An 89,326-nucleotide genomic window follows, 5' to 3' on the forward strand; every position below is an offset into this window, starting at 1 on the left:
CTCCCCCCACCCCGGAAACCCGAGCCCACCCGCACCACCGCCCCCATCCCCGTACCGGAACCCCTCACCTGGCGTGAGGTCCTGCGCCGGGGGCGGCATCGCAGACCGCGCCCGCGCAAGGTGGTTCTGGTGCTCGGCGGGATCGCCCTGGTCGTCGGGCTGCTGAGCATGTTCCGGATCGCACCGGAGTCAGGGGTGGGCGTCCCCGGCACGGCGGAGGCGGAGCCCCGTCACAGCGCCGCGCCCACGGCGACGGAACGGACGCACCCCACGTCCGGTACCTCGGGCACCGGAACCGGCACCGGAACGGACACGGGCACACGGCCGGAAGCGAACGGCACCACCCCCACAACCGCCCCCGCCGAAAACGGAACCGAACTCGGACCCGGACCCGACGAAGCGGGCTCAGTCGCGGACCGCACCGGAGCGGCAGGGTCGGCCCGCCTCCCCTCGGCCACCACCCCGCCCCCCGCACGGGACACGGCCCCGACGACGCCCGGCCGTACCGGCGACACCCCCGCACCCCCGCACTCCACCACCACCCCCGGCAACGGAAACGGCAACGCCCCCACCCCACCGCCCGCCACGACCCGCCCCGAGCCCCCTCAGCCCACCCGGACACCCCCCGCACCACCCCGGCCGCCGACCCCCAGCACACCCCCGTCCAAGCCGGAGGGTGTCTGCATCCCGGTCGTCAACCTGTGCGTGGGCCTCGACCTGCCGGGCTCCCTGGGCGACTGACCCATCAGCCGGGGCCACACAGCGCGCGACAGCGAACGGAGCACACCCCCGCGCTCATCCCCGCACCGGTCAACCCGCCCGTCCCGGACGGAACTGCTAGGGACGTCTCAGCCCCCCGGGCGCCCGTCCCTGCGTCCCAGCAACCACGGCTCCACCAGCCCCAGCCCACGCACCGGCCGCTGCCAGGTGGGGCGGAGGGCGAAGCGGTACGACGGGGGTTCCTCGCCCTGCTTCTCTGCGGCGGCGACCGCCTCCGCCGCGTCGGCCTCGGAGGCGGGGGCCTCGCGGGTGCGCATGAGTTCCTCCGCGAAGGCGCTGTCCACGAGGACGGCGTCGCGGGGGGCTATGGAGGTCAGCCGGGAGGCGAGGTTGACGGTCGTGCCGAACACGTCGCCCATCCGGGTGGTGACCGTGCCGAAGGCCATGCCGACACGCAGCTCGGGCATCGTCTCGTCGTTGGCGAGGGTCTCCACCAGCAGCAGCGCGATGTCGGCGGCGACGCCCGCGTCGTCGGCGGCGTAGAGGACCTCGTCGCCGAGGGTCTTGATGAGCCGTCCGCCGCGCGCGGCGACGAGGTCGGCGGCGGTGGTCTCGAACGCCTCGACCAGCTCGCCGAGTTCCTCCTCCTCCATCCGCCGGGTGAGCCGGGTGAACCCGACGAGGTCGGCGAAGCCGACCGCGAGCCGCCGGTCCACCATCTCCTCGTCGTCGGCGGTCTGCACGACCCGTCCGGCGGACGCGGCGAGCTGGCGACGCCAGACGTAGACGAGGAACTCCTCCAGCTCCGGCAGGAGCAGTTCGACGATCGGGTACGTGACCTCGGTACGGGTCATCCCCGGCTCGGGCGGGTCGGTCAGCCCCTCCAGGAAGGAATCGATCTGCCACTCCGCCAGCCGGGCGGTGGTCTGCCCGGTGGACCGGGCCACCTGGACGGCCATCGCCTCGCTCAGCAGTCCCGCCTCGACCAGACCGGCCAGCCGCCGCAGCGCGAGCACGTCCGCCTCGGTGAGTGCCTTGGCCTGCCCTATGTCCGCGAAGCCCATCGCCCGCCAGAACCGGGATGCCAGCTCCATCGAGACACCGGCGCTGCGGGCCGCCTGGAACGGGGTGTAGCGGCGTTCGGCGCCCAGGATGAGCTGTTCCAGGCGCAGCGCCAGCGGATCGTCACCGGGGTCGGTGACGGGCGGGTCCACCCGGCCGTCCCGGCCGTCGGCGCCCGCGCCGGAGCCCCTGTCATCGACGCTCAACGCTGCTGCCCTTCCGATCTGCCGCGGCCAGGTCTCGACCGCGGTCAACTCTACGGCAGGTGTGCGCCAGCTCACTCCGCCGGGCTGGGCCGTCCGGCCCACCCTCCACCGCCCCACCGGGGCAGGTCGCGCACGGTACGGACAGGCTCCCCCACCCGGCCCGCCCCCGCACGTCCGCCGCACCCTCGATACGGCCCGTGGCCGCCGCGCACTCACACCGGACACACACCCGGGACACCCGTCACGGCCGTCACGGCCACCATGTCCGTCACGCCCCCGCGTCCCCGGCCGCAGCCCCCGGCCCCGGCCCCGGCCCCCGAGCGCGCACTCACACCCGACGCACACCCACCGGGCCGCCCGGCCGTCCCACTCCTCAAAGAAACCCAAACACCCTCATACCCCTCGCACATGCACCACATCCCCCGCCCCCACCGGCTCCCGTACGCCCTCCGCCGTGGCGATCACCAGCCGCCCGTCCCCGTCCACCGCGAGCGCCTCGCCCACGAGGGTGCGGTCGCCGGGGAGTTCGGCGCGGACCGTGCGGCCGAGGGTGGCGCAGCCCGCCGCGTAGGTCTCCTGGAGGCCGCTGGCGGCGGGGTCGCCGGAGGCGTCGCGCCAGCGCGCGTACCAGTCCGCCAGCGAGCGCAGGACGCCGCGCAGCAGCGGGTCTCGGTCGGTGGTGACGGCGCCCGCGAGGGCGAGGGAACCGGCCTGCGGGACGGGGAGTTCGTCGGCGCGCAGCGAGACGTTGATGCCGACGCCGACGACGACGCCCGCGTCCCCGGCGCGCTCGGCGAGGATGCCACCGGCCTTGCGCTCCTCGCCGCCGACGGTGACGAGGAGGTCGTTGGGCCACTTCAGGGCGGTGTCCACCCCGGCCGCGCGGGACAGACCGGTGGCGACGGCGACGCCGGTGAGCAGCGGGAGCCAGCCCCAGCGGTCCAGGGGCACGCCGTCGGGCCGGAGCAGTACGGAGAAGGCGAGGCCGGAGCGGGGCGGCGCGGTCCAGCGCCGGTCGAGGCGGCCCCGTCCCGCGGTCTGCTCCTCCGCGATCAGCACGGCACCCTCGGCGGCCGTGCCGGACGCGGCGCGGGCGACGAGGTCGGAGTTGGTGGAACCGGTGCGCGGGACGACGTCCAGGGAGGTCCACAGGCCGCCCGCGCGGACCAGCGACCGGCGCAGCGCGGCGGCGTTCAGGGGCGGGCGGTCCAGGTCGGACCAGCGGCTGGGCTCTGCGGCATCGCGGGGAGTCATGCAAGTCACCCTAGGTGTGGGAAAGACCGCACTGCCGACCCCCGCGCACCGCACTAGTCTACGGCTGAGTAACCATCCCCCCTTTTGAGCAGGCAGGGAGCCGCGATCCCGATGTCCGAGCCGGAAGAGATCGACACGCACACGACCGCGGGCAAGCTCGCGGATCTTCAACGCCGTATCCACGCGGCGACGCACGCCGGCTCCGCGCGCGCGGTCGAGAAGCAGCACGCCAAGGGCAAGCTGACGGCCCGCGAGCGGATCGAACTGCTGCTGGACGAGGGCTCGTTCGTGGAGCTGGACGAGTTCGCCCGGCACCGCAGCACCAACTTCGGCCTGGACGCCAACCGCCCGTACGGCGACGGGGTGGTGACCGGCTACGGCACCGTGGACGGCCGCCCGGTGGCCGTGTTCTCGCAGGACTTCACCGTGTTCGGCGGGGCGCTGGGCGAGGTGTACGGGCAGAAGATCGTGAAGGTCATGGACTTCGCGCTGAAGACCGGCTGCCCGGTGATCGGGATCAACGACTCGGGCGGCGCGCGCATCCAGGAGGGGGTGGCCTCGCTGGGGGCGTACGGCGAGATCTTCCGCCGCAACACCCACGCCTCCGGGGTGATCCCGCAGATCAGCCTGGTCGTCGGCCCGTGCGCGGGCGGCGCGGTGTACTCGCCCGCGATCACCGACTTCACGGTGATGGTGGACCAGACCTCGCACATGTTCATCACCGGCCCGGACGTGATCAAGACCGTCACCGGTGAGGACGTGGGCTTCGAGGAACTGGGCGGCGCCCGCACCCACAACACCGCGTCCGGTGTGGCCCATCACATGGCGGGCGACGAGAAGGACGCCGTGGAGTACGTCAAGCAGCTGCTGTCGTACCTGCCGTCCAACAACCTGTCCGAGCCGCCGGTGTTCGCGGAGGAGGCGGATCTCGCCGTCACCGACGAGGACCGCGAGCTGGACACCCTGGTCCCGGACAGCGCGAACCAGCCGTACGACATGCACACGGTGCTCGAACACGTCCTGGACGACGGGGAGTTCTTCGAGACGCAGGCGCTGTTCGCGCCGAACATCGTCACCGGTTTCGGCCGGGTCGAGGGGCGCCCGGTGGGCATCGTCGCCAACCAGCCGATGCAGTTCGCGGGCTGTCTGGACATCACCGCGAGCGAGAAGGCGGCCCGCTTCGTGCGGACCTGCGACGCGTTCAACGTGCCGGTGCTGACCTTCGTGGACGTGCCGGGCTTCCTGCCCGGCGTGGACCAGGAGCACGACGGCATCATCCGGCGCGGCGCCAAGCTGATCTACGCGTACGCGGAGGCGACCGTCCCGCTGATCACCGTCATCACCCGCAAGGCGTTCGGCGGCGCGTACGACGTGATGGGCTCCAAGCACCTGGGCGCCGATCTCAACCTGGCCTGGCCGACCGCGCAGATCGCGGTGATGGGCGCGCAGGGCGCCGTCAACATCCTGCACCGGCGCACCATCGCCGAGGCGGAGGACACCGAGGCCACCCGCGCGCGGCTGATCCAGGAGTACGAGGACGCGCTGCTGAACCCGTACGTGGCGGCCGAACGCGGGTACGTGGACGCGGTGATCATGCCGTCGGACACCCGCTCGCACATCGTGCGGGGGCTGCGCCAGCTCCGTACGAAGCGGGAGTCCCTGCCGCCGAAGAAGCACGGCAACATCCCGCTGTAGGGCCGCCCCCCCGTCCGCCCCGCCGACCCCTGGGAGCGTGCATGAACATCAAGGTCGTACGCGGCAATCCGACCCCGGAGGAGCTGGCCGCCGCGCTCGCGGTGGTCCGGGTGCGCGCCGCCGCGGTTTCGGAGGCGCCGTCCGGCGCGCCGGGGCCGCGTGACGCCTGGTCCGACCCGGCCCGGGTCGCGGCCCGCCGGGTGCCCCCGCCGGGCCCGGTCTCCTGGGCCCGCACCTACTGGCCCGCCTGACCGGCACCCCCGCCCCGCCGAACGCCGGGTTCCGGGTCTGAGTACGCGTACTCAGGCCCCGGGGCCCGGCGTTCGCGCACGCTGGGGGCATGCTCTGGTCGGACCCCGGGGACGAACCCCCGAAGGACATGCGGGAAACCGTCTCGATGCTGCGGCGGCTGGGGCTGGTGATGGCGGTCACGATGGTGCTGGCGATGATCGTGATCGGGCTGCGGTGAGCGCCGGACGACGACCGCGGCCGGGCCCGGACCGGCCGCGCGGTTACGCTGACCGTATGACAGATCACGCGCCCCGTCGGCTGGTGCTCGCCTCCCAATCCCCCGCCCGGCTGGGCCTGCTGCGGCAGGCCGGACTCGCTCCCGAGGTGCTGGTGAGCGGCTTCGACGAGGACTCGGTGACCGCGCCCACCCCGGCCGAGCTGGCGCTCGCGCTGGCCGAGGCGAAGGCGTCGCTGGTGGCGGGGAGGCCGGAGGTGGCCGGTGCCCTGGTGATCGGCTGCGACTCGGTGCTGGACCTGGACGGGCAGGCGCTCGGCAAGCCCGCCGACGCCGAGGAGGCCACCGCCCGCTGGAAGGCGATGCGCGGCCGGGTGGGCCTCCTCAGGACCGGGCACTGCTTGTGGGACACCGCGAGCGGGCGGCAGGTCTCCGCGACCGCGTCCACCGCGGTCCGCTTCGGCGAGCCGACGGACGCGGAGATCGCCGCCTACGTCGCCTCGGGCGAGCCCCTCCACGTGGCGGGCGCGTTCACCCTGGACGGCCGTTCGGCGCCCTTCATCGACGGCATCGACGGCGACCACGGCAATGTGATCGGGCTGAGCCTGCCGCTGCTGCGCCGCCTGCTGGCGGAACTGGGCGTCCCGATCACGGAGTTGTGGGCGCGGGCGGAGTGATCTCGCCGGGCACACTGTCCCGCGGCTCCCGCTCCGTGCCGCTCGCGCCCGGCCCCGGTTCACCCGTCCGGGGGTGCGGCACGCCCGGCGCCGTACCGGGTTCGCGGTCGTAGGTGACCAGGAGCAGCACCAGCAGCGCCAGCACGGCCAGCATGAACAGGAACGGCCGCGGGCCGATCAGGGCCAGGCAGACGGCGCCCAGCAGCGCGTGCACCACGGCCGCGCTGACCAGCAGGACACGCCCGACCCCGGCCGGGGCCCGGCCGCGCACCGCGACCAGCAGGGTGACCAGGGCGCACAGCACGAAGTAGAGCCCGAACAGCAGGCCGCCGAGCTTCGACGACAGCGACATGACGTGCGGGTCCAGCCCCGCCAGGGACATCCGCTGGCGGCCGACCACCACTCCGAGGAACCAGTTGAGCCAGGCGATAGCGAACGCCTCGGCGAGCAGTACGGCCGTCAGCACCCACGCCAGCGGTCTGCGCAGCACCGGCCCCCACCCACTTTCTCCCACAGCCCCGTCCGGAGCTGCTGTTACCCGTAGTACGTCCTGTCACCGCGCACGCTACTAACGGGTAAACCCGGGGACAAGAGTTCGGGCACCGGCAAAGAATCATTGGGCCATTCGTAGGGACTCCACAAAGAAACCGAGTGGGCCGCAGCACGCCTTCACAGAGACCTTGGCCACATGACGGGGCTAGGGTTTCCCGGTGGGCTCCTGCGTACCGGGCCGGGACATGGGATTTCACGGACGAGTGAGCCTCGCGTCACGCTCCGTGTGGGCAAGCTCACCACCGGGGACGGGTCGAAGTGCCGTGTCGGCAGTCCCTAAACTCGGCTTGTTTCAAGGAGGGAGCCTCAATCGTGCGCAAGGTGCTCATCGCCAACCGTGGCGAAATCGCTGTCCGCGTGGCCCGTGCCTGCCGGGACGCCGGTATCGACAGCGTGGCCGTCTACGCCGAGCCGGACCGGGACGCTCTGCATGTCCGCGTCGCGGATGAGGCGTTCGCGCTGGGCGGTGACACTCCGGCCACCAGTTACCTGGACTTCGACAAGGTCCTGAACGCCGCCCGCGAGTCCGGCGCGGACGCCGTCCACCCCGGATACGGCTTCCTCTCGGAGAACGCGGAGTTCGCGCAGGCCGTGCTGGACGCGGGTCTGGTCTGGATCGGTCCGCCCCCGCACGCCATCCGGGACCTGGGCGACAAGGTGGCCGCGCGGCACATCGCGCAGCGCGCCGGTGCCCCGCTGGTGGCCGGTACCCCGGACCCGGTCTCGGGCTCCGACGAGGTCGTGGCCTTCGCCGAGGAGCACGGCCTGCCCATCGCCATCAAGGCGGCGTTCGGCGGCGGCGGACGCGGCCTGAAGGTCGCCCGCACCCTCGAAGAGGTCCCCGAGCTGTACGACTCGGCGGTCCGCGAGGCGGTCGCCGCCTTCGGCCGGGGCGAGTGCTTCGTCGAGCGCTACCTCGACCGCCCCCGGCACGTGGAGACCCAGTGCCTGGCCGACAAGCACGGCAACGTGGTCGTCGTCTCCACCCGTGACTGCTCGCTCCAGCGCCGCCACCAGAAGCTGGTGGAGGAGGCCCCGGCGCCGTTCCTCTCCGAGGAGCAGCGCGCGGAGCTGTACCGCGCCTCCAAGGCGATCCTGAAGGAGGCCGGTTACGAGGGCGCGGGCACCTGCGAGTTCCTGGTCGGCCAGGACGGCACCATCTCCTTCCTGGAGGTGAACACCCGCCTCCAGGTGGAGCACCCGGTCACCGAGGAGGTCGCCGGGATCGACCTCGTCCGCGAGATGTTCCGTATCGCGGACGGCGAGGAACTGGGCTACGGCGACCCCGAGCTGCGCGGGCACTCCTTCGAGTTCCGCATCAACGGCGAGGACCCGGGCCGCGGCTTCCTCCCGGCGCCCGGCACGGTCACCCGTTTCGACCCGCCCACCGGCCCCGGTGTCCGGCTGGACGCGGGCGTGGAGGCGGGCTCGGTCATCGGCCCCGCCTGGGACTCCCTGCTGGCCAAGCTGATCGTCACCGGCCGCACCCGCAAGGAGGCGCTGGAGCGGGCGGCCCGCGCGCTGGACGAGTTCCAGGTCGAGGGCATGGCGACGGCGATCCCGTTCCACCGGGTGGTCGTGCGGGACCCGGCGTTCGCGCCGGAACTGACCGGCTCCGCCGACCCGTTCACGGTCCACACCCGCTGGATCGAGACCGGCTTCGTCAACGAGATCAAGCCCTTCACCGCGCCCGCCGACGCCGAGGCGGACGAGGAGACGGGCCGGGAGACGGTCGTCGTCGAGGTCGGCGGCAAGCGTCTTGAGGTCTCCCTGCCGTCCTCGCTGGGCATGTCGCTGGCCCGTACCGGTCTCGCCGCCGGTGCCAAGACCAAGCGCCGCGCCGCGAAGAAGTCCGGCCCGGTGGCCTCCGGAGACACCCTCACGTCCCCGATGCAGGGCACCATCGTGAAGGTGGCCGTGGAGGAGGGCCAGCAGGTCCAGGAGGGCGATCTGGTCGTCGTCCTGGAGGCCATGAAGATGGAGCAGCCTCTCAACGCCCACAAGGCGGGCACCGTCAAGGGCCTCACCTTCGAGGTCGGCGCGTCGGTGACGTCCGGCGCGGCGATCTGCGAGATCCAGGACTGAGGCAGCGGGCCCCGGCCCGCACGTTTCGACGACGCCCGGCGCGGACTTCGGTCCCGCCGGGCGTTTCGTCGTACGGAGCGGCCGTACGTGGCTGTCGTACGGGGAGGTCGCGCGGGGCGGCCGTACGGGCGCGGTACGCGGGCCCCAGGTGGCCGGGGCCGTACGCCCGCCGTACGGCCCCGCGGAGCCCGTGCCGCCCGGCGTGCGCCGCTATCTGCGGCGCAGGTCCGCCACGCGGCTCCGCTCCCGTTCCCGTTCCGCCGGGCCCGGCTGCTGCTGGTCGCCCAGCATGCCGCGCAGGCCGCCGGTGGCTTGGCGGCGGGGTCCGGGCACCGCGCGGCGGCGCGGTGTGGACCCCTGCTCACCCCCCGGAGCCCCGTTCGCCCCGGCCACGGCGATCTGCACCCCCTGGTCCGCGAGGGCCTGCAACTCGGTGGCGGCGCGCTCGTCGTGGGCGGGCGGGTCGTCGGTGACCAGCCGGGTGATGAGGTCGGTGGCCACCGTCTGGAACATGGTGTCGGTGCCCAGCTTGGTGTGGTCGGCGAGGACCACGACCTCGGCGGCGGCCTGCACCAGCGCCCGGTCCACGGAGGCCGAGAGCATGTTGGAGGTGGACAGCCCGCGCTCGGCGGTCAGTCCGCTCCCGGAGAGGAACGCCTTGGACACCCGCAGCCCCTGGAGGGACTGTTCGGCCCCGGAGCCCACCAGGGCGTAGTTGGAGCCGCGCAGGGTGCCGCCGGTCATGACGACCTCGACGCGGTTGGCATGGGCCAACGCCTGGGCGACCAGGAGGGAGTTGGTGACGACGGTGAGGCCGGGGACACGGGCGAGCCGACGGGCCAGCTCCTGCGTGGTCGTCCCCGCACCGACGACGATGGCCTCGCCCTCCTCGACGAGTCCCGCGGCGAGGTCGGCGATGGCCGTCTTCTCCGCGGTGGCGAGATGCGATTTCTGCGGAAAGCCGGACTCTCGCGTGAATCCACCCGGCAATACCGCACCGCCGTGCCGGCGGTCGAGGAGTCCTTCTGCCTCCAGTGCGCGCACGTCCCGCCGTACGGTCACTTCGGAGGTCTGGACGACGCGGGCGAGTTCCCGGAGCGACACCGCTCCGTTGGCTCGCACCATTTCGAGGATCAATTGACGACGTTCTGCAGCGAACACGAAACTGACAGTAACGCCAACGACCGTCTGCTTTCAGCAGTTTGCGCCGAATAGCAGAAGTTGTTCGCAGGGCATGGCGGGAGGTGGTATAGGGCCTACCCGTCCCGCCTATGCCGTACGCATGCTCGACAACGCGCCGTGACCAGCGGGAAGTCGGCGGCCGGGTCAGAAGTCGGCGCCGGCCTTGGGGGTCTGCAACTGGCGGGCGACTTCCGCGATCGACCCGGAGAGCGAGGGATAGACCGTGAAAGCGTTGGCGATCTGTTCAACCGTCAAATTGTTGTCCACGGCGATCGAGATCGGATGGATCAGTTCCGAGGCGCGCGGCGCGACCACCACACCGCCGACCACGATGCCCGTGCCGGGGCGGGCGAACAGCTTCACGAAGCCGTCCCGGATGCCCTGCATCTTGGCGCGCGGGTTGCGCAGCAGCGGCAGCTTCACCACGCGGGCGTCGATCCTCCCCGCGTCCACGTCCGCCTGGGTGGTGCCGACGGTGGCGATCTCCGGGTCGGTGAAGACGTTGGAGGAGACCGTCCTCAGGTTCAGCGGGGCCACCGCGTCGCCCAGGAAGTGGTACATGGCGATACGGCCCTGCATGGCCGCCACCGAGGCGAGCGCGAAGACACCGGTCACGTCACCGGCCGCGTAGACACCGGGGGCGGTGGTGCGGGAGACCTTGTCCGTCCAGATGTGCCCGGAGTCGCGGACCTTGACGCCCGCCTCCTCCAGACCGAGACCCGCGCTGTTGGGGATGGCGCCGACCGCCATCAGGCAGTGCGTGCCGGAGATGACCCGGCCGTCCGCGAGCGTGACCTCGACCCGGTCCCCGACCCGCTTGGCGGACTGGGCGCGGGAGCGTGCCATCACGTTCATGCCCCGGCGCCGGAACACGTCCTCCAGCACCTCGGCGGCGTCCGGGTCCTCGCCCGGCAGCACCCGGTCGCGGGAGGAGACGAGGGTGACCTCGGAACCGAGCGCCTGGTACGCACCCGCGAACTCGGCACCGGTCACGCCGGAACCGACCACGATCAGTTCCCTGGGCAGCTCGTCCAGGTCGTACACCTGGGTCCAGTTCAGGATGCGCTCGCCGTCGGGCTGCGCGTCGGGCAGCTCGCGCGGATGACCGCCGGTGGCCAGGAGTACGGCGTCGGCGGTGAGCGTCTCCTCGGTACCGTCGGCGGCGGTCACCACGACCTTCCGGGACCCGTCCAGCGCCTGCATCCCGTCCAGCCGGCCCCGGCCGCGCAGCACCCGCGCCCCGGCCCGCGTGACGGACGCGGCGATGTCGTGCGACTGCGCGAGCGCCAGCCGCTTCACCCGCCGGTTCACCTTGCCCAGATCCACCCCGACCACCCGCGCGGCCTGCTCCATCGGGGGGGTGTCGTCGGCCACGATGATGCCCAGCTCCTCGTAGGAGGAGTCGAACGTCGTCATCACCTCGGCCGTGGCGATCAGCGTCTTCGACGGCACGCAGTCGGTCAGCACCGACGCGCCGCCCAGACCGTCGCAGTCCACGACGGTCACCTCCGCCCCGAGCTGCGCGGCCACCAGCGCCGCTTCGTATCCGCCGGGTCCGCCACCGATGATCACGATCCGAGTCACGCCCCCCATTCTCCCGCACCCCACCCCATGCCCGTGCCGGGGGGCAGATCCCCCGCGACGAGAGGCCGCATCGGGGCCCGAAGCCCGGCGGCCGGAAGCCGCTTCAGAGGCGCGGAGACCGGCGGCGGGAAGCCGCCTCAGGGGCGCGGGGAACTGCGCGACAAGCCACAACGCACCCGCGGGGACCCCCGAAACCCGGGCCACCCCCAAGGGGCGCGGGGAACTGCGCGAGAACCCCGACGGCCCCGCACCCGAAAACACACCCAAGCCACCCCTCAGGGGTGCGGGGAACTGCGCGAACCACCACGCCGATCCCGCACCCGACACACAACCCCAGGCACAGAAAGGGGCGCGGGGAACGGCGCGACAAGCCACAACGCACGCGCACGCGCACCCGCACCCGCACCCGCACCCGCACCCACCACCCCCGTTCCCCACCACCCCCGGGAAGACAACGATCACATTCCCGTCCCCCCAGGGGTCTACGCGCGTAAACGAACACCCGCTACCCTCAACCCGTGAACGCATCTCTTCTTCCGGACGACACCCAGGCGGACCCGTACACGGCCGCCCACACCGCCGCGACCCGCCTGCGCGAACTGACCGGCGCGGACACCCACGACGTCGCCCTCGTCATGGGCTCCGGCTGGGCCCCGGCCGTGGACGCCCTCGGCACCCCCGACGCCGAGTTCCCGGTCACCGAGCTCCCCGGCTTCCCGCCCCCCGCCGTACAGGGCCACGGCGGCAAGATCCGCTCGTACGCCACGGGCGACAAGCGGGCGCTGGTCTTCCTCGGCCGTACCCACTACTACGAGGGCCGGGGCGTCGCGGCCGTCGCGCACGGCGTCCGCACCGCCGTGGCCGCGGGCTGCCGGACCATCGTGCTCACCAACGGCTGCGGCGGCCTGCGCGAGGGCATGCGCCCCGGCCAGCCGGTGCTGATCGCGGACCACATCAACCTCACCGCGACCTCCCCGATCGTCGGCGCGAACTTCGTGGACCTGACGGACCTGTACTCCCCGCGCCTGCGCGCGCTGTGCAAGGAGATCGACCCGAGCCTGGAGGAAGGCGTCTACGCGCAGTTCCCCGGCCCGCACTACGAGACCCCGGCCGAGATCCGCATGGCCCGCACGATCGGCGCCGACCTGGTCGGCATGTCCACCGTGCTGGAGGCCATCGCCGCGCGCGAGGCGGGCGCCGAGGTGCTGGGCATCTCCCTGGTGACCAACCTCGCCGCCGGTATGACCGGTGAGCCGCTCAACCACGAGGAGGTCCTCCAGGCGGGCCGCGACTCGGCGGCGCACATGGGCGAGCTGCTCACGCAGGTGCTGGGCAAGCTGTAGGAAACGCCGGTCGGCGGACCGTACGGAGTCGGCAGACATCAGGAGAGGTTGAACCCAAGGTGCACGACGATCTCATGGCCAAGGCCACCGCATGGCTCGCGGAGGACCCCGACCCGGAGACCCGCGAGGAACTGGCCAAGCTGATCGAGGCGGGTGACACCGAGGAGCTGACCGCCCGGTTCGCCGGGACGCTCCAGTTCGGCACGGCGGGCCTGCGCGGAGAGCTGGGCGCGGGCCCGATGCGGATGAACCGCTCGGTGGTGATCCGCGCGGCGGCCGGTCTCGCGGCCTACCTGAAGCAGCAGGGCCACGGGGACGGCCTCGTCGTCGTCGGCTACGACGCCCGGCACAAGTCGGCCGACTTCGCGCGGGACACGGCCGCCGTGATGACCGGCGCGGGCCTGCGGGCCGCCGTACTCCCCCGTCCGCTCCCGACGCCGGTGCTCGCGTTCGCCATCCGGCACCTGGGCGCGGTCGCGGGCGTGGAGGTCACCGCCAGCCACAACCCGCCGCGCGACAACGGCTACAAGGTGTACCTGGGCGACGGCTCCCAGATCGTGCCGCCCGCCGACGCGGGCATCGCCGCCGGGATCGACGCGATCGCCTCCCTGGACGACGTACCCCGCCCGGAGAGCGGCTGGGAGATCCTGGACGACGCGGTGCTGGACGCGTATCTGGCCCGTACGGACGAGGTGCTGGCCCCGGACTCCCCGCGTACCGCGCGCACGGTCTACACGGCGATGCACGGCGTCGGCAAGGACGTCCTGCTGGCCGCGTTCGCCCGCGCCGGGTTCCCGGAACCGGTCCTGGTGACCGAGCAGGCCGAGCCCGACCCGGACTTCCCCACCGTCGCCTTCCCCAACCCGGAGGAGCCGGGCGCGATGGACCTGGCCTTCGCCACGGCCCGCACCGCCGACCCGGACCTGATCATCGCCAACGACCCCGACGCCGACCGCTGCGCCGCGGCCGTGAAGGACGGTGCCGACTGGCGCATGCTGCGCGGCGACGAGGTCGGCTCCCTGCTCGCGGCCCACCTGGTCCGCCGGGGCGTCCGGGGCACCTTCGCGGAGTCGATCGTCTCCTCGTCCCTGCTCGGCCGCATCGCGGAGGCGGCGGGCCTGCGCCACGAGGAGACCCTCACCGGCTTCAAGTGGATCGCCCGCGCCGAGGGCCTGCGCTACGGCTACGAGGAAGCCCTCGGCTACTGCGTCGATCCGGACGGCGTCCGCGACAAGGACGGCATCACCGCGGCCCTCCTGATCACGGAGCTGGCCTCCGAACTGAAGCGGGAAGGCCGCACGCTCCTGGACCTGCTGGACGACCTGGCCCTGGAGCACGGCCTCCACGCCACGGACCAGCTCTCGGTCCGCGTGGACGACCTGTCGATCATCACGGACGCCATGACCCGCCTCCGCGACCACCCCCCGACCGAGCTGGCCGGCCTCCCCATCACCCACGCGGAGGACCTGACCAAGGGCACCGACTCCCTCCCCCCCACGGACGGCCTCCGCTACACCCTCACCGGCGCCCGCGTCATCGCCCGCCCCAGCGGCACGGAACCCAAGCTGAAGTGCTACCTGGAGGTGGTGGTGCCGGTGGAGAACCGGGAAACCATCGCAGCGGCCCGAGCGAAGGCGACGGAGCTGCTGACGGCCCTGAAGCGCGACTTCGCGAGGGCAGCGGGTCTCTGAACGAGCCGGCGGGCGGCCTCGGGGCCACGAGCCCCGAGGCCCCGACCCCAAGGCCCCGTCTCCGAGACCCCGAGCCCGGGAGGATGACGGGTAGGATTGGTGGCATGAGTGAGCCCACCGGCAAATACTCGATCACCATGCCCCGCGACATCGCGGAGGCCGCGAAAGCGCGCGGCGGCGCCTCCGGCCTGTCCGCCTACGTGGCCGCGGCGGTCGCCCGCCAGATCGAGCGGGACAACCTGAACGAACTCATCCAGGTCGCCGAGGCCGAACACGGTCCCGTCACGGACGAGGAGATCCAGACGCTCCGCGATCAGCTCCACCAGGCACGCCGCGACCAGGCGCGGGGCGGAGCGAACGCCGCGTGACCCGCTCACCCGCCGTCCCGGGCGGCACTCTGGTCCTGGACAGCGAAGGGCTCGCCAAGGCCGTCCTGCGCGACCGTACGGTGACCGGCTGGCTCGCCCTGGCCCGCGCCGACGACCTGCGGGTGGTCACCTCGGCGGCCACCCTCGTCGAAGTGGTCCACCCTCGGATCAACCGTCCGGCCCTGGAATGGACGCTCTCCCGCCTCGTCGTGGAACCGGTCACCGAGCCCGTCGCCCGCCACGCCGCCGCACTCCTCGCCGACGCCGGCCTCCACGGCCACAAGTACGCCATCGACGCCATACTCGGCGCCACCGCACTGTCCGCCCCTGGCCCCGTCACCCTCCTGACCTCCGACCCCGAGGACCTGATGGTCCTGTGCGACGGCCGGGTCACCGTGATCAAGGTCTGACGCCGCTACCGCTGCTCCTTGGTGATCTCGTACCGCACGCCCCCGTGTTCGGCGCCCTCGACCATCGCCATGTCTGGCGGGGTCGGGAGGGTACGGGCCAGGGTCATGCCGAGTTTCTTCATCACGTTCTGCGAGCCGAGGTTCAGGAACATCGTCTCGGCCCAGACCATGCGCACCCCGAGCTCGGTGAACGCCTTGTCCAGCAACGCCCGCGAGCCCTCGGTGGCGTACCCCTTGCCCCAGGCGGCCTGCCGCAGCCGATAACCGAGTTCGACCTCGTCCAGCGGACCTTCCGCCTCGGGACGCAGAATGAACCAACCGATGAACGCCCCGCCGTCCTTCTCCTGCGCGGCGAACAGCCCGAGATCGCCACCCCACTTCTCGTACCCGGCAAGGATGTTCGGCAAATACCGCTCACGGACGATCTCCGGCTCGGTCGGAACACCACCGCTCAGGTACCGCATCACCGCCGGATCACTGTCCAGCTCGATCAGCAACTCCGCGTCATCGGCGGTGAACCGCCGCAGCACCAGTCGCTCGGTCTCCAGATAAGTGTCCACGCCCGGATCATCCCCGACACGGCCCGAACACCCCAGCGATTTTCTCCGTTCAGGGAGCGTCGAGTACTGCTTCCGGGATGTACGGCGTGAGCGTCTCGGCGATGCGGCTGCGCAGCCCGGTGCGGTCATCGATCCAGGTGAGCCACGGCACCGGTAGGCACAGCCAGGCCAGACCGGCAGCGACGCGGACCTCGCACTGTCGTCCGGAATCCGGCCACAGGTCATGGGTCGCTCCGACTGCTCCCGCGAGGCGGTCAGGCATCAGGGTCAACTTCGGGATGCGTGAAGCGCACCGGCTTGCCGAGCGACCGGGCATACGCGATTTCACTTCGGGTGCTGTCTCCGACGTAGCCGCCGACTACGAGCACCTCGTCAGCGAGCCGGATCTTCGCCCGGTGCAGCTCATCGAGTCGAACCTTCAACGCCTCGGCCTCGCCGGGATCGGACCAGAGTTCGTGCGGCGCCTTCATGTCACAGCCCGGCTTGACGACGATCTTCCCGGCTTCGGTCTCCCGCAGATCGGCGTCGTTCATCTCGGCCATGAAACGGGTGGAGCCGCAGATCACGACGATGCGAGGAAGCCCCAACAGCTCCTTCGCCTGGACGAGTTGCGCCTCGGGGGCAAGCGGCTGCGGGTACGACACTGGTCCTCCTGGCGGTGTGATCCAAGGGCGCTGACTACGGAGACGAAGCCGAGGCTGTCCTAGGTCCTGTCTGGAGTTTGGATCACGAGTTCGGTAGATCGCCTGCGCGGTGAGGTCTGCTCTTGATAGATCGTCAGTCATGGCGCGAGGCGATCTCACCGACGAGCAGTGGGCCTTGATCGAGCCCCATCTCCCGATTGCTGCGGTCGGGCCCATCCCCGACCTCCGGAAACATTTCAACGCGGTGATGTGGCGCTTCCGCACGGGCAGCTCTGGCGCGACCTGCCGAACGAATTCGGGCCCTGGCAGAGCACTTACGACCGCTTCCGCATCTGGGTGGGGCAGGGCACCTTCCAGCAGCTGATGGAGGCGTTGATCGCCGAGGCAGCCGCGCGCGGTGAGATCGACATGGGCCTGGTCAGCGTGGACTCCGCGACGTCTCGGGCCCACCACCACGCCGCCGGGATGATCCTCGACGCGGAGCAGTTGACGGCCCTGGAGGCGGCCGTCGAGTCTGAAAAGGGGGCGCCCCGAAGGAACAAGAGCCGCGAGAGGGGCAATCCGACGCTGGCGGGCGGGCTGAACGGCGCCGGACCCGCCGACGGCACCACGCCCGCTTAAAGGCTGCCGAACTGGGGCGTTCCCGGGGCGGTTTGACCAGCAAAATCCACCTTGCGGCAGACCGGCGCTGCCGCCCGCTGGCGTTCGTCCTCACACCCGGACAGGCCGGCGACAGCCCGCAGTTCATCCCGGTCCTGGAACGGATCACGGTGCGCGGGCCGGTCGGACGCCCGAGGACCCGGCCGGACGCGGTGGCCGCCGACAAGGCGTACTCCTCCCGCCGCAACCGCCGCTACCTGCGGAAACGAGGGATCCGCGGGGTGATCCCGGAAAAGGTGGACCAGGCCGCCAACCGCAAGAAGCGCGGCTCACGCGGCGGCCGCCCCGTCAGCCACAACGCAGACTTGTACACCGAACGCAACACCGTGGAGCGGTGCATCAACCGCCTGCGGAACTGGCGCGGCATAGCGACCCGCTTCGACAAGACCCCGCACAGCTACGAAGCCGGGCTCCACCTGTGCGGTGCGATGCTCTGGCTCCGCAGTATCGCAACGCACTCATGATCAAACTCCAGACAGGACCTAGCTCGTCCTGTGCCGGAACGACGCGGACACCCTCGGGACGAAACTCCGAACAGCTTGCCCTCGAACGGCGCCCTGATCGAGTCCACGATCGGCCTGTTCAAAACGGAACTGATCAAGCCTCAGCGGTCCTGGAAGACACTCTCCCAGGTCGAGTTGGCCACCGCCGAGTTGATCGACTGGTACATTCACCGCCCATTCCACGGCGAGATGGGGCACATCCCGGCCGACTCGCATGGGGCAGCGCTCATGCCCTCCGACCAGCTCCCCGCAGAGCAGTCAGTGTTGTCTCGCCCCATCACCCGGCAGGCTTGATACGCAGGGTAGCCACCTTGTCGTGGACCTCGACGATCTGCAGGCTCATGGTGTCGTTGATGGTCGCAGCAGGCCCCTTGTCGCACATCAACGTCACGCCGCCGCCACCTCCGGACGACACGGCACTGCCACCGGAACAGCCCGAAATACTAGCGTCCGACCCCGTCAGAGACGCGACCATCTCTACTCTGACACCAGTGATCGCCGTGACCTTGATCGGCCCAAGCCCATACGTCTTCGGCACTGTCACGACATCCCCCACGCCGACCTTGATCTCACACACCCCATCAGCACAGGGCCCGGTCGCCGAAGGCGACGGACTGACCGTCCCTACCGACTCGGACGCAGATCCCCCAGAGGCAGACCCACTTGGCCGCCCCGGAGCAGGCGACCCACCCGCGGAACTCGAGGAACACGATACGAGCGCGGCCAACGCGAACCCGAAGAAGACAGCGGCAACCCCACCAGCCAATCCACCCCTACGCCTACCATTCACACCCCTGTCCACCATGTGAATCTCAGAGCAGGCGCTCCCGGCAACGAATGGCACACGGTAGCCGTCAACCTGCGCGAAATGATCACAAACGACTTGATGGCTCTTACCCATAACCCCAAGCTATCTTCCACACCCCAACTCCTGCTATCTGATCGGGAATTCATGGGGTTCACCCGTCGATGACGTAGCGGACGTGCCGGGCTATGAAGTAGCTGGTGATCACGTGGGGCTGACGCTGTCGATGGTGGAAGAACCTGCGGGTTTCGGCTGCGAGTTCGTGCTGGTTCTGACCCGGTGGGTGTGGGGCGGGCTGCGTCTGAGGTCGGAGTTGACCAGCTCGTCGGGGGTTCAGCTCGGGTGAGTACGACGGCAGGAAATGCAGCTCCATCTCGTCGGTGTGGTCGGTGAGCCAGGCCCGGACAGCCTTCGAGCGGTGGGCTGAGTGCCGGTCCACGATCAGGCGCACCTTCCGGTCGAAGTGACCGGCGAGCCGGGCCAGGAAGCGGCACATGACCTGTGCGTCGGAAGTGCCGGTGAAGACCATGAAGTGCATCCGGCCCTTCGCGCTGATCGCGGACATCGCGTTCACGGAGAACCGGTTCCCGGTGCGGCGGACGCCCGGAGTCCGTCCCCGTTCGCCCCAGGTGCGGCCGGTGACCTGGTCCGCGCATCCCCCACCAGATCACTCACGTACCGCCAAACAAGCCTCAACACAAAGCGTTTCGGATCAATGGAACCCCGTGAACTCCTCGCCCAACAGGCCACCTTGAAAGGCCACCCACCCGAGACGGCTGACAAGGAGAGCGGAACCGTCACCGCTCTCCTTGCTGTCACGTATCCCTACGGTGCCGTCACCGAGGAAGGCGACCTCGACACACTCGGCCTGGCCATTACTGTGACTGCTCTTACGCCACACGGCACCTGTCAGATCAACACTCTTCACTGACCCAGCTCCCTCACTGCTAGCTAGCGCGAATCGGTGACTCACAGGTGCCGCGCAGACATACGGCTCCTAGAGCCCAGTGAACCCATCGTCCAACAGGCCGCCTTGGAAAGCAGCCCACTCACGACGCGTGAAGAGCAGAGCCGACCCGTTGTCACCGTCCTTGCTGTCACGCATACCCACGGTGCCGTTGCCGAGGAACGCGACCTCGACACACTGAGCGTTGTTCTGGGAACGGCTGGACTTACGCCACACGGCACCTGTCAGATCGGCGCTGTTCATATGTTCAGCTCCCTCACTGTTTCCTTGATCGGAATCGGTGGCTTCCAGGCGCCGCGCAGGACCAGGCGATACCTAGAGACCCGTGAACCCATCGTCCAGCAGACCGCCTTGGAAAGCGACCCACTCACGGCGGGTAACGAGGAGAGCCGAACCGGTGCCGTTCTCCTTGCTGTCACGCATGCCTACGCGGCCGTCGTTCATGAACGCGACCTCAACACAGTTGGCGTCGCCATTGCTGCGGCTGCTCTTGCGCCAGACCGCGTCTGTCAGGTCGGCACTCTTCACTTGGTCAGCTCCCTCGCTGCTTGCTTGAGGAGACTCGTGCTACCTGCTTCATCAAGCGCAGAGCCCCAGATGGACGTGAACGCGCTTTCGTAGCGTTCGACTTCGTTGGGTTTGTCGAGGTAGAGCGCCCCGGTGAAACCCTCCACGTAGACCGTGGGCGGCTCCGCATTCCGGCCGTTGCCATCCGACGGGAAGTGCAGTGTGACGAACGGGCCGGACATGAGCCCTTCATGCAGACCAGCGGCATACGGGACAACGCGAATCGAGACGCTGTCCAGCTCGTTCAAGTAAACCAGGTGCGCAAGTTGCTCTGCCATGACCTCAACGCCACCCACTGGGCGTCGCAAAACAGCCTCGTTCAGCACCACGTCCACCTTGGGAGGAGCGGTCACGCGTCTGAGCAAGGCTTGCCGAGTCACACGCACGTGGACGCGTCGCTCCACCTCGGCATCATTCCGTTCAGGCTTCGACCGCTTGATGAGGGCACGCGCATAGTCGGGAGTCTGAAACAAGCCGGGAACGAGTTCAGCCTCGTACCAGGACAGCCGTTCCGCCGCCTCCTCCAGCCCGATGTACAGGTCGAAGCCCTCGGGGATCACGTCGCCGTAGGCGTGCCACCAGCCTCGGTTCTTGGTCTCCTTGGCGAGACCCATCAGACCCTTGGTCAGTTCGGCGTCCGCGCCGTACACCTTGCACATCGCCTCGACGTCGAGGCTGCGCAGCGACACCTGGCCGGTCTCGATGCGCCAGATCTTGGGCTCGGACCATTCCAACTGCTTCGCGGCGGCACGCACGGTCAGCCGTGAGGCGTTCCGCAAATCGCGCAGGTGGCGGCCGAGTTGCCGTCGGGGAACCGTCGAACCAGTCGTTGCGCCACTCACGGGCGGCCCACCTTCCTTCACCACGGATACCTCTTGCACCCGGAATGTAGTAGCCGAAGGTTACGACCCGCAATGTCGTACCTTTTTTCGAGCACTTCGGAGCGATTACTTAAAAAAGTAGTCTTGCATTGCAGAGTCTTACGGTGCTTCACTCGTCACTCCAGAGAACGCGGCGATCACGCCGTGTGAACTCCGGCGCGGTGAGGGGGTACGGGAAGCGATGAAACCGCTGATCTTCGGCTACATGCGGGTCCCCGACGACATGAGCGACGCGGAGGCCAGGAAGACGCAGGACGAGTTGGACGCCTACGCGGAGACGAACGGCTACCAACTGGCCACCGTGTTCCACGAGTACGTACCGGGATCGCAGTCCGCGTTCACGGAACTGGTGGACGCCGTGCGGCACGCCGAGGCCACGCACGTGATCGTGCCGTCGTACCGGGAGCTCGCACTCAACCGGTCGCTCCAGGACGCGATGCTGACCCACCTCTCACACGCCACCGGCGCGGAGGTCGTCAGCCTGGACGACCTGGACGGGCGCTCATGACGACGGACCGTAGGCCGCCGTACCGGCCGCAGGACACCCGGAGCCACGACCGGTTGACTCTGGCCGCCGTGCCCGAGGCGGTCGCGGCGGCACGCGACTTCGTACGGCTCGCCCTGCGCAAGTGGCAGCCCCTGTCCGCGGAGGACGACGCCTTACTCGTCGCCTCGGAGCTGGTGACCAACGCCGTCACGGCCACGAGGCGAGCGGGGCCGGGATCAGAAGGTCCCGCACTGATCGCCGTACGGCTGACCACCCTCCGGGACAGCCTCGTCATCGGGGTGCGGGACGCCTCGGACCACGCCCCCGCCCCCAGGACCCCCGACGCCGGGGACGAGAACGGGCGCGGGCTGTTGCTCGTACGGCTGCTGGCGCGGGACTGGGGAGTCCACCGGGAGACGGGCGGCGGCAAGACCGTCTGGGCCAAGCTGATGATCGGCCCAGAAGCGCAGAGTCCCGCTCACCCCACCGCGAACAGCACCACCAGCAGGACAGCCCCCACAATCGCCGGGATCAGAACCTCGTAGGCCCAGCGGACGCCGATCTCGCCCTGGGCGGCGTCGGAGTGGCCGCGGCGTTCGAGGGCGTCGCGGAGGTCGTCCATCGCGCGGTCGCTCTCGGGGCGGAAGGCGTCGTCGGGGGCGTCGGGGTGGTGCTGGTCGCCCAGGCCACGCCCGCCGCCGAGCAGGCCGCCGCCCAGCAGACCCCCGGAGGACCGCAGCGCGCGGGACGCCCCGGCTTCGGCGCGGGCCTGGCGGCGGGTGGCCCTCTTGCGGCCACGGAGGGAGACCGGGAGGGCCCAGAGTTGGTACTTGGCGCCCGCGTGCGTGACGACCTCGTTGGAGAAGCCGCTGCGGAGCAGCGCGACCTGCCCCCACGGCAGCGTGATCAGGCGGAACGGGTTGCGGATGCGCAGCCGCTCGTCGTTGGTCTGGACAGCCGGGCGGAGCGTGAAGGCGATCACCAGCGGCACGGCGAGGATCATCCCGGCCAGCGCCAGCCACGGCGTGCGCCCGGCTCCCCGGAACAGGGCGTCGATGCCCAGCCAGCAGATGATCACGAGCAGCAGCAGGCCACCCGCGATGCCCTTGGACGAGCGGTACACGCGGTCCTTGGCGGCGGGCTCCGCCGGCTGGGGCGCGGGCGAGGGGTGGTCCGGGGTCGTCATGCTCCCGATTCTGCCCGACCCCCGCCGGGACACCTTCACGTGCCCCTTATCCAAACCCCCCGGGGCCGCACCGCCCGACACCCGCCAGAGCCTCCTCCCGGGCCCCACCCCGACCAGTCCCACCACCCACACCCCACCATTTCCCCACCCACCCCTATACAGCCGCTACGCGCGTAGATATGCTCACGTGGTGACCATGCCCACCACTGCATCCGCATCTCCCGGAGCCGGGCCCGCGCCAGACCGCGCGGGTGGAGCCCCCTTCGCCGATGTCGCCTCGTCCGGCAGCACGCTGCGCCGCTTCCTGCATGGGTTGCCCGGGGTGGACGCGGTCGGGCTGGAGGCCCGTGCCGCCGCGCTCGGGACCCGCTCGATCAAGACCACCGCCAAGGCGTACGCCATCGACCTGGCCATCTCGATGGTCGATCTGACGACGCTGGAGGGCGCGGACACGCCGGGCAAGGTCCGGGCGCTGGGCGCGAAGGCGGTGCACCCGGACCCGACGGACCGTACGGCGCCGACCACGGCGGCCGTCTGCGTGTACCCGGACATGGTGGCCGCCGCCAAGGCGGCCGTCGCCGGGTCCGGCGTCAAGGTCGCCTCCGTCGCCACCGCCTTCCCGGCCGGGCGTGCCGCGCTCGGTGTGAAGCTGGCCGACGTGCGCGACGCGGTCGAGGCGGGCGCGGACGAGATCGACATGGTCATCGACCGGGGCGCGTTCCTCGCGGGCGACTACCTCAAGGTGTACGACGAGATCACCGCCGTGAAGGCGGCCTGCGGGGACGCCCGGCTGAAGGTGATCTTCGAGACCGGCGAGCTGTCCACGTACGACAACATCCGCCGGGCGAGCTGGCTGGGCATGCTGGCGGGCGCGGACTTCATCAAGACGTCCACCGGCAAGGTCGCGGTGAACGCGACCCCCGCCAACACGCTGCTGATGCTGGAGGCGGTGCGCGACTTCCGCGCGCAGACCGGCGTCCAGGTCGGCGTGAAGCCCGCCGGTGGCATCCGCACCACGAAGGACGCCGTGAAGTTCCTGGTCCTGGTCAACGAGACCGCGGGCGGGGACTGGCTGGACAACCACTGGTTCCGCTTCGGCGCCTCCTCGCTGCTGAACGACCTGCTGATGCAGCGTCAGAAGCTGGCCACCGGCCGTTACTCCGGCCCCGACTACGTGACGGTGGACTGACATCACCATGACTTCCGCATTCGAGTACGCACCGGCGCCCGAGTCCCGCTCGGTCGTGGACATCGCCCCCTCCTACGGCCTGTTCATCGACGGCGAGTTCACCGACGCGGCCGATGGCAAGGTCTTCAAGACCGTCTCCCCCAGCACCGAGGAGGTGCTGTCCGAGGTCGCGCGGGCGGGCGCCGAGGACGTGGACCGCGCGGTCGCCGCGGCCCGCAGGGCGTTCACCTCGTGGTCGGCGCTGCCCGGCTCCGAGCGGGCCAAGTACCTGTTCCGCATCGCCCGGATCGTGCAGGAGCGCAGCCGCGAACTGGCCGTCCTGGAGACACTGGACAACGGCAAGCCGATCAAGGAGACCCGCGACGCGGACCTCCCGCTGGTCGCCGCGCACTTCTTCTACTACGCGGGCTGGGCGGACAAGCTCGGCCATGCCGGGTTCGGTGCCGATCCCAAGCCGCTGGGCGTCGCCGGGCAGGTCATCCCGTGGAACTTCCCGCTGCTGATGCTGGCGTGGAAGATCGCCCCGGCGCTGGCCGCGGGCAACACGGTGGTGCTGAAGCCCGCCGAGACGACCCCGCTCTCCGCGCTGTTCTTCGCCGACATCTGCCGCCAGGCCGGTCTGCCGAAGGGTGTCGTCAACATCCTGCCGGGCTACGGCGACGCGGGCGCCGCGCTGGTCGCGCACCCGGGCGTGAACAAGGTCGCGTTCACCGGTTCGACGGCGGTCGGCAAGGAGATCGCGCGGACCGTCGCGGGCACGGACAAGAAGGTCACCCTCGAACTGGGCGGCAAGGGCGCGAACATCGTCTTCGACGACGCGCCGATCGACCAGGCCGTCGAGGGCATCGTCACCGGCATCTTCTTCAACCAGGGCCAGGTGTGCTGCGCGGGCAGCCGTCTGCTGGTGCAGGAGTCGATCCACGACGAGCTGCTGGACTCGCTGAAGCGGCGGCTGTCCACGCTGCGGCTGGGCGACCCGCTGGACAAGAACACCGACATCGGCGCGATCAACTCCGCCGAGCAGCTGGCCCGGATCAGCGCGCTGGCCGACCAGGGCGAGGCGGAGGGCGCCGAGCGCTGGTCGCCCGCGTGCGAACTGCCGTCCGCCGGTTACTGGTTCGCGCCGACGCTGTTCACGAACGTCACGCAGGCGCACACCGTCGCGCGGGACGAGATCTTCGGCCCGGTGCTGTCCGTGCTGACCTTCCGCACCCCGGACGAGGCCGTCGCCAAGGCCAACAACACCCAGTACGGCCTGTCGGCGGGCATCTGGACCGAGAAGGGCTCCCGAATCCTGGCCGTGGCGAGCAGGCTGCGCGCCGGTGTCGTCTGGTCCAACACGTTCAACAAGTTCGACCCGACCTCGCCGTTCGGCGGGTACAAGGAGTCGGGCTTCGGCCGCGAGGGCGGTCGGCACGGCCTGGAGGCGTACCTCGATGTCTAAAGAGTCAACCGGTGCCGCCGCGGGCCGCCTGAGCGTCTTCAAGACCTACAAGCTGTACGTCGGCGGGAAGTTCCCGCGTTCCGAGAGCGGCCGGGTGTACGAGGTGACGGACTCGAAGGGCCAGTGGCTGGCCAACGCCCCGCAGTCCTCCCGCAAGGACGCGCGGGACGCGGTCGTCGCCGCCCGCAAGGCGTTCGGCGGCTGGTCCGGCACCACGGCCTACAACAGGGGCCAGGTGCTGTACCGGGTCGCGGAGATGCTGGAGGGCCGCCGCGAGCAGTTCGTGCGCGAGGTCGCCGAGGCCGAGGGCCTGTCGAAGTCCCGGGCGGCGGCCGTGGTGGACGCCACCGTGGACCGCTGGGTCTGGTACGCGGGCTGGACCGACAAGATCGCCCAGGTGATCGGCGGCGCCAACCCGGTCGCGGGCCCGTACTTCAACCTGTCCTCCCCGGAGCCGACCGGCGTCGTCGCCGTGCTGGCCCCGCAGGAGTCGTCGTTCCTGGGCCTGATCTCGGTGCTCGCCCCGGTGATCGCCACGGGCAACACGGCGGTCGTGATCGCCTCCGAGCGGTCCCCGCTGCCCGCGCTGTCCCTCGGTGAGGTGCTGGCCACCTCCGACGTGCCCGGCGGCGTGGTCAACGTGCTGTCCGGCCGTACGGCGGAGATCGCGGCGCCGCTCGCCGCGCACCAGGACGTCAACGCGATCGACCTCGCGGGCGCCGACGAGGCGCTGGCGAAGGAGCTGGAGATCGCGGCGGCGGACAACCTCAAGCGCGTACTGCGTCCACAGCCTGTGGATTTCGCCGCGACTCCGGGCATCGACCGGATGACGGCGTTCCTGGAGACCAAGACCGTCTGGCACCCCACGGGTTCGCTGGGCGCCTCCGGCTCCGCCTACTGAGCCACTGCACGCACCACGGCCGCGCCGTCCCCGTACCCGAGGGGGCGGCGCGGCCGTGTCGTGGGCGCCATCAAGTCCCGTACGGCGACGGGGTGTTCAGGCCTGGTGGGCGGCGCTGCCGAGAAGGCCGGTGACGGAACCGACCACCGGCATGGCACCGAGCGAGGTCGCCTGGGCGACCGGTGCGGTGAGCATCCGGGTGCCCAGCGGCTTGAAGTCGGCGACCTGGGTGCCGACGCCGTTGTCCAGCGGGTCCACGCCGGTGCCCGCGAGCGGGTTGGGCTTGAGACCGGCCACGGGACCGGTGACGTAGCCGACGGTGCCGGTGAGGACGGTGAGGCCCGCCTGCGGGTTCACGTTGCCGAGCGAGGTGGGGTGCCAGGGCACCTCCAGCACCGGCGCGGGCGCCGCGTGCGCCGTGGCCGCGCCCGCCCCGAGCGCCGCTCCGGCGGACGCGAGCGCGACGAGGACGCGGCGCGCGGTGGGGTGCGGGGAGGAAGAGTGTCGGGCCATCGGGGGTGCCACCTTCTGGTGCGCAGGGTAAGGGACTCGACACGTAGGGTAGTTGACGTGTGATGCGCGCTCCAAAGCCGACCCGCGGGGTCGGCAGGACGCCTCCCATGCGTCAAACTGGTGTTCCGTGAGCATTCATCCGCCGTCCCCCGCCCGCGTCGTGCTGCTGTGCGGCCCCTCGGGTTCGGGCAAGTCCCTCGTCGCCGCCCGTTCCGGGCTGCCCGTGCTGCGTCTCGACGACTTCTACAAGGAGGGCGACGACCCGACCCTGCCCCTGGTGGACGGGAGTTCCGACATCGACTGGGACCACCCCGAGTCCTGGGACGCGGAGGTCGCCGTCGCCGCCATCGGCAGACTCTGCGCGGGCGGTACGACCCCGGTGCCGGTCTACGACATCTCGCTGAGCGCCCGCACCGGCGAGGAGACGCTGGACATCGGCCGTACGCCGCTGTTCATAGCGGAGGGCATCTTCGCGGCCGAGATCGTGGACCGCTGCCGTGAACTCGGGCTGCTGGCCGACGCGTTGTGCTTGCGGCGCGGCCCGGTCACCACCTTCCGGCGCCGGTTCCTGCGCGACCTCAAGGAGGGCCGCAAGTCGGTGCCGTTCCTGCTGCGGCGCGGCTGGCGGCTGATGCGCGCCGAGCGGTCGATCGTGAACCGCCAGGTCGCGCTGGGCGCCCACCCCTGCGACCGGGACGAAGCCCTCGGCCGTCTGGCCACGGCCGCGGTGGCGGGGCGTGCGCCACGGGAGCGTACGGCGTCGTAACGGGCGGGGTAGTGGCGGGCAGTGTCGTGGCGGGCGCTGTCGTGGCGCGTTCCGGGAACGGCGGAACGGGACGGCAGGGCCCCCCGGCCCGACCGTCCCGCTCCTGGTGGTGCTCCCCCCGTTTTCCCCCGTGTCCCGGAGCCCCCACGGCTCCGGTTCTCCCCCGTGTCCCGGAGCCCCCACGACTCCGGTTTCCCCCCGTTCCGGAGCCCCCCGGCCTCCGGACTTCCCCCGTGCTGCCGGTGGGACCGCCCCCCAGCGGTCCCACCGTGCTCCCCCGTTCCCCCCCCGGGGACCTTCAGGCGACAAGTTCGCCGAAGGCGTCCTCCTCGTCACGGCCGAAGCTGAGGACCTCGTCCTCGCGCAGCCGGCGGAGCGACCGCCAGATGCTGGACTTCACCGTGCCGACACTGATGTCGAGGATCTCCGCGATCTCCGGGTCCGTACGGCCCTCGTAGTAGCGCAGGACCAGCATGGTGCGCTGGAGTTCGGGCAGCCGGGTCAGCGCCTGCCACAGCACCGCGCGCAGCTCCGTGCCGCGCATGGCGTCCGTGTCACCGGCCGTCTCGGGCAGTTCCTCGGTCGGGTACTCGTTGAGCTTGCGGCGCCGCCAGGCGCTGATGTGCAGGTTGGTCATGGTGCGGCGCAGATAGCCGCCGACCGCCGCCTTGTCGCTGATCCGGTCCCACGCCCGGTAGGTCGAGAACAGCGCGCTCTGCAGCAGGTCCTCGGCCTCGTGGCGGTCGCCGGTCAGGTGGTAGGCGGTCGCGTACAGGGAGGCGCGGCGCTCCTGGACGTAGGCGGTGAACTCCGCCTCCGTCAGCGAGCGACGCTCCCCCGTGCCCTCCCCGTACGCGGTTCCCCCGTGCGTTTCCCCCGTGTGCGCGTCAACCACCGTCATGAACCCGGTGTGCTGACGCCCGGCGCCGCGAGCGCACCCCCGCGGGCCTGCGGCGCCGGACTTCTCCGGACCCCGGTTCACGTCGTGCAGACGCGTGACCACTGCGGTGGTGCTGATGCCGTGCAGCGTGTTCATCTCGCGCTCCCCGTCGTGGTTGGCCGGTGTCCGTGGTGCTGTGTGGTGCTCGGTGTCGCTCGGCGGTGCCCGTCGCTTCGTGTGCCGCCGGGCGCCGCTTCCCTGCCTGTGCCGAAAATCCTGCCGACCGACCTTCATCGCCATGTCCGCCGACTGTCACAGACGTGTCACAGGGGTCGGGCCGCTGGGGTGTCACCCGGCGTGACCGCGTGAGGACGATGGAGAGGTCTGGTGCCCGCAGGTCGTCCCGGAGCGGGTGCATGGGCCAGAATGAGCCCGTGCCTTCCCTGTTGCTGATCGAGGACGACGACGCCATCCGTACGGCCCTGGAGCTCTCCCTGACCCGCCAGGGCCACCGGGTCGCCACCGCTGCCAGCGGTGAGGACGGTCTGAAGCTGCTGCGCGAGCAGCGGCCGGACCTGATCGTGCTGGACGTGATGCTGCCCGGCATCGACGGGTTCGAGGTGTGCCGGCGCATCCGGCGCACGGACCAGTTGCCGATCATCCTGCTGACCGCCCGCAACGACGACATCGACGTGGTCGTCGGCCTGGAGTCCGGCGCCGACGACTACGTGGTCAAGCCCGTCCAGGGCCGGGTGCTGGACGCCCGTATCCGGGCCGTGCTGCGGCGCGGGGAGCGGGAGTCCAGCGACTCCGCGGCCTTCGGCAGCCTGGTCATCGACCGCTCCGCGATGACGGTGACCAAGAACGGTGAGGATCTCCAGCTCACCCCGACCGAGCTGCGGCTGCTGCTGGAGCTGAGCCGCAGGCCCGGACAGGCGCTGTCCCGGCAGCAGTTGCTGCGGCTGGTGTGGGAGCACGACTATCTGGGCGACTCGCGTCTGGTGGACGCGTGCGTGCAGCGGCTGCGCGCCAAGGTGGAGGACGTGCCCTCGTCCCCGACCCTGATCCGTACCGTCCGGGGTGTCGGCTACCGCCTGGACGCGCCTCAGTGACCGAGGCACGGGGGGGACCGCGCGGCTGGGCCGCGCGGCGCACGGGAAGTCTGTCGCGGCTGCGGTTCACCAGTCTGCGGCTGCGCCTGGTCGTGGTGTTCGGCCTGGTCGCGCTGACGGCGGCGGTGTCCGCGTCCGGCATCGCCTACTGGCTCAACCGGGAGGCGGTGCTGACCCGCGCCCAGGACGCGGTGCTGCGCGACTTCCAGCAGGAGATGCAGAACCGCGCGGGCGCGCTGCCCGCCGAACCCTCACAGGACGAACTCCAGCGTGCCGCCATGCAGATGGCGGGGAGCAGCCAGCGGTTCAGCGTCCTGCTCGTCTCCCCCGGCACCAACGGCCGTACGCTGTACGGCACTTCGGGCGGCATCAACGGCTTCGCGCTGGAGGACGTACCCGCCTCGCTGCGCCGCGCGGTGGCGAGGCGGCAGCCGGTCGGCGGGGTCAACAAGGCGCCGTATCACCTGTATTGGCAGCGGGTGGACGACCACGGGACGCCGTTCCTGGTCGCGGGCACGCGGCTGATCGGCGGCGGGCCGACCGGTTACATGGAGAAGTCGCTGGAGCCGGAGGCGAAGGACCTCAACTCCCTTGCCTGGTCGCTGGGGATCGCCACCGGGCTGGCGCTGATCGGCTCCGCGCTGCTCGCGCAGGCCGCCGCGACGACCGTGCTGAAGCCGGTGCACCGGCTCGGAGTGGCCGCCCGGCGGCTCGGCGAGGGTCGGCTCGACACCCGGTTGCAGGTGTCCGGCACCGATGAACTCGCCGATCTGTCACGGACGTTCAACAAGGCGGCCGAGGCACTGGAGAAACGGGTCGCGGACATGGCGGCGCGTGACGAGTCCTCCCGGCGGTTCGTGGCCGACATGTCGCACGAGCTGCGCACCCCGCTGACCGCGATCACCGCCGTCACGGAGGTGCTGGAGGAGGAACTCGACGCCGGGGCGGGCAGCATCGACCCGATGATCGAGCCCGCCGTACGGCTGGTGGTCAGCGAGACCCGGCGGCTGAACGACCTGGTGGAGAACCTGATGGAGGTCACCCGCTTCGACGCGGGCACCGCCCGGCTGGTGCTGGACGACGTGGACATCGCGGACCAGATCACCGCGTGCATCGACGCCCGCGCCTGGCTGGACGCGGTCGAACTCGACGCCGAGCGCGGCATCCACGCCCGTCTCGACCCGCGCCGCCTGGACGTCATCCTGGCCAACCTGATCGGCAACGCCCTCAAGCACGGCGGCTCCCCGGTGCGGGTCGCGGTGCGGATCGACGGGGACGATCTGGTCGTCGCCGTGCGCGACGGCGGCCCCGGCATCCCCGAGGACGTCCTCCCGCACGTCTTCGACCGCTTCTACAAGGCCAGTGCCTCCCGGCCGCGTTCGGAGGGCAGCGGGCTCGGCCTCTCCATCGCTATGGAGAACGCCCACATTCACGGGGGCGGAATCAATGCCGCCAACTCCCCCGAGGGCGGAGCGGTGTTCACGCTGCGGCTGCCTCGGGACGTGTCGCGCACGGGGGAGCCGGAGGCGCCGGACGCGGTGGACGAGGTGGACGAGGAGGGGGTGGGCTCGGGGGCGGATGCCGACGCGGGCCCGAACTCAGGCTCCGGCTCCGGGACTTCGGGTGCCGGAAAGGGGGAGGCGTGACCGGGCGGAGTGTGCGCGGGTTGCGCGGCGGGGTGGCCGTGGCGCTGCTCGCGGTGGCGCTCGCCGGGTGCGGTATCCGGCCGACGAAGGTACCGACCGACTTCGGCCCGGCGCCCTCGCGGGTGCCGTGCTCGCTGTCCGGGTCGGACACGGCGGCGCAGTCCGGGCACGGGGTGCCGGTGCGGGTGTTCCTGCTGTGCGGGGCGTCCCTGGTGGCCGTGGACCGGACCGTGACCGTGCCCGAGGGCACACCGGACGCGCGGCGCCGGGCGATCGTCGCACAGGGGCTGCTGGACCAGCTCGCGGCGGCGCCCTCGGCGGCGGAGCGCGCGGCGGGCTACACGACGTACGTACCGGGCGGCCTGGCCGTGGCGACCCCGGGCCCGCGGGCGTCCCGGGACCCGGAGGAGACGCTGCGACTGAGCAGCGCACCGTCCCGGCTGCCCGGCTACGCCCTCGCCCAACTGGTCTGCACGCTCTCCGACTCGGCGGCGGCCGAGGGCGACGGCTCGGTCGTCCTGGCCGGACCGGGCACCGACCCGCTGCGGCGGTACGAGTGCACGGAGGACGTACGCACCAGTCCGGGCGCGGAGCAGCCGCCGTCCAGCGCGGTGCCGGAGAACTGAGCGGTCTCCGGCGGGCGTTCGCGGGTGCGGATGCGGGTGCTGGTGCGGGTGCCCCGGAGCGTGGGTGTGACGGCGCGCGGGTGTGACGGAGCGCGGGCAGGTGGGGCGTGATCGCGGGCGGGTGTGGCGGACGCCTCACCCGTGAGCGGGGGGTGGTGGCGGAACCGATGGCGCGGGCGTGGGCGTCTAGGGGGGCGTGCAGCGTCAAGGCTCCATCGGCGGCAGCGCCGCGATCCGTATCCGGGTGGCCGGGGGTGTTCTCCTCGTCGCCCATCTCACCGTCGTCGCCTGGCTGATGCTGCGGCCCCTGAACGTCCCCTGGGTGGCTCCCGCCAATCTGACGCCCCTGGCGGGCATCCGCGCCGATCTCTCGCTGGGCTGGCCCGAGGCGGCCCGGCGGCTCGGGGAGGGGCTCGCGCTGCTGGCGCCGCTGGGGGTGCTGCTGCCCGCCGCGCACGGCAGGACGGACGCCTCGCCGCTCGGCTCACTGATCCGTACGGCGGCTGCGGGCACCCTGGTCTCACTGGGCATCGCGCTGTTGCAGACGGGCGTGCCGGGGCGGGTCGTGGACGTGGACTCGGTGCTGCTGAACACGGCCGGGGTGGTCGTGGCGCATCTGGCGGTGGTCCCCTCGACGCGGGCGCGGCTGCGGCGGCTCGGCGCGGGGCACCCCGACCCCGAGGGGTCGTCCGGGGAGGAGAATCCCCGGGCCGGGGCCCTCGGCCCCCTCGCGGACCGGCCGTACGGGGCCGGTCGGATCACCGTCGTGGACGATGTCCCCCAGGGGCGGACCCCGACGATTCCCAGGGTCGGTATCGCCCCTTAGAGGGATGCTTCCTCCCTGTTCGCCTCCGTACCGTATGAGGAGTCGGGGGCACTGTCCGGTGACCCGGCCCGAGGGGCGTACGACACGGGACGCGTGTCCCGGTGTCCGAGCCGACGACGACGGAGGAGCCGAGATGACCGCCCTTGCCCGACCCACCCACGGCCGCGTGATCGGCGGCGTCTGCGCCGCACTGGCCCGGCGCTTCGGTACGTCCGCGACGACGATGCGGATCGTGTTCGTGCTGTCCTGCCTGCTGCCCGGCCCGCAGTTCGTGGTCTACATAGCGCTGTGGCTGCTGCTGCCGTCGGAGGAGAAGGCGCGGGCGAGTGCCTGGTGAGGGGGCGCGGGCCCGGGTGTGGTCGGGCGGTGTCCGGACGCGCGGAAACCGCCGACGCGCTTCCGGGGGTGTGGGAGCGCGCCGACGGTGTCTGGGGGGAGGGGTGCGTCAGCCGAGCGGGATGCCGTTGACCGGGACACCGTGGGTGGGCAGGCCCTTGAGCGGGAGCCCGCCGAGCAGACCGCCGACCGGGGCGGTGGGGCCGTCCGCGAGGACCTTCTGCACCGCGGGCTGCGCGGCGGCCATACCGGCGCCCACGGCGCCCTGACCCTGGGTGAGCGCCTCACCGGTGCCCGGCAGCGCGTGGGCGAGGTTCTCCGCCGGGAGCGTCCTGGTGACGGTGTCGAGGGCGTGCGTCGCGTCCGGGACGGCCGGGGCCGCGTTGGCAGCGCCCGCGCCGACGGCGGCGAAGGCGGCACCGAGCGCGGCGACACCGAGGGTCTTGCCAGCAGACTGCTTCATGGTGAATGCGTCCTTGAATACGGAGACGGGTGATCACGAACGATCCGAGCGGTCCACGACCGTAAACACGCCTCCCCACCCCGAGCAAACACCGAAATGCGGACGCCTTGTGAATACGCGTCCGGATTCCGTATCGGAATTCGGACCCCAACTCCCCGGCCAGGTGGGTCTTTTCGCAGGTCAGACGGACACGTCGGCACGGCCATTCGCCCATCGGCACGCCTCGTCGGGGCCCGGTCACGTCAGGGATCGGTCGCGCTGTTTCATCGAAAGGAATGAACGCTGTTCTCATCGCATTGACGGAGAAGTTTGCGAGAGCGTTCGAGTGCGGGGCGAACGCGTCGCCGGGGAAGGGGGATTGGTCCGGCGCCGGGGTGGGGTGCGGTGTCCCTGCCGGGCAGGGGGGACGGGTCCGACGGGTCCGACGGGCCCTCCGGGGTGTCGATACGGAACGGTGACCGGCACGGCAGGTTTGGTGTGTCCGTGGTTCTGCCACTGTTCTGTCATGGGACAGCAAGCGACGACGCTGCGGACGGCCGGACTGGGAAGGGCGGTCGGCGCTGAGCCGACGGCGGTCAACGGGGCGGTGCTGCTGCTTCCGCGCGGCGAGGAGGTCTCCGCCCGGCGGCCCTCGCTGTTCCGGGGTACGCCGCTGGTCCGCGCCCTCGGCCGGGGGCTCGCCCGCGCGGGCCGGGCCGAGGGGCTCGCGGTGCACGCCGTCCAGTACCGCTACCGGGGCTGGAACGGCAGCGAGGCGCATCCGGCGGCGGACGCCGAGTGGGCCGCCGACGAGGTGCTGCGGCGCTACGGCGATGTCCCGGTCTGCCTGATCGGTGTCGGCGTCGGCGGCCGGGCCGCACTCCGGGCGGGTGGGCACGAGGCCGTCAACTCCGTGGTGGCGCTCGCTCCTTGGCTGCCGGAGGAGGACATGGCGGCGCCGGTGGAGCCAGTACGGCAGCTGACCGGGCGCCGGGTGCTGATCGTGCACGGCACCAATGACGAACGTACCGATCCGGAGCTGTCGTTCCGGCTGGCGGAGCGGGCGAAGAAGGCCAACCGGGAGGTGTGCCGGTTCGAAGTGCACTCCGACGGCCACGGGATGCACCAGCACCGCGACGAAGTGGTCAGCCTGTCCGTGGACTTCGCCCTCGGCGCCCTCTTCGGCACCCCCGTGTCCCGCCCCGTCGAGGACGCCCTCGCCGCTCCCCCGCCCATCGGCCTGCGCATGCCGCTGGCGGCGGGCTTCGGGAAGTCGCTGCGGCGGTAGGGGGCGGAGTCAGCGGAGTTGGCACGGGGGGGGCGACGGTCGGCGCGGGGCGGCACAGGTCGCCACGGGGATCAGCACAAGCGGGCACGGAATCGGCGCAAGCGGGCACGGAGTCGGCACGGGTGGGCACGGAGTCGGCACGGGTCGGCCCCCGGGCCTCAATCCCCTTTCCCTGGCCCACTGTTCCTGGCTTCTCTCCCTCCCCCTCTTTCCCCCGCCCGGCTCCGGCTTCTCCCCCGCACGGGGGAGACGAACCCCCTGTGTGGGGGATCTCCCGGCGGTGTCCGGCGGCTGTACTGGAGTGGTCAGCCAGTCAGGACGAGACCGGCGCCGCGTCCCTCGGACGGATGCGGTCGGGGGCCGGGGAGGGACCGGGATGCACATGTGGACGAGGCGAAACCTGCTGACCTCGGCGGTGACGGCCCTGTCGGCGGCGACAGCGGTGACGGCAGGCGGTGCCGCAGCCGCCGCCGCGACGGGAATGCCGGCGCGGGTGGGTTCCGGTGCGCGGGGGTCGGGTGGCGGGGACATCGCGGCGGCGCTGGCCGCGCTGCCGGGGCTGCGGATCATCGAGGAACGGGAGGGCGCCGAGCCCGGGTACCGGTTCTTCGTCCTGGGGCTGCGCCAGCCCATCGACCACACCGGCCGCACCCCCGGCACCTTCGAGCAGCGCCTGACCCTGCTGCACACCTCGCGCGACCGGCCGACGGTGCTGTTCTCCACCGGGTACGCGGCGACGCTGTCACCGCGCCGGTCCGAACCGGCGGTGCTGCTGGGGGCGAACCAGCTCCAGGTGGAGCACCGGTACTTCGGGGATTCGGTCCCGCCGGGCACGGGGTTCGCGCATCTGACCGTCCGCCAGGCCGCCGACGACCATCACCGTGTGGTCCGGCTGTTCCGGGGGCTGTATCCCGGCGGCTGGGTCTCCACGGGCAGCAGTAAGGGCGGCATGGTGAGCGTGTATCACCGCCGTTTCCATCCGCACGACGTGGACGGCACGGTCGCGTACTCGGCGCCGGACAACGTGGACGACCGGGACGACTCGGCGTATCTGCGGTTCCTGGAGACCGTGGGCACCCCGGATATCCGCGAGGCGCTGCGCGACGTGCAGCGGCAGGCGCTGGCCCTGCGGACGGAGCTGGTCGCGCGGTATGCGGACCGCGCGTCCGCAGACGGCACCGGATTCCGCATCGTCGGCAGCGCGGACCGGGCATTCGAAGCGGCCGTACTGCGGGCGCCGTTCATGTTCTGGCAGCGCGGCAACCCCGGTGACGCCGCCGGCATACCGGGCCCGGCGGCGAGCGCCGACGCGCTCTACACCTGGCTGGACCGCGTCACCGGACTGAACCTCTACACGGACGCCGTCGCGCGGGACTTCATCCCGTATTTCTACCAACTGGGCACGGAAATGGGGTACTTCGATGTGGCCACCGATTATCTCGCCGGGCTGCTGCGGTATCCGGGGGTGACCGAGCCCCGGAGTTTCGTCCCGCGTGACATACCGATGCGGTTCGACCGGGACGCGATGCCCGACATCGACCACTGGGTACGACGGCACGGCAGCGGGACGCTGTTCGTCAACGGCGGCCAGGACCCGGCCGTGGCCGAGCACTTCCGGCCCGGCCCACGCGACTCCCGGCTGCTGTGGGCGCCGGAGGCCAACCACGGGGTCGCCCTCTCCGACCTGACCGAGCCCGACCGGACGGAGGCCCTGGAGATGCTCGCCCAGTGGGGCGGGGTGACAGCGCTTCCCGGAGCGGGCGCGCGCGGGATCGGCTAGCGCTGCGGCCCGGAATGGCCTGGCGGGAGACACACGGCGGGGCCGGAAAGAGAGGCGGTCGGAGAGCGCTGAAGAGAGGAAGTGAAAGGGAAACAGGGAGAAGGGATGCGCTGGAAGCGGAGCAGGGAGAAGAGAGGTGGTGAATGAGAGTCGCTAGCCGGGCAGGAGGTGGTCGCGGCGGGAGAGGAGGAAGTTCTTGAAGGCGGCGACCGGCGGGGTGTCGGGGTGTCCCGCGAGCCAGGCGACGCCGATCTCGCGGGCGGCCTTCGGGGCGGTGACGTGGAGTTCGGTGACGCCGGGGCGGGGCACGGCCGGGGGTGGCAGCAGGGCTACGCCGAGACCGGCCGCGACCAGGCCGCGCAGGGTCTCGGCCTCCTCGCCCTCGAAGGCGATGCGCGGGGTGAATCCGGCCTCGCGGCAGAGGGCGTCGGTGATGCGGCGCAGGCCGTAGCCGGGTTCCAGGGTGACGAAGGTCTCGTCGGCGGCCTCCGCGAGCCGGACCCGGCGGCGCCCGGCCAGCCGGTGGTCGGCGGGCACGACGAGGTCGATGCGCTGCTCGTCGAGGCGCCGGGCCACCAGATCGGGCGCGTCGGGCACGGGTGAGGTGAGACACAGGTCGAGGCGGCCCGCGCGCAGCCCCTCCAGCATCGCCTCGCCGTGGTTCTGGACCAGGCCGAAGCGGACGCCGGGGTGGTCGGCGCGGAAGGCGTGCAGCAGACCGGGGACGGTCTCGGCGCCCATCGTGTGCAGGAAGCCGAAGGCGACCCTGCCGGTGGCCGGGTCGGCGTCGGCCCTGACCTCCTCGGCGGCCCGCTCCACCTCGGCGAGGGCGCGTTCGACGGCGGCGAGGAAGGTGCGCCCGGCCGGAGTGAGGGAGACGGTGCGGCCGTGCCGGGCGAACAGGCTCACGCCGAGGTCCTGCTCCAGCCGGACCAGGGCCCGCGACAGGGTGGACTGCGGGACGTTCATCGCATGGGCGGCGCGGGTGACGTGTTCGGTGCGGGCCACTCCGGCGAAGTGGGCGAGCCGGGGAGCGAGCAGGAGTGCCATGTCGTCCGGGTCACCGAAGGACGGCGGCCGGGACGGCGGCTGCGCCGGTGAGCTGTGCTGATGCGGCATGGGATCGATTATGGCGATTCCGTGCATTGGACGGATGAGAGGAGTGGTGCCTAGCGTCGGGGACATGCCTGCCGCTGCCAGTGCCGCCAGTACCGGGGCGTCCTCGGACGTCAACGCCGACGCCGACGCGCGGCTGACTCCGGGCGGGCCCGGCTACCGCCGGATGAGCCTCGCGCTGTTTCTCGCCGGGGTGGCCACCTTCGCGCTGCTGTACTCCACCCAGGCGCTGCTGCCGCTGATCTCCGACGAGTACCGGGTGTCGGCGGGCGACGCGAGCTGGACCGTGGCGGCGGCGACCGGCGGACTGGCCCTGTTCGTGCTGCCGATGAGCGCGCTGTCGGAGCGGTTCGGGCGGCGCACGGTGATGACGGCCTCGCTGGCGGTCGCGGTGGGCGTCGGGCTGCTGGTGCCGTTCGCGCCCTCGCTGGGGACGCTGGTGGTGCTGCGGGCGGTGCAGGGCGCGGCGCTGGCCGGGCTGCCCGCGTCGGCGACGGCGTATCTGGCGGAGGAGGTCCGGCCGAAGGCGCTGGTCACGGCGATCGGGCTGTTCGTGGCGGGCAACAGCGTCGGTGGGATGAGCGGCCGTCTGATCACCGGCTGGGTCGCGCAGGAGTGGGGCTGGCGTACGGCGGTCGGGGTGATCGGCGCGGTCGCGGTGCTGTGCGCGGTGGCGTTCCGGCTGCTGCTGCCGGTGCCGACGCACTTCACGGCCGGTTCGCTGCGGCCACGGGTGCTGCTGGGGACCGTACGGGACCATCTGTCGAACCCGTTGCTGCGGCGGCTGTACGCGATCGGCGCGCTGTTCATGACGGTGTTCGGCGGGGCGTACACGGTGATCGGCTACCGGCTGACGCAGGCGCCGTACGGGCTGCCGCAGGGCGTGATCGGCTCGGTGTTCCTGGTGTACCTGGTGGGGACGGTGTCCGCGTCCAGCGCCGGGCGGCTGGTGGGCCGGGTGGGGCGGCGGGGCGCGCTGTATCTGGCGGGCGGCACCACGGCCGCCGGGCTGCTGGTCACCCTGGCGACTCCGCTGCCGCTGGTGCTGCTGGGGCTGGTGCTGATCACGGCCGGGTTCTTCGCCGGGCACGCGGTCGCCTCGTCGGCGGTCGGCCACACCGCACGGCACGGCCGCGCGCAGGCCGCCGCGCTGTACCAGTCGGCGTACTACATCGGCTCCAGCGTGGGCAGCACGGTCGGCGCGACGGCGTTCCACGCGGCGGGCTGGAAGGGCACGGTCGCGGTCGGGCTGCTGGCGATGCTGGGCGTCGGGGCGATCACCCTGCTCGGTACGCGGGCGGCCCGCTCGGCGGCGGCCGGGGCCGGTGTCCGCGACCGCGACCTCGGCGGCGAGCCGTCGGGGCAGGTCTCCCCCTGACCGGAAAGCACCCGCGCCGAGCCGCTGTTCTCCCGACTCGGGGGGCCGTTGTCGGTGGGCTGCGGTAGCTTCCGGAGTGACTGGGGCGCGACGGCGCGCGGACAGACGGTCACAGGGGTGGGTGGGCGATGGGCGACAGCACGGCGACGGCGGATCTGGACGTCGCACTGGAGAAGTACCGCACGGAGCTGACCGGGTACTGCTACCGGATGCTCGGGTCCTCGTTCGAGGCCGAGGACGCGGTGCAGGACACCCTGGTGCGGGCGTGGCGCGCGTACGACAGGTTCGAGGGGCGCTCCAGTCTCCGTTCGTGGCTGTACCGCATCGCCACCAACGTGTGCCTGGACATGCTGACGGCGGGCAACAGGCGGGCACGGCCGATGGACCTGTCCGAGGCGACGCCGCTGGCCAAGGTGGCGTTGGCGCCCCGGCCGGACAACACCTGGCTGGAACCGGTGCCGGACGCGCGGGTGCTTCCCGCCCCGCAGGACCCGGCGGAGGCGGCCGTCGCCAAGGAGTCGATCCGGCTGGCGTTCATGGCCGCGCTCCAGCAGCTCCCGCCCAAGCAGCGGGCGGTGCTCATCCTGCGCGAGGTGCTGGCCTGGCGGGCGAGCGAGGTCGCGGAGCTGCTGGACACCTCGGTGGCGAGCGTGAACAGCGCGCTCCAGCGGGCGCGGGCCACCCTCGCGGAGCGTGCCGAGCAGGCCGGGCGGGACAACGCGCCGGGCGCGGTGTCGGACCCGCTGGACGAGGAGCAGCAGCGGCTGCTGGAACGCTATGTGAAGGCGTTCGAGGGGTACGACATGACGGCGCTGACCGCGATCCTGCACGAGGACGCGATCATGACGATGCCGCCGTTCGACCTGTGGCTGCGCGGCCCGCGGGACATCACCGGGTTCATGACGACGGTGGGCGCGTCCTGCGCCGGTTCCCGGCTGCTGCCGGTGGAGGTCAACGGGCTGCCCGGCTTCGCGCACTACAAACCCGACCCGGAGCAGGGCGGTTTCAGCCCGTGGGCGGTGCAGGCGCTGGAGATCTCAGCGGGCCGGATCACCGGTTTCCACTGCTTCCTGGACACCGCGCGGTGGTTCCCGCTGTTCGGGCTGCCGCTCCGTCTGGAAGCGGAGCCCGGTCAGGTCGAGCAGGGAGCGTAGGGCGGGTCCGGCGCCCCGGAGGCGGATCCGTCCGCCGGTGCGGCGGGCGGTGAGGTCCAGCCGGGCGAGCAGGTCCACGGCGGCGAGGCCGGGCGGTCCGATCCCGCTCACGTCGCAGACGACGACGGCGCACCGGCCGTCCGCGAGCAGCGCCCGCACCCGGTCGCACAGCGCCGCCCGCTCGTCCCGGCGGGCGGGTCCGGCGGGTTCCGCGAGCACGATCACGGGCGGTGTCTCGGCATCCACGAGCGGTAGACCGCCGGGGCGACGGCAACTCATCGGCCCCGGCGGCGGATCACCTCGTACCGCCCCGGTCGGGCGCGGTCAGGCGATGCGCTCCAGCACCACCGGCGACGCCGTGAACGCGGTGCCGGGGGCGGCGATGTCGTAGGACCCCTCGACGGCCTCCAGGGCGTACGCGAAGCGGTCCGGGGTGTCGGTGTGCAGGGTCAGCAGGGGCTGGCCCGCGGTGACCGTGTCGCCGGGCTTGGCGTGCAGCTCGATGCCCGCGCCCGCCTGCACGGGGTCCTCCTTGCGGGCGCGGCCCGCGCCGAGGCGCCAGGCGCCGACCCCGACGCCGTACGCGTCCAGGCGGGTCAGCACGCCGGACGACGGGGCGGTGACGACGTGCTGTTCGCGGGCGGTGGGGAGGGTGGCGTCGGGGTCGCCGCCCTGGGCGGTGATCATGCGGCGCCAGACGTCCATCGCGGAGCCGTCCGCGAGGGCCCTGGCCGGGTCGGCGTCCTTGACTCCGGCGGCGTCGAGCATCTCGCGGGCGAGGGCGACGGTGAGTTCGACGACGTCGGCGGGGCCGCCGCCCGCGAGGACCTCGACGGACTCGCGGACCTCCAGGGCGTTGCCCGCGGTGAGGCCGAGCGGGGTGGACATGTCGGTGAGCAGGGCGACGGTCCGCACCCCGTGGTCGGTGCCGAGACCGACCATCGTGGAGGCGAGTTCGCGGGCGTCCTCGATGGTCTTCATGAAGGCGCCGGAGCCGACCTTGACGTCCAGGACCAGCGAGCCGGTGCCCTCCGCGATCTTCTTGGACATGATCGAGGAGGCGATCAGCGGGATGGCCTCGACGGTGCCGGTGACGTCCCGCAGCGCGTAGAGCTTCTTGTCGGCCGGGGCGAGGCCGTCACCGGCGGCGCAGATCACGGCGCCGGTGGTGTCGAGGACGTGCAGCATCTCCTCGTTGGAGAGCAGCGCGCGCCAGCCGGGGATGGACTCCAGCTTGTCGAGGGTGCCGCCGGTGTGGCCGAGACCGCGCCCGGAGAGCTGCGGGACGGCCGCGCCGCAGGCGGCGACGAGCGGGGCCAGCGGCAGGGTGATCTTGTCGCCGACGCCGCCGGTGGAGTGCTTGTCGGCGGTGGGGCGGGACAGCGAGGAGAAGTCCATGCGCTCGCCGGAGGCGATCATGGCCGCCGTCCAGCGGGCGATCTCGCGCCGGTTCATGCCGTTGAGCAGGATCGCCATGTTGAGCGCGGACATCTGCTCGTCGGCGACCTCGGCGCGGGTGTAGGCGTCGATGACCCAGTCGATCTGCTCGTCGGTCAGCTCGCCGCGGTCCCGCTTGGTGCGGATGACGGAGATGGCGTCCATGCTGGAGGCTTTCCTTCCGGAGGGTGCGAAGTGAACGGCCCCCCTGTGCCGGTCAGCCGGTTCAGAGGGGCCGTACGGGGGTTCGTGCTGGATGGATCTACTGGGTGAGGTGGTCCGGGCCGAACGCCTGGGGCAGCATCCCGGACAGCGGGAGGATGCCCGCCGGGGTGTCGAGCAGCAGGCCGGGGCCGCCGAACTCGTGGAGGAGCTGTCGGCAGCGTCCGCACGGCACGAGGACCGCGCCGGTGCCGTCCACGCAGCTGAAGTGCGTGAGCCGGCCGCCCCCGGTGCGCTGCAACTCGGAGACGAGTCCGCACTCGGCGCACAGGCCGAGTCCGTAGGAGGCGTTCTCCACGTTGCAGCCGGTGACCGTGCGGCCGTCCTCGACCAGGGCCGCCGCTCCCACCGGGTAGCCGGAGTAGGGGGCGTAGGCGTGGGACATGGCGGTGCGCGCTTCGGCGCGCAGGGCATCCCAGTCGAAGGCGGCGTCGGTCACTTGCCCTGTCCCTTCCGGTACGGCAGGCCGTCCGCCTTGGGCATGCGCAGCTTCTGCGCGGACAGCGACAGTACGAGCAGCGTGACGATATAGGGCGTGGCGGTCACGAGCTGGCGCGGCACGTCGTTGGTGGTGGCGTACCAGACGAACATCAGGGCGGCGACGACGACGGTGATCACGGCGGGGACGTACTTCTTCCGCCATGCCTGCCAGGCGGCGCCGAGGACGAGCAGGATCGCCAGCAGCAGGATCAGCGCGTGGACGTTGGTGGTGCCGCCGCGCAGGTTGAGGCTGTCGGTGTAGCCGAACAGGCCCGCGCCGAGGGCGAGGCCGCCTGGCATCCAGTTGCCGAAGATCATCGCGGCGAGGCCGATGTAGCCGCGCCCGGCGGTCTGGCCGTCGAGGTAGACGTTGGACGCCACGATCGACAGGAACGCACCGCCGAGACCGGCGAAGCCGCCGGAGATGAGCACGGCGATGTACTTGTACTTGTAGACGTTGACGCCGAGGGACTCGGCGGCGACCGGGTTCTCGCCGCAGGAGCGCAGCCGCAGCCCGAAGGAGGTCCGCCACAGCACCCACCAGGTCAGCGGGACGGTGGCGACGGCGACGACGGTCAGCGGGGACAGGTCGGTGAACAGGCCGCCGAGCAGACCGGCGATGTCGGAGACCAGGAACCAGTGCTTGCCGTTGAGGGTGTCCAGCCATCCGGCGAGGCCGGGGACGCTGAACTCGCCGAGCGAGTCGATCGGCGGGGACTGCTTGGTGGAGCCGCCGGGGGCGTTGGCGAAGGTGAACTTCGACAGGTAGCGGGTGGTGCCGAGGGCGAGGATGTTCAGCGCCACACCGGAGACGATGTGGTTGACGTTGAAGGTGACGGTGGCGACGGCGTGCAGCAGCGCGCCGAGGGCGCCGCCGACGATGCCGAGGACGACACCGGCCCACGGGCCCCACTGGTAACCGGCCCAGGCACCGAACCACGTGCCGAGGATCATCATGCCTTCGAGGCCGATGTTGACGACGCCCGCGCGTTCGGCCCACAGGCCGCCGAGTCCGGCGAGGCCGATCGGCACCGCGAGCTGGAGCGCGGTGGACATCTGCCCGACCGAGGTGATGCCGTCGGCGCCGGTGATCAGGCGGACGGCGGAGGTCAGTGCCAGCACGCCCGCGACGACGAGCAGCAGCACCGGCAGGGACATGCGGCGCCCGCCCTTGCGGGGCTGCTTCGCCTGCGGCTTGGAGAGGGTCGCGGTGGACATCAGGCAGCCACCTCCTTCTTGGTGTTGACGGCGGCGGCCAGTTCGGCACCGACCCGGCGCTGCTGCCGACGCAGCGACCACTGCTGTACGGCGGCGTACGAGATGACGACCGCGAAGACGATCAGGCCCTGCATGATCGTGGCGATCTCCTTGTCGTACGCGACCGGCGTCGCGTAGTCCAGGGCGGGCGAGGCCTTGTCGAGGAAGGCCCAGAGCAGGGCGGCGAGGGCGATGCCGCCGGGGTTGTTCCGGCCGAGCAGGGCGATGCCGATGGCGGTGAAGCCGAGGCCCGAGGGGAAGCTCAGGCTGTAGGTGTGGGTGTCGCCGAGCAGCAGCGGGAGTCCGGCGAGACCGGAGACCGCGCCGGAGATCAGCATGGAGACCAGCACCATGCGCTTGGCGTTGACACCGGAGGCGGCGGCGGCCGTCTCGGAGGCGCCGGTGGCGCGCAGGTCGAAGCCGAACCGGGTGCGGTTGAGGACGACCCAGTAGGCGATGCCGAGGAGCGCGGCGAGGAAGACCAGGCCGTAGATCTCGCCGACGTCGGAGCCGAGGTCGATGCCGGGGACCCAGCCGGACTTCTTCATGGTGCCGGTGGTGACGTTGTCCCCGACCTGGACGCCGAAGACGTCGGTGAGGGTGAGGTAGCCGATGACGGCGGTGGCGATGGAGTTCAGCATGATCGTGGCGACGACCTCGCTGACCCCGCGCGTCACCTTCAGGACGCCCGCGATACCGGCCCAGAAGGCACCGGTCGCCATCGCGGTGATCAGCAGCACCGGGATCTGGAGCACGCTCGGCAGCGCGAGGTGCGCGCCGACCACGGCGGTCATCACGACGGCCAGGCGGTACTGCCCGTCCACGCCGATGTTGAACAGGTTCATCCGGAAGCCGAGGGCGACCGCGATGGCGGCGATGTAGTACAGCGACGCCTGGTTGATGATCAGCACCTGGATGTCCGAGAACGGCAGCTGCTGGAGCATCAGGGCGTACGGCTGGATCGGGTTCTTGCCGGAGGCGAGCAGGACCACACTGGTCAGCACGATCGCCAGGACGAGCGCGATGACCGGACCGGCCAGCGCGGTGAGCACCCGCTCCTTGTCGAACTTCTTCATCGGGCCTCGTCCTCCGGACCGGCGTTGTCGGTGCCCTCGGGGGCGGTCTCTTCGTGCTCCAGGTGGCCGGAGGCGGCACCGGTCATGGCCGAGCCCAGTTCCTCGGGCGTGATCGTGGCCGGGTCGGCGTCGGCGACCAGGCGGCCGTCGTAGATGACGCGCAGGGTGTCGGACAGTCCGATCAGCTCGTCGAGGTCGGCGGAGATCAGCAGCACGGCCAGACCGGCGCGGCGGGCCTCGCGGATGCGGTCCCAGATCTGTGCCTGCGCGCCGACGTCCACACCGCGGGTGGGGTGGGCGGCGATCAGGAACTTGGGGTCGTGGCTCATCTCACGGCCGACGATCAGCTTCTGCTGGTTGCCGCCGGAGAGCGAGGCGGCGGTGACGTCGATGCCGGGGGTGCGGACGTCGTACTCCTCGACGATCCGGCGGGTGTCGGCCTGGGCGCCCTTGGGGTTCAGCCAGAAGCCCCTGGCGTTGGGCTTCTCGGTGACGTGCCCGAGGATGCGGTTCTCCCAGAGCGGGGACTCCAGCAGCAGCCCCTGGCGGTGCCGGTCCTCGGGGATGTAGCCGACGCCGGACTCGCGGCGCCTGCGGGTGGGCCAGGGGGTGATGTCCTCGCCGAGGAAGCGGATCGCGCCGGAATCGGCGTGCTTGGTGCCGATCAGGGCGTCGATCAGTTCGGTCTGCCCGTTGCCCTCGACGCCCGCGATGCCCATGACCTCACCGGCGTGGATGGTGAAGGACACGTCGTCCAGGACGCGCTTGGTCTCGCCCGCGCCCGCGAACTCGGTCAGGCCGCCACCGGCCGGTTCGTCCTCGGCGCCGAGGGAGACACCGGCGGCGTGCACGGTGAGGTTGCGCACCTCCAGCACGGGCCGGTCGGTGACGGTGGACTCGGAGGTCTCCGGGGTGGGCAGCTCGCTGCCGACCATCAACTCCGCGAGCTGGCGCGGGGTGGTCTCGGCGGGTACGGCGGTGCCGACGGTGGTGCCGCGCCGGATGACGGTGATGTCGTCGGCGACGGACAGCACCTCGCCCAGCTTGTGGGAGATGAAGATGACGGACAGGCCCTCGGACTTCAGCTCGCGCAGGTTGTCGAAGAGGGCATCGACCTCCTGCGGGACCAGGACCGCGGTCGGTTCGTCGAGGATCAGGGTGCGGGCGCCGCGGAAGAGGACCTTGAGGATCTCCACGCGCTGCCGGTCGGCCACACCGAGGTCCTCGACCAGGGCGTCGGGGCGGACACCGAGGCCGTAGCGGTCGGAGATCTCCTTGATCTTCCGGCGGGCGGCGCCGCCGATGCCGTGCAGCTTCTCGCTGCCGAGCACGACGTTCTCCAGCACGGTCAGGTTGTCGGCCAGCATGAAGTGCTGGTGGACCATGCCGATGCCGCGGGCGATGGCGTCCGCCGGGGAGGCGAAGGAGACCTGCTCGCCGTCGATCGCGATGGTGCCCTCGTCCGGCTTCTGCATGCCGTAGAGGATCTTCATCAGGGTGGACTTGCCGGCGCCGTTCTCGCCGACCAGGGCGTGCACGGTGCCCTTGCGGACGGTGAGGTGGATGTCGTGGTTGGCCACGACTCCGGGGAACCGCTTGGTGATGCCCGCCAGTTCCACCGACAGGGCGGCGGACGGAGGGCTGCTGGACGCGTCGATGGCGCACTCTCCTACGGGAAAAGGGCCGCTCTACGCGCGTAGCGCCCCTGCTTCAAATGTGCCCGGGAACGATCGGGAGTTTTCGCTGCGTTCCGTTCTCGATCGCCCCGAGCATTGTGCCGCGCGAACGGGGTGCGGTCGGACCATGCTTCCCGCACCCCGTTCCACGGCTGTGACGCTGCCATTGCGGCACCACGTCGGCCAGTCGTTCCGGCCGATCGTCAGGAGGTCTTCACCTTGATGCTGCCGTCCTTGATGCCCGCCTCGGCCTTCTTCACGGCGTCCTGGATGGCGGTGTCGTTCTTGAACTTCGGGTTGGAGTCGGCCAGGCCGACGCCACCGTTGTTCAGCGAGCCGCGGATGTCACCGGAGAGCGGCTTCTTGTCCTTGATCACGGACTTCGCCAGGTCGTAGACCGCGCCCTGCACGTTCTTCAGCGCCGAGGTCAGGATGTAGTCCTTGTACTTGGCGAGCGGGGCCTGGTTGTACTGGTCGGAGTCCACGCCGATCGCCCAGACCTTGTGCTCGGCGGCGGCCTTGATGACGCCCTGGCCGGAGAGACCGGCGGCGGCGTAGAGCACGTCGGCGCCCGCGTCGATCTGGCCGTCGGCGGCGCTCTCGCCCTTGTCGGGGCTGGAGAAGCCGCCGTCCTGCGCGGTCTGCGTCAGGTACTGCGACTCGATCTTGATGTTCGGGTTGACCGACTTGGCGCCCTGCTCGTAACCGGCCTCGAACTTGTGGATCAGCGGGACGTCCACGCCACCGATGAAGCCGATGTGGTTCTTCTTGGTGGCCTTGGCCGCCGCGACACCGGCGAGGTAGGAGGACTGCTCCTCGTGGAAGACCATGTCCGCGACGTTCTTCGCCTGGGTCTGGTCGTCGTCGATGATGCCGAAGGTGACCTTCGGGTACTTGGCGGCGGCCTCCTTCAGCGCACCCGCGTAGGCGAAGCCGACGCCGATGACCGGGTTGTAGCCCGCCTTCGCCAGGGTCTCCAGGCGCTGGGTCTTGTCCGCGTCGGACTCGTTGTCCTGCGGCTCGATGTCACGGCCGCTCACACCGAAGTCCTTCTCGGCCTTCTGGAAGCCCGCGTACGCGGCGTCGTTGAAGGACTGGTCGCCCTTGCCGCCCACGTCGTAGGCGAGACCGATGCCCTTGGAGGCGCCACCGCTGGTGGACGCGGTGGACGAGCTGCCGCAAGCGGACACGGTGACGGCGAGGGCTGCGGTCGCAACGCCTGCAATCGTTATACGGGACACCCGGCGCATGGAACGTGACTCCTTTGTGCAAGCGCCCGACCAGGCGCTGGTTCCGCGGCAGCGTAACGCGCGTAGACGGGACGGAAAACCCCCAATGTCCGGTCCGTTATCTACCTGTGGCCACTGTCACGGGCCGCGGTCACTGACAGCATCGCACCCCTTGCCGGTGGCAAGGGGTGCGCGGGGTTGCGACCGCGATCACACCGGTCCGGGACCGGGCCGGGTCACTTCGTGGCGACGGTCACCTTGCCGTCGATGATGTCCTGCTTCGCCTTGTCCACGGCGGCGACCACGTCCGTCATGGCCTTGTACTTCGGGTTGGAGTCCGCGAAGCCCACCGCGCCCGTCTTCAGGTCGCCGCGCACCTCGCCGCTGAGCGGCTTGCCGTCGTGTACCGACTTGGCCAGGTCGTAGACGGCGCCGCCGACGTTCTTCAGCGCCGAACCGAGGATGTAGTCCTTGTACTTGGCGAGCGGGGCCTGGTTGTACTGGTCGGAGTCCACGCCGATCGCCCAGATCTTGTGCTCGGCGGCGGCCTTGATGACGCCCTGGCCGGAGAGACCGGCGGCGGCGTAGAGCACGTCGGCGCCCGCGTCGATCTCGCCGTCGGCCGCGTTCTCGCCCTTGTCCGGGCTGGAGAAGCCGCCCTCCTGCGCGGTCTGCGTCAGGTACTGCGACTCGATCTTGATGTTCGGGTTGACCGACTTGGCGCCCTGCGCGAAGCCCGCCTCGAACTTGTGGATCAGCGGCACGTCTACCCCGCCGACGAACCCGATGTGGTTCTTCTTCGTCGCCTTCGCGGCGGCCACGCCCGCCAGGTACGAGGACTGCTCCTCGTGGAAGACCATGTCCGCGACGTTCTTGGCGGTCGTCTGGTTGTCGTCGATGATGCCGAACGTCACCTTGGGGTACTTGACGGCGGCGTCCTTCACCGCGCCCGCGTAGGCGAAGCCGACCCCGATGACCGGGTTGTAGCCCGCCTTGGCGAGGGTCTCCAGGCGCTGGGTCTTGTCCGCGTCCGACTCGTTGTCCTGCGGCTCGACGTCCCGGCCGCCCATCTTGAACTCGTCCTCGGCCTTCTGGAAGCCGGAGTACGCCGCGTCGTTGAAGGACTGGTCGCCCTTGCCGCCCACGTCGTAGGCGAGACCGATGCCCTTGCCGGAGTACGCGCCGTCCTTGCTCGGCTTGGTCGATGCCTCGGTGCTGGACTTGCCGCAGCCGGTGGCCGCGAGGGCGACGACCGCGACGGCCGCCGCGGCCTGGGAGAGCAGGGCCCTCCGGGACATCTTCCGGGTAGCGCGCACAGCAAGACTCCTTCATCCCCACGGCGCCGTCACGGGCCGCTGTCCCCAATGAGCCGCCGGTGATGGCGAGTTCGGCGCACAGTAACGCGCGTAGAAGCGGAGGGGAACGGGATTGCTCGCGGCCGTTATCGATTCGTGGCGACTCGGAATCACCGCCGTGAGCGGGGAGTTGCGGGGGTGTTGCGCAACGGGACGAAGGGGTGCGTACCGTACGCACCCCTCCGCCCCGGCAGTCGCCGCGGGTCCCGCGCTACGGGGTCTGCTGGTCGTCGAGAAGAGCGGCGGCGGTGAACATCTCCACGCCGACCGTGATGGCGTACTCGTCGGCGTCGAAGTCGCCCTGGTGCAGGTCGCGTACGACCCGCTCACCGGGGGTGCGGACGCCGAGCCGGGCCATCGCGCCGGGCACCTGCTCCAGGTACCAGGAGAAGTCCTCGCCGCCCAGGCTCTGTTCGGTGCCCTCGACGGAGTCCATCCCGCGCCGGGCCACCATCGAGCGGCGCAACAGCTCTGCGGACTCACGGTCGTTGACGACCGGGGGCACCCCGCGCACGTAGGTGATCTCGGACTTGGCGCGGTGCAGGGTGGCGATCTCGTCGATGGCCGCGTGCACGATGTCCGGCGCCTCCCGCCACGCCTCCAGGTCCAGGCAGCGGACGGTGCCGGAGAGTTCGGCGTGCTGCGGGATGACGTTCGGGGCGTGCCCGGACTCGATACGGCCCCAGGTGACGGCCAGTCCGCTGCGGGTGTCCACCCGGCGGGCGACCAGCGCGGGCACGTCGAGCGCGATGCGCGCGGCGGCGGTGACCAGGTCGGTGGTCAGGTGCGGGCGGGCGGTGTGGCCGCCGGGGCCGTCGAGCGCGACCTCCAGCCGGTCGCAGGCGCTGGTGATCGGACCGTGCCGCAGTCCGACCCGGCCCGCCTCGACCTTGGGGTCGCAGTGCAGGGCCAGGATGCGCCCGACACCCTCCAGCGCGCCGTCCTGGATGGCCCCGAGGGCACCGCCGGGCAGCACCTCCTCGGCGGGCTGGAAGACCAGCCGCACCGGGCGGGAGAGCAACCCCTCGGCGTGCAGCCGGGCCAGCACCAGACCGGCGCCGAGCACCACGGTGGTGTGCACGTCGTGCCCGCAGGCGTGCGCCCGGTCCGGCACGGTGGAGCGGTACGCGCAGTCGGTCTTGGTGTCCGGGATGGGCAGCGCGTCGATGTCGGCGCGCAGCGCCAGGAACGGCACGGCGGGACGGCCGCCGCCGGTGGCGCCGATGTCGCAGAGGAGGCCGGTTCCGCCGGACAGGACGCGGGGCCGGAGCCCGGCGCGTTCCAGCCGTTCCTTGAGCGCGGCGGTGGTGCGGAACTCCTGGTTGCCCAGTTCCGGGTGCATGTGCAGATCACGGCGGAACGCGATCAGTTCCGCGCGCAGGGACTCGCTGAGCGAGCCGGGAAGCACATTCCCGGTGGGTTCGGCCTCGGACTCTCGGGACATCACGTGGTTCACCCTCTGCAGGGTAGGACGCGCGACCGGTCGGACGACCCACGATCAGCAAAAGTTCAGCCCGTGAGGTGAAGAAAATATGACCGGTGGACGCATGGCGGTGGTCTCGGTTGGGTAGGAACTCTTCTTCCTTCCTCCACGGATACCACGGTTGACCATGACCACGCCGCTTTTGTCCACGGAGCGGACCGGCGCCCGGCCCCGGCGGGCCGGGGCACCGGTGGGGCGGGCGGGTCAGCCGGGACCGGGGGCGGGGGTCGCCGACACGGCCGAGGTGAGCCGGTGGACGTCCCGCGCGGTGCCGGTCACCCCGGACAGGAAGCCCTGGGCGCGCGGGGACGCGGTGTCGGTGAGCCAGGCGGGATCGATGTCGCAGACCGCGACCCGTACACCCGTACCGGCCAGGGCGAGCGGCAGGGTGTGGACGACCGTGGAGGGAAAACTCACCACGGTTCGGCCGATCGGGCCCCGGCGGGCGATCAGCTCCAGCGGCAGATCGGGGCGGACGATCTCCAGTCCGCTCTCCCCGGCCAGCCGGTGCAGTTTCCCGGTGCTCTCCCGGCGGTGCGCGAAGTAGCGGGTCGCGCCGTGCGCGCGGGCCAGCGCGCGGACCGCCTCCAGATACCGCTCGGTGTCCACCACCCCGGTCTCCACCAGGGAGGTGCCGACCAGGTCGGCGCCGGAGGTGATCCGGGGCGGACCGAACCGGGCGCGGGTCCAGGCGAACGCGTTGGCGGTGACCGTGACGCCCTCGGGGATCTCGGTCACCGGCATCGAGGAGAACACCTCCACCCGGCGGCGGCCGTTCGGGGTGAGGCGGCGGCGGGCCGAGGAGGACACCGGGGCGAACAGCAGATCGCGCGGGCCGGGACGGCCGCCCTTGCGGTGCCAGCGCACCAGGCGCTCCCCGCGGGCGAGCTGGGTGACGAACTCCATCGTCGCCGTCCCGTCGTCCACGACGACGAGGTCACGGGCGCGGGTGATGGTCAGCAGCAGCTGTACGTAGCGGGAGAACGGGTCGCCCATGACGACCCGGTCGGCCCGGCGGAGCCGTCCGGCGAGCCCGCCGATGGTGTGGAACGGGGCGGTGGTGCCGCCCCGCGCCTCCTCCCAGCGCACCCGGTGTCCCTCGTCCCGGGCCAGGTCCGCCATCCGGCGGAGCTGGCCGCGGGTCATGGGGTCGGTGGGTGCGAGGACGACGAGCGTCAGCTCGGGTTCGTCGCCCGGCCCGCCGGTGCCGGACGGGTCGTCCGCGGCGGGCGCCGGAGCCCCCGGGCCCTCCCCCGCGCCCGTTCCCGCGCCCGTCCCCCGGGTCCGGCGCCGGGTCTGCGCCGGGACCGCGGGGAGGGCCGGGCCGGGTATGCCGCGCAGGCCGTGCAGATGCGCCCACTCCAGCACGTTGAGCAGCTGGACGGGGCTCTCCACGAAGGCGAGCGTGCGGGCGGGGGTGCCGGGGTCACCGGCGCGGGGGCTCATCGGCGTACGACCGTCCCGTGGTGGTGGCTGGACGCGGGGGTCAGACCGTGGCGAGCGGCTCGCCCGCGGCGGCGGCGATCTCCGCCTCGGCGACGACGCCGGAGACGCGGCGCAGCTTCTTCATCGGGCCCAGCTCGGAGTCGTAGACCTTCTTGACGCCGTCGCCGAGGGACTCCTCGATGGTGCGGATGTCGCGGACCAGGCGGACCAGGCCCTGCGGCTCGACGGAGGCGGCCTGGTCGGAGCCCCACATGGCGCGGTCGAGGGTGATGTGGCGCTCGACGAAGGTGGCGCCGAGGGCGACGGCGGCGAGGGTGGTCTGGAGACCCGTCTCGTGGCCGGAGTAGCCGATCGGGACGTTCGGGAACTCCTTCTCCAGCGTGTTGATCACGCGGAGGTTCAGCTCCTCGGCCTTGGCCGGGTAGGTGGAGGTGGCGTGGCAGAGCAGGATGTTCTCCGAGCCGAGCACCTCGACCGCGTGGCGGATCTGCTTCGGGGTGGACATGCCGGTGGAGAGGATGACCGTACGGCCGGTGCCGCGCAGGGCGCGCAGCAGCTCGTCGTCGGTGAGGGAGGCGGAGGCCACCTTGTGGGCGGGGACGTCGAACTTCTCCAGGAAGGCGACGGCCTCGGTGTCCCACGGGGAGGCGAACCAGTCGATCCCCTTCTCCTTGCAGTACGCGTCGATCCGGCGGTACTCGTCCTCGCCGAACTCCACGCGGTGGCGGTAGTCGATGTACGTCATCCGGCCCCAGGGGGTGTCGCGCTCAATGTCCCACTGGTCGCGCGGGGTGCAGATCTCCGGGGTGCGCTTCTGGAACTTCACGGCGTCGCAGCCCGCCTCGGCGGCGACGTCGATGAGCTTGAACGCGTTCTCCAGCTCACCGTTGTGGTTGATGCCGATCTCGCCGCAGATGTAGACGGGGCGGCCGGGACCGGCTTCGCGGGTGCCGAAGTTGCGGATGCGGGAGGCGTTGGTCATGGCAGGGGTTTCCTTACTCGGGGAGGGAGTCGAGAGAGGCGCCGAGGAGCCAGCCGGCGATCTCTCGGATCGCGCCGTCGCCGCCGGGGAGGGTGGTGACCGCGCGGGCGGCGCCGCGTACGACGTCATGGGCGCTTCCGACCGCCACGGGCCAGCCGACGAGGGCGAAGCACGGGAGGTCGTTCACGTCGTTGCCGACGTAGAGCACGCGCTCCGGCGCGATGCCCTGTTCCTCGCACCACTGCTTGAGGGCGAGGTCCTTGCGGTCGATGCCGTGCAGCACCGGGAGCCGGAGCTTTTGGGCGCGGGCGGCGACCACCGGGTTCTGTTCCGTGGACAGGATCAGCATCTTCAGTCCGCTGCGGCGCAGGGCCGCGATGCCGAGGCCGTCCCCGCGGTGCACGGAGACGAACTCCCGTCCGTCGGAGTCGATCAGCACCCGGTCGTCGGTCTGGGTGCCGTCGAAGTCGAGGACCACGGCGTCGATGTCGTCGTACGCCGGGAGTGCGTCCGGCCGGTCAGCGTCGAAGAACGGCGCGAGGGCGCGGGCGCGGGCCAGGTCGTGCGGGTCGTCGATCTCCAGCACGCGGGCCGGGTCGGTGCGCACGGGTTCGGTGTGCCCGAAGAACCGGTGCCGGTGGGCGCGGAACCCGGCGGCGTCCATCGCGTAGGCGGCGCCGGTCTCCAGCAGGTCCTGCGGGCGGTCCTGGCGGCGGGGGCGGAAGGACTTGTCGTGGTTGACGCCGTAACCGCCGCCGGTGACCGTGGAGTTGACGACCGCGACGGGACCGTCCCCGGCGATCTCCCCGGTGCGGGCGGCGGGGGCGGGGACCGGGTCGTCGGCGGCGTCGCGCCAGACGAAGCCGTGGAAGGGGGCGACGGTGAGCGCGGTGTCGGCGCCGTTCTCCAGGACGGCACCGGCGACGCCGTCGATGTCCTCGCGGCTGAGGAACGGGCTGGTGCACTGCACGAGCAGGACGGTGTCCACGGCGGCGCCGTGCAGGGCCTCGTGGGCGTCCATCGCGTGCAGTACGGCGGCCTCGGAGGTCGCGGTGTCCCCGGCGATGGCGGCGGGGCGGAGCACGACCTCGGCACCGGCCCGGCGGGCGGCGGCGGCGATGGCGCGGTCGTCGGTGGAGACCACCACGTCCGTCACCAGGCGGGCGGCGCGGCACTCGCGGACCGCGCGGGCCACCAGCGGGACACCGCCGACGGGGGCGAGGTTCTTCGCGGGGACCCCCTTGGAGCCGCCGCGGGCGGGGATCACCGCGAGCACGCGGCGGACGGCGGGCACGGGACCCGGTTCCGGGTCGGCGTGGGTCATGGGCGGTACTCCTTGCGGGGGCGGCCGGTGGTTCACAGCTCTCCCATTCGTCGGATCACGGGGGCCACGCGCTGCACTCCGTGGCGGTAGGCGCCGCGCGCGGCCCGGCGCACGATCTGGCGGACGGGGCCGGGCTCCCGGTCGGCCGCCGGGGCGCCGGGCAGCGGGGCGCCGTCCGGGCCGAGGTGGTGGCGGGCGAGGATGCCCGGCAGATAGCCGGGGGCGGTCCCGGGCGTGTAGTAGGGCTTCAGCGGCGGGAGTTGACCGGGTCCGGCGAGCAGGGCGGTGATCCGGTCGCGGGCCGCGTCGAAGGCGTGCTCGTAGCCGCCGTCGGCCGCGACGCCCTGCCGGGCGACCCACTCGGGGTCCGCCTCGGGGCGGTGCCCGGCGTCGAGCCGGTCCCAGGAGGCGAGGCAGCCGGAGCCGGTGAAGTGGTGGTTGCCGAGCGTCTCGCGCACCCCGAGGTCGGTGAGCACGACCGTCGGCACCCGCCGGTGCAGGGCCTCCAGCGCGGCGGTGGAGCTGACGGTGACCAGCAGGTCGGTACGGTCCAGCACCTCGCCCATGTGCCCGTACACCAGACGGAAGTTGGCGGGCACGTCCTTGCCCTGGACCAGCTTCTGGTACGGCAGTTCCTCGATGTGGGTGGTGTGCTCGCCGGGCTGGGAACGCAGCTTCAGCAGCACCTCCCGCTCGGGGTGCAGCCGGGCGTGCCCGATCAGCCGGTCCAGCAGGTACGTACGGTCGCGCCGGTTGTCCGGCACGGACGGCTGGGCGGCGAACACCACGGTGTACGGGTCGTGTTCGCCCTCGTACGGCGCTCCGCCGAGGAACGGCAGCGCGACCTCGGTCACCGCGGAGGCGTCGGCGCCCACCCCCTCGTACACCGCGCGGAACCGGTCCGTGTCGTGCCGGGAGTTGGCGAGGACGAGGTCCGCGCCGTGCCGGAGCAGCAGGCCGTCGGTGAGCTTCTCGTAGACGACGCCGACGTACCCGGTGACGACCACCGGGCGCGGGCCGTCGCCCCAGGCGTGCCGCAGCCCGTGCAGCATCGCCTGCACCCCGCCGCCGACGAGCGCGATCACGAGGATGTCGTAACGCTCCTCGGTCATGGCGCGCACGAATTCGAGGCCGGTGACCTCGCGGAGGGAGTCGGCGCGGACGCCGACCTCCTCCAGCTGGCGGGCGGTGGGGGTGGCACGGCCGCGCAGAAGGTGGCCGTCGAGGCGGAGTACGGCTCCGGCGGGGGCGAGGCGCTGCGCGGTGAGCGCCCCCCACTTCCACCGGGTGTCCGAATCCGCGAGGACGGCGACCCGCAGGGACTTCGTTGCACTTGCTGGCACGCCCTAGAAGCTAGGAAGCCATTTCGATGTTCCGCCCAACCGGAATGCAACAAACGGTTAACAGCACATCGCCGAATGGGGATTCGGGGCGGGAAAGGCGGGGCGGAAAGCCTGGTTCATGGGTTCGCCACGCTTCGTTCACCCCTCGTCAACTCGGTGGCCAAGACGAATCACGGGCCGCGCCCTAACGTCCCTGACGTGGTCAAGCTCTCCGTCATCGTGCCGTTCTACAACGTGCGGCAATACGCACCGGACACCTTGCGCAGCCTTCGGGCGAACGCGCGTGAGGACTTCGAATTCATTCTCGTGGACGACTGTTCCCGTGACGGGACACCAGAGATCCTGGAGCGCGCCGAACGCGAGCTGCCGGGCGCGGTGGTCGTCCGCCATGAGCAGAACGGAGGGCTGGCGACCGCCCGCAACACCGGTATCGACCGGGCGCGCGGCGAGTACCTGACCTTCCTGGACGGCGACGACTGGCTCGCCCCCGGCTACTACCCGCGACTGGTCGCCGCGATGGACGAGCTGGGCTGCGACTTCCTGCGCACCGACCATGTCCAGTGCACCGCCCGCGCGCGCGGCGTGCAGCGCGTCCCGCACGGCAGGCGGGGGGTGGTGATGGACCCGCGCGCGGCGATCCTGCCCGCCGACCGCTCGACCTCGGTGGACTACGCCTTCGCCTGGGCGGGCGTCTACCACCGCCGACTGGTGGACCGGGGCCTGCTGCACTTCACCGACGGACTGCGCACCGCCGAGGACCGGCCGTGGATCTGGCGGCTGCACCGGGAGGCGGAGTCGTTCGCCGTGGTGAACCTGCTCGGGGTGTTCTACCGGCGGGGTGTGGCGACCTCCCTCACCCAGATCGGCGACGTCCGCCAGCTCGACTTCATCCGGGCGTTCGACCAGGTCGTCGCGGAGACGGCCCGGGACCGGGACGCCGCCGCGCTGCTGCCGAAGGCGGTGCGCACGTACTGCGCGATCATCTCCCACCACGTGGGTTCCATCGAGAGGTTCGAGCCCGCCGTGGCGAAGCAACTGAAGTCCCGGAGTGCCGCCGCGCTGCGGCGGATGCCGCAGGACGTGCTGGACGAGGCGCTGGACTCGATGGACCTGCTGCGCGCGGGCAAACTGCGCCGCCTGCGCCGCCGCTCCGCCGCGGGGGTGGCCGCGTGACCACCCAGATCTTCCAGGTGTCCACCCTGTACGGCACGGCGACGCTGGCCGCCGCGCTGGACTCCGGCTGCTTCGGGCCCGCCGACCGCCGCGTCCTGCTGGTCTGCAACAACACCGCGACGCCCGAGACCACGCCCGCGCCGGACACCATGCCGGGATTCGAGCGGCTGAGCGAGCGCTTCGACGAGGTGCTGTCGTACAACGAGGCGATCTTCCCCTTCCACCCCGGCGGCTGGGCGCCCCGGCCGGACGACCTGCCGCTGTGGGAGCGGTATCTGCGCCACGAGTGGCGGCTCGGCACGGACGACGTGGAGCTGGCGGTCGAGTCGATCCAGGTCAACCCGTCGCTGGGGCTGGCGCAGATCTTCACCGGCGCCCCGGTCACCGTCTACGCCGACGGCCTGATGAGTTACGGCCCGACCCGCAACAAGATCGACCCGCTGGTGGGCACCCGGGTGGACCGGGTGCTGCACCTGGACCTGGTGCCGGGGCTGGCGCCGCTGCTGCTGACCGAGTTCGACGTGCCCGGCGAGATCGTGCCGACGCAGGCGTTCACCAAGGTGCTGGCCGAGCTGGCGCCGCTGGGCGACGGGCTGCCCGAACCGACCGGGTCCGCGCTGCTGCTCGGGCAGTACCTCTCGGCGCTGGACATCCTCACCGCCGAGGAGGAGGACGCGCTGCATCTGCGGATGCTGCGGGGCGCGGTCGCGCTGGGCCACACCTCGGTGGTGTTCAAGCCGCACCCGGCGGCCCCGGCGGGCTTCACCCGCTCGCTGGAGGAGGAGGCGGAACGGCTCGGCGCCGAGCTGACCGTGCTGCACACCCCGGTGCTCGCGGAGGTCGCCTACCAGCGGATGCGCCCGGCCCTGGTGGTCGGCTGCTTCTCCACCGCCCTGTTCACGGCGACCGCGCTGTACGGCCTGCCGGTGGCGCGGGTCGGCACCGAACTGCTGCTGGAGCGGCTCGCGCCGTACGAGAACAGCAACCGGGTGCCGGTCACCGTGGTGGACGCGCTGCTGCCCGAGGTGGGCGACGCGGACGCGGTGGCCGCGCGGCGGCAGAGCATGGACGTCGAGGCGCTGGGCGCGCTGGTGCGTGCGGTGGGCTTCGCCATGCAGCCGAAGATCCTGCCCGGCCTGCGCCGGGAGACCGAGGAGTACCTCGCCCGGAACCCCGGCCCGCGCACGATGCGCTACTTCAAGCGCCGCCGCCTGACCTCGCTGGCGCTGCCCGGCGGGGTGCCCGCGCAGCTCGCGTTCATCCCGCGCAACGCGACGGTGCGGAGGGTGGCCCGCAGGGCTCGGAGTCTGGGGCGTGCGGTCGCCGCCGAACAGGGCCGGTTCCGCTGACGGCCGACTGTGCCGAGCACGGCCGATTCTCCGGCGGAACGGGAGAACGGGGGAACGGGAGAACGCCTGACGGAGGGTCCGGAAAAGGGCCGTCCGCCGGGCGTTCCCTCTTTTTCGTGCCGCATTCCTGTCGCATTCGCACCCTATTCGCTCCCCATTCGCTTCCCATTCATACCGCATTCCTGCCGCACCCCTGCCGCACGCATCGGCCGAGGTGCCGGTAATTCCGCGTGACCGCGGGGTGAACAGCAGGGGGCCGACACGCTCGGGAATTCACATGAATATCCGGGCGGGGCAACGTCCGTTCGGGAACATGTCGAGCATCATGCCTGCATCGATTTCCCCTTCCCGGACCGCGCGGACCGCGCGGCTCACAGAGTCGGCACCGACCGTTCCGGCCGCCGCGCCGGGCGGTCGTCCCGGGCGGCTGCTCGCACTGGACGGCCTGCGCCTGGTCGCCGCGCTGATGGTGTGCCTCTACCACTACGCCGGACGCGGCGGCGAGGTCTCCGGGTCCTGGCGCGGCTCGCCGTCCGGTGTCTTCCCGTCGCTCTCCCCCGTGTCCACCTACGGCTGCCTGGGTGTGCAGTTCTTCTTCGTCATCAGCGGCTTCGTCATCTGCATGAGCAGCTGGGGCCGCACGCTGGGCGACTTCTTCCGCTCGCGGGTCTCCCGCCTCTACCCGGCGTACTGGGTGGCCCTGGTGCTGGTGACGGCCGCCTCGATCGCGCTGCCGGTGGTGGTGCGCGCCGTACGGCCCGACGAGTTCCTGGTGAATCTGACGATGCTCCAGATGCCGCTGGGTGTGCCGCGGGTGCTCGGGGTGTGCTGGACGCTCTGGGCCGAGGTGCGCTTCTACGCGCTGTTCGCGCTGCTCGTGGTGGCGCGCGGGGTGACCTACCGGCGCGTGGTGCTGTTCTGCGCCGTGTGGACGCTGGCGGTCGTGCTGAGCACGGCCTCGGACAGCGCACTGGTCGATCAGATCGTCATGCCGGAGTACGCCCCGTTCTTCATCGGCGGCCTGGCGCTGTACCTGATCCACCGGTTCGGCAGCGACCTCATGCTGTGGGGGATCGTCGGCGTCTCCTTCCTGATCGGGCAGCACACCGCCGTCCGGGGGCTGTGGCATCCGGGCGGGCATCCGGAGTTCGTCCGGCATCCGTGGGTGATCGTGCTGATCGTCGCGCTGGCGTACGCCACGGTGGCCGCGGTGGCACTGGGCTGGACCCGCTGGGCGGACTGGCCCTGGCTGGTGACGGCGGGCGCGCTGACCTATCCGTTCTACCTGGTCCACGAACACCTGGGCTGGTTCGTCATCCGGGTGCTGCACCGGGGGCTCGGCGTGCCCCCGCTGTCCACCCTCGGCCTCACGGTCGCCGCCATGCTGGCCCTGGCCTGGCTGATCCACCGCTTCGTGGAGAGACCGTTCGGGCCCCGGCTGCGGCGGGCACTGAGAAAAGTACGCCCTGCGGCGCCCTCCGCGTTCTCCCTCCCGAGGAGCGGAGGAGGCGGGGGCTGAGCCGCCTGGAAGCGATCCCCCCGTGGTGGCGGCGATGCGGCTCCCGGCGACTCGGTGCCTACGATGGGCGCGTTCGCGGGCGGGGCTCGCGTACGGAGGGGGCGTCACATGAACGGGTCCGGTCCCGGGCGGCCGGTGCTGCGGCACCTCGGTGCGATGCACGTGAGCGGGGCGGTGCTGCTGGCCGGGTTTCTGGTCCCGCCGGTGTGGCTGACGGACACGGCGTACGCGACCCCGCCCGGCGCCCCCACCACCGACGCGCCCTACGTACTGCTGTTCGCCGTACCGGTGCTCTGCCTCGCCCTGCACGTGCTGGTGCAGATCCCGGCCGGGCTGCTGGCGACCCGGCTGGGCCGGGGCCGGGCGCCCTGGGCGCGGTACGCGGTCGGGGCCGGGTGCGCGGGGGCGCTCGCGCTGCTGCTGGTGGGCGTGTTGACCCGGCCGGGCGACCTGGCGGCGGGCGTGTCCGTGTGGGCCGACGCGGCGGTGCGGACCGGGCTCGGGACGGCCGCGTACCTCTGGGTGACGCGGGGGTCCAGGGGCGGGTACGGGGTCAGGTGCTCGCCAGGGTGAGCTTCACCGCGAAGCCGAGGAAGAGGGCGCCCGCCGCCGAAGTGGCCGTGGCGGAGAGGCGCTTGCGGCGCCGGAAGGCGGCGGCGAGCCGGGTGCCGCCGAATATCAGCACGCTGAGGTAGAGCGCGCTGGTGACCTGGGCGAAGAAGCCCAGCACGAGGAAGGACAGGGCCGGGTAGGCGTACGACGCGTCAACGAACTGCACGAAGAAGGCGACGAAGAACAGGATCGCCTTCGGATTGAGCAGGCTCACCACGAAGGCCCGGCGGAACGGCCGTTCGTCCCCGGCCTCCTCCGGCTCCGCCTCGGCCACCGCCCGCTCGCGCCGCATACGCCACAACTGCCGGGCGGCGCGCATCATCCCGAACGCCAGCCACGTCAGATAACCCGCACCGGCGAGCTTCACGATGCCGAACAGCACCGCGTTCGCCTGGAGCAGCGAGGCCACCCCGGCGGCCGACAACGTCATCAGCGCCACGTCCCCGCACCACACCCCGGCAGCGGCCGTGTACCCCGCCCGCACCCCGCGCCGCGCGGCCACGGACAGCACGTACAACGAGTTGGGCCCGGGCAGCAGCACGATCAGGGCGAGGCCGGCCAGGTAGGTGGGGAGGTCGATGACACCGAACATGGGGACGAGTGTGGCACAAGGGTCCGACAGTCGGAGGAGTCAGCCGTCGAGCAGGGTGTCCACCAGGAGGTCGAGTTGTACGCCCACCGTCTTCGGTACGGGCACGGTCCGGCCCCGTGGGAAGCGCTGCGGCTCGGGATAGGCGCCGTCGAGAGGGTCCGTGTAGAGGAGGACCTCGTCGTGTTTGCGGTCCACGACGAGGTAGGCCGGGATACCCGCCTGCGCGTAGCACTCCACCTTCGGACCGAGGTCGTCGGACCAGTTCGAGGAGGTCACCTCGACGACCAGGCGGAAGACGTGCGGGGCGTAGAAATTCTTGGTGACGTGCGCGTCGCGGAAGTCGTCGTCCACCACGGAGAGGTCCGGGATGGCGAAGTCCTCCGGCAGGGTCGGCAGCCAGAGGCCGACAGCCTGCACCCAGTCCACCCCGCTGCCCTCGATGCCCGCCCGTTCCAGTGCTCTGCCCAGCTTGGTCAGCGTCAGAGCGTGCGAGCCGTCGGGCGGCGGTGTCACAGTGAGTCTCCCCTGGAGGATCTCCACGCGGTGGCCGGGCAGCACACGGGCGAGCTGGTCGGCGGCCTCGCTCAGACTCGGCTCGTGCTGCAGTACGGCCATGCGTCCTCCTTCGGGGAACACTCTCCACGAGCGTAACCGCGCCCGCCGGGTTTCCGCCTCCGCTCACCCGTACGAAGGACCCCGCCGGAAGCGGCTGGGGGTGTGGCTCCCGCTCGGGGTGAACTCACCGGAGGGGAGGGGAAGTTGATGCGCGGGCGGGACCGGGGGAACGTGTCCCGCCCGCGCGGGGTGCACGAGCCACGGGTACGGGGGGAACCCCGGCTCGGTGCGACGGCCGATGACCAGTCGGCTCATTCAGTACAGCGCCGGGGTGCGAAAAAACGTCACACCTCTGGGGGTGATGTCCTCGGACGGCGGCCCTCGTGGGGCGGGGCGGGGGCGCGGGGGGGGCCGCTCACGGCGTGCGGGTGGCCGTGTCCGGGACCGTGGCCGGGGGCGTGGCCTTGATGGGGGGCGCGGGTGGGGCGGTGGTGGTGGGAGCGGCTGTCGTCGTCGCGGCCCCGGCCGTCGCCCTTGCCGTCACCACGCTTGTCGCCGCCCTTGCCCTTGCCGTTGCCTCCACCGCTCCCGCTCCCGCTGCCCTGTTTCCTGGGCTCGCGGGGGGTGCGGTTGCTGCGGCCGTCCTTGGTGTCGTGGGTGTCCCCGGCCTTGGCGTCGCCCTTGACGCGGTTCCGGCCGGTGGCGGACTGGTGAGCGGCCAGGAGGGTCCCGCAGTACGGGCCGACCCGTGTGCTGCCACCGGCGAGGTTCTCCAGGGCGCGTCTGCGGGCGGCGCCGGGGTCGCGCCCGGCGCGCAGGTCGCGGCAGGCCGACTCCGCCGCGCGGCGGCGCGGGGCGGTGAGGGCGTCACCGGCGCCGGGTGTGATGCCGGTGACGGTGTCGTCGTAGCCGTCGGTGGTCCGGCCGCCGGAGGTGTCGCCGCTCAGGGCACCGTTCGTACCGCCGTCGGGCAGTTCGGCGCCGCCGGGGGTGCCCGGCGACGAGGAGGCCGACGGGGCGCCGGAGCGGCCGGGGCTCTCGGCGGCCGAGACGGAGACGGCGGGTCCGGGGCCGCCGCCGCGGAACGGCACGGGCAGCACCCCGGTACCGGCGGCCAGCGCGAGCCCGCCGAACGCGGCGGCCGCGGCGAGAGTGAGCAGCGAGAGCCGCACCGGGCGGGAGCGGCGCGTACGGATTCCGGTACGGTCCGGCGAGCCGATGCGGACGAGGCCCGCGTCGGCGCCCAGGACGGCCCTGCCGTCGGCGCGCCCGGCACCGCGCGGCGGGACGGGGGCCACGGCACGGGTTCCGGCGTCCGTGACACCCCCGGTCCCACCCGTCACCCGGCGCTCACGCGCCGCGCGGAAGGCGGCCAGCGCGGCGTCCTCGCCGGGGAGCGGGGCGGGGCCGGGGGCGGGGTCGGCGGACAGCGCTTCCAGCGCCCGGGCGAGGCGTCGTGCCTGGTCGGGCAGGGGTTCCTCGACGGGCTCCGGTGACCGGCCGCGCAGCAGACGTTCCGCCGCCTCACGGGTAAGCCACTTGTACTGCTCGTCGGCCATCACATGTCCTTCTGCGTCCGCGCGCGCGTATGCGTCACAGTCGCGGACGTCACCGCGCCACCGCGCGGTTCTCGCGGGGGCGGGAGCGCGCCGAGCCCGCCGGGCGATTCCGGATCGGCGCCGAGCAGCTCCGCGAGCCGCTTCAGGCCCCGGTGCGCGGCGGTGCGTACGGCGCCGGGGCGCTTGCCGAGCGTCTCGGCGGCGGTCTTGGCGTCGAGGCCGACGACGACCCGGAGGACGACCGCCTCGGCCTGGTCCTGCGGGAGGCGGGCGATGAGCGCGAGGGTGCCGTCGGTGGACAGCGCCTCCAGGGCCTCGCCCGCCGTGTCGGACTCGGCGGCCCGGCCGGTCAGCTCGGTCTCGTCGCCGCCCACCGCGGGACGGCGCCCGCGCATCCGGATGTGGTCCAGGGCGCGGTTGCGGGCGATACGGGCGGCCCAGCCGCGGAAGCGGTCGGCGTCACCGTCGAAGCGGTCGAGATCGCGGGCGATCTGGAGCCAGGACTCGGAGGTGACGTCCTCGGCGTCGGCGTCGCCGACCAGCGTGCGGACGTAGCCGAGCAGACGGGGGTGCACGGCGCGGTACACCGTACGGAACGCGGTCTCGTCCCCGTCCTGTGCCGCACGTACCGCGGCGGTCAGCTCCGCGTCGTCCCCCTGCACCGCACTCCCTTGATCATGTTCTCGGTCGGCGCGAAAGGCACGCTACGGCGTCAAACCGGCCCTCGTCCATGTCTGTAGAAGATGCAACTAACTCGTGATCCGTCCGTGTGGGCCCCCGTGTGACAGAAACCGCACCGGCGGCGCAGAAGGAAGTACGGGCCGCACGCGGCCCGCGAACGCGACGGCCGGAGCCTCTCCTGTGGGGGGTGGCGGCTCCGGCCGTTGCCCTGGATTCAGGGTGTCTGAACGGCGACGACGCTCCGGTGGGTCCGCCTCCGTGACCAGCGGCGCGACCACCGGACGAGGAACCCCATCTCGCACGCCCCACCCAATGCGCTGGGCTGGGCTGGTGAGAACGCCATGCGGTGAGCGTTCTCGGCCCGGGCGCTCACGCAGGCCCTGAGCAGCAGTCTGCGGTGTAGGTCATCTGTCACTGCGGAGGAGTACATACGGTTGGGCGACCGTCGGCCGAATCGGACGGCGATATTCGGTGGCAGGCCGATTCGACGCGCACCACGATGCGATCATGGACTCAGGCAAGCGCGACAACGAAGCAGCGGTGACGCGGTGGACCCCGTCCACCATCTACCCCGACATGTGGGTCGATCCGGATGACGACCCGCGCGAGACGAAAGTCGAGACGGTCGGCGAACGCGGAACGCTGCTGGAGAGTCTGCGCCACTTCCGGCTCACCATCGAGATGAAGTGTGCGGGCCTGAATGCCGAGCAGATGGCCTGGCGCTCCGTACCGCCGTCCACGATGTCCCTGCTCGGGCTGGTGCGGCACATGGCTGAGGACGAACGGCACTTCCGCCGAATGGCCGGAGAGGACTCGCCCAGGATCTATCGCACCCCTGAAGACCGTGACGGCGACTGGAACGGAGCGGTCGCCGACCCGGCGGTCGTGGAGGACGCCTGGCGGCAGTGGCGAGCCGAGAGCCAGGTGAGTGACCGTTTCATCGCCGACTTCGCTGACCTCGGCACGCGGACCGGTGAGGCGCCACTGCGCGAGATCCTGGTGGCACAGATCACCGAATACGCGCGGCACTGCGGCCACGCCGACCTCCTTCGGGAGCGGATCGACGGCCGAGTGGGCCAGTGAGCACATCCCGCCGTGCGAGTCCGGGAGGCAGGAGAAGTCGCCAGTCCTGGCGGGTGTCCCGGGCCGGGCCCCTGTGTCGGCGGGACGGCAGGAATCCGGCCCGCTCCATGCCCCTGCCACGCGAGATGGGGAAGTGACTGTCCGGCCCCTTGCTCACTGTGGCCGGTGGGCTTCCACGATCGGGTGCACGCTGGATCCCGGACTGCTGGAACGGCTCACCGTACGCCGCGCGGAACTGGACGAACTCCAGGAACAGTTGGCCGACGTGCGGGCCGAGCGGGACGGACTGGCCTTCGCCGCAGCAGCTCCGTAGCACCTGCGTAGGAACAAAGCTCCTGTCCGCGGGTTGGGGAGGCCGGGGTCAGGCGCCGGTCAGTACGCGGTCGAGGGCCGCGCGGCCCAGTGGTCCCCAGTGGGGTTTGCCGCCGGGGAGACCTCGGTCGCCGTTTTGCCCCATGCGCATCAGGAACAGGCTCTTCAGCGCGGCCAGCCCGCGGGCGCGCCGGATCGTGGCCTCGTCGGCGTCCGCGCGGGTGCCGAAGTACGCGTCGAAGAACCGGGAGGCCGCGCCCTCGGGCAGCAGCACCCATGCGGCGGCGAGGTCCCACGCGGGGTCACCGGCGAACACGTCGCCGAAGTCGATGACGCCCGAGAGCGTGCCGTCCGAGACGACGACGTTCGCGGGATGGAGGTCGCCGTGCACCCACACCGGCGGGCCCTCCCACGCCCCGGCCGCGACGGCGTCGTCCCAGACGGCCCGGACGCCGGAGGCGACGGCATCGGGTACGACGACGGCCCGGAAGGACTCCTCGAAGCCGTGCGCGCCGTCCCCAAGACGAGCACCGGCGTGCCGGGAGACCGGCGCATCGGCGGGCGCCTCCACGTGGAGCGCCCGGAGGAAACCCGCCAGGGTGTCGGCCGCGTGGGCACCGCGGCTGATCGAACCGTGGTCCAGCGGCTCGCCGGGAACCCACGTCATCACGGTCCAGTGCTTGGGAAAGCGCGCGGACGGCTCACCGGACCGCACCGGGACCGGCACCGGAAGCGGCAGGCGCGGCGCCAGCACCGGCAGCCACCGCCGCTCCTTCAACTGGGGCTCGGGGGTCGGGTCCATGCGCTGCACGCGCACCGCCAGCTCGTCCCCGAGCCGCCACATCTGGTTGCCCCACCCGCCCACCACCTCCCGAACCGCCAGCCCCGCGAGATCCGGATGCTGCTCCCGCAACAACTCCCGCACGAGCCCTTCGGTGACCTCGGTCCCGGTCCCGGACCCGGACCCGGTTCCGATCCCGGTTCCGTTGTCGGCGTCGTCGTGGTCGGCGTAGGTGTCCGTCATACGGCGTGACGGTACCGGGGCGTCCTGGACCGGGGGAGGCACCCGGCGCCGAGTGCTCCGTCACCGGGCCTCCGGGGCCCCGCCGTCGCCGCTCCCGCTCACCCCGCCCCCGAGGCCGCCCGGTACATCAGGCGGAGGGAGCCCTGCGCGGCGAACCGGCGGCGGGCTTCCTGGAGCGGGTCCCAGAGGCGGCCGTCCCTGGTGCGGAGCCAGGGTTCCGCGCCCGTGTCCCACCACTGGGCGCCGCAGTGGCGTACGAGGACCTCGCCCGCGTACGCGCCGAAGCCGCGCAGTGCCGTCTCCACCGCCTCGTACGGGGCGCCCTCGGCGCGGATCTCGTCGATGAGGAGGTCCACCCGGCGCAGGCTGCCGGCCGAGTAGTCGAGGCGGACGCGGGCGCCCTCGCGCATCGTGGCGACCGTGTCCGCCGCCCACCTCGTGGGGTTCGCCGCCCCGTGCGGGCCGGTCTGCTGGGGTGTCGTGTACGGGACCGTCATATGGGGGTCAGCGCTGCGCGGGGGCCGGGTGTCACAGGCAATCCGGGGGTTTTCCCGGACCGGCGCAGGATTGACGCAGGGTGTGCGCAGTACGGCCACAGGTTCCGCCCAAGCGGTGGGCGAGACGTGGGTGCGGGCCCGCTGTGGCATTCGCCCGGCGACCCGCGCCCTCCAGAAGCCTCCGCGCTCCCCGCCACGGCTCAGGCTCAGGCTCAGGCTCAGGAGTGTGTCCTCGCTCGGCGGGACAGGGCCGCTCTCAGGATGCGGCGGCCCTCGACGGTGAGGTCCAGGGCGGGACGGAGGCCCTGGGGGCCGCGATGGGTGAGCAGGTCCAGGGTGGTGGTCTGGCGGCGGAGTTCGCCGGATTCCAGGTGGGCCGTGGGATCGAGGAGGAGGTGGACGCGGAGGGAGTCCGTCGAGCAGGACTCCGCCCAGGCCCGCAGCGCCGCGACGTCCCGGTCCCCCGGCGCTTCCAGCAGCATCCGGCGGGCCAGCGTCACCGCCTCGTCCTCCCCCGGTACGGCACTCCCCACCGCACCCCGCGCCTTGTCCAGGGCCGCTGCCCAGTCGGCGTCCTCCGCGAGCGCCGCCCACAGCGGGCGCAGCAACTCCTCGTCGGACCCCAGCAGCGGAAGGCATCGATCGGAACAAGCCAGTCCGCTCGCCGCCAGCGTGATCCCGTCGGCCCCCTCGAACAGCCCCGTAAGGCTCATCCGCCCCACCCCTCCCCCTGATCCCCTCACCACGCCCGATCACGCGGGGGTGTCACAGTGGCAGGTTTTCGGCCAACAGCCAAGAGGTGCGCGCCCGTCGGCCCGCCCCACCGATCCGTCCCACCGGCCCGGCGCGTCAATCCCGCCCCGCGCCCGACCGCCCCCTCACACCAGCCCGTTCGCCAGCTTCTGGAACTCCGGCCAGGACAGGGCAGGTTGGTCCGCGTCCCACAGTTTCTGCACGGTCGCCGCCAGCGGCAGCCGGATGCCCGCCGCGACCTGGTCCTGGGTCTGGGCGTTGGGGAAGTCGCACCAGACGGCGAAGGTGCCGCCGAGGATCTGGCTGTCGTAGCGGGCGGGGACGGGCGAGGTGTGCCGGATGACGCGCGGGGTCCACTGCTCGTAGATGCGCTCGCCGGTGGGGTAGACGAAGGTCTGGGGCTCGCCGAGGACGTAGTAGAGGTACTCGTCGTTGTAGTTGATGAGTCGGCGGCCCGCGTCCAGGTAGGTCACCGGCTCGCGGGCGCCGATCTCCTTGCCGGTCCAGTAGGCGACCTGGAGGTCCTTGGCGGCGGGGACGGAGCTGTCGGCGTAGAAGCCGTCGTTCCAGGCGCGCATGGTGCGCTGGTGGGCGCGGACGGTGTCGGCGCGGTCGTTGAGCCACTGGGTGGTGAGGTCCGCGACGGTGCCGTCCGCGCCGAACCGCTGCCGCGCGGCGGTGGCGAGCTGGGGGTAGGACGCCTCGGGGTCGGAGACGGTGAGCGCCTGGTACTCGTCGCCGCCGAGGTTCCACTGCCTGCCCCGGAAGAGGCCGGTGAACTCGTTCAGCAGGTCGTCCACGAGCTTGGCGGCGGCCGGTTCGGAGATGTCGATGGCGCCGCGGGTCGGCACGCCCTGCGCGTTGCGGAGCTGGAGGTCCGGGTAGTGGGCGAGGACCGCGCCGAGGTGTCCGGGCGAGTCGATCTCGGGGACGACGGTGATGTGCCGGGAGTCGGCGACGGCGATGATCCTGCGCACCTGGTCCTGGGTGAGGTGGACCGGGGAGACGATCTCGGGGTGCGTGGTGGACTGGATGCGGAACGCCTGGTCGTCGGAGAAGTGCAGGCCCAGCTCGTTGTACTTCAGGTCCCCGAGCGTGCGTATCTCGTTCTCTATCCAGTCCTCGGTAAACGGCTTGCGCGCGATGTCCAGCATGAAGCCGCGGACCTGCTTGGCGGGGGTGTCCCGGACCACGCCCTCGGGCGCGGTGCCGCCGCCGTGCACCTCCTGCTTGAGGGTGCGGGTGCCGTAGAAGACGCCCGCCTCGCCGGGCCCGGTGATGTCCACCCGGCCGCCGCGCACGGTCATGGTGTACGACTCGGCGCCGCCGGAGCCGCCGAGCGAGAGGCGCAGGTCGCCGGGGGCGGCGTCGTTCCCCTCGCCCGCGTAGGTCAGCCCCAGCTCACCGGCTATGAGCTTGCCCTCGTCGGCCAGGCCCGGGTCGCCGATCAGGACCCGGCCGCCCTTCTTCGGCTGCCAGCCGGGGCCGCGCTCGGCGGTGTGGGAGCTGACCGCCGGGATGGTCCGCGGTGCCTCGGAGAGCGGGTAGGACCGGGTCGGGGAGGGGGTGGCCGACGTCGCCGCGCGGTCCGAGGACGCCTGGGTGGTGCCGTCGCCCGAGGGGCTGCCGTCACCGCCCGACGACGCCCATACGCCGACGCCCACACCGAGCGCGACGGTCCCCGCGACCACGGCGGCCACGACCGCCCGCTTACGTCTCGTCTGGTCCGCCGCAGGACGGCGTCTGTGCTGGCTCACACGATCAACGTACGACCGATTCGCCGGACCTTCGTCACCGAGGCGTTCCGAAACTCTTCCGTTCGAGTGAAATTCGCGCATCCTTCGGACTCGGACTGACCACTGTCGATAGCGTGACGGCACACTTTGCACGCCATTCCCGCCCGCACCCGCCCCCGCACCCGCCCCCTCATCCGCCGCTTCCACGGCATCCCGCCCCGCTCCATGCGACACGAGGACACCCGCTGCCCGCGCAACGACTCCCGCGTCTCCCCCAGCCGCTGAACGCCTTCAACGCCACGTCCGAGGACGAGGCGCGTGCCCTCCTCATGCGCTGTCTGAGCAGTCCCCGCTGGTCCCGCCGGGTCGCCGAGCACCGCCCCTATCCCGACCTGGACGCCCTGCTCGCCGCCGCCGACGAGGCGGCGTACGACCTCACCCCCGCCGAGCTGTCCGGCGCGCTCGCGGCCGAGGCGCTGCCGGAACTGCCGCCGGGCGCGTACACGGCGGCGCGGACGGCGCTGAGCGCGGCGCACGCGGCCTACGAGGCCCGGTTCGGGCACGTCTTCGTCATCCATCCGGGCGACACCGCGCCGGGGGAGGCCGTGGACCGGGTGCTCGAAGGCATCCGGTCACGATTGACGAACGATCCGGAGGAGGAGCGGGTGGTGGCCGCCGAGGAGCTGCGGCGGCTGGCCCGCAGCCGCCTGACGGGCCGTCTCGGGGCGGCCGGACACCGTACGACCAGGCCGAACGCGCCCGCACCTGGCACGTAGCGCCCCGGCACCCGGGGGCCGGGGGCGGCGCCCGCCGGTCCGCGCGGGAGCCGGTAGCCCGTCCGGTGCCTCTTTCCCCCCGGCGACAGGCCCCCCGTAATGGCCGCCGGAGCACACGGATACGATGCTGGGGGCCGGTGGACCGTACCCGGCCGGGCCCGACCGACACCGAAGCCGGCGCGGCTCTCAGTCACCGCTCCCGGAGGGTTCTTCCGTGCCGGCTGGAACGCTGTACCGCGGCCGGGAAGGAATGTGGTCCTGGGTGGCTCATCGAGTCACCGGCGTCCTCATTTTCTTCTTCCTGTTCGTTCACGTGCTGGACACCGCACTCGTCCGTGTCTCCCCCGAGGACTACGACAAGGTCGTAGCCACGTACAAGACGCCGGTCGTCGCGCTGCTGGAATACGGCCTCGTCGCCGCGATCCTGTTCCACGCGCTCAACGGCCTGCGTGTGATCGCCGTCGATTTCTGGTCGAAGGGGCCGCGCTACCAGAAGCAGATGCTCTGGACCGTCGTCGGCGTGTGGGTCCTGCTGATGCTCGGCGCGATCTACCCCGTCCTCGGCCACGCCGCTCGTGTTCTGTTCGGGAGCTGACGCGCATGTCCACGACTGAATCCCCCGCAAACGGCATCGGCCCCGTCGAGAGCGCCCCCGTCTACGGTGTGGACAACCCCGCGCCGCTGATCGAGGCCCCGCGCCGCCGGACCAAGAAGACCCCGCGCTCCACGCGCGGCAACTTCGAGATGGCCGCCTGGCTGTTCATGCGCCTGTCCGGCGTGGTCCTGGTCGTCCTGGTCCTCGGCCACCTGCTGATCCAGCTGGTGCTGGACGGCGGCGTCTCCAAGATCGGCTTCGCCTTCGTCGCCGGTCGCTGGGCGTCCCCGTTCTGGCAGGTCTGGGACCTGCTGATGCTGTGGCTCGCCATGCTGCACGGCGCGAACGGCCTGCGCACGGTCATCAACGACTACGCCGAGCGCGCCACCTCCCGGCTGTGGCTCAAGGGCCTGCTCTACACCGCCACGGTGTTCACCATCCTGCTGGGCTCGCTGGTGATCTTCACCTTCGACCCGAACATCCGCTAGGCACGGGGCTGCGAGAATCATGAAGATCCACAAGTACGACACGGTCATCGTCGGCGCCGGTGGCGCGGGCATGCGCGCGGCCATCGAGTCCACCAAGCGCAGCCGCACCGCGGTCCTGACGAAGCTGTACCCGACCCGCTCCCACACGGGCGCCGCGCAGGGCGGTATGGCCGCCGCGCTGGCCAACGTGGAGGAGGACAACTGGGAGTGGCACACCTTCGACACGGTCAAGGGCGGTGACTACCTGGTCGATCAGGACGCCGCCGAGATCCTGGCGAAGGAGGCCATCGACGCCGTCCTCGACCTGGAGAAGATGGGCCTGCCGTTCAACCGGACGCCCGACGGCACCATCGACCAGCGCCGGTTCGGCGGGCACTCCCGCAACCACGGCGAGGCCCCGGTCCGCCGGTCCTGCTACGCGGCGGACCGCACCGGCCACATGATCCTCCAGACGCTGTACCAGAACTGCGTCAAGGAGGGCGTGGAGTTCTTCAACGAGTTCTACGTCCTGGACCAGCTGATCACCGAGGTGGACGGCGTCAAGCGGTCCGCCGGTGTGGTGGCGTACGAGCTGGCCACCGGCGAGATCCACGTCTTCCAGGCGAAGGCCGTGATCTACGCGTCCGGCGGCACCGGCAAGTTCTTCAAGGTGACGTCCAACGCGCACACCCTCACCGGTGACGGCCAGGCCGCCGTGTACCGCCGGGGTCTGCCGCTGGAGGACATGGAGTTCTTCCAGTTCCACCCGACCGGCATCTGGCGCATGGGCATCCTGCTCACCGAGGGCGCCCGCGGCGAGGGCGGCATCCTGCGCAACAAGGACGGTGAGCGCTTCATGGAGAAGTACGCGCCCGTCATGAAGGACCTCGCCTCCCGCGACGTCGTCTCCCGCTCCATCTACACGGAGATCCGCGAGGGCCGGGGCTGCGGTCCCGAGGGCGACCACGTCTACCTGGACCTCACCCACCTGCCGCCGGAGCAGCTCGACGCGAAGCTCCCGGACATCACCGAGTTCGCGCGCACCTACCTGGGCATCGAGCCGTACACCGACCCGATCCCGATCCAGCCCACCGCGCACTACGCGATGGGCGGCATCCCGACCAACGTCGAGGGTGAGGTCCTGTCGGACAACACCACCGTCGTGCCGGGTCTGTACGCCGCCGGTGAGGTCGCCTGTGTCTCCGTGCACGGCGCCAACCGGCTGGGCACCAACTCGCTGCTGGACATCAACGTGTTCGGCCGCCGGGCGGGCATCGCCGCCGCCGCGTACGCGCATGCCAACGAGTACGTCGAGCTGCCGGAGAACCCGGCGTCGCTGGTCGTCGAGCAGATCGAGCGGCTGCGCGCCTCCTCCGGCACCGAGCGGGTGGCCGTACTCCGCAACGAGTTGCAGGAGACGATGGACGCCAACGTCATGGTGTTCCGCACCGAGCAGACCATCAAGACGGCCGTGGAGAAGATCGCCGAGCTGCGCGAGCGGTACCGCAACGTGTCGATCCAGGACAAGGGCAAGCGGTTCAACACGGACCTGCTGGAGGCCGTCGAGCTGGGCAACCTGCTCGACCTGGCCGAGGTCATGGCCGTCTCCGCCCTGGCCCGCAAGGAGTCGCGCGGCGGTCACTACCGCGAGGACTACCCGAACCGCGACGACGTCAACTTCATGCGTCACACGATGGCCTACCGCGAGGTCGGGGCCGACGGCTCGGAGACCATCCGTCTCGACTACAAGCCGGTCGTCCAGACCCGCTACCAGCCGATGGAGCGTAAGTACTGATGGCTACCCCTGTTCTGGACAAGGCGGACGCGGCACCCGAGCCCGGTTTCGCCGACTCCCCCTACATCACCGTCACCTTCCGGGTCCGCCGGTTCAACCCGGAGGTCTCGGCCGAGGCGACCTGGGAAGACTTCCAGCTGGAGATCGACCCCAAGGAGCGCGTCCTCGACGGGCTGCACAAGATCAAGTGGGAGCTCGACGGTTCGCTGACGTTCCGCCGGTCCTGCGCCCACGGCATCTGCGGCTCGGACGCGATGCGGATCAACGGCAAGAACCGGCTGGCGTGCAAGACGCTGATCAAGGACATCAACCCGGCCAAGCCCATCACCATCGAGCCCATCAAGGGCCTGACGGTCCTGAAGGACCTCGTGGTGGACATGGAGCCGTTCTTCCAGGCGTACCGGGACGTCATGCCGTTCCTGATCACCAACGACACCAACGAGCCGACCCGTGAGCGGCTGCAGTCCGCCGAGGACCGCGCCCGCTTCGACGACACCACCAAGTGCATCCTGTGCGCCGCGTGCACGTCGTCCTGCCCGGTGTTCTGGAACGACGGGCAGTACTTCGGCCCGGCCGCGATCGTCAACGCGCACCGTTTCATCTTCGACAGCCGTGACGAGGCGGGCGAGCAGCGCCTGGAGATCCTCAACGACCGGGACGGGGTGTGGCGTTGCCGCACCACGTTCAACTGCACGGACGCCTGCCCGCGCGGTATCGAGGTCACCAAGGCCATCCAGGAGGTCAAGCGCGCGCTGATCACGCGACGCTTCTGACCACCCGTACGCGCCGCACGAGGGGCCGTGCCTTCCCGCCGGGGAGGTACGGCCCCTCGTCGCGTCCGGGACTGGCAGGATGACGTGGCACGACACGCAGGGAGGCGGCGGCCCGGCCCACGGGCCGCCCACGGGAGGGGGACGGGCATGACGGAACAGCCGGAGTACCACGGGGACCGGGGCGGGACGCAGGGCTGGGGCCCCGCAGCGCAACCGGCACCGCCCGCGCAGCCGCCCGCCGGGCCGCCCGGCTACGGCCACCCCGCCCCGCCGGCACCCCAGGCGCCCGGCTACGGCTTCCCGCACCAGCAGGGCGGCGGGGCCCCGGTGCCGTCCCCGTACGCGTACCCGGCGCAGCCCGTGACGCCGCCGATGGGTACGCCGGTGGGACCGCCCGCGCCGCACCTGCCGCTCATGGGCGCCCAGCCGATGGGGCAGTTCCCCGGGGGCGGGCCGCAACTCGCCATCGGGGACATCACGGTGGTGGGCGACCGGATCATCACGCCGTCGGGCACCATGCCGCTGCGCGGGGCGATGTGGAACGCCACCGACATGTCGCACACCGAGGAGAAGATCCCGGCGCACGCCATCGTGCTGGCCATCGTCTTCTTCGTGTTCTGCCTGCTCGGTCTGCTGTTCCTGCTGATGAAGGAGAGGAAGACCGTGGGCTATGTGCAGGTCACCGTGACCAGCGGCGGACGGCACCACGCGGCGATGATCCCGGCGTTCGGCCCGCAGACCTTCCCGGCCGTGCTGGCCCAGGTCAACCACGCCCGTTCGCTGAGCGTGTGACCCACGACGGTCCGCCGGGCGGGTGAGCCGCCCGGTGGGTCCCGTGGCGGTCGTGGCGCGGGGCTCACCGGTTCCGGGCCCGGTCCGGCCTAGCCTGACGCCATGTCAGATGACGAGTCGTACGAACTGCTCGGGTTCGACAACGTACTGCTGCCGGTGGGCTCCCTCGCGGAGGCCGTGGACTTCTACGAGCGGGCCGGGTTCGCGGTGGGGTTCCGGTTCGACGAGGGCGGGATCGCGCAGCTGAAGGTGGGCGCCGAGACGCCCGGCATCCTGCTGCGGACCGAGGAGGCGCTCGGCCACCGGCCGCCGCCCTGGGCGGGGCCCCGCGTCTGGCTTGAGGTGCCGGACGCCCGCACCGCCGCCCGCCGCCTGGAGGCCGCGGGCATCCCGCCGCTGGACGAGCCCGCCTCGGTGGCCACCGGCTGGACCGTGGAGATCGCGGACCCCTGGGGCAACGTCGTCGGCTTCACCGACTACACCAAGCGGCCCGAACTGGCCCGCCGTTCCTGATCCGCGCCCCGCCTTCCCACCCGGTCTCCCCCACCCCGCCCCCCCTTCGCGCACCCTCGGGTTGAACGCGTTCAAAAACAGGTCTACAGTTCCTTCTCGACAGCGTTTTGAACGCGTTCAAGAAGGGGTGGGGCGGCATGGACCGCAATGTCATCGCGTACGTCATCTACCTGGTCGTGAGCATCGCGCTCACCGTGTGGGTGGCCCGCACACTGAGCCGCAACGGGCGGATCTTCCTCTCCGACGTGCTGCGGGGCAACGAGAAGCTCGCCGACGCGGTGAACCACCTGCTGGTGGTCGGGTTCTATCTGGTGAACCTCGGCTTCGTGGCCCTGTACCTGCACGGCAGCGACGAGATCGCGGACACGCGCGGCATCTTCGAGGCCCTGTCCACCAAGGTGGGCGTGGTGCTGCTGGTGCTGGGCGCGATGCATCTGGGCAACGTCTTCGTGCTCAGCAGGATCAGGCGGCGCGGGATCATGGAGAACGAGCAGCTTCCGCCGGTGGCGCCGCAGGGCTGGGTCGCGCCGACGGCCGGGGCGTGACGGGATGACCGCCACCACCGGCGGTCCGGACCGGGGCCCCGCGGGCGCCCCGGTCCGCGGGCTGACCGTCCTCTACGACGCGGAGTGCTCGCTCTGTGTCCACCTGCGCGACTGGCTGCTCCGGCAGCCGAGGCTCGTGCCCCTGCGGATGGTCCCGGCGGACTCTCCCGAGGCGCGGGGGCGCTTCCCCGGACTCGACCACCCGGCGACGCTGGAGGAGATCACCGTGGTCGGGGACGCGGGGCAGGTCTACCGGTCCACGGCGGCCTGGATCACCGTGCTGTGGGCGCTGCGGGCGTACCGGCCGCTGGCCCACCGGCTGAGCACCCCGCAGGGGATTTGGCTGGCGCGGGGCGCGGTGCTCGCCGCCGCCAAGTGGCGCGGCGCCCGGCCCGGCGACAGCAGCCGGTGGGGCGGCGGCCGGAACGTCTACCGTACGTCCGACGGCTGGCGCTACACCCCGGACCAGGGCTGGGTGCACGCGTCCTGGAACCGCGCCCCGGCACCGGCCACGGCCGCACCGGGGACCTGCGCCGACGGCTCCTGCCCCACTGGTTAGGCTCCTCCCGTGTCAGCGAAGAACGACGGCCCCGACGCCGGCTCCCAGTCCAAGTCCGAACAGACCCGCGCCCTCATCCTGGAGACCGCGATGCGGCTGTTCCAGGAGCGCGGGTACGACAAGACGACGATGCGGGCCATCGCCACCGAGGCCGGGGTCTCCGTGGGGAACGCGTACTACTACTTCGCGGGCAAGGAACACCTGATCCAGGGGTTCTACGACCGGATCGCCGCCGAGCACCAGGCGGCGGTCCGCGATGTCCTGGAGCGCGAGACGGAACTGGAGGGGCGGCTCGCCGGGGTGCTGACGGTGTGGCTGGACCTCGCGCGGCCGTACCACGAGTTCGCGGTGCAGTTCTTCAAGAACGCGGCGGACCCGGACAGTCCGCTCAGCCCGTTCTCGCCGGAGAGCGAGCACGCGCGGGAGCAGGCGATCCGGGTGCACCGCACGGTGCTGGCCGGGGCCAAGGTCAAGGTGGCACCCGAACTGCGGGACGTGCTGCCGGAGTTGATGTGGCTGGCACAGATGGGTCTGGTGCTGTACTGGATCTTCGACCGCACCGAGGGCTCGGAGCGCAGTTACCGGCTGGCCCGCCGGGGGGCGCGGCTGACGGCGCGCGGGGTGGCGCTGGCCCGGTTCCGGGTGCTGCGTCCGCTGGTGCTGGAAGTGCACGAGCTGTTCACGGACTTCCTGCCGGGGATGACACGGGTGCTGCGGAGCCCGGCGCCCAAGGGCTGAGGTCCCGCGCGGGAAACGCGTGAGCCGCGTCCTCCACAGGGGAGGGGACGCGGCTCACGGGCGGTGCGGGTGCGGGCGGATCAGATCCAGTTCAGGCGCCACAGGCGGAACACGCCGGTGCCGTCGTCGAGGTACTGGCCGCCGCCGACGTCCTCGGTGCTGACCACGTACTCCTTGCGCTGCCAGAGCGGGATCAGCGGCACGTCGGTCGCCACGTCCGCCTGGATCTGGCGGTAGTCGCCCGCCGCGCGGCCGCGGTCGGCGTACTGGCGGCTGTTGCGGATGAGGGCGTCCACGGCCTTGTTGCTGTAGCCGGTGCTCATCGTGGAGTCGGTGCCGACCAGCGGGGAGCCGAAGGTGTCCGGGTCCGGGTAGTCGGGGACCCAGCCGACGGCCCAGGCGTCCATCTTGCCGGAGGCCCAGCGCTTCTGGAAGTCGGTCCACTCGTAGCCCTTGACGTCCACCGTGAAGAGGCCGCCCGCCTCCAGCTGCTTCTTCAGCGCGGCGGCCTCCTCGGCGCTGGCGCCGCGCCCGATGCCGTAGCCGAAGGTGAAGCGGACGGGCGTGGTGACCCCGGCCTGGGTGAGCAGCGCGCGGGCCTTGCTCACGCTCTGCGTCGGGTAGTTGTCGAAGAACGAGGTGGTGTGGCCGGTGATGCCGGTCGGGATCAGCGAGTACAGCGGGTCCACCGTGCCCTCGTACACCGTGGCGGCGAGTTCCTCGCGGTTGACCAGCCAGGCCATCGCGCGGCGCACCCGGTCGTCGTGCAGCGGGGAACCGGTACGGGTGTTGAAGTACAGGTTGCGGGTCTCGGAGCTGTCGGACTCGGTGACGCGGTTGTCCGGGTCGCTCGGGTTCAGCCCGGAGAGCACGTGCGGCGGGAGGGTGCGGGTGGCGACGTCCACCTGCTTGGCCTTCCAGGCGGCGTCCAGCTTCTGCGAGTCGGCGTAGTAGCGCAGGTCGATCGGGCGGCCGGTGCTGGTGAGATAGCCGTGGTAGTTCTTGTTCGGCGTCAGCACCGCCGCGCTGTTCTTCTTGTACGAGGTCAGGATGTACGCGCCGGTGCCGTCGAGTCCGCCGTCCTTGCGGAGCGAGGTCGCCGGGTACTTGTCCTTGTCCACGATGGCGCCCGCGCCAGTGGCGACCTTCTGCGGCCAGGTGGCGTCCGGCGAGGACAGGTGGAAGACGACGGTGTCCGTGCCCTCGACACTCACCGAGCCGAGGGTGGAGAACAGCGCGGACGGACCGACCTCGGAGTTGATCTTCCTGACCCGGTCGAACGAGTACTTCACGTCCTCGGCGGTCATCCTGCGCCCGCTCGGGAACTTGATGTCGTCGCGCATCACACAGCGGTAGGTGCGCAGGCCGCCGCCCTGGAAGGCGCAGCTCTTGGCCGCGTCCGGGACCGGCTGCACACCACCGGGCTCGAAGGTCAGCAGCGACTGGAACACGTTGCTGTACAGCGCCCAGGAACCGGCGTCGTAGGCGCCCGCCGGGTCGAGGTCGGTCACGGCGTCCGTGGTGCCGACGGTGATCGTCCTGTTCTTGTCCCCCTGCGACGGCAGCAACTGCCAGCCACCCACGCCCACGACGGCGAGCACGACGAGTGTGACAAGAATGCGCATGCGAACAGATCGCATGGTGGTGCCCTCCCCTGCCTACCGGGCCTTGACCGCCCAGCACAAAAACGCCACACCTGTGGCGGCGCCGCTCACCTAATCACACGTTTTTCACCTGAGGGAAGAGCAATCGGATGCGGCGCCCAAAGACTTACCAAGGTGTTGTTGTGCGCCGTCTTCACAGGAAGGGCACAGAAGTGAGGACGGCCCCGCCGCGGAACGCTGCGTTCCGCGGCGGGGCCGCGCGGGTCTCGGGGCGGGTCCGCTCAGGTCACGCCTGTAGCGAGGCGAGTTCGATCACGGTCACGTCGGACGGGGCGCCGACGCGGGTCGGAGGGCCCCAGGCCCCGGCGCCCCGGCTGACGTAGAGCTGGGTGTCGCCGTAGCGGTCGAGCCCGGCGACGGTGGGGTTGGCGAGTTCGGCGAGGAGGCTGCCGGGCCAGAGCTGGCCGCCGTGGGTGTGGCCGGAGAGCTGGAGGTCCACGCCGTGCCGGACGGACTCGTGGACCTGGACGGGCTGGTGGGCCATGAGGACGCAGGCGCGGGCCCGGTCCCGGTCGGCCAGCGCCCGGTCGAAGTCCGGTCCCTGGCCCTGGCTCTCGCCCTGGAGGTCGTTCACCCCGGCGAGGTCGAACCACGGCAGCTCGGTGCGGGCGTTCTCCAGCGTATGCAGGCCCAATTCGCGGACCTCGTCCAGCCACTGTTCGGCGCCCGAGAAGTACTCGTGGTTCCCGGTGACGAAGAACGCCCCGTGCCGCGCGCTGAGTCGGGCCAGCGGCTCGGCCGCCGGGCCGAGGTTCTTCACGCTGCCGTCCACCAGGTCACCGACGACCGCGATCAGGTCGGGCCGGGTGGAGTTGACGGTGTCCACCACGCGCTGGGCGAAGCTCCGGCCCAGCACCGGGCTCAGGTGGATGTCGCTGACCACGGCGATCCGGTAACCGTGCGCCGCGCGGGGCAGTTTGGCCAGCGGGACCCGGACCCGCTTCACGGCCGGGCCGCGCAGCACGCCGTAGGTGCCGGAGCCGACCGTGCCGACGGCGGCGGCGGCTGCTGCTCCGCCGACCACGCGGGAGACGAACAGGCGCCGGGAGGGGGCCGGGCGGACCGGCGCGGGCTCCTCGGGGGCGGGCGGCGGCGCGGCCCCGGCGGGTACCGTCGCGGCGGGCACGGCCGCCGGTTCGGGCACCGTGCCGTCCCGGTCCCGCCGCTCCAGCGCCCGCCGCAGCAGCGGCCGTACGGCCTCGCCGACCAGCACCGCGAGCAGCAGGTAAAGGGCGAGCGCCATCCACAGGAAGCCGGGCCAGGCCAGGGTGCGCTGGAGCCAGAAGGGCGCCCCGGAGCGCTCCGCCCCGACGGCCGCCACCATCAGCAAGGGCGCGGCGACGAACAGAGCCGTACCGGCGCGGCGGGCGGCGCCGGACGGTGCGGTCGTGTCGCGCACCAGACGGCGCCACACGTACCAGTGGCCCGCCGCCAGCACGGCGAGCGCGACCAGACCCACGAACACGAAGACGATGACCACGCTGCCGTATCCCCCGCTGCCGCTATGACGTCCGACTCAGTGCGCGCAGACCGCGCAACCCGATGACCCCGATGGCCGTCCCCAGTACGAAGGACACGATCGCCAGCAGCAGGTGCACCCAGAAGTACGCGGTCGGGTGGCCGTGGTCGAAGGCGAGTCCGCTGCCGTCCTTGACCAGGTTCTTGACGAAAGTGACCCAGATGATCCACGACCACACGCCGAAGGCGAGCAGGAACCAGGACACCGGGCGGCTGAGCTTCATGGGACCAGTATCGCCTCCTGGGGTCCGGCTCCCCGGCCGGGGTGGGGTGCGGGGCGGGACTTCGGGGGCCGCGCCGGGTACGTTCGGGGCCGTGCCCGCTCCGAAACGGACCGTCGGGCGATCGGTGCTGATCGCCTCCGTGTCACTGCTGTCCCTGTCCGCCACCGTGCCCGCCGCCCTCGCGGCACCGGACCCGTCCTCCGGCGCGACCGCCACGCCCCCGGCGGCCATGTCGCAGCTCGGCGGGGTCCGGCTGGGGATGCCCGGTACCCAGGTGAACCTGGCGCCCGGGGTGCCGGTGCTGCCCAAGGACCTCACCGCGCGGTCCTGGATCGTGTCGGACGCGGAGTCCGGCGAGGTGCTGGCCGCGCACAACGCGCACTGGCCGCTGCCCCCGGCGAGCACCCTGAAGATGCTGTTCGCGGACACCCTGCTGCCCAGGTTTCCCTCGTCCACCGAGCACAAGGTGGTGGCGTCGGACCTCGACGGCATGGGCGAGGGGTCCAGCGTGGTCGGGATAAAGGCCGGCCGCAGCTACTCCGTGCACGATCTGTGGCTCGGTGTCTTCCTGCGCTCCGGGAACGACGCGGTGCACGTGCTGTCCGCGATGAACCACGGGGTGCCGCAGACCGTGGCGGACATGCAGGACCACGCCGACGAACTCCGCGCCGGGGACACCCATGTGGTCACCCCGGACGGCTACGACGCCCCCGGCCAGGTGTCCTCCGCGTACGACCTGTCGCTGATCGCCCGCTCGGGGCTCCAGAAGAAGGACTTCCGGGACTACTGCTCCACCGTGAGCGCCAGGTTCGGGGACGCCGACATCCGGAACACCAACCGGCTGCTGGCCGGGGATACCGACGTGCCGGTGTACCAGGGCATCGCCGGGGTGAAGAACGGCAACACCACCCACGCGGGCGCCACCTTCACCGGGGTCGCGGAACGGAACGGCAAGGTGCTGCTGGTGACGGTGATGAACCCGGCGAAGCAGGAGCACAACGAGGTCTACAAGGAGAGCGCCCGGCTGCTCGACTGGGGCTTCCGGGCGGCCGGGAAGGTCAACCCGGTGGGCGAACTGGTCGCGCCGAGGAGCGTGGCCACGACAGCGCCGGGGACCTCGCCGTCGCCGGAGCCGACCGACGCCGGTGCGCGGGCGGGCTCCGGGACGGACGGCGGCAGGGACGGCCGTCCGGTGGCGAGCGCCACGGCGGGCGGCGCGTCGAGCGGGATCGGCACGGCGCTGGCCGTGGCGGGCGGGCTGCTGGTGCTGGTCGGCGCCGGGGTGTTCCTGGTCAACCGCCGCTGGCCGCTGCCCGATCTGATGCGGCGCCGGACGCGTCCGTGAACGTGACGCCCTCCTCCGCCTTGCTGCCGGTCGCCGTCCAGGCGCTGCTGAACAGGACCAGTTTCGACGTGAAGTTGATCCACAGCAGCAGCGCGACCGGCACCCCGAACGCGCCGTACATGCTCTTCGCGGCGACGCCCTGGATGTAACCGCTGAGCAGGAGTTTCAGCAGCTCGAAGCCGACCGCGCCGATCAGTGCCGCCACCAGCAGGCGGCGGCGCGGCGGTTCGACGCCGGGCAGCAGGGTGAGCACGTAGAGCAGGACGAGGAAGTCGGCGGCGACCGCGACCAGGATCGCCACGGCCCGCAGCAGCACGCTCCCCCAGCTCGCCTGGTCCAGGCCGAGCCCGCCCGCGATCCGGCCGACCAGCGCGGAGGCCAGGGTGGACAGGGCGAGGGTGGCGATCACCGCGCCGCCGAGCCCGACCAGGATGCCCGCGTCCTTGCCCTTGGCCCTGATGATGTTCTCGTCCTTGTCGGGCAGTTCCCACACCGCCCGCAGACAGTCCCGCATCTGCCCGACCCAGCCCATCCCGGTGAACAGCAGCAGCGCACCGGCGATCAGCCCGACCGTACCGGCGTTCTCCACCAGGGAGTTAATGGCCAGTTTGTCGGCGATGCCGGGGATCTGGTCGGCGATCCGGTCCTGGAGGTTCTTCTGCTGGGCCTGGCTGAGGGTGGCCGCGCCGATCGCGGCGGCCAGCGTCAGCAGCGGGAACAGCGCCACGAAACTGATGAACGTCATGGCGGCGGCCAGCCGGGTCCACTTCACCCGGTCGAGCCGCTCGTACGAACGCCAGGCGTGCGTGGCCATCAGACGTACGACGAGCGGCCCGATGCCGGGGAGCTTCTTCAGCCAGTCCATGATCCGTCTCTGCCCTCCGGTCGGGAACCCCATGTGCGGGTACCCCCTGGCACGGCGGACCGACATCCCATTAATCACCCGTTCTGCCGAGGGGCACGATGTTTCACCATCAATCGCCCATATGGCGACGATACGGTCACGGGCATCCTCGACTCGACTTCCCCGACCCCCAGGAGCTGACGTGCAGGACGCCTCCGGGCTCCCCCGGTCCATCCTCGTCCTCGGCGGGACGTCCGGGATCGCCCTCGCCACCGTCCACCGGCTGATCGCCCGCGGCGCCCGGACCGTGTGGCTCGCCGGTCGCCCCTCCCCCGCGCTGGAGCGGGCGGCGGAGTCCCTGCGTAGCCTCGGCACGGACGTCCACACGGTCGCCTTCGACGCGCTCGACCCCGAGTCCCATCCGACGGCGCTCGGCAAGGTGTTCGCGGAGGGGGACATCGATCTGGCGCTGCTCGCCTTCGGTGTCCTCGGCGACCAGGCGCACGACGAGCGGGAGCCGCTGCGCGCGGTGGAGGTCGCGGCCACCAACTACACCGGCGCGGTCTCGGCGGGGCTGGTCACCGCCGCCGCACTCCAGGGCCAGGGCCACGGCTCGCTCGTGGTGCTCTCCTCCATCGCGGGCGAGCGGGCCCGCCGCGACGACTTCATCTACGGCTCCAGCAAGGCGGGCCTGGACGTGTTCGCCCAGGGACTCGGGGACGCGCTGTACGGCACGGGGGTGCGGGTCATGGTCGTACGCCCCGGTTTCGTGCGCGCCCGCGGCGTACGGCGGGCGGACGCACCGCCGCTCTCCACCACCCCGGAGGAGGTGGCCACGGCGGTCGAACTCGGCCTGCGGCGCGGCTCGGAGACGGTGTGGGTACCGGGCACCCTGCGCGCGGCATCGGCGTTCCTACGCCACCTGCCACGCGCGGTGTTCCGCCGACTGCCTTTGTTCTGAGGGCTGTCCCCCGTAGCTGCCGGTCATGGGGAGGATGAGCTGTGGTGTCTGCTGCCATCGCGGCGTCGGAGTCATCCTGGGCAGCCCCGTTCACCGGGCGGAGTCCGCGGCAGTTCGGGAAGCTGGTCACCTGGGCGGAGCGGTCAGCGGGCGAGGTTGGCGAGGTAGCTCTCGGTGGCGCTCCAGGGGGTCAGTTCGATGCCGAATCCGAAGGTGCCGGTGGGGCCCTGGGTGTGGACGAGGCGTCCGGACAGGTGGACGGTGTCGCCCTGGCGGAACGCGCCGGTGTAGGCGCCGAGGTAGCTGCGGAGGTGCGTGATGCGACGGGCGAAGACGTCGGCTTCGTCGAGCGTGGACGCGATGACCGTCTCGACGTCGATGCCGTAGAGCGCCGGCGTCGCCAGTCCTTCACGGTGGTCGGTGATCCGGGCGAGCACGCTGATCTGCCCGACCTCCTGCGCGATCATGTCGTGGAAGGTCCGGTCGCCGTCCGCGCGCAGCGGTTCGCAGTTGATGTGGGCCCCGGCACCGGCGGTCAGCCCCTGGAGTTTGCGGGCTTCCTGCCGCAGCAGTGTGTCGAAGGACGACCCGGCCATGTACGCGGCCCGGCGCAGGTACAGCCTGGTCAGGGTCTCACCTTCGTAGGGGTGGATCAGTGACCGCTGGGTGAACAGGTACTGGGCCGCCTCGTAGCCGCGGGGGCCGTAGCAGACGAGATCGATGTCCGAGTGGGCTCCCGCCACGCCGACGAGGAAGGAGCCGGTGACACCGATGACGTCGTCGGCGCCCTGCTCCACGATCCAGTCGATGATGGCGAGCAGGTCCTCGCCCACCGCCGTGCCGTTCAGCAGGCCCGGTGAGGCGTGCAGAGCGGCCAGGGCCTGTCGGCACGGGTAGTGCAGTGCGACGTCCTCGCGGGGCACGCCGGTGATCACGCAGCCGATCGCGGGTGAGTAGACGTAGCACTCGGGGCGGTCGGCCAGGATCCCGAACGCCTTGGAGACGACCGTGTTCTGCCGGTAGGTCCTTCCGAACAGGGTTCGGTCGCCGCGCTCGTTGGGGTAGTACTTCACGTACCCCAGCCAGTGCGAGCCCGGGTGGACGTCGCCGATCACCTTGAAGATGACGCCGGACCGGTCGAGCAGGTAGTCCCGGTCACGGACCGTCGGCAGCGCCCTGCCCAGCGGCGAAGTCGTCGAGGGTCGGGAAGCCGGCGGTATCGATGTTCCCGGTGCGCTCATACTGTTCGAGTCCTTTCAGGAAGAGGTGGCGCCGGTAGTGCCACCTCTGCTGCTTGTCGGCCTGGGCCGGATCGGTCGGGCGCGTCAGGGCGAGGAAGAACAGGCTCTTGACGAGGAGAAGCGCCCCCAGGCGCGGGCTGATCGGCGGACTGCCGGCGGAGAGGGCCGCCGCATCCAGCACGCCCAGGTATCGCGTGCGCTGATCCGGGGTGGCGGTGTAGCCCTTGGCGCCGCCTTTGAAGGGGATGACCTCCAGGGCTGGGGCGACGTCATATCCGAGCGGTGTCACGCCGTGGTGCTGCCAGTCGATGACACCGGCGGGCAGGACGTTCGGCAGGCCGTAGTCGAGGTGACCCCACGCCAGGGGCATACCGGTGAGGTCGTCGGCAGCGCGGGCGAGGGCCGCGTGGGTTCGGGGGGTGTCGAGGTCGGGGTTCTCGGCGAAGACGTTGTTCGTCCAGCCCGCCTGCTCCACCCACTGCCGCAGCGCATCAGGCCCTGCTTCGACCGGGTGCGCGGCCTGGGCGGACAGCAGCCGGGAGGACACCTCGGCGAGCTGATCGACCACCTGGTCCGGTAGCACCCGCCCGCCGTCCAGCAAGGACAGCGCCTTCTCGTGCAGCGACTGCCTGCCCAGGGACTCCTCGTCGGCGAAGAACGTGCCGTCGCCCAGCTCCCCCTGCTGAAGGACCCGCGGCACCGGGTAGCCCAGCGCGGCGGCCATCTGCTGGAACGCCGCCTCGCCGCGCAGTGCGGCGCCGCCGGTGCGCCGGTAGCGGGTGCCGTCCGCGGATACATAGACCGTCCCGTCGGCGTCAGCGGTCCGTTTTTTGACGAACCGCCAATCGGTTGTCCTCATCAAGGTGCTCCTCTCGTGGGCCCTGCGGGCCAGGTGGCGTTCTCTCGGTCGGACAGGGCGCAGGCCAGGGCCCGGGCGTCCGTCACCCAGCGCATATCACCTGCCGCGGCGCGGTGGCGCAGGTGGTTGAGGAGATCACCCGGGGGTGTCGTCGGCCGGGCGAGGTGGGCCCGGCGCAGGAACTTCAGCAGGGCGGGAATCCGGGCGGCGCTTACGCCGGACCGTTCCCGGGCTGCGCACAGGGGCAGGTACCAGTCGGTGAACAGCTCGCGGACCGCCCGGGCGCGGTGTACCTCGTACAGCCGGTCGCTCGCCGCGGTCTCGTAAGGGATCTTTCCGTGCAGCGCGTACCGCAGCCGTGTGGCGCCGTGCCGACGGAACGGAGCCCCGTAGGCGGCCACGTTGGCTGCGGCGTTCTCGGTGACCGTCATCACCGGCCGCGTGGAGGCACGTTCGCCGGCGGCGGCCAGCACCGCGACGTGCAGCCCCGCCCGGGGGTCCAGCACCAGGCCCGGGAGCCCGATCGGTGCGAGATCCACACCGTGGTCGCGGGTACGGGAGAGCACCAGCAGTCGGGGGGCGTGGTGGGCGATGTTCAGCAGGTGCGCCGGGGTCCGGGCGCCGACGGCGTGCAGGTCGTCCCGTTCGAGCAGCGGGCCGTGCGCGCCGCGGTCGAGGACCAGCAGCTCACGACGTACTGCCCTGAGGACGTGGTGCCCGCAGGAGCGGCAGTCGCCTGCCACGCTCGTTCCGGCCATGTGTGCGCAGCGGGCGCACAGCCGGACCGGCAGGTCGTGCACGGTCAGCGTCCCGTCGGCGAGCAGGGACCGGGTCATGGTCAGGGCCAGTGCGGCCACCCGTGGGTCGTTGTCGGTGAACAGGCCGGCCGTCGGGGGCGGGCTGGGTGCGTACTTCGCCTGGAGGGTCTGTTCCTCGCGCTGCGTCCTGCCGACCGTGTCCCGGTCTGCCGCCAAGCGGTGGCGTACGTCCCCGGCGAGGGTGACGGTGTTCCACAGGTGCGGCACCGGTGCCAGGCCGAGCAGCGCGTTGAGCGCCTCGGCGAGCCGGATGCCCGCGGCCTTGCCCGGTCGCTCGGCGAAGGTGAAGTCGCCATTCTGTACGGGTCCGTTGAAGTAGACGACGTCGCTCATCGCTGGGCTCATCAGTCCGGCTCGGCGGGGTCGATCTGGTGGAAGAGCCCGGCGCGGTGCTCTATGGTCGGCGCCGGCTCGACGCTGTCCGGGGCCCGCCGGTACGGCGAGCAGCACACGAACGGGTCACGGCCCGCGAAGTCCTCAAGCACGGTGACGAGCCACTGGCACGGTCGGTAGCCGTGCGGTGTCAGCCCGACGAGGTCCGCGGGACAGGTTGTGCGCGGCCGGGCTGGTCCGCGGCCAGGGGTCCTGGTGGAAGCTGGTGTGCTTGGTCGTGTTCTCGATCGACTCGGCATCGCGTACGACGGTGAGAAGCATGCGTCACTCCCCCGTGCGTGGGGACTGATGAGGATCAGGAGAGGCCCAGCGGTCGGGCGGCCGCGGCCGCCTCGGCCCGGTGTCGCGGTCGCACCGGGTGTACGACGAACGGTGGCGGCGACCGGCGGTGGGATGGACTGCATCACTGACGGCACGTTAGAACTAGGACTATCTTCGGCGGCGCCTCATGCACCGTCAATAGGGCTAGGACTATCGGGTGAGGTTGTCCGAATCCGCGCGAAACAGGAGGTACGGATGAGCAGCCCCGCCTACCGGCAGCTGGCCGCTGAACTGCGCGCCGCCATCGAGGCCGGAACCTATCCCCCGGGCGGCACCCTGCCGAAAATCATCGACCTCGCCCAACGGCACGGGGTCGCCAAGCAGACCGCGCGTGAAGCCGTCACCCAGCTTGAGGCCGAAGGACTGGTCAACGTCACCCGCCGCCGCGGAACAGTCGTCCGCGCCCGGCCCGCCCGGCGGCGCCTCACCCGCGGCCGCCAGGTCCTCCGCGACGAACGCGGCTACTACTTCGACGCCTCCGCCCAGCCCTGGACCGCCCTCGAACCACCCACCGTCACCTGGGCACCCGCTCCCCGCGACATCGCCGCCCTCCTCCACCTGCCCGAGGGCGAAGAACAGCAGGACGTTCTGGTACGAGACCGCGTCATGGGCGAGGCCGCCACCGGGACCCCGCTCCAGCTGGCGACCAGCTACCTGCCCGCTGCCCTGGCCCGCGGCACCCGTCTCGCCCAGAAAGACACCGGCCCCGGAGGCATCTACGACCTCCTCGAACAGATGGGCCACGCTCCACTGTCCTGGGAGGAAGCCGTCAGCGCCCGCATGCCCACCCCCACCGAAAGCGACCGTCTCCACCTCCCCAAAGGTGTCCCGCTCCTGCGCATCACCCGCACCACCACAGGCCCCGACGGCACCGTCCTGGAGATCAACGACACCCGCATGTCGGCCGACACCTTCGACATCGGCTACGCCCTCACCCGCCACCCCAGCGCCCAACACCCCTGACAGACCAGGCCGATGGTCAGGGTACGAAGCGACGCGCTGTGCGCGGGGGCAACCGCCCGCGAGACGCGCCCGCCGGACATGACGCTCGGCTACATCGACGGCTTCGCTTCGCGGGGCCGGGAGTCAGCAGCTGGGGATCGGGGTGTCCTGGCCGACGTCCGCGTGACCGGCCTGCGGGGGGACCACGGTCCCGCCGAACGCGAACTCCTGGAGCTTGCTCCACACCCCGTCCAGGCTCTGCACGTACAGCGCGAACCCGGCGCACGGCCAGTGCGCCTCGAACCCGGCGAGTTCGGCGAACGCCCGGTCCATCGCCGCCTCGTCGATGCCGTGCGCGACGGTGACGTGCGGGTGGTAGGGGAAGGACAGTTCGCGGGCGACCGGCCCGGACGCGTCCCGCACCTGGCGCTGGAGCCGGGCGCACGCCTCGGCGCCGCGCACCACCCGGACGTACACCACCGGGGAGAGCGGGCGGAACGTGCCGGTGCCGGACAGCCGCATCGGGAACGGGCGGCAGGCGGCGGCGACCCGGGTCAGGTGCGCCTCGACGGCGGGCAGGTCGGCGGCCTGCACCTCGGTCGGCGGCAGCAGCGTGACGTGCGTGGGAATACCGTGCGCCGCGGCGTCGCCGAAGCCCGCGCGCCGCTCCTGGAGCAGGCTGCCGTGGGGCTCCGGGACCGCGATCGACACACCGATCGTCACAGTCCCCACGTACGTCTCCTGTCGTCACGTGATGTCCGGACGGCGGTGATCCGTCCGGTCCTCTGCACTCGACTGTACGGCCACGGATCGGCCGGGGGCAGGCGCAGCGGAAGTGATGTGCAGCGCTCCGCCCGCCCCTGCCCGCGCCCGCCCGTGCTCCGGCGCGCCGTCAGTGCTTCGCCGGCAGGAAGCCCACCCGGTCGTAGGCGGCGGCCAGCGTCTCGGCGGCGACCGCGCGGGCCTTCTCGGCACCCTTGGCGAGGATCGCGTCCAGCGTCTCCGGGTCGTCCAGATACTGCTGGGTGCGCTCGCGGAACGGGGTCACGAACTCGACCATCACCTCGGCGAGGTCCGTCTTCAGCGCGCCGTAGCCCTGGCCCTCGTAGCGGGCCTCCAGGTCGGCCACGGGGGTGCCGGTCAGCACGGACTGGATGGTCAGCAGGTTGCTGACGCCGGGCTTCTCCGCCGGGTCGAAGCGGATCACCGTGTCGGTGTCGGTGACGGCGCTCCTCACCTTCTTCGCGGTCGCCTTCGGGTCGTCGAGCAGGTTGATCAGACCCTTGGGCGTGGACGCCGACTTGCTCATCTTGACCGCCGGGTCCTGGAGGTCGTAGATCTTCGCCGTCTCCTTGAGGATGTACGGCTTCGGGACCGTGAACGTCGCGCCGAAGCGGCCGTTGAAACGGTCCGCGAGGTCACGGGTCAGCTCGATGTGCTGACGCTGGTCCTCACCGACCGGGACCTCGTTGGCCTGGTACAGCAGGATGTCCGCGACCTGGAGCACGGGGTACGTGAACAGGCCGACCGAGGCGCGGTCGGCGCCCTGCTTGGCGGACTTGTCCTTGAACTGGGTCATACGGCTGGCCTCGCCGAAGCCGGTGAGGCAGTTCATGATCCAGGCGAGCTGGGCGTGCTCGGGGACATGGCTCTGCACGAACAGGGTGCAGCGGTCCGGGTCCAGGCCCGCGGCCAGCAGCTGGGCCACCGCGAGGCGGGTGTTCGCACGCAGCTCGGCGGGGTCCTGGGGGATGGTGATCGCGTGCAGGTCCACGACCATGTAGAACGCGTCGTGGGACTCCTGGAGCGCCACCCACTGGCGGACGGCGCCGAGGTAGTTGCCGAGGTGGAACGAGCCTGCGGTGGGCTGGATTCCGGAGAGCACTCGCGGGCTACTCGGCATGGCGAAGCCATTCCCATAAGGGTGGTGGTGGGT

93 protein-coding genes and 3 pseudogenes are annotated in these 89,326 nt (G+C 71.6%); 46 read left to right on the plus strand and 50 right to left on the minus strand.

The genetic code is table 11. The annotated features are described in order from the left end of the window. Nucleotides 1-741, plus strand: a 741-nt coding sequence (locus KUM39_RS16225) for a hypothetical protein (RefSeq protein ID WP_217786366.1), incomplete at its 5' end; no start/stop codon positions are given. Nucleotides 742-848: 107 nt separating this feature from the next. Here the strand turns inward: KUM39_RS16225 and KUM39_RS16230 are convergent. Beyond that, complete coding sequence (locus KUM39_RS16230) at nucleotides 849-1,988, minus strand: adenylate/guanylate cyclase domain-containing protein (RefSeq protein WP_217786367.1); 1,140 nt, start codon at nucleotides 1,986-1,988, stop codon at nucleotides 849-851. Nucleotides 1,989-2,381: 393 nt separating this feature from the next. Continuing rightward, entirely contained in the window at nucleotides 2,382-3,242 is an 861-nt protein-coding gene (locus tag KUM39_RS16235; RefSeq protein ID WP_217786368.1) for a biotin--[acetyl-CoA-carboxylase] ligase, read from the minus strand. Nucleotides 3,243-3,353: 111 nt separating this feature from the next. Between KUM39_RS16235 and KUM39_RS16240 the strand changes: the two genes are divergently transcribed. The 4 genes from KUM39_RS16240 to KUM39_RS16250 all read left to right on the plus strand — a co-directional run bounded on the left by KUM39_RS16240 (nucleotide 3,354) and on the right by KUM39_RS16250 (nucleotide 6,080). Next, nucleotides 3,354-4,937, plus strand: coding sequence for an acyl-CoA carboxylase subunit beta (locus KUM39_RS16240; RefSeq protein WP_217786369.1), 1,584 nt, complete (start codon nucleotides 3,354-3,356; stop codon nucleotides 4,935-4,937). Nucleotides 4,938-4,978: 41 nt separating this feature from the next. After that, a complete protein-coding gene (locus KUM39_RS16245; RefSeq protein WP_217786370.1) occupies nucleotides 4,979-5,188 on the plus strand; it encodes an acyl-CoA carboxylase epsilon subunit in 210 nt (69 codons plus the stop codon). Between the two features lie 89 nt (nucleotides 5,189-5,277). Next, the gene (mmpB, locus tag KUM39_RS28585) at nucleotides 5,278-5,406 is read left to right on the plus strand and encodes a morphogenic membrane protein MmpB (protein WP_281425715.1); all 129 of its coding nucleotides are present in this window, start codon (nucleotides 5,278-5,280) and stop codon (nucleotides 5,404-5,406) included. Nucleotides 5,407-5,462: 56 nt separating this feature from the next. Beyond that, nucleotides 5,463-6,080, plus strand: a complete 618-nt coding sequence (locus KUM39_RS16250) for a nucleoside triphosphate pyrophosphatase (RefSeq protein WP_217786371.1) — start codon at nucleotides 5,463-5,465, stop codon at nucleotides 6,078-6,080. Here the strand turns inward: KUM39_RS16250 and KUM39_RS16255 are convergent. Further along, complete coding sequence (locus KUM39_RS16255) at nucleotides 6,052-6,570, minus strand: hypothetical protein (RefSeq protein WP_217786372.1); 519 nt, start codon at nucleotides 6,568-6,570, stop codon at nucleotides 6,052-6,054. The genes KUM39_RS16250 and KUM39_RS16255 overlap by 29 nt on opposite strands. Nucleotides 6,571-6,944: 374 nt before the next feature. Here KUM39_RS16255 and KUM39_RS16260 point away from each other — a divergent pair, with 374 nt between their 5' ends. After that, nucleotides 6,945-8,717: an acetyl/propionyl/methylcrotonyl-CoA carboxylase subunit alpha gene (locus KUM39_RS16260; RefSeq protein WP_217786373.1), complete on the plus strand. Its 1,773-nt coding sequence runs from the start codon at nucleotides 6,945-6,947 to the stop codon at nucleotides 8,715-8,717. 210 nt (nucleotides 8,718-8,927) lie between these two features. Here KUM39_RS16260 and KUM39_RS16265 read toward each other — a convergent pair whose 3' ends face one another. After that, a complete protein-coding gene (locus KUM39_RS16265; protein WP_217786374.1) occupies nucleotides 8,928-9,878 on the minus strand; it encodes a DeoR/GlpR family DNA-binding transcription regulator in 951 nt (316 codons plus the stop codon). Nucleotides 9,879-10,043: 165 nt separating this feature from the next. Continuing rightward, nucleotides 10,044-12,011: an NAD(P)H-quinone dehydrogenase gene (locus tag KUM39_RS16270; RefSeq protein WP_372455767.1), complete on the minus strand. Its 1,968-nt coding sequence runs from the start codon at nucleotides 12,009-12,011 to the stop codon at nucleotides 10,044-10,046. On the opposite strand from KUM39_RS16270, the gene KUM39_RS16275 reads away from it, so the two are divergent. The 4 genes from KUM39_RS16275 to KUM39_RS16290 all read left to right on the plus strand — a co-directional run bounded on the left by KUM39_RS16275 (nucleotide 12,002) and on the right by KUM39_RS16290 (nucleotide 15,295). Further along, nucleotides 12,002-12,826, plus strand: a complete 825-nt coding sequence (locus KUM39_RS16275; RefSeq protein ID WP_217786376.1) for a purine-nucleoside phosphorylase — start codon at nucleotides 12,002-12,004, stop codon at nucleotides 12,824-12,826. The genes KUM39_RS16270 and KUM39_RS16275 overlap by 10 nt on opposite strands. A gap of 59 nt (nucleotides 12,827-12,885) precedes the next feature. Next, nucleotides 12,886-14,517, plus strand: a complete 1,632-nt coding sequence (locus tag KUM39_RS16280) for a phospho-sugar mutase (protein ID WP_217786377.1) — start codon at nucleotides 12,886-12,888, stop codon at nucleotides 14,515-14,517. 104 nt (nucleotides 14,518-14,621) lie between these two features. Next, nucleotides 14,622-14,885, plus strand: coding sequence for a CopG family transcriptional regulator (locus KUM39_RS16285; RefSeq protein WP_217786378.1), 264 nt, complete (start codon nucleotides 14,622-14,624; stop codon nucleotides 14,883-14,885). Continuing rightward, entirely contained in the window at nucleotides 14,882-15,295 is a 414-nt protein-coding gene (locus KUM39_RS16290; protein ID WP_217786379.1) for a PIN domain-containing protein, read from the plus strand. The genes KUM39_RS16285 and KUM39_RS16290 overlap by 4 nt, the downstream gene beginning before the upstream one ends. A gap of 5 nt (nucleotides 15,296-15,300) precedes the next feature. Here KUM39_RS16290 and KUM39_RS16295 read toward each other — a convergent pair whose 3' ends face one another. The 3 genes from KUM39_RS16295 to KUM39_RS16305 are packed head-to-tail and all read right to left on the minus strand — an operon-like array spanning nucleotide 15,301 to nucleotide 16,499. Then, nucleotides 15,301-15,855: a GNAT family N-acetyltransferase gene (locus KUM39_RS16295; RefSeq protein WP_217786380.1), complete on the minus strand. Its 555-nt coding sequence runs from the start codon at nucleotides 15,853-15,855 to the stop codon at nucleotides 15,301-15,303. A 49-nt stretch (nucleotides 15,856-15,904) separates the two neighbouring features. Next, nucleotides 15,905-16,117 carry a hypothetical protein gene (locus KUM39_RS16300; RefSeq protein WP_217786381.1) on the minus strand — a complete coding sequence of 71 codons (213 nt, stop codon included), beginning with the start codon at nucleotides 16,115-16,117 and terminating at the stop codon, nucleotides 15,905-15,907. Further along, nucleotides 16,110-16,499, minus strand: a complete 390-nt coding sequence (locus KUM39_RS16305) for a hypothetical protein (protein WP_217786382.1) — start codon at nucleotides 16,497-16,499, stop codon at nucleotides 16,110-16,112. Before KUM39_RS16305 ends, KUM39_RS16300 begins: the two co-directional genes overlap by 8 nt. A 139-nt stretch (nucleotides 16,500-16,638) precedes the next feature. Here KUM39_RS16305 and KUM39_RS16310 point away from each other — a divergent pair. After that, nucleotides 16,639-17,623: pseudogene (locus tag KUM39_RS16310) on the plus strand (IS5 family transposase). Nucleotides 17,624-17,939: 316 nt separating this feature from the next. On the opposite strand, the gene KUM39_RS16315 reads toward KUM39_RS16310, so the two are convergent. The 6 genes and pseudogenes from KUM39_RS16315 to KUM39_RS16340 form a co-directional block, all read right to left on the minus strand. Continuing rightward, nucleotides 17,940-18,239 (minus strand): hypothetical protein, encoded by a 300-nt coding sequence (locus KUM39_RS16315; RefSeq protein WP_246620242.1) that lies wholly within the window; start codon nucleotides 18,237-18,239, stop codon nucleotides 17,940-17,942. A gap of 382 nt (nucleotides 18,240-18,621) precedes the next feature. Then, nucleotides 18,622-19,059 (minus strand): annotated as a pseudogene (locus tag KUM39_RS28220) (transposase); the annotation flags it as partial. A 120-nt stretch (nucleotides 19,060-19,179) separates the two neighbouring features. After that, nucleotides 19,180-19,440, minus strand: a complete 261-nt coding sequence (locus KUM39_RS16325) for a DUF397 domain-containing protein (protein WP_308288149.1) — start codon at nucleotides 19,438-19,440, stop codon at nucleotides 19,180-19,182. Nucleotides 19,441-19,464: 24 nt separating this feature from the next. Then, entirely contained in the window at nucleotides 19,465-19,677 is a 213-nt protein-coding gene (locus tag KUM39_RS16330) for a DUF397 domain-containing protein (protein WP_217786384.1), read from the minus strand. A 72-nt stretch (nucleotides 19,678-19,749) separates the two neighbouring features. Continuing rightward, entirely contained in the window at nucleotides 19,750-19,962 is a 213-nt protein-coding gene (locus tag KUM39_RS16335; protein ID WP_308288150.1) for a DUF397 domain-containing protein, read from the minus strand. Then, nucleotides 19,959-20,843 carry a helix-turn-helix domain-containing protein gene (locus KUM39_RS16340; RefSeq protein ID WP_217786385.1) on the minus strand — a complete coding sequence of 295 codons (885 nt, stop codon included), beginning with the start codon at nucleotides 20,841-20,843 and terminating at the stop codon, nucleotides 19,959-19,961. The genes KUM39_RS16335 and KUM39_RS16340 overlap by 4 nt, the downstream gene beginning before the upstream one ends. Before the next feature lie 220 nt (nucleotides 20,844-21,063). Between KUM39_RS16340 and KUM39_RS16345 the strand changes: the two genes are divergently transcribed. Together KUM39_RS16345 and KUM39_RS16350 are read left to right on the plus strand one after the other, a co-directional pair. Next, complete coding sequence (locus tag KUM39_RS16345; RefSeq protein WP_217786386.1) at nucleotides 21,064-21,390, plus strand: recombinase family protein; 327 nt, start codon at nucleotides 21,064-21,066, stop codon at nucleotides 21,388-21,390. Beyond that, nucleotides 21,387-21,914 carry an ATP-binding protein gene (locus tag KUM39_RS16350; RefSeq protein WP_217786387.1) on the plus strand — a complete coding sequence of 176 codons (528 nt, stop codon included), beginning with the start codon at nucleotides 21,387-21,389 and terminating at the stop codon, nucleotides 21,912-21,914. Before KUM39_RS16345 ends, KUM39_RS16350 begins: the two co-directional genes overlap by 4 nt. Here the strand turns inward: KUM39_RS16350 and KUM39_RS16355 are convergent. After that, nucleotides 21,848-22,555 (minus strand): PH domain-containing protein, encoded by a 708-nt coding sequence (locus KUM39_RS16355; RefSeq protein ID WP_217786388.1) that lies wholly within the window; start codon nucleotides 22,553-22,555, stop codon nucleotides 21,848-21,850. The genes KUM39_RS16350 and KUM39_RS16355 overlap by 67 nt on opposite strands. Before the next feature lie 196 nt (nucleotides 22,556-22,751). Between KUM39_RS16355 and deoC the strand changes: the two genes are divergently transcribed. Genes deoC through KUM39_RS16370 form a run of 3 tightly spaced genes read left to right on the plus strand, consistent with a single transcriptional unit; the run spans nucleotide 22,752 to nucleotide 26,089 of the window. Beyond that, nucleotides 22,752-23,744: a deoxyribose-phosphate aldolase gene (gene deoC / locus KUM39_RS16360; protein WP_217786389.1), complete on the plus strand. Its 993-nt coding sequence runs from the start codon at nucleotides 22,752-22,754 to the stop codon at nucleotides 23,742-23,744. Between the two features lie 7 nt (nucleotides 23,745-23,751). Beyond that, nucleotides 23,752-25,188, plus strand: a complete 1,437-nt coding sequence (locus KUM39_RS16365) for an aldehyde dehydrogenase family protein (RefSeq protein WP_217786390.1) — start codon at nucleotides 23,752-23,754, stop codon at nucleotides 25,186-25,188. Then, on the plus strand, nucleotides 25,181-26,089 hold the full coding sequence (locus KUM39_RS16370; protein ID WP_217786391.1) for an aldehyde dehydrogenase family protein: 909 nt from the start codon (nucleotides 25,181-25,183) through the stop codon (nucleotides 26,087-26,089). The genes KUM39_RS16365 and KUM39_RS16370 overlap by 8 nt, the downstream gene beginning before the upstream one ends. A gap of 96 nt (nucleotides 26,090-26,185) precedes the next feature. Here KUM39_RS16370 and KUM39_RS16375 read toward each other — a convergent pair whose 3' ends face one another. After that, entirely contained in the window at nucleotides 26,186-26,602 is a 417-nt protein-coding gene (locus KUM39_RS16375) for a hypothetical protein (protein WP_217786392.1), read from the minus strand. A gap of 127 nt (nucleotides 26,603-26,729) precedes the next feature. Between KUM39_RS16375 and KUM39_RS16380 the strand changes: the two genes are divergently transcribed. Continuing rightward, entirely contained in the window at nucleotides 26,730-27,368 is a 639-nt protein-coding gene (locus KUM39_RS16380; RefSeq protein WP_372455769.1) for a uridine kinase family protein, read from the plus strand. A gap of 298 nt (nucleotides 27,369-27,666) precedes the next feature. Here the strand turns inward: KUM39_RS16380 and KUM39_RS16385 are convergent, their stop codons facing one another. Next, nucleotides 27,667-28,404 (minus strand): SigE family RNA polymerase sigma factor, encoded by a 738-nt coding sequence (locus KUM39_RS16385; protein ID WP_217786393.1) that lies wholly within the window; start codon nucleotides 28,402-28,404, stop codon nucleotides 27,667-27,669. A 278-nt stretch (nucleotides 28,405-28,682) separates the two neighbouring features. Here KUM39_RS16385 and afsQ1 point away from each other — a divergent pair, with 278 nt between their 5' ends. The 5 genes from afsQ1 to KUM39_RS16410 all read left to right on the plus strand — a co-directional run bounded on the left by afsQ1 (nucleotide 28,683) and on the right by KUM39_RS16410 (nucleotide 32,795). After that, nucleotides 28,683-29,360 carry a two-component system response regulator AfsQ1 gene (gene afsQ1 / locus KUM39_RS16390; RefSeq protein ID WP_179851543.1) on the plus strand — a complete coding sequence of 226 codons (678 nt, stop codon included), beginning with the start codon at nucleotides 28,683-28,685 and terminating at the stop codon, nucleotides 29,358-29,360. Continuing rightward, nucleotides 29,357-31,006, plus strand: a complete 1,650-nt coding sequence (locus KUM39_RS16395) for an ATP-binding protein (protein WP_217786394.1) — start codon at nucleotides 29,357-29,359, stop codon at nucleotides 31,004-31,006. Before afsQ1 ends, KUM39_RS16395 begins: the two co-directional genes overlap by 4 nt. Beyond that, nucleotides 31,003-31,632, plus strand: a complete 630-nt coding sequence (locus KUM39_RS16400) for a hypothetical protein (protein WP_308288151.1) — start codon at nucleotides 31,003-31,005, stop codon at nucleotides 31,630-31,632. The genes KUM39_RS16395 and KUM39_RS16400 overlap by 4 nt, the downstream gene beginning before the upstream one ends. Before the next feature lie 196 nt (nucleotides 31,633-31,828). Beyond that, entirely contained in the window at nucleotides 31,829-32,458 is a 630-nt protein-coding gene (locus KUM39_RS16405; protein WP_217786395.1) for a VanZ family protein, read from the plus strand. A 133-nt stretch (nucleotides 32,459-32,591) separates the two neighbouring features. Next, nucleotides 32,592-32,795 (plus strand): PspC domain-containing protein, encoded by a 204-nt coding sequence (locus KUM39_RS16410; RefSeq protein ID WP_217786396.1) that lies wholly within the window; start codon nucleotides 32,592-32,594, stop codon nucleotides 32,793-32,795. 108 nt (nucleotides 32,796-32,903) lie between these two features. On the opposite strand, the gene KUM39_RS16415 is transcribed toward KUM39_RS16410, so the two are convergent. Beyond that, the gene (locus tag KUM39_RS16415) at nucleotides 32,904-33,257 is read right to left on the minus strand and encodes an ATP-binding protein (RefSeq protein ID WP_217786397.1); all 354 of its coding nucleotides are present in this window, start codon (nucleotides 33,255-33,257) and stop codon (nucleotides 32,904-32,906) included. A gap of 505 nt (nucleotides 33,258-33,762) precedes the next feature. On the opposite strand from KUM39_RS16415, the gene KUM39_RS16420 reads away from it, so the two are divergent. Together KUM39_RS16420 and KUM39_RS16425 are read left to right on the plus strand one after the other, a co-directional pair. After that, nucleotides 33,763-34,524 carry a prolyl oligopeptidase family serine peptidase gene (locus KUM39_RS16420; protein WP_217786398.1) on the plus strand — a complete coding sequence of 254 codons (762 nt, stop codon included), beginning with the start codon at nucleotides 33,763-33,765 and terminating at the stop codon, nucleotides 34,522-34,524. Between the two features lie 382 nt (nucleotides 34,525-34,906). Then, entirely contained in the window at nucleotides 34,907-36,304 is a 1,398-nt protein-coding gene (locus KUM39_RS16425; RefSeq protein WP_246620243.1) for a S28 family serine protease, read from the plus strand. A gap of 153 nt (nucleotides 36,305-36,457) precedes the next feature. Here the strand turns inward: KUM39_RS16425 and KUM39_RS16430 are convergent, their stop codons facing one another. Beyond that, a complete protein-coding gene (locus tag KUM39_RS16430; protein WP_217786400.1) occupies nucleotides 36,458-37,423 on the minus strand; it encodes a LysR family transcriptional regulator in 966 nt (321 codons plus the stop codon). Nucleotides 37,424-37,487: 64 nt separating this feature from the next. On the opposite strand from KUM39_RS16430, the gene KUM39_RS16435 reads away from it, so the two are divergent. Then, nucleotides 37,488-38,798: an MFS transporter gene (locus KUM39_RS16435; protein WP_217786401.1), complete on the plus strand. Its 1,311-nt coding sequence runs from the start codon at nucleotides 37,488-37,490 to the stop codon at nucleotides 38,796-38,798. A gap of 128 nt (nucleotides 38,799-38,926) precedes the next feature. Continuing rightward, complete coding sequence (locus KUM39_RS16440) at nucleotides 38,927-39,952, plus strand: sigma-70 family RNA polymerase sigma factor (protein ID WP_217786402.1); 1,026 nt, start codon at nucleotides 38,927-38,929, stop codon at nucleotides 39,950-39,952. Here KUM39_RS16440 and KUM39_RS16445 read toward each other — a convergent pair. From KUM39_RS16445 to KUM39_RS16505, 13 genes are all read right to left on the minus strand, one after another. Further along, nucleotides 39,836-40,231 (minus strand): STAS domain-containing protein, encoded by a 396-nt coding sequence (locus KUM39_RS16445; protein ID WP_217786403.1) that lies wholly within the window; start codon nucleotides 40,229-40,231, stop codon nucleotides 39,836-39,838. The genes KUM39_RS16440 and KUM39_RS16445 overlap by 117 nt on opposite strands. A gap of 45 nt (nucleotides 40,232-40,276) precedes the next feature. After that, complete coding sequence (locus KUM39_RS16450; protein WP_217786404.1) at nucleotides 40,277-41,554, minus strand: thymidine phosphorylase; 1,278 nt, start codon at nucleotides 41,552-41,554, stop codon at nucleotides 40,277-40,279. A 97-nt stretch (nucleotides 41,555-41,651) separates the two neighbouring features. Then, nucleotides 41,652-42,050: a cytidine deaminase gene (locus KUM39_RS16455; RefSeq protein ID WP_217786405.1), complete on the minus strand. Its 399-nt coding sequence runs from the start codon at nucleotides 42,048-42,050 to the stop codon at nucleotides 41,652-41,654. After that, a complete protein-coding gene (locus tag KUM39_RS16460; RefSeq protein ID WP_217786406.1) occupies nucleotides 42,047-43,309 on the minus strand; it encodes an ABC transporter permease in 1,263 nt (420 codons plus the stop codon). Before KUM39_RS16460 ends, KUM39_RS16455 begins: the two co-directional genes overlap by 4 nt. Next, nucleotides 43,309-44,424, minus strand: a complete 1,116-nt coding sequence (locus KUM39_RS16465; RefSeq protein ID WP_217786407.1) for an ABC transporter permease — start codon at nucleotides 44,422-44,424, stop codon at nucleotides 43,309-43,311. Before KUM39_RS16465 ends, KUM39_RS16460 begins: the two co-directional genes overlap by 1 nt. Next, nucleotides 44,421-46,049 carry an ABC transporter ATP-binding protein gene (locus tag KUM39_RS16470; protein ID WP_246620259.1) on the minus strand — a complete coding sequence of 543 codons (1,629 nt, stop codon included), beginning with the start codon at nucleotides 46,047-46,049 and terminating at the stop codon, nucleotides 44,421-44,423. The genes KUM39_RS16465 and KUM39_RS16470 overlap by 4 nt, the downstream gene beginning before the upstream one ends. Nucleotides 46,050-46,303: 254 nt before the next feature. Further along, nucleotides 46,304-47,350 (minus strand): BMP family lipoprotein, encoded by a 1,047-nt coding sequence (locus tag KUM39_RS16475; RefSeq protein ID WP_217786409.1) that lies wholly within the window; start codon nucleotides 47,348-47,350, stop codon nucleotides 46,304-46,306. Nucleotides 47,351-47,565: 215 nt separating this feature from the next. Continuing rightward, a complete protein-coding gene (locus tag KUM39_RS16480) occupies nucleotides 47,566-48,627 on the minus strand; it encodes a BMP family lipoprotein (protein WP_217786451.1) in 1,062 nt (353 codons plus the stop codon). Between the two features lie 268 nt (nucleotides 48,628-48,895). After that, nucleotides 48,896-50,128: an amidohydrolase gene (locus KUM39_RS16485; protein WP_217786452.1), complete on the minus strand. Its 1,233-nt coding sequence runs from the start codon at nucleotides 50,126-50,128 to the stop codon at nucleotides 48,896-48,898. Nucleotides 50,129-50,371: 243 nt separating this feature from the next. Continuing rightward, a complete protein-coding gene (locus KUM39_RS16490; protein WP_217786410.1) occupies nucleotides 50,372-51,613 on the minus strand; it encodes a hypothetical protein in 1,242 nt (413 codons plus the stop codon). Nucleotides 51,614-51,653: 40 nt separating this feature from the next. Further along, nucleotides 51,654-52,595: an N-acetylneuraminate synthase family protein gene (locus KUM39_RS16495; protein WP_217786411.1), complete on the minus strand. Its 942-nt coding sequence runs from the start codon at nucleotides 52,593-52,595 to the stop codon at nucleotides 51,654-51,656. A 13-nt stretch (nucleotides 52,596-52,608) separates the two neighbouring features. Beyond that, nucleotides 52,609-53,919, minus strand: a complete 1,311-nt coding sequence (locus KUM39_RS16500; RefSeq protein WP_217786412.1) for an N-acylneuraminate cytidylyltransferase — start codon at nucleotides 53,917-53,919, stop codon at nucleotides 52,609-52,611. Between the two features lie 32 nt (nucleotides 53,920-53,951). Beyond that, nucleotides 53,952-55,262: a DUF6716 putative glycosyltransferase gene (locus KUM39_RS16505; RefSeq protein ID WP_217786413.1), complete on the minus strand. Its 1,311-nt coding sequence runs from the start codon at nucleotides 55,260-55,262 to the stop codon at nucleotides 53,952-53,954. 198 nt (nucleotides 55,263-55,460) lie between these two features. Here KUM39_RS16505 and KUM39_RS16510 point away from each other — a divergent pair, with 198 nt between their 5' ends. From KUM39_RS16510 to KUM39_RS16525, 4 genes are all read left to right on the plus strand, one after another. Beyond that, nucleotides 55,461-56,435 carry a glycosyltransferase family 2 protein gene (locus KUM39_RS16510; protein ID WP_217786414.1) on the plus strand — a complete coding sequence of 325 codons (975 nt, stop codon included), beginning with the start codon at nucleotides 55,461-55,463 and terminating at the stop codon, nucleotides 56,433-56,435. After that, a complete protein-coding gene (locus KUM39_RS16515; RefSeq protein WP_217786415.1) occupies nucleotides 56,432-57,784 on the plus strand; it encodes an alpha-2,8-polysialyltransferase family protein in 1,353 nt (450 codons plus the stop codon). The genes KUM39_RS16510 and KUM39_RS16515 overlap by 4 nt, the downstream gene beginning before the upstream one ends. A gap of 325 nt (nucleotides 57,785-58,109) precedes the next feature. Continuing rightward, nucleotides 58,110-59,303 (plus strand): acyltransferase family protein, encoded by a 1,194-nt coding sequence (locus KUM39_RS16520; protein ID WP_246620245.1) that lies wholly within the window; start codon nucleotides 58,110-58,112, stop codon nucleotides 59,301-59,303. Between the two features lie 108 nt (nucleotides 59,304-59,411). Beyond that, a complete protein-coding gene (locus KUM39_RS16525) occupies nucleotides 59,412-59,876 on the plus strand; it encodes a hypothetical protein (RefSeq protein ID WP_217786417.1) in 465 nt (154 codons plus the stop codon). Here the strand turns inward: KUM39_RS16525 and leuE are convergent. From leuE to KUM39_RS16545, 4 genes are all read right to left on the minus strand, one after another. Further along, nucleotides 59,857-60,507 (minus strand): leucine efflux protein LeuE, encoded by a 651-nt coding sequence (gene leuE, locus KUM39_RS16530; protein WP_217786418.1) that lies wholly within the window; start codon nucleotides 60,505-60,507, stop codon nucleotides 59,857-59,859. The genes KUM39_RS16525 and leuE overlap by 20 nt on opposite strands. 39 nt (nucleotides 60,508-60,546) lie before the next feature. Then, nucleotides 60,547-61,122, minus strand: a complete 576-nt coding sequence (locus tag KUM39_RS16535) for a Uma2 family endonuclease (protein ID WP_217786419.1) — start codon at nucleotides 61,120-61,122, stop codon at nucleotides 60,547-60,549. A gap of 284 nt (nucleotides 61,123-61,406) precedes the next feature. Further along, nucleotides 61,407-62,621: a hypothetical protein gene (locus KUM39_RS16540; protein WP_217786420.1), complete on the minus strand. Its 1,215-nt coding sequence runs from the start codon at nucleotides 62,619-62,621 to the stop codon at nucleotides 61,407-61,409. Beyond that, entirely contained in the window at nucleotides 62,621-63,283 is a 663-nt protein-coding gene (locus tag KUM39_RS16545; RefSeq protein WP_217786421.1) for an RNA polymerase sigma factor, read from the minus strand. The genes KUM39_RS16540 and KUM39_RS16545 overlap by 1 nt, the downstream gene beginning before the upstream one ends. Nucleotides 63,284-63,809: 526 nt before the next feature. Here KUM39_RS16545 and KUM39_RS16550 point away from each other — a divergent pair. Both KUM39_RS16550 and KUM39_RS16555 read left to right on the plus strand, forming a co-directional pair. After that, nucleotides 63,810-64,385, plus strand: a complete 576-nt coding sequence (locus tag KUM39_RS16550) for a DinB family protein (RefSeq protein ID WP_217786422.1) — start codon at nucleotides 63,810-63,812, stop codon at nucleotides 64,383-64,385. A 133-nt stretch (nucleotides 64,386-64,518) separates the two neighbouring features. Further along, on the plus strand, nucleotides 64,519-64,698 hold the full coding sequence (locus tag KUM39_RS16555) for a hypothetical protein (RefSeq protein WP_217786455.1): 180 nt from the start codon (nucleotides 64,519-64,521) through the stop codon (nucleotides 64,696-64,698). 48 nt (nucleotides 64,699-64,746) lie between these two features. Here KUM39_RS16555 and KUM39_RS16560 read toward each other — a convergent pair whose 3' ends face one another. The 4 genes from KUM39_RS16560 to KUM39_RS16575 form a co-directional block, all read right to left on the minus strand. Continuing rightward, the gene (locus KUM39_RS16560; protein WP_217786423.1) at nucleotides 64,747-65,721 is read right to left on the minus strand and encodes an aminoglycoside phosphotransferase family protein; all 975 of its coding nucleotides are present in this window, start codon (nucleotides 65,719-65,721) and stop codon (nucleotides 64,747-64,749) included. 98 nt (nucleotides 65,722-65,819) lie between these two features. Continuing rightward, a complete protein-coding gene (locus KUM39_RS16565) occupies nucleotides 65,820-66,218 on the minus strand; it encodes a hypothetical protein (RefSeq protein ID WP_217786424.1) in 399 nt (132 codons plus the stop codon). Between the two features lie 218 nt (nucleotides 66,219-66,436). Next, a complete protein-coding gene (locus KUM39_RS16570) occupies nucleotides 66,437-66,931 on the minus strand; it encodes a hypothetical protein (protein WP_217786425.1) in 495 nt (164 codons plus the stop codon). Between the two features lie 165 nt (nucleotides 66,932-67,096). After that, on the minus strand, nucleotides 67,097-68,728 hold the full coding sequence (locus KUM39_RS16575; RefSeq protein WP_308288152.1) for a beta-N-acetylhexosaminidase: 1,632 nt from the start codon (nucleotides 68,726-68,728) through the stop codon (nucleotides 67,097-67,099). A gap of 95 nt (nucleotides 68,729-68,823) precedes the next feature. Here KUM39_RS16575 and KUM39_RS16580 point away from each other — a divergent pair, with 95 nt between their 5' ends. From KUM39_RS16580 to KUM39_RS16625, 10 genes are all read left to right on the plus strand, one after another. Beyond that, nucleotides 68,824-69,483: a 2-oxo-4-hydroxy-4-carboxy-5-ureidoimidazoline decarboxylase gene (locus tag KUM39_RS16580; protein ID WP_372455770.1), complete on the plus strand. Its 660-nt coding sequence runs from the start codon at nucleotides 68,824-68,826 to the stop codon at nucleotides 69,481-69,483. Nucleotides 69,484-69,697: 214 nt separating this feature from the next. After that, nucleotides 69,698-70,078, plus strand: coding sequence for a succinate dehydrogenase, cytochrome b556 subunit (sdhC, locus tag KUM39_RS16585; protein WP_217786428.1), 381 nt, complete (start codon nucleotides 69,698-69,700; stop codon nucleotides 70,076-70,078). 5 nt (nucleotides 70,079-70,083) lie between these two features. Continuing rightward, the gene (locus KUM39_RS16590; protein WP_217786429.1) at nucleotides 70,084-70,566 is read left to right on the plus strand and encodes a succinate dehydrogenase hydrophobic membrane anchor subunit; all 483 of its coding nucleotides are present in this window, start codon (nucleotides 70,084-70,086) and stop codon (nucleotides 70,564-70,566) included. A 19-nt stretch (nucleotides 70,567-70,585) separates the two neighbouring features. Further along, nucleotides 70,586-72,340 (plus strand): succinate dehydrogenase flavoprotein subunit, encoded by a 1,755-nt coding sequence (gene sdhA / locus KUM39_RS16595; protein ID WP_217786430.1) that lies wholly within the window; start codon nucleotides 70,586-70,588, stop codon nucleotides 72,338-72,340. Beyond that, nucleotides 72,340-73,113, plus strand: coding sequence for a succinate dehydrogenase iron-sulfur subunit (locus KUM39_RS16600; protein ID WP_217786431.1), 774 nt, complete (start codon nucleotides 72,340-72,342; stop codon nucleotides 73,111-73,113). The genes sdhA and KUM39_RS16600 overlap by 1 nt, the downstream gene beginning before the upstream one ends. Nucleotides 73,114-73,260: 147 nt before the next feature. Then, nucleotides 73,261-73,905 carry a hypothetical protein gene (locus KUM39_RS16605; protein ID WP_246620246.1) on the plus strand — a complete coding sequence of 215 codons (645 nt, stop codon included), beginning with the start codon at nucleotides 73,261-73,263 and terminating at the stop codon, nucleotides 73,903-73,905. A gap of 102 nt (nucleotides 73,906-74,007) precedes the next feature. Then, a complete protein-coding gene (locus KUM39_RS16610) occupies nucleotides 74,008-74,418 on the plus strand; it encodes a VOC family protein (protein WP_217786432.1) in 411 nt (136 codons plus the stop codon). Nucleotides 74,419-74,555: 137 nt separating this feature from the next. Then, nucleotides 74,556-74,963 (plus strand): hypothetical protein, encoded by a 408-nt coding sequence (locus tag KUM39_RS16615; protein WP_217786433.1) that lies wholly within the window; start codon nucleotides 74,556-74,558, stop codon nucleotides 74,961-74,963. Between the two features lie 4 nt (nucleotides 74,964-74,967). Beyond that, entirely contained in the window at nucleotides 74,968-75,522 is a 555-nt protein-coding gene (locus KUM39_RS16620) for a thiol-disulfide oxidoreductase DCC family protein (protein ID WP_217786434.1), read from the plus strand. Between the two features lie 9 nt (nucleotides 75,523-75,531). Further along, nucleotides 75,532-76,260 carry a TetR family transcriptional regulator gene (locus tag KUM39_RS16625; RefSeq protein ID WP_217786435.1) on the plus strand — a complete coding sequence of 243 codons (729 nt, stop codon included), beginning with the start codon at nucleotides 75,532-75,534 and terminating at the stop codon, nucleotides 76,258-76,260. A gap of 80 nt (nucleotides 76,261-76,340) precedes the next feature. On the opposite strand, the gene KUM39_RS16630 is transcribed toward KUM39_RS16625, so the two are convergent. The 3 genes from KUM39_RS16630 to KUM39_RS16640 all read right to left on the minus strand — a co-directional run bounded on the left by KUM39_RS16630 (nucleotide 76,341) and on the right by KUM39_RS16640 (nucleotide 79,666). Continuing rightward, a complete protein-coding gene (locus KUM39_RS16630; protein WP_246620247.1) occupies nucleotides 76,341-77,885 on the minus strand; it encodes an ABC transporter substrate-binding protein in 1,545 nt (514 codons plus the stop codon). A 265-nt stretch (nucleotides 77,886-78,150) separates the two neighbouring features. Continuing rightward, a complete protein-coding gene (locus tag KUM39_RS16635; RefSeq protein WP_217786437.1) occupies nucleotides 78,151-79,404 on the minus strand; it encodes a metallophosphoesterase in 1,254 nt (417 codons plus the stop codon). 22 nt (nucleotides 79,405-79,426) lie between these two features. Further along, the gene (locus KUM39_RS16640) at nucleotides 79,427-79,666 is read right to left on the minus strand and encodes an SCO4848 family membrane protein (RefSeq protein WP_217786438.1); all 240 of its coding nucleotides are present in this window, start codon (nucleotides 79,664-79,666) and stop codon (nucleotides 79,427-79,429) included. A 91-nt stretch (nucleotides 79,667-79,757) separates the two neighbouring features. Here KUM39_RS16640 and KUM39_RS16645 point away from each other — a divergent pair, with 91 nt between their 5' ends. Next, nucleotides 79,758-81,011: a D-alanyl-D-alanine carboxypeptidase family protein gene (locus tag KUM39_RS16645; protein WP_308288153.1), complete on the plus strand. Its 1,254-nt coding sequence runs from the start codon at nucleotides 79,758-79,760 to the stop codon at nucleotides 81,009-81,011. Here the strand turns inward: KUM39_RS16645 and KUM39_RS16650 are convergent. Next, nucleotides 80,959-81,876 carry a YihY/virulence factor BrkB family protein gene (locus KUM39_RS16650; protein WP_217786440.1) on the minus strand — a complete coding sequence of 306 codons (918 nt, stop codon included), beginning with the start codon at nucleotides 81,874-81,876 and terminating at the stop codon, nucleotides 80,959-80,961. The genes KUM39_RS16645 and KUM39_RS16650 overlap by 53 nt on opposite strands. A gap of 181 nt (nucleotides 81,877-82,057) precedes the next feature. Here KUM39_RS16650 and dprE2 point away from each other — a divergent pair, with 181 nt between their 5' ends. Both dprE2 and KUM39_RS16660 read left to right on the plus strand, forming a co-directional pair. After that, complete coding sequence (gene dprE2 / locus KUM39_RS16655) at nucleotides 82,058-82,816, plus strand: decaprenylphospho-beta-D-erythro-pentofuranosid-2-ulose 2-reductase (protein WP_217786441.1); 759 nt, start codon at nucleotides 82,058-82,060, stop codon at nucleotides 82,814-82,816. Nucleotides 82,817-82,860: 44 nt separating this feature from the next. Next, nucleotides 82,861-82,947 (plus strand): annotated as a pseudogene (locus tag KUM39_RS16660) (IS5/IS1182 family transposase); the annotation flags it as partial. A 12-nt stretch (nucleotides 82,948-82,959) separates the two neighbouring features. Here the strand turns inward: KUM39_RS16660 and KUM39_RS16665 are convergent. From KUM39_RS16665 to KUM39_RS16680, 4 genes are read right to left on the minus strand one after another with little or no spacing between them, the layout of a single operon-like run. Next, on the minus strand, nucleotides 82,960-84,057 hold the full coding sequence (locus KUM39_RS16665; protein WP_246620248.1) for a nucleotidyltransferase domain-containing protein: 1,098 nt from the start codon (nucleotides 84,055-84,057) through the stop codon (nucleotides 82,960-82,962). Then, on the minus strand, nucleotides 83,972-84,916 hold the full coding sequence (locus KUM39_RS16670) for a phosphotransferase (RefSeq protein ID WP_217786442.1): 945 nt from the start codon (nucleotides 84,914-84,916) through the stop codon (nucleotides 83,972-83,974). The genes KUM39_RS16665 and KUM39_RS16670 overlap by 86 nt, the downstream gene beginning before the upstream one ends. Next, a complete protein-coding gene (locus KUM39_RS16675; RefSeq protein WP_217786443.1) occupies nucleotides 84,916-86,067 on the minus strand; it encodes a hypothetical protein in 1,152 nt (383 codons plus the stop codon). The genes KUM39_RS16670 and KUM39_RS16675 overlap by 1 nt, the downstream gene beginning before the upstream one ends. Nucleotides 86,068-86,078: 11 nt before the next feature. Beyond that, nucleotides 86,079-86,219 carry a hypothetical protein gene (locus KUM39_RS16680; protein ID WP_217786444.1) on the minus strand — a complete coding sequence of 47 codons (141 nt, stop codon included), beginning with the start codon at nucleotides 86,217-86,219 and terminating at the stop codon, nucleotides 86,079-86,081. 424 nt (nucleotides 86,220-86,643) lie between these two features. Here KUM39_RS16680 and KUM39_RS16685 point away from each other — a divergent pair, with 424 nt between their 5' ends. After that, nucleotides 86,644-87,411 (plus strand): GntR family transcriptional regulator, encoded by a 768-nt coding sequence (locus KUM39_RS16685; RefSeq protein ID WP_217786445.1) that lies wholly within the window; start codon nucleotides 86,644-86,646, stop codon nucleotides 87,409-87,411. Nucleotides 87,412-87,534: 123 nt separating this feature from the next. Here KUM39_RS16685 and KUM39_RS16690 read toward each other — a convergent pair whose 3' ends face one another. Both KUM39_RS16690 and trpS read right to left on the minus strand, forming a co-directional pair. Beyond that, entirely contained in the window at nucleotides 87,535-88,122 is a 588-nt protein-coding gene (locus KUM39_RS16690; RefSeq protein WP_217786446.1) for a 2'-5' RNA ligase family protein, read from the minus strand. A 160-nt stretch (nucleotides 88,123-88,282) separates the two neighbouring features. Continuing rightward, nucleotides 88,283-89,293 (minus strand): tryptophan--tRNA ligase, encoded by a 1,011-nt coding sequence (gene trpS, locus KUM39_RS16695; RefSeq protein WP_217786454.1) that lies wholly within the window; start codon nucleotides 89,291-89,293, stop codon nucleotides 88,283-88,285. Between the last annotated feature and the right edge of the window lie 33 nt (nucleotides 89,294-89,326).

The organism is Streptomyces corallincola (genome assembly GCF_019104725.1).
GTDB lineage: Bacteria > Actinomycetota > Actinomycetes > Streptomycetales > Streptomycetaceae > Streptomyces > Streptomyces corallincola.

Coding starts and splice junctions, on each gene's coding strand:
- KUM39_RS16235 (WP_217786368.1), bottom strand. CDS start 3,242: ATGACTCCCCGCGATGCCGCAGAGCCCAGCCGCTGGTCCGACCTGGAC.
- KUM39_RS16240 (WP_217786369.1), top strand. CDS start 3,354: ATGTCCGAGCCGGAAGAGATCGACACGCACACGACCGCGGGCAAGCTC.
- KUM39_RS16245 (WP_217786370.1), top strand. CDS start 4,979: ATGAACATCAAGGTCGTACGCGGCAATCCGACCCCGGAGGAGCTGGCC.
- mmpB (WP_281425715.1), top strand. CDS start 5,278: ATGCTCTGGTCGGACCCCGGGGACGAACCCCCGAAGGACATGCGGGAA.
- KUM39_RS16250 (WP_217786371.1), top strand. CDS start 5,463: ATGACAGATCACGCGCCCCGTCGGCTGGTGCTCGCCTCCCAATCCCCC.
- KUM39_RS16270 (WP_372455767.1), bottom strand. CDS start 12,011: ATGCGTTCACGGGTTGAGGGTAGCGGGTGTTCGTTTACGCGCGTAGAC.
- KUM39_RS16285 (WP_217786378.1), top strand. CDS start 14,622: ATGAGTGAGCCCACCGGCAAATACTCGATCACCATGCCCCGCGACATC.
- KUM39_RS16300 (WP_217786381.1), bottom strand. CDS start 16,117: ATGCCTGACCGCCTCGCGGGAGCAGTCGGAGCGACCCATGACCTGTGG.
- KUM39_RS16330 (WP_217786384.1), bottom strand. CDS start 19,677: ATGAACAGCGCCGATCTGACAGGTGCCGTGTGGCGTAAGTCCAGCCGT.
- KUM39_RS16345 (WP_217786386.1), top strand. CDS start 21,064: ATGAAACCGCTGATCTTCGGCTACATGCGGGTCCCCGACGACATGAGC.
- KUM39_RS16350 (WP_217786387.1), top strand. CDS start 21,387: ATGACGACGGACCGTAGGCCGCCGTACCGGCCGCAGGACACCCGGAGC.
- KUM39_RS16355 (WP_217786388.1), bottom strand. CDS start 22,555: ATGACGACCCCGGACCACCCCTCGCCCGCGCCCCAGCCGGCGGAGCCC.
- deoC (WP_217786389.1), top strand. CDS start 22,752: ATGCCCACCACTGCATCCGCATCTCCCGGAGCCGGGCCCGCGCCAGAC.
- KUM39_RS16365 (WP_217786390.1), top strand. CDS start 23,752: ATGACTTCCGCATTCGAGTACGCACCGGCGCCCGAGTCCCGCTCGGTC.
- KUM39_RS16370 (WP_217786391.1), top strand. CDS start 25,181: ATGTCTAAAGAGTCAACCGGTGCCGCCGCGGGCCGCCTGAGCGTCTTC.
- KUM39_RS16375 (WP_217786392.1), bottom strand. CDS start 26,602: ATGGCCCGACACTCTTCCTCCCCGCACCCCACCGCGCGCCGCGTCCTC.
- KUM39_RS16385 (WP_217786393.1), bottom strand. CDS start 28,404: ATGAACACGCTGCACGGCATCAGCACCACCGCAGTGGTCACGCGTCTG.
- KUM39_RS16410 (WP_217786396.1), top strand. CDS start 32,592: ATGACCGCCCTTGCCCGACCCACCCACGGCCGCGTGATCGGCGGCGTC.
- KUM39_RS16415 (WP_217786397.1), bottom strand. CDS start 33,257: ATGAAGCAGTCTGCTGGCAAGACCCTCGGTGTCGCCGCGCTCGGTGCC.
- KUM39_RS16420 (WP_217786398.1), top strand. CDS start 33,763: ATGGGACAGCAAGCGACGACGCTGCGGACGGCCGGACTGGGAAGGGCG.
- KUM39_RS16425 (WP_246620243.1), top strand. CDS start 34,907: ATGTGGACGAGGCGAAACCTGCTGACCTCGGCGGTGACGGCCCTGTCG.
- KUM39_RS16430 (WP_217786400.1), bottom strand. CDS start 37,423: ATGCCGCATCAGCACAGCTCACCGGCGCAGCCGCCGTCCCGGCCGCCG.
- KUM39_RS16435 (WP_217786401.1), top strand. CDS start 37,488: ATGCCTGCCGCTGCCAGTGCCGCCAGTACCGGGGCGTCCTCGGACGTC.
- KUM39_RS16440 (WP_217786402.1), top strand. CDS start 38,927: ATGGGCGACAGCACGGCGACGGCGGATCTGGACGTCGCACTGGAGAAG.
- KUM39_RS16445 (WP_217786403.1), bottom strand. CDS start 40,231: ATGAGTTGCCGTCGCCCCGGCGGTCTACCGCTCGTGGATGCCGAGACA.
- KUM39_RS16450 (WP_217786404.1), bottom strand. CDS start 41,554: ATGGACGCCATCTCCGTCATCCGCACCAAGCGGGACCGCGGCGAGCTG.
- KUM39_RS16460 (WP_217786406.1), bottom strand. CDS start 43,309: ATGTCCACCGCGACCCTCTCCAAGCCGCAGGCGAAGCAGCCCCGCAAG.
- KUM39_RS16465 (WP_217786407.1), bottom strand. CDS start 44,424: ATGAAGAAGTTCGACAAGGAGCGGGTGCTCACCGCGCTGGCCGGTCCG.
- KUM39_RS16475 (WP_217786409.1), bottom strand. CDS start 47,350: ATGCGCCGGGTGTCCCGTATAACGATTGCAGGCGTTGCGACCGCAGCC.
- KUM39_RS16480 (WP_217786451.1), bottom strand. CDS start 48,627: ATGTCCCGGAGGGCCCTGCTCTCCCAGGCCGCGGCGGCCGTCGCGGTC.
- KUM39_RS16485 (WP_217786452.1), bottom strand. CDS start 50,128: ATGTCCCGAGAGTCCGAGGCCGAACCCACCGGGAATGTGCTTCCCGGC.
- KUM39_RS16490 (WP_217786410.1), bottom strand. CDS start 51,613: ATGAGCCCCCGCGCCGGTGACCCCGGCACCCCCGCCCGCACGCTCGCC.
- KUM39_RS16495 (WP_217786411.1), bottom strand. CDS start 52,595: ATGACCAACGCCTCCCGCATCCGCAACTTCGGCACCCGCGAAGCCGGT.
- KUM39_RS16500 (WP_217786412.1), bottom strand. CDS start 53,919: ATGACCCACGCCGACCCGGAACCGGGTCCCGTGCCCGCCGTCCGCCGC.
- KUM39_RS16520 (WP_246620245.1), top strand. CDS start 58,110: ATGCCTGCATCGATTTCCCCTTCCCGGACCGCGCGGACCGCGCGGCTC.
- KUM39_RS16525 (WP_217786417.1), top strand. CDS start 59,412: ATGAACGGGTCCGGTCCCGGGCGGCCGGTGCTGCGGCACCTCGGTGCG.
- leuE (WP_217786418.1), bottom strand. CDS start 60,507: ATGTTCGGTGTCATCGACCTCCCCACCTACCTGGCCGGCCTCGCCCTG.
- KUM39_RS16535 (WP_217786419.1), bottom strand. CDS start 61,122: ATGGCCGTACTGCAGCACGAGCCGAGTCTGAGCGAGGCCGCCGACCAG.
- KUM39_RS16540 (WP_217786420.1), bottom strand. CDS start 62,621: ATGGCCGACGAGCAGTACAAGTGGCTTACCCGTGAGGCGGCGGAACGT.
- KUM39_RS16550 (WP_217786422.1), top strand. CDS start 63,810: ATGGACTCAGGCAAGCGCGACAACGAAGCAGCGGTGACGCGGTGGACC.
- KUM39_RS16560 (WP_217786423.1), bottom strand. CDS start 65,721: ATGACGGACACCTACGCCGACCACGACGACGCCGACAACGGAACCGGG.
- KUM39_RS16565 (WP_217786424.1), bottom strand. CDS start 66,218: ATGACGGTCCCGTACACGACACCCCAGCAGACCGGCCCGCACGGGGCG.
- KUM39_RS16570 (WP_217786425.1), bottom strand. CDS start 66,931: ATGAGCCTTACGGGGCTGTTCGAGGGGGCCGACGGGATCACGCTGGCG.
- KUM39_RS16590 (WP_217786429.1), top strand. CDS start 70,084: ATGTCCACGACTGAATCCCCCGCAAACGGCATCGGCCCCGTCGAGAGC.
- sdhA (WP_217786430.1), top strand. CDS start 70,586: ATGAAGATCCACAAGTACGACACGGTCATCGTCGGCGCCGGTGGCGCG.
- KUM39_RS16600 (WP_217786431.1), top strand. CDS start 72,340: ATGGCTACCCCTGTTCTGGACAAGGCGGACGCGGCACCCGAGCCCGGT.
- KUM39_RS16605 (WP_246620246.1), top strand. CDS start 73,261: ATGACGGAACAGCCGGAGTACCACGGGGACCGGGGCGGGACGCAGGGC.
- KUM39_RS16610 (WP_217786432.1), top strand. CDS start 74,008: ATGTCAGATGACGAGTCGTACGAACTGCTCGGGTTCGACAACGTACTG.
- KUM39_RS16615 (WP_217786433.1), top strand. CDS start 74,556: ATGGACCGCAATGTCATCGCGTACGTCATCTACCTGGTCGTGAGCATC.
- KUM39_RS16620 (WP_217786434.1), top strand. CDS start 74,968: ATGACCGCCACCACCGGCGGTCCGGACCGGGGCCCCGCGGGCGCCCCG.
- KUM39_RS16630 (WP_246620247.1), bottom strand. CDS start 77,885: ATGCGCATTCTTGTCACACTCGTCGTGCTCGCCGTCGTGGGCGTGGGT.
- KUM39_RS16640 (WP_217786438.1), bottom strand. CDS start 79,666: ATGAAGCTCAGCCGCCCGGTGTCCTGGTTCCTGCTCGCCTTCGGCGTG.
- KUM39_RS16650 (WP_217786440.1), bottom strand. CDS start 81,876: ATGGACTGGCTGAAGAAGCTCCCCGGCATCGGGCCGCTCGTCGTACGT.
- KUM39_RS16665 (WP_246620248.1), bottom strand. CDS start 84,057: ATGAGCGCACCGGGAACATCGATACCGCCGGCTTCCCGACCCTCGACG.
- KUM39_RS16670 (WP_217786442.1), bottom strand. CDS start 84,916: ATGAGGACAACCGATTGGCGGTTCGTCAAAAAACGGACCGCTGACGCC.
- KUM39_RS16675 (WP_217786443.1), bottom strand. CDS start 86,067: ATGAGCGACGTCGTCTACTTCAACGGACCCGTACAGAATGGCGACTTC.
- KUM39_RS16685 (WP_217786445.1), top strand. CDS start 86,644: ATGAGCAGCCCCGCCTACCGGCAGCTGGCCGCTGAACTGCGCGCCGCC.
- trpS (WP_217786454.1), bottom strand. CDS start 89,293: ATGCCGAGTAGCCCGCGAGTGCTCTCCGGAATCCAGCCCACCGCAGGC.